The 108,016-nt window shown below is 56.5% G+C and carries 105 protein-coding genes (1 of these 105 running past the window's edge); 46 read left to right on the forward strand and 59 right to left on the reverse strand.

From position 1 onward, the window contains the following. The 3 genes from eda to ppc all read left to right on the forward strand — a co-directional run. Window position 1, forward strand: partial view of a bifunctional 4-hydroxy-2-oxoglutarate aldolase/2-dehydro-3-deoxy-phosphogluconate aldolase gene (gene eda, locus RMR24_RS01365; protein ID WP_310613294.1) — a 1-nt sliver only. Its footprint begins 662 nt before the window's first position; a 1-nt sliver of its 663-nt coding sequence is all that appears in the window; its start codon lies beyond the left edge, outside the window; the stop codon is cut by the window's left edge — 1 of its three bases falls inside, at window position 1. Window positions 2-70: 69 nt separating this feature from the next. After that, the gene (gene pgi / locus RMR24_RS01370; protein ID WP_310613295.1) at window positions 71-1,678 is read left to right on the forward strand and encodes a glucose-6-phosphate isomerase; all 1,608 of its coding nucleotides are present in this window, start codon (window positions 71-73) and stop codon (window positions 1,676-1,678) included. Window positions 1,679-1,827: 149 nt separating this feature from the next. Continuing rightward, complete coding sequence (gene ppc, locus RMR24_RS01375) at window positions 1,828-4,683, forward strand: phosphoenolpyruvate carboxylase (protein WP_310613296.1); 2,856 nt, start codon at window positions 1,828-1,830, stop codon at window positions 4,681-4,683. A gap of 64 nt (window positions 4,684-4,747) precedes the next feature. Here the strand turns inward: ppc and RMR24_RS01380 are convergent, their stop codons facing one another. The 4 genes from RMR24_RS01380 to RMR24_RS01395 are packed head-to-tail and all read right to left on the reverse strand — an operon-like array spanning window position 4,748 to window position 8,091. Beyond that, window positions 4,748-5,767 (reverse strand): TRAP transporter substrate-binding protein, encoded by a 1,020-nt coding sequence (locus tag RMR24_RS01380; RefSeq protein WP_310613297.1) that lies wholly within the window; start codon window positions 5,765-5,767, stop codon window positions 4,748-4,750. Window positions 5,768-5,791: 24 nt separating this feature from the next. Further along, window positions 5,792-7,084, reverse strand: a complete 1,293-nt coding sequence (locus tag RMR24_RS01385) for a TRAP transporter large permease subunit (protein ID WP_310613298.1) — start codon at window positions 7,082-7,084, stop codon at window positions 5,792-5,794. A 6-nt stretch (window positions 7,085-7,090) separates the two neighbouring features. Next, entirely contained in the window at window positions 7,091-7,591 is a 501-nt protein-coding gene (locus tag RMR24_RS01390; protein ID WP_310613299.1) for a TRAP transporter small permease subunit, read from the reverse strand. Then, window positions 7,588-8,091, reverse strand: coding sequence for a gluconokinase (locus tag RMR24_RS01395; RefSeq protein WP_310613300.1), 504 nt, complete (start codon window positions 8,089-8,091; stop codon window positions 7,588-7,590). The genes RMR24_RS01390 and RMR24_RS01395 overlap by 4 nt, the downstream gene beginning before the upstream one ends. A gap of 148 nt (window positions 8,092-8,239) precedes the next feature. On the opposite strand from RMR24_RS01395, the gene RMR24_RS01400 reads away from it, so the two are divergent. The 4 genes from RMR24_RS01400 to RMR24_RS01415 are packed head-to-tail and all read left to right on the forward strand — an operon-like array spanning window position 8,240 to window position 11,281. Next, complete coding sequence (locus RMR24_RS01400) at window positions 8,240-9,265, forward strand: LacI family DNA-binding transcriptional regulator (protein WP_310613301.1); 1,026 nt, start codon at window positions 8,240-8,242, stop codon at window positions 9,263-9,265. 59 nt (window positions 9,266-9,324) lie between these two features. Continuing rightward, window positions 9,325-10,092: a 3-oxoacyl-ACP reductase FabG gene (gene fabG, locus RMR24_RS01405; protein ID WP_310613302.1), complete on the forward strand. Its 768-nt coding sequence runs from the start codon at window positions 9,325-9,327 to the stop codon at window positions 10,090-10,092. Next, window positions 10,089-10,688, forward strand: coding sequence for a chromate transporter (locus RMR24_RS01410; protein ID WP_310613303.1), 600 nt, complete (start codon window positions 10,089-10,091; stop codon window positions 10,686-10,688). Before fabG ends, RMR24_RS01410 begins: the two co-directional genes overlap by 4 nt. Beyond that, window positions 10,685-11,281 carry a chromate transporter gene (locus RMR24_RS01415; protein WP_310613304.1) on the forward strand — a complete coding sequence of 199 codons (597 nt, stop codon included), beginning with the start codon at window positions 10,685-10,687 and terminating at the stop codon, window positions 11,279-11,281. The genes RMR24_RS01410 and RMR24_RS01415 overlap by 4 nt, the downstream gene beginning before the upstream one ends. 109 nt (window positions 11,282-11,390) lie before the next feature. Here the strand turns inward: RMR24_RS01415 and rlmB are convergent, their stop codons facing one another. Together rlmB and RMR24_RS01425 are read right to left on the reverse strand one after the other, a co-directional pair. Further along, window positions 11,391-12,140 carry a 23S rRNA (guanosine(2251)-2'-O)-methyltransferase RlmB gene (gene rlmB / locus RMR24_RS01420; protein WP_310613305.1) on the reverse strand — a complete coding sequence of 250 codons (750 nt, stop codon included), beginning with the start codon at window positions 12,138-12,140 and terminating at the stop codon, window positions 11,391-11,393. 9 nt (window positions 12,141-12,149) lie between these two features. Then, on the reverse strand, window positions 12,150-12,854 hold the full coding sequence (locus RMR24_RS01425; RefSeq protein ID WP_310613306.1) for an ABC transporter ATP-binding protein: 705 nt from the start codon (window positions 12,852-12,854) through the stop codon (window positions 12,150-12,152). 124 nt (window positions 12,855-12,978) lie between these two features. Here RMR24_RS01425 and RMR24_RS01430 point away from each other — a divergent pair, with 124 nt between their 5' ends. Together RMR24_RS01430 and mnmH are read left to right on the forward strand one after the other, a co-directional pair. Then, window positions 12,979-13,638: an arylesterase gene (locus RMR24_RS01430; RefSeq protein ID WP_405023295.1), complete on the forward strand. Its 660-nt coding sequence runs from the start codon at window positions 12,979-12,981 to the stop codon at window positions 13,636-13,638. A 3-nt stretch (window positions 13,639-13,641) separates the two neighbouring features. After that, a complete protein-coding gene (gene mnmH, locus RMR24_RS01435) occupies window positions 13,642-14,727 on the forward strand; it encodes a tRNA 2-selenouridine(34) synthase MnmH (RefSeq protein ID WP_310613307.1) in 1,086 nt (361 codons plus the stop codon). 4 nt (window positions 14,728-14,731) lie between these two features. Here mnmH and RMR24_RS01440 read toward each other — a convergent pair whose 3' ends face one another. The 22 genes from RMR24_RS01440 to RMR24_RS01545 form a co-directional block, all read right to left on the reverse strand. Then, window positions 14,732-15,538 carry a DUF2189 domain-containing protein gene (locus RMR24_RS01440; RefSeq protein WP_310613308.1) on the reverse strand — a complete coding sequence of 269 codons (807 nt, stop codon included), beginning with the start codon at window positions 15,536-15,538 and terminating at the stop codon, window positions 14,732-14,734. Between the two features lie 22 nt (window positions 15,539-15,560). Further along, window positions 15,561-16,778 carry a PLP-dependent transferase gene (locus tag RMR24_RS01445; protein ID WP_310613309.1) on the reverse strand — a complete coding sequence of 406 codons (1,218 nt, stop codon included), beginning with the start codon at window positions 16,776-16,778 and terminating at the stop codon, window positions 15,561-15,563. A gap of 71 nt (window positions 16,779-16,849) precedes the next feature. Beyond that, window positions 16,850-17,374 carry a phosphoribosyltransferase gene (locus RMR24_RS01450; RefSeq protein ID WP_310613310.1) on the reverse strand — a complete coding sequence of 175 codons (525 nt, stop codon included), beginning with the start codon at window positions 17,372-17,374 and terminating at the stop codon, window positions 16,850-16,852. A gap of 19 nt (window positions 17,375-17,393) precedes the next feature. Beyond that, a complete protein-coding gene (locus RMR24_RS01455) occupies window positions 17,394-18,746 on the reverse strand; it encodes an adenylosuccinate synthase (protein WP_310613311.1) in 1,353 nt (450 codons plus the stop codon). A 22-nt stretch (window positions 18,747-18,768) separates the two neighbouring features. Beyond that, entirely contained in the window at window positions 18,769-19,935 is a 1,167-nt protein-coding gene (locus tag RMR24_RS01460) for an ATP phosphoribosyltransferase regulatory subunit (RefSeq protein ID WP_310613312.1), read from the reverse strand. Between the two features lie 49 nt (window positions 19,936-19,984). Beyond that, window positions 19,985-20,179: a DUF2065 domain-containing protein gene (locus RMR24_RS01465; RefSeq protein ID WP_310613313.1), complete on the reverse strand. Its 195-nt coding sequence runs from the start codon at window positions 20,177-20,179 to the stop codon at window positions 19,985-19,987. Window positions 20,180-20,191: 12 nt separating this feature from the next. Then, window positions 20,192-21,100, reverse strand: coding sequence for a protease modulator HflC (gene hflC, locus RMR24_RS01470; RefSeq protein WP_310613314.1), 909 nt, complete (start codon window positions 21,098-21,100; stop codon window positions 20,192-20,194). Window positions 21,101-21,114: 14 nt separating this feature from the next. Continuing rightward, complete coding sequence (gene hflK / locus RMR24_RS01475; RefSeq protein ID WP_310613394.1) at window positions 21,115-22,491, reverse strand: FtsH protease activity modulator HflK; 1,377 nt, start codon at window positions 22,489-22,491, stop codon at window positions 21,115-21,117. Window positions 22,492-22,544: 53 nt separating this feature from the next. Beyond that, complete coding sequence (gene hflX, locus RMR24_RS01480; RefSeq protein ID WP_310613315.1) at window positions 22,545-23,708, reverse strand: GTPase HflX; 1,164 nt, start codon at window positions 23,706-23,708, stop codon at window positions 22,545-22,547. 80 nt (window positions 23,709-23,788) lie between these two features. Next, window positions 23,789-24,055 carry an RNA chaperone Hfq gene (gene hfq, locus RMR24_RS01485; RefSeq protein WP_310613316.1) on the reverse strand — a complete coding sequence of 89 codons (267 nt, stop codon included), beginning with the start codon at window positions 24,053-24,055 and terminating at the stop codon, window positions 23,789-23,791. 67 nt (window positions 24,056-24,122) lie between these two features. Further along, window positions 24,123-25,463 (reverse strand): ribosome biogenesis GTPase Der, encoded by a 1,341-nt coding sequence (der, locus tag RMR24_RS01490; RefSeq protein WP_310613317.1) that lies wholly within the window; start codon window positions 25,461-25,463, stop codon window positions 24,123-24,125. 24 nt (window positions 25,464-25,487) lie between these two features. Continuing rightward, a complete protein-coding gene (gene bamB / locus RMR24_RS01495; RefSeq protein ID WP_310613318.1) occupies window positions 25,488-26,624 on the reverse strand; it encodes an outer membrane protein assembly factor BamB in 1,137 nt (378 codons plus the stop codon). Further along, window positions 26,621-27,292, reverse strand: coding sequence for a tetratricopeptide repeat protein (locus tag RMR24_RS01500; RefSeq protein ID WP_310613319.1), 672 nt, complete (start codon window positions 27,290-27,292; stop codon window positions 26,621-26,623). Before RMR24_RS01500 ends, bamB begins: the two co-directional genes overlap by 4 nt. Before the next feature lie 50 nt (window positions 27,293-27,342). Then, window positions 27,343-28,626 (reverse strand): histidine--tRNA ligase, encoded by a 1,284-nt coding sequence (gene hisS / locus RMR24_RS01505; RefSeq protein WP_310613395.1) that lies wholly within the window; start codon window positions 28,624-28,626, stop codon window positions 27,343-27,345. Window positions 28,627-28,707: 81 nt separating this feature from the next. Further along, complete coding sequence (gene ispG, locus RMR24_RS01510; protein ID WP_310613320.1) at window positions 28,708-29,967, reverse strand: flavodoxin-dependent (E)-4-hydroxy-3-methylbut-2-enyl-diphosphate synthase; 1,260 nt, start codon at window positions 29,965-29,967, stop codon at window positions 28,708-28,710. Then, window positions 29,957-30,610, reverse strand: coding sequence for a helix-turn-helix domain-containing protein (locus tag RMR24_RS01515; RefSeq protein WP_310613321.1), 654 nt, complete (start codon window positions 30,608-30,610; stop codon window positions 29,957-29,959). The genes ispG and RMR24_RS01515 overlap by 11 nt, the downstream gene beginning before the upstream one ends. 58 nt (window positions 30,611-30,668) lie before the next feature. Then, on the reverse strand, window positions 30,669-31,211 hold the full coding sequence (locus tag RMR24_RS01520; protein ID WP_310613322.1) for a tetratricopeptide repeat protein: 543 nt from the start codon (window positions 31,209-31,211) through the stop codon (window positions 30,669-30,671). After that, window positions 31,208-32,338, reverse strand: a complete 1,131-nt coding sequence (rlmN, locus tag RMR24_RS01525; protein WP_310613323.1) for a 23S rRNA (adenine(2503)-C(2))-methyltransferase RlmN — start codon at window positions 32,336-32,338, stop codon at window positions 31,208-31,210. The genes RMR24_RS01520 and rlmN overlap by 4 nt, the downstream gene beginning before the upstream one ends. A gap of 44 nt (window positions 32,339-32,382) precedes the next feature. Next, on the reverse strand, window positions 32,383-32,805 hold the full coding sequence (gene ndk / locus RMR24_RS01530; protein ID WP_104797502.1) for a nucleoside-diphosphate kinase: 423 nt from the start codon (window positions 32,803-32,805) through the stop codon (window positions 32,383-32,385). Between the two features lie 125 nt (window positions 32,806-32,930). Beyond that, window positions 32,931-34,277 (reverse strand): pseudouridine synthase, encoded by a 1,347-nt coding sequence (locus RMR24_RS01535; protein ID WP_310613324.1) that lies wholly within the window; start codon window positions 34,275-34,277, stop codon window positions 32,931-32,933. Next, complete coding sequence (scpB, locus tag RMR24_RS01540) at window positions 34,267-34,947, reverse strand: SMC-Scp complex subunit ScpB (protein WP_310613325.1); 681 nt, start codon at window positions 34,945-34,947, stop codon at window positions 34,267-34,269. Before scpB ends, RMR24_RS01535 begins: the two co-directional genes overlap by 11 nt. Before the next feature lie 155 nt (window positions 34,948-35,102). Then, a complete protein-coding gene (locus RMR24_RS01545; protein ID WP_310613326.1) occupies window positions 35,103-36,080 on the reverse strand; it encodes an RluA family pseudouridine synthase in 978 nt (325 codons plus the stop codon). Between the two features lie 80 nt (window positions 36,081-36,160). Between RMR24_RS01545 and RMR24_RS01550 the strand changes: the two genes are divergently transcribed. Continuing rightward, complete coding sequence (locus tag RMR24_RS01550; RefSeq protein ID WP_405023296.1) at window positions 36,161-36,970, forward strand: outer membrane protein assembly factor BamD; 810 nt, start codon at window positions 36,161-36,163, stop codon at window positions 36,968-36,970. Here RMR24_RS01550 and RMR24_RS01555 read toward each other — a convergent pair. The 8 genes from RMR24_RS01555 to RMR24_RS01590 form a co-directional block, all read right to left on the reverse strand. Next, the gene (locus RMR24_RS01555; RefSeq protein WP_310613327.1) at window positions 36,939-39,086 is read right to left on the reverse strand and encodes an ATP-dependent DNA helicase; all 2,148 of its coding nucleotides are present in this window, start codon (window positions 39,084-39,086) and stop codon (window positions 36,939-36,941) included. The genes RMR24_RS01550 and RMR24_RS01555 overlap by 32 nt on opposite strands. Then, a complete protein-coding gene (locus RMR24_RS01560; RefSeq protein ID WP_310613328.1) occupies window positions 39,083-39,601 on the reverse strand; it encodes a hypothetical protein in 519 nt (172 codons plus the stop codon). Before RMR24_RS01560 ends, RMR24_RS01555 begins: the two co-directional genes overlap by 4 nt. An 80-nt stretch (window positions 39,602-39,681) precedes the next feature. Then, window positions 39,682-40,791 carry a cell division protein ZapE gene (gene zapE / locus RMR24_RS01565; RefSeq protein ID WP_310613329.1) on the reverse strand — a complete coding sequence of 370 codons (1,110 nt, stop codon included), beginning with the start codon at window positions 40,789-40,791 and terminating at the stop codon, window positions 39,682-39,684. Window positions 40,792-40,870: 79 nt separating this feature from the next. Next, entirely contained in the window at window positions 40,871-42,298 is a 1,428-nt protein-coding gene (lpdA, locus tag RMR24_RS01570; RefSeq protein ID WP_310613330.1) for a dihydrolipoyl dehydrogenase, read from the reverse strand. A gap of 13 nt (window positions 42,299-42,311) precedes the next feature. After that, on the reverse strand, window positions 42,312-43,559 hold the full coding sequence (odhB, locus tag RMR24_RS01575; RefSeq protein WP_310613331.1) for a 2-oxoglutarate dehydrogenase complex dihydrolipoyllysine-residue succinyltransferase: 1,248 nt from the start codon (window positions 43,557-43,559) through the stop codon (window positions 42,312-42,314). A 38-nt stretch (window positions 43,560-43,597) separates the two neighbouring features. Next, window positions 43,598-46,462, reverse strand: coding sequence for a 2-oxoglutarate dehydrogenase E1 component (locus tag RMR24_RS01580; protein ID WP_310613332.1), 2,865 nt, complete (start codon window positions 46,460-46,462; stop codon window positions 43,598-43,600). A 153-nt stretch (window positions 46,463-46,615) separates the two neighbouring features. Continuing rightward, window positions 46,616-48,511 carry a propionate--CoA ligase gene (locus RMR24_RS01585; RefSeq protein ID WP_310613333.1) on the reverse strand — a complete coding sequence of 632 codons (1,896 nt, stop codon included), beginning with the start codon at window positions 48,509-48,511 and terminating at the stop codon, window positions 46,616-46,618. 112 nt (window positions 48,512-48,623) lie between these two features. After that, window positions 48,624-49,226 carry an isochorismatase family protein gene (locus RMR24_RS01590; RefSeq protein ID WP_310613334.1) on the reverse strand — a complete coding sequence of 201 codons (603 nt, stop codon included), beginning with the start codon at window positions 49,224-49,226 and terminating at the stop codon, window positions 48,624-48,626. A gap of 160 nt (window positions 49,227-49,386) precedes the next feature. Here RMR24_RS01590 and RMR24_RS01595 point away from each other — a divergent pair, with 160 nt between their 5' ends. Then, window positions 49,387-49,935, forward strand: a complete 549-nt coding sequence (locus RMR24_RS01595) for a C40 family peptidase (protein ID WP_310613335.1) — start codon at window positions 49,387-49,389, stop codon at window positions 49,933-49,935. A 7-nt stretch (window positions 49,936-49,942) separates the two neighbouring features. Here the strand turns inward: RMR24_RS01595 and RMR24_RS01600 are convergent, their stop codons facing one another. Further along, a complete protein-coding gene (locus tag RMR24_RS01600; RefSeq protein ID WP_310613336.1) occupies window positions 49,943-50,131 on the reverse strand; it encodes a hypothetical protein in 189 nt (62 codons plus the stop codon). A gap of 5 nt (window positions 50,132-50,136) precedes the next feature. Next, a complete protein-coding gene (locus RMR24_RS01605; protein ID WP_310613337.1) occupies window positions 50,137-50,976 on the reverse strand; it encodes an RNA pseudouridine synthase in 840 nt (279 codons plus the stop codon). A 69-nt stretch (window positions 50,977-51,045) separates the two neighbouring features. Here RMR24_RS01605 and RMR24_RS01610 point away from each other — a divergent pair, with 69 nt between their 5' ends. Beyond that, window positions 51,046-52,596: an AMP-binding protein gene (locus RMR24_RS01610; protein ID WP_310613338.1), complete on the forward strand. Its 1,551-nt coding sequence runs from the start codon at window positions 51,046-51,048 to the stop codon at window positions 52,594-52,596. A gap of 17 nt (window positions 52,597-52,613) precedes the next feature. After that, window positions 52,614-53,321 carry a VOC family protein gene (locus RMR24_RS01615; protein WP_310613339.1) on the forward strand — a complete coding sequence of 236 codons (708 nt, stop codon included), beginning with the start codon at window positions 52,614-52,616 and terminating at the stop codon, window positions 53,319-53,321. On the opposite strand, the gene ycaO is transcribed toward RMR24_RS01615, so the two are convergent. From ycaO to RMR24_RS01635, 4 genes are all read right to left on the reverse strand, one after another. Further along, complete coding sequence (gene ycaO, locus RMR24_RS01620; RefSeq protein WP_310613340.1) at window positions 53,318-55,048, reverse strand: 30S ribosomal protein S12 methylthiotransferase accessory factor YcaO; 1,731 nt, start codon at window positions 55,046-55,048, stop codon at window positions 53,318-53,320. The genes RMR24_RS01615 and ycaO overlap by 4 nt on opposite strands. Window positions 55,049-55,121: 73 nt before the next feature. Further along, window positions 55,122-56,300, reverse strand: coding sequence for a YbfB/YjiJ family MFS transporter (locus RMR24_RS01625; RefSeq protein ID WP_310613341.1), 1,179 nt, complete (start codon window positions 56,298-56,300; stop codon window positions 55,122-55,124). A gap of 6 nt (window positions 56,301-56,306) precedes the next feature. Beyond that, window positions 56,307-56,816: a hypothetical protein gene (locus RMR24_RS01630; protein WP_310613342.1), complete on the reverse strand. Its 510-nt coding sequence runs from the start codon at window positions 56,814-56,816 to the stop codon at window positions 56,307-56,309. Next, a complete protein-coding gene (locus RMR24_RS01635; protein ID WP_310613343.1) occupies window positions 56,813-57,790 on the reverse strand; it encodes a tRNA-dihydrouridine synthase in 978 nt (325 codons plus the stop codon). Before RMR24_RS01635 ends, RMR24_RS01630 begins: the two co-directional genes overlap by 4 nt. A gap of 132 nt (window positions 57,791-57,922) precedes the next feature. Between RMR24_RS01635 and RMR24_RS01640 the strand changes: the two genes are divergently transcribed. The 16 genes from RMR24_RS01640 to RMR24_RS01715 all read left to right on the forward strand — a co-directional run bounded on the left by RMR24_RS01640 (window position 57,923) and on the right by RMR24_RS01715 (window position 72,099). After that, complete coding sequence (locus tag RMR24_RS01640; RefSeq protein WP_310613397.1) at window positions 57,923-58,438, forward strand: GNAT family N-acetyltransferase; 516 nt, start codon at window positions 57,923-57,925, stop codon at window positions 58,436-58,438. 4 nt (window positions 58,439-58,442) lie between these two features. Further along, window positions 58,443-58,730: a DnaJ domain-containing protein gene (locus RMR24_RS01645; protein WP_310613344.1), complete on the forward strand. Its 288-nt coding sequence runs from the start codon at window positions 58,443-58,445 to the stop codon at window positions 58,728-58,730. Then, window positions 58,727-59,284 carry a hypothetical protein gene (locus tag RMR24_RS01650; RefSeq protein WP_310613345.1) on the forward strand — a complete coding sequence of 186 codons (558 nt, stop codon included), beginning with the start codon at window positions 58,727-58,729 and terminating at the stop codon, window positions 59,282-59,284. Before RMR24_RS01645 ends, RMR24_RS01650 begins: the two co-directional genes overlap by 4 nt. Window positions 59,285-59,293: 9 nt before the next feature. After that, entirely contained in the window at window positions 59,294-60,061 is a 768-nt protein-coding gene (locus RMR24_RS01655; protein ID WP_310613346.1) for a hypothetical protein, read from the forward strand. Between the two features lie 14 nt (window positions 60,062-60,075). Continuing rightward, a complete protein-coding gene (locus RMR24_RS01660) occupies window positions 60,076-61,278 on the forward strand; it encodes a hypothetical protein (protein WP_310613347.1) in 1,203 nt (400 codons plus the stop codon). Between the two features lie 3 nt (window positions 61,279-61,281). Next, window positions 61,282-62,004, forward strand: a complete 723-nt coding sequence (locus RMR24_RS01665) for a tRNA-uridine aminocarboxypropyltransferase (RefSeq protein ID WP_310613348.1) — start codon at window positions 61,282-61,284, stop codon at window positions 62,002-62,004. A 45-nt stretch (window positions 62,005-62,049) separates the two neighbouring features. Next, window positions 62,050-62,988: a ribosome biogenesis GTPase YlqF gene (gene ylqF, locus RMR24_RS01670; RefSeq protein WP_310613349.1), complete on the forward strand. Its 939-nt coding sequence runs from the start codon at window positions 62,050-62,052 to the stop codon at window positions 62,986-62,988. A gap of 17 nt (window positions 62,989-63,005) precedes the next feature. Continuing rightward, on the forward strand, window positions 63,006-63,599 hold the full coding sequence (locus RMR24_RS01675; RefSeq protein ID WP_310613350.1) for a 3'-5' exonuclease: 594 nt from the start codon (window positions 63,006-63,008) through the stop codon (window positions 63,597-63,599). A 105-nt stretch (window positions 63,600-63,704) separates the two neighbouring features. After that, window positions 63,705-64,577: a fumarylacetoacetate hydrolase family protein gene (locus tag RMR24_RS01680; RefSeq protein WP_310613351.1), complete on the forward strand. Its 873-nt coding sequence runs from the start codon at window positions 63,705-63,707 to the stop codon at window positions 64,575-64,577. A gap of 61 nt (window positions 64,578-64,638) precedes the next feature. Further along, the gene (locus RMR24_RS01685) at window positions 64,639-65,625 is read left to right on the forward strand and encodes a tripartite tricarboxylate transporter substrate binding protein (protein WP_310613352.1); all 987 of its coding nucleotides are present in this window, start codon (window positions 64,639-64,641) and stop codon (window positions 65,623-65,625) included. A gap of 22 nt (window positions 65,626-65,647) precedes the next feature. Further along, window positions 65,648-66,616 (forward strand): tripartite tricarboxylate transporter substrate binding protein, encoded by a 969-nt coding sequence (locus tag RMR24_RS01690; RefSeq protein ID WP_310613353.1) that lies wholly within the window; start codon window positions 65,648-65,650, stop codon window positions 66,614-66,616. Window positions 66,617-66,619: 3 nt separating this feature from the next. Continuing rightward, on the forward strand, window positions 66,620-67,096 hold the full coding sequence (locus tag RMR24_RS01695) for a 2Fe-2S iron-sulfur cluster-binding protein (protein ID WP_310613354.1): 477 nt from the start codon (window positions 66,620-66,622) through the stop codon (window positions 67,094-67,096). Continuing rightward, window positions 67,096-69,279 carry a molybdopterin cofactor-binding domain-containing protein gene (locus RMR24_RS01700; RefSeq protein WP_310613355.1) on the forward strand — a complete coding sequence of 728 codons (2,184 nt, stop codon included), beginning with the start codon at window positions 67,096-67,098 and terminating at the stop codon, window positions 69,277-69,279. Before RMR24_RS01695 ends, RMR24_RS01700 begins: the two co-directional genes overlap by 1 nt. 22 nt (window positions 69,280-69,301) lie before the next feature. Then, window positions 69,302-69,991 carry a substrate-binding domain-containing protein gene (locus RMR24_RS01705; protein ID WP_310613356.1) on the forward strand — a complete coding sequence of 230 codons (690 nt, stop codon included), beginning with the start codon at window positions 69,302-69,304 and terminating at the stop codon, window positions 69,989-69,991. A gap of 174 nt (window positions 69,992-70,165) precedes the next feature. Further along, window positions 70,166-71,089 (forward strand): 3-keto-5-aminohexanoate cleavage protein, encoded by a 924-nt coding sequence (locus RMR24_RS01710; RefSeq protein ID WP_310613398.1) that lies wholly within the window; start codon window positions 70,166-70,168, stop codon window positions 71,087-71,089. A 23-nt stretch (window positions 71,090-71,112) separates the two neighbouring features. After that, window positions 71,113-72,099, forward strand: a complete 987-nt coding sequence (locus RMR24_RS01715; protein ID WP_310613357.1) for a tripartite tricarboxylate transporter substrate binding protein — start codon at window positions 71,113-71,115, stop codon at window positions 72,097-72,099. 9 nt (window positions 72,100-72,108) lie between these two features. Here RMR24_RS01715 and RMR24_RS01720 read toward each other — a convergent pair whose 3' ends face one another. After that, a complete protein-coding gene (locus tag RMR24_RS01720; protein WP_310613358.1) occupies window positions 72,109-72,804 on the reverse strand; it encodes a formylglycine-generating enzyme family protein in 696 nt (231 codons plus the stop codon). Between the two features lie 113 nt (window positions 72,805-72,917). Between RMR24_RS01720 and RMR24_RS01725 the strand changes: the two genes are divergently transcribed. Next, on the forward strand, window positions 72,918-73,805 hold the full coding sequence (locus RMR24_RS01725; RefSeq protein ID WP_310613359.1) for a hypothetical protein: 888 nt from the start codon (window positions 72,918-72,920) through the stop codon (window positions 73,803-73,805). Between the two features lie 115 nt (window positions 73,806-73,920). Here RMR24_RS01725 and lpdA (RMR24_RS01730) read toward each other — a convergent pair whose 3' ends face one another. The 3 genes from lpdA (RMR24_RS01730) to aceE all read right to left on the reverse strand — a co-directional run bounded on the left by lpdA (RMR24_RS01730) (window position 73,921) and on the right by aceE (window position 80,248). Next, the gene (lpdA, locus tag RMR24_RS01730) at window positions 73,921-75,756 is read right to left on the reverse strand and encodes a dihydrolipoyl dehydrogenase (RefSeq protein ID WP_310613360.1); all 1,836 of its coding nucleotides are present in this window, start codon (window positions 75,754-75,756) and stop codon (window positions 73,921-73,923) included. 94 nt (window positions 75,757-75,850) lie between these two features. After that, entirely contained in the window at window positions 75,851-77,533 is a 1,683-nt protein-coding gene (gene aceF / locus RMR24_RS01735; RefSeq protein WP_310613361.1) for a dihydrolipoyllysine-residue acetyltransferase, read from the reverse strand. A gap of 15 nt (window positions 77,534-77,548) precedes the next feature. Continuing rightward, window positions 77,549-80,248: a pyruvate dehydrogenase (acetyl-transferring), homodimeric type gene (gene aceE, locus RMR24_RS01740; protein WP_310613362.1), complete on the reverse strand. Its 2,700-nt coding sequence runs from the start codon at window positions 80,246-80,248 to the stop codon at window positions 77,549-77,551. Between the two features lie 151 nt (window positions 80,249-80,399). Here aceE and RMR24_RS01745 point away from each other — a divergent pair, with 151 nt between their 5' ends. From RMR24_RS01745 to RMR24_RS01760, 4 genes are all read left to right on the forward strand, one after another. Next, window positions 80,400-82,907, forward strand: coding sequence for a PAS domain S-box protein (locus tag RMR24_RS01745; protein ID WP_310613363.1), 2,508 nt, complete (start codon window positions 80,400-80,402; stop codon window positions 82,905-82,907). Window positions 82,908-82,921: 14 nt separating this feature from the next. Beyond that, entirely contained in the window at window positions 82,922-83,548 is a 627-nt protein-coding gene (locus tag RMR24_RS01750) for a response regulator transcription factor (protein ID WP_310613364.1), read from the forward strand. A gap of 105 nt (window positions 83,549-83,653) precedes the next feature. Beyond that, entirely contained in the window at window positions 83,654-84,514 is an 861-nt protein-coding gene (gene folD / locus RMR24_RS01755; protein ID WP_310613365.1) for a bifunctional methylenetetrahydrofolate dehydrogenase/methenyltetrahydrofolate cyclohydrolase FolD, read from the forward strand. Between the two features lie 9 nt (window positions 84,515-84,523). Next, window positions 84,524-86,578, forward strand: coding sequence for a M3 family metallopeptidase (locus tag RMR24_RS01760; protein WP_310613366.1), 2,055 nt, complete (start codon window positions 84,524-84,526; stop codon window positions 86,576-86,578). A 68-nt stretch (window positions 86,579-86,646) separates the two neighbouring features. Here the strand turns inward: RMR24_RS01760 and rpiA are convergent, their stop codons facing one another. Next, window positions 86,647-87,345 carry a ribose-5-phosphate isomerase RpiA gene (gene rpiA, locus RMR24_RS01765; protein ID WP_310613367.1) on the reverse strand — a complete coding sequence of 233 codons (699 nt, stop codon included), beginning with the start codon at window positions 87,343-87,345 and terminating at the stop codon, window positions 86,647-86,649. A 43-nt stretch (window positions 87,346-87,388) separates the two neighbouring features. Here rpiA and RMR24_RS01770 point away from each other — a divergent pair, with 43 nt between their 5' ends. Beyond that, entirely contained in the window at window positions 87,389-88,468 is a 1,080-nt protein-coding gene (locus RMR24_RS01770; protein WP_310613368.1) for a quinone-dependent dihydroorotate dehydrogenase, read from the forward strand. A 28-nt stretch (window positions 88,469-88,496) separates the two neighbouring features. On the opposite strand, the gene RMR24_RS01775 is transcribed toward RMR24_RS01770, so the two are convergent. The 3 genes from RMR24_RS01775 to RMR24_RS01785 form a co-directional block, all read right to left on the reverse strand. After that, the gene (locus RMR24_RS01775; RefSeq protein WP_310613369.1) at window positions 88,497-88,991 is read right to left on the reverse strand and encodes a C40 family peptidase; all 495 of its coding nucleotides are present in this window, start codon (window positions 88,989-88,991) and stop codon (window positions 88,497-88,499) included. 113 nt (window positions 88,992-89,104) lie between these two features. Next, the gene (locus RMR24_RS01780) at window positions 89,105-89,650 is read right to left on the reverse strand and encodes a phasin family protein (RefSeq protein ID WP_310613370.1); all 546 of its coding nucleotides are present in this window, start codon (window positions 89,648-89,650) and stop codon (window positions 89,105-89,107) included. Window positions 89,651-89,825: 175 nt separating this feature from the next. Next, on the reverse strand, window positions 89,826-90,353 hold the full coding sequence (locus RMR24_RS01785) for a phospholipase D family protein (RefSeq protein ID WP_310613371.1): 528 nt from the start codon (window positions 90,351-90,353) through the stop codon (window positions 89,826-89,828). 93 nt (window positions 90,354-90,446) lie between these two features. On the opposite strand from RMR24_RS01785, the gene RMR24_RS01790 reads away from it, so the two are divergent. Both RMR24_RS01790 and RMR24_RS01795 read left to right on the forward strand, forming a co-directional pair. After that, entirely contained in the window at window positions 90,447-91,676 is a 1,230-nt protein-coding gene (locus RMR24_RS01790; protein WP_310613372.1) for an MFS transporter, read from the forward strand. A gap of 10 nt (window positions 91,677-91,686) precedes the next feature. After that, window positions 91,687-92,598 (forward strand): 3'-5' exonuclease, encoded by a 912-nt coding sequence (locus RMR24_RS01795; protein WP_310613373.1) that lies wholly within the window; start codon window positions 91,687-91,689, stop codon window positions 92,596-92,598. A gap of 70 nt (window positions 92,599-92,668) precedes the next feature. On the opposite strand, the gene RMR24_RS01800 is transcribed toward RMR24_RS01795, so the two are convergent. The 4 genes from RMR24_RS01800 to RMR24_RS01815 all read right to left on the reverse strand — a co-directional run bounded on the left by RMR24_RS01800 (window position 92,669) and on the right by RMR24_RS01815 (window position 95,239). Further along, on the reverse strand, window positions 92,669-93,052 hold the full coding sequence (locus tag RMR24_RS01800) for a hypothetical protein (RefSeq protein ID WP_310613374.1): 384 nt from the start codon (window positions 93,050-93,052) through the stop codon (window positions 92,669-92,671). Window positions 93,053-93,116: 64 nt separating this feature from the next. Beyond that, window positions 93,117-93,497, reverse strand: a complete 381-nt coding sequence (locus RMR24_RS01805; RefSeq protein ID WP_310613375.1) for an MAPEG family protein — start codon at window positions 93,495-93,497, stop codon at window positions 93,117-93,119. Then, a complete protein-coding gene (locus tag RMR24_RS01810; protein WP_310613376.1) occupies window positions 93,494-93,877 on the reverse strand; it encodes a hypothetical protein in 384 nt (127 codons plus the stop codon). Before RMR24_RS01810 ends, RMR24_RS01805 begins: the two co-directional genes overlap by 4 nt. 36 nt (window positions 93,878-93,913) lie before the next feature. Beyond that, window positions 93,914-95,239, reverse strand: a complete 1,326-nt coding sequence (locus RMR24_RS01815; protein WP_310613377.1) for an amidase — start codon at window positions 95,237-95,239, stop codon at window positions 93,914-93,916. A 68-nt stretch (window positions 95,240-95,307) separates the two neighbouring features. On the opposite strand from RMR24_RS01815, the gene RMR24_RS01820 reads away from it, so the two are divergent. Both RMR24_RS01820 and RMR24_RS01825 read left to right on the forward strand, forming a co-directional pair. After that, complete coding sequence (locus RMR24_RS01820) at window positions 95,308-95,721, forward strand: DUF393 domain-containing protein (RefSeq protein WP_310613378.1); 414 nt, start codon at window positions 95,308-95,310, stop codon at window positions 95,719-95,721. Between the two features lie 82 nt (window positions 95,722-95,803). Then, window positions 95,804-96,076 (forward strand): hypothetical protein, encoded by a 273-nt coding sequence (locus RMR24_RS01825; protein ID WP_310613379.1) that lies wholly within the window; start codon window positions 95,804-95,806, stop codon window positions 96,074-96,076. 42 nt (window positions 96,077-96,118) lie between these two features. On the opposite strand, the gene parC is transcribed toward RMR24_RS01825, so the two are convergent. Together parC and RMR24_RS01835 are read right to left on the reverse strand one after the other, a co-directional pair. Then, a complete protein-coding gene (parC, locus tag RMR24_RS01830) occupies window positions 96,119-98,461 on the reverse strand; it encodes a DNA topoisomerase IV subunit A (protein WP_310613380.1) in 2,343 nt (780 codons plus the stop codon). Beyond that, complete coding sequence (locus RMR24_RS01835) at window positions 98,458-100,437, reverse strand: DNA topoisomerase IV subunit B (protein ID WP_310613381.1); 1,980 nt, start codon at window positions 100,435-100,437, stop codon at window positions 98,458-98,460. Before RMR24_RS01835 ends, parC begins: the two co-directional genes overlap by 4 nt. Window positions 100,438-100,502: 65 nt before the next feature. Between RMR24_RS01835 and RMR24_RS01840 the strand changes: the two genes are divergently transcribed. From RMR24_RS01840 to RMR24_RS01865, 6 genes are read left to right on the forward strand one after another with little or no spacing between them, the layout of a single operon-like run. Next, the gene (locus RMR24_RS01840; RefSeq protein WP_310613382.1) at window positions 100,503-101,726 is read left to right on the forward strand and encodes an MFS transporter; all 1,224 of its coding nucleotides are present in this window, start codon (window positions 100,503-100,505) and stop codon (window positions 101,724-101,726) included. Between the two features lie 7 nt (window positions 101,727-101,733). Beyond that, window positions 101,734-101,904, forward strand: a complete 171-nt coding sequence (locus RMR24_RS01845) for a hypothetical protein (protein ID WP_310613383.1) — start codon at window positions 101,734-101,736, stop codon at window positions 101,902-101,904. Between the two features lies 1 nt (window position 101,905). Further along, window positions 101,906-102,463: a class I SAM-dependent methyltransferase gene (locus tag RMR24_RS01850; RefSeq protein WP_310613384.1), complete on the forward strand. Its 558-nt coding sequence runs from the start codon at window positions 101,906-101,908 to the stop codon at window positions 102,461-102,463. 55 nt (window positions 102,464-102,518) lie between these two features. Continuing rightward, window positions 102,519-103,412 carry a 4-hydroxy-tetrahydrodipicolinate synthase gene (gene dapA, locus RMR24_RS01855; RefSeq protein WP_310613385.1) on the forward strand — a complete coding sequence of 298 codons (894 nt, stop codon included), beginning with the start codon at window positions 102,519-102,521 and terminating at the stop codon, window positions 103,410-103,412. A gap of 20 nt (window positions 103,413-103,432) precedes the next feature. Continuing rightward, entirely contained in the window at window positions 103,433-104,533 is a 1,101-nt protein-coding gene (gene bamC / locus RMR24_RS01860) for an outer membrane protein assembly factor BamC (RefSeq protein ID WP_405023294.1), read from the forward strand. A gap of 24 nt (window positions 104,534-104,557) precedes the next feature. Further along, a complete protein-coding gene (locus RMR24_RS01865) occupies window positions 104,558-105,343 on the forward strand; it encodes an MBL fold metallo-hydrolase (protein ID WP_310613386.1) in 786 nt (261 codons plus the stop codon). Between the two features lie 70 nt (window positions 105,344-105,413). Here the strand turns inward: RMR24_RS01865 and RMR24_RS01870 are convergent, their stop codons facing one another. Both RMR24_RS01870 and RMR24_RS01875 read right to left on the reverse strand, forming a co-directional pair. Beyond that, window positions 105,414-105,587 (reverse strand): hypothetical protein, encoded by a 174-nt coding sequence (locus RMR24_RS01870; protein WP_310613387.1) that lies wholly within the window; start codon window positions 105,585-105,587, stop codon window positions 105,414-105,416. A 162-nt stretch (window positions 105,588-105,749) separates the two neighbouring features. Continuing rightward, window positions 105,750-106,880 (reverse strand): cupin domain-containing protein, encoded by a 1,131-nt coding sequence (locus tag RMR24_RS01875; RefSeq protein WP_310613388.1) that lies wholly within the window; start codon window positions 106,878-106,880, stop codon window positions 105,750-105,752. A 19-nt stretch (window positions 106,881-106,899) separates the two neighbouring features. Between RMR24_RS01875 and RMR24_RS01880 the strand changes: the two genes are divergently transcribed. Then, window positions 106,900-107,424, forward strand: a complete 525-nt coding sequence (locus RMR24_RS01880; RefSeq protein WP_310613389.1) for an FKBP-type peptidyl-prolyl cis-trans isomerase — start codon at window positions 106,900-106,902, stop codon at window positions 107,422-107,424. A gap of 1 nt (window position 107,425) precedes the next feature. On the opposite strand, the gene dut is transcribed toward RMR24_RS01880, so the two are convergent. Further along, window positions 107,426-107,875, reverse strand: a complete 450-nt coding sequence (gene dut, locus RMR24_RS01885; protein ID WP_310613390.1) for a dUTP diphosphatase — start codon at window positions 107,873-107,875, stop codon at window positions 107,426-107,428. Window positions 107,876-108,016 lie beyond the last annotated feature (141 nt).

The following is a 108,016-nucleotide window of genomic DNA, read 5'->3' on the forward strand; positions in this document are numbered from 1 at the left end:
ATTCAAACCCGTTTCAAAAGTTTCACTCGCTTGAGTCGAGAAACCCAATAAATTTGACGAAAATCCAAACATGACTTCATTCGTCCCCCCACACAAACGCCAAGCGTGGCAAGCCCTGCAAGCCTTGGCTCAAGGTCCACAACCCCACCTGCGTGAGTTGCTGAAAAGCACCGAACGTAACGCGGCCTTGCACGCCAGTGGCGCGGGCATCAGCATCGACTACGAACGTCAACGCGTCACGCGCGAGGTCATGCAACAGCTTTTGGCATTGGCCGATGAATCTCACGTCATGCCGCAAGCGCAAGCCATGTTCAAAGGCGACCCCATCAACGCCACCGAGCAACGTGCTGTTTTGCACGTGGCCTTGCGTGGCAGCCACGTGCCTAACCCACCGTGGGGCCATGAGATTTCAAAGCAAGTGGCGCATGAGTTGCACCGCGTGTGTACCTTTGCCGAAAAAGTGCGCGAAGGCCACATGAAAGGCCATGGCGGCGAGTCCATCACCGATGTGGTCAACCTCGGCATCGGCGGCTCTGACCTTGGGCCACGCATGACCACCGAAGCGCTTAGCCACTTGACGCGCGACAGCTTCAAAAACAAAGTGCGTGTGCACTATGTGTCCAACGTAGACGCTTGGAGCCTCTACACCACACTGGCCCACCTCAACCCTGCACGCACCGCATTTGTGGTGCAAAGCAAAACCTTCACCACACAAGAAACCATGACCTTGGCTGCCTCAGCCAAGCGCTGGTTGACCGACGGTGGCTGCCCCGAAGATCAACTGGGCAAGCACCTGATTGCCGTGACGGCGAACCCACAAATCTCAGCGGCCCAAGGCTTCACCCCCGAACACACATTTGGTTTTTGGGATTGGGTTGGGGGTCGTTACTCGGTGTGGTCAGCCATTGGTTTGCCTTTGGCCATCTCCATCGGTGCGTTTGCTTTCCAAGACATGCTCTTGGGCGCACGCGCCATGGACGAGCATTTCATGACGGCACCATCTGACCAAAACCTGCCTTTGCTCATGGCCTTGTTTGGCGTGTGGAACCGCAACTTCTTGGGTGCGACCACGCACAACATTGCGCCCTACGCTTCGCCCTTGGGCAAGTTCGCTTCGTTCTTGCAACAGATGGACATGGAGTCCAACGGCAAAGGCACGCACGTCGATGGCAGCCCTGTTGAAGTGGCCACAGCACCTGTGTTGTGGGGCGGCTTAGGCATTGACGGCCAGCACGCTTACTTTCAGCTCATCCACCAAGGCAAGCACTTGGTGCCGATGGACTTCATTGGCTTGCGCACCGAGCGCAGCCCCTTGCCGTTTGCCGCTGAACACCACCGCGTGGTTTTGCTCAACATGCAAGCGCAAGCGCAAGCCTTGGCCATTGGCCGCAGCCTTGAAGAAACCATGCATGAACTGCGTAACAGCGGCCTAGACGAAGCCGAAGTGCAACGCCTAGCCCCGCACCGCAGCTACCCCGGCAACGTGCCCAGCACCACCATCTGGGTGGATGCGCTCACACCACGCAGCATGGGTGCGCTCATGGCGCTGTACGAACACAAGGTCTTCTGCCAAGCGGCCATCTGGGGCATTCACGCGTATGACCAATGGGGCGTGGAGCTGGGCAAAAAAATGGCCAAGGACATCGAAGCTGCTGAAGCGGCACGCCTGAAATCGTGATGCAGGGTTTGTTTTTTCTCCGGCTACGGTGACGAAGCTGACTATTTCTGGTACTTAAGCATGAGGAACCTGCGCATTCCCCTGTAGCCAAGCGAGCACAGCAATCCAACGCAAGTACCAAATTCAAACATCACAAAACAGAGCAACACATGACTGACAAAACTTCAGCGAAAGCCACCCAGCAAGCCAAAGAAAACGAACGTCCATTGGTCGAAGACATTCGGTTGCTCGGCCGCATCTTGGGCGACGTGATTCGCGAACAAGAAGGTCGTGATGCCTATGAGTTGGTCGAACAAGTGCGCAAACTCTCGGTTGCGTTTCGCCGCGACGCCGACGCCAATGCCGACAAAGCCCTGAAAAAACTCTTGACCTCGCTCAGTGCCGAGGCAACGGTCAGCGTGATTCGCGCTTTCACTTATTTCAGCCACTTGGCCAACCTCGCAGAAGACCGCCACCACATTCGTCGTCGCGCCATCCACGAGCGTGCGGGTGATACGCAAGAAGGTAGCCTCACGGTTGCGTTGAGTCGTCTCAAGGCCGCAGGCATTGCACCCAAGAGCATTGTGCAAACACTGGCGCACAGCCATGTATCGCCCGTGCTCACCGCGCACCCCACCGAAGTACAACGCAAAAGCATCTTAGACGCAGAGCGCGGCATAGCCCAGCTTTTGGGTTTGCGTGACGACATCAAATCTCGCTCTGCCTTGCATGTCTCAGCCAAAGTACCAGATGCCTTGGCTACACGTGAACTGGCAGCCAACGAGATGCAACTGCGTGCACGTGTGTTGCAGCTGTGGCAAACGCGCTTGCTGCGCTTCACCAAGCTCACGGTATCTGACGAGATTGAAAACGCACTGAGTTATTACGAATCCACGTTTTTGAGCGAAATCCCCAAGCTCTACGCCGACCTCGAAGCCGAGTTGGGACAAGCCCACGTGCACAGCTTTTTGCGCATGGGCCAATGGATTGGTGGCGACCGCGATGGCAACCCCAACGTCAACGCTGACACTTTGCGCTTTGCCCTACGCCGCCAATGCGATGTGGCTTTGCGCCACTACTTGACTGAGCTGCACTTCCTCGGCACCGAGTTGTCGATGTCGGCCATGTTGGTCGACGTGACGCCTGAAATGCACGCCTTGGCCGACCGCTCACCCGATAACAACGCACACCGCCAAGACGAGCCCTATCGACGCGCCCTCACCGGCATGTATGCGCGCCTAGCCGCCACGCTCAAAGATCTGACAGGCGGTGACGCAGCACGCCATGCTGTCGCGCCGCAAAATGCTTACCTGTCTGCGCAAGAGCTGTTGGCCGATTTACGTGTCATTGCAGACTCCTTGCAAGCACAACACGGCAGCGCCTTGATGGCACAACGTCTCACGCCGCTCATGCGCGCGGTGGACGTGTTTGGTTTTCACCTCGCCACCGTGGACTTACGCCAAAGCTCTGACCAACACGAATTGGTCGTGGCCGAGTTTCTGGCCACAGCGGGTGTAGAAAAAAATTACGCCAAGCTCAATGAAGCACAACGTGTTGAAGTACTGAATAAGTTGCTGCACGATGCACGCCCTCTGCGTGTCATAGGTGCCAGCTACTCAGAACTCGCACTCAAAGAACTGGCGATTTTCGAAACAGCATGTCAAATGCTAAAGACGTATGGCAAAGACGCGATTCGCCACTACATCATCAGCCACACTGAAACCGTGAGCGATTTGCTCGAAGTGTTGTTGCTGCAAAAAGAGACGGGCCTCATGCGCGGCACGCTGGGCAGCAAAACATCGACGTGTGATTTGATCGTCGTACCTTTGTTTGAAACCATCGAAGACTTGCGCTGCGCCGCCGACATCATGGGCGGCTTCTACGCAATTGAGGGCGTGGCCGACTTAGTCAAGCGCAGCGGCGGTGAGCAAGACATCATGCTGGGCTACTCAGACAGCAACAAAGACGGTGGCATCTTCACCAGTAACTGGGAGCTGTACCGTGCCGAGATTGCCTTGGTCACGTTGTTTGACGGCTTGTTCAAGCAACACGACATCACCCTGCGCATGTTTCATGGCCGTGGCGGCACCGTGGGTCGTGGCGGTGGCCCGAGCTACCAAGCGATTTTGGCGCAGCCCCCAGGGACCGTGCGCGGGCAAATTCGCCTCACTGAACAAGGCGAAGTGATTGGCTCTAAATACGCCAACCCCGAAATTGGCCGTCGCAATTTAGAAACCCTCGTGGCGGCCACCTTAGAAGCCACCCTGTTGCAAACCACCAAGCCAGCACCGCAAGCGTTCTTAGATGCCGCGCAATGGTTGTCTGCTGCCAGCATGACCGCATACCGTGGCCTCGTGTACGAGACACCGGGCTTTACCGAATACTTCTTTGCCTCTACGCCCTTGCGTGAAATTGCAGAGCTCAACATTGGCTCGCGCCCTGCGGCACGTCCTAAGAGTGGTAACGCATCGCCGCGCATTGAAGACTTGCGCGCGATTCCATGGGGTTTTAGCTGGGGCCAATGCCGCTTGACCTTGCCCGGTTGGTTGGGCTTTGGGTCAGCGGTAGATCAGTTCATCCACCAACACCCCACGCTCAAACCCAAAGACGCACTGGCCTTGCTGCAAAAAATGCAACGCCAATGGCCCTTCTTCCGCTCACTCTTGTCTAACCTCGACATGGTGTTGTCGAAAAGCGATTTAGGCTTGGCGTCTCGCTACGCAGAGCTGGTGACCGACACCCGCTTGCGCAAAAAGATTTTTGGCTTGATCGAGGCCGAATGGCACCGCACATCCGATGCGCTAAAACTCATCACGGGTGACAAGCAACGCTTGGTGAACAACGCCGCGCTTGAACGCTCCATGCGCCACCGCTTCCCTTACATCGACCCATTGCACCATTTGCAGGTTGAGTTAATTCGCCGCTACCGCGAAGGTAAACGCCCGCAAGACCGTGATGAAAAAGCGCAACGTGGCATTCATATTTCGATCAACGGGATTGCTGCTGGATTGCGTAATACGGGCTAAGAAAACACAAAGCTACAAAAAGAAAAAGCCACCCTCGGGTGGCTTTTCTCATGGCGTTGAACGATTACTTCTTAGCGCGCAAACGTGCCAATTCTTTTTGTGTGTCGTTCCACAAGTCCATACCCACGTTGGTGGCAATGCCAGCGTTCACATGGGTGAGTTTGTCACGCATGCGGTTGACTTCAGGCACTGACAGCTCGTTGATTTGCATACCCTTGGCTTTCAAGTCACCTAAAGCTTTGGATGCTTCATCACGCGTGTCTTTGCGTTCAAAGTCGCGGCTCACGCGTGCAGCATCGAGCAAGATTTTTTGCTCGGTCTTGCTCAAACCATCCCACCATTTTTTGCTCACGGTCACGATCCAGGGGCTGTAGACGTGGTTGGTCACGCTCAGGTACTTTTGCACTTCATAAAACTTGCTGGACAAAATGGTGTTGTACGGATTTTCTTGACCGTCGACTGTCTTGGTTTCCAAGGCGCTGAACAACTCAGAGAAAGGCATGGGTACGGCATTGGCACCCAAGAGCTTGAAGCTGTCGAGGTACACATTGTTTTGCATCACACGCAGCTTGACGTCGTTCAAGTCTTCGAGCTTGGTCACAGGGCGCTTGCTGTTGGTCAGGTTACGGAAACCGTTTTCCCAATAAGCCAAACCGACCAAGCCTTTGTCTTGCAGCTTGTCCATCACTTTTTGGCCGATGGGGCCGTCCAAGACAGCATCTGCTTCTTTGACGTTATTGAACAAGAACGGTGTGTCCCACAACGCCATCTCTTTTGTGATGCCCACCAAGGTGGCGGTGGAGCCGACCATCATCTCTTGTGCACCACCGATCAAGGCTTGTTGCATTTGTGTGTCTGGGCCCAATGCGGCAGCGCCGATGGCGCGCACTTTCATCTTGCCACCCGAGGCTTTTTCCACGTGCTCTGCAAACACTTTGGCTGCACGGCCTTGGTTGCTTTGCTCATTCAAGCCGTAGCCAAAACGAATCAAGCGCGGCTTGATGTCTTGCGCAAAAACAGAAAATGAGGCACTGGCCACGGCCACGGTGGCTGCAGCAATCAGGGTTCGACGAAGAAAAGTCATGGGAAGTCTCCTTGGGTTAAAAACTTATCGCATCCACGCCACAGGGGCGGTCACGATTTGTGGGAACAAAACAAACGCAGTCAGGATGATGAGGTAAGTCACCAAAAATGGGTTCACCCCTTTGATGACTTGGTGCATGGACAAACGCCCCACACCCGCCACCACGTTGAGCACGGTACCGACAGGCGGCGTGATCAAACCAATCGCGCCATTGAGCACAAACATCAAACCGAAATACACAGGGTCGATGCCTGCCTTCACCGCGATGGGCAACATCACGGGCGCAAAAATCAAAATCGTGGGCGTCAAATCAAGTGCGGTGCCAATCACCACCAGCGTGACCATCATCACTGCCATTAATACGCGTGGGCTTTCGACCAAGGGGCCTAACCAACCTGTGAGCACGGTAGGCAAGTCTGCCAAGGTGATCATGTAGCTGGCCACTTGTGCGCCCGCGCACAGGAACATCACCACAGCCGTGGTTTTGGCGGCACGCACCAATACTTCGTGAATTTCAATCAGTTTCATTTCACGATGAATCACCAACGCGACCATCAAAGCGTAAAACGCTGCAACGACTGCCGCTTCGGTGGGTGTGAAGATGCCCGTCTTCATACCGCCAATGATGATGAGTGGCATCAGCATGGCCCAAAAGGCTTTGCGTGTCGTATCCAAACGCTCAATCAAGGGCAATTTTTCGCCTTGAGGTAAATCCATGTCACGCAGTTGAAGCTTCCACGCCACGATCAAACCGATACCCATGATCAATCCGGGCACGATGCCAGACAAGAACAAAGAAGAGATGGAGGTGTTGGTGGTCACGCCATAAATCACAAAGGGCATAGACGGCGGAATGATGGGGGCGATGATGCCGCCCGAGGCGATTAGGCCTGCCGAGGTGTGCATGGGATAGCCCTGGCGTTTCATCATCGGCAACAAAATCGTGGCCAAGGCCGCAGTATCTGCCAATGCAGAACCACTCATGCTGGCCATGAGCACTGCAGCACCAATCGCCACAAAACCCAAACCACCACGGATGTGCCCCACCCAAGCTTGGGCCATGTCGATGATGCGACGGCTGATGCCGCCGGAGTTCATCAACTCACCGGCCAAGATAAAGAAAGGCACGGCTAACAAAGGAAAGCTGTCTACGCCCGCTACCAAGTTTTGCGCGAGCAACTGGGTGTCCCAAAAGTCGAGCACCCACGCCATGCCTGCACCTGTGAGAACCAAGGCAAATGCCATGTTCAGACCAATGCCCATGAGCAACAACATGCCCGCCGAGAAAACAATGAATGCTTGTGCTTCTGGTGTCATGTTGGGTTACTCCACGTCCACGCCATGGTCAAAGTCCATCGGTTTGTTTTGAATCAATTCTTTGAGAGCCATCAAGCCAATAGCCAAGGACGACAACAACACGGGCAATGGCAACAGCCAATTGGGATAACCCAACACGACCGAGTTGCTAGACAAACCCACTTCCACTTGTTGCCAAGCCCCACGACCCAACATGACACAGCTCAAGATCACCAAGGCACGAATCAAAATCGTCAAGGCTTGGAGGGCTTTTGGGTGATTGCGTAAACCTGCCACAAAGCTGGTGAAGGCCATATGCTCACCCGCTGGATATGCTGCGGTCGCACCAATGAATACCATCCACACAAACAACAAACGCGAGAGCTCTTCACTCGCCGCAATGCCGCTGCCAAATCCGTAGCGCAGCACCACGTTGAAAAACACGGCCACCGCCATGACACCCAAACACGCGGCCATCAGCACTTGCGCGAGTGCCTGACTGCGTGAAGTGGTTTGACTTGAACTCATACACATTCCTTCGCTTTTAGCCAAGCGCACACTAGCGCTTGGATGGTTTCTATGCTTTGTGTGGCATCTACTGTGATGACACCCGATTCATTGATCGGTTTTTCTAATGCCGCAAATTGGCTATCGACCAACGCGGGCTGAAAGTAGTGGCCGGGTCGTTGCGTGACACGTGCGATAGATTGCTCACGCGTGAGATCCAAATGCACAAAGCGCAGTTCAGGCACGCTGTGGCGCAAACGATCCCGATAGGCTTTTTTGAGCGCCGAGCACGTCATCACGGCATGTGGGCCGCGTTGCGCCAACTCGTTTGACAAGACGTCTAACCAACCTGCTCGGTCTTCGTCATCCAGCGCAATGCCCGCACGCATTTTGTTGACGTTTTCAGGTGGATGAAACTCATCACCTTCAATCAACTGCCAACCCAAAGCCTGCGACAAAGAAGCTGCAAAACTTGACTTACCGCAACCGGCCACACCCATGATCACCAAAGGTCCGTTCATTTTGATATTTTGGATGTTCTGGATAGCGCTATCCCATTTGGGTAAAAAGTAGAGAGCGTTGCGTGAAAACCATCACACCAATCACTCTCGGATAGCGCTATCATAAATAAATTCAGCAGCCTGACACCTAGCAAAAACCCTCGATTGCATGACAAGTAAAAATACCCGTTCTCGCGCCACAGGCCGTGTCACGCTGGCAGATGTGGCAGCTTTGGCCAAGGTCAGTCCCATCACGGTGTCGCGGGCGCTGCGAGGTGAACGTGCGGTGGCCAGCGATTTAACGGACCGTGTCAAAGCAGCAGCCTTAAAGCTGGGCTACACACCAGACCCTGCGGCACGCGCCCTCGCCTCACGCCACAGCGACCATGTGGCAGTGTTGATTCCCATGTTGTCTAACAACCTCTTTGTGGATGTATTGGAGTCCATCCAGAAAACACTGCGGCATGCGGGCTACCAAACCCTGATTGGCATCACCCACTACAACACGCAAGAAGAAGAGCAACTCTTGCGGGAGCAATTGCAACACCGCCCAGCGGGCATCTTGGTCACTGGCTTAGACCGCAGCGATGCAGCACGCACCTTGATTGAAAAAAGCGGCATACCCTGCGTGCACATGATGGAGCTGTCACAGTCACCCGAGGTCAACAGCGTGGGGTTCTCGCAAACGCAAGCAGCCAGCACACTCACCGAACATTTGCTAAGCCGTGGCCGACAACGCATCGCCTTTGCGGCGGCCCAACTTGATCCACGCACCATGCAGCGCTTGGAAGGTTGGCGCAAAACACTCAAAGCCGCCAAGCTCTATGACAAAGCGCTGAGCTACACCAACAAATCAGCCTCGTCGATGGCTTTGGGTGGTGAGATGCTTCAGCAAATCATGTCGGATGACCCCAGCATTGACGCCATCTTTTTTTGCAACGACGACTTGGCGCAAGGTGCTTTGTTGGCGGCGCAGCGCTTGAAAATCAAAGTTCCTCAACAGTTGGCAATCGCTGGCTTTAACGACCTCACAGGCAGCGACCTGGTTGGCCCTGGCCTGACCACCATACGCACGCCACGCGCAGCCATTGGCGAAGCCGCAGCAAAAATGCTGCTGGCTTTGATGCGCGATGAAGACGTGGCAGCGCCAAGTGTGGATGTGGGCTACGAGTTGATGGTGCGTGGCAGCACATGACTTGAGCTCAAGTCGCGCCCATGACTCACTAGATCTAAGAGCCTATTAAACTCAAAAATATGCAAATCAACACACCCACACCGTCTCAACGATTACTAGGAAAAGTCTGTCTTATCACAGGCGCAGCACAAGGCATTGGCTTAGCCACTGCACTCAAATTTTCGCAAGAAGGTGCCATCATCATCGCGTGTGATGTAAAGCAAGCAGCCGTCGACGAGGCTGTGAAAAAGTGCCATGACACAGGCGCACAAGCGCTTGGGTTTGTGGTGGATGTCACGCAACGCGAGATGGTGGATGCCACAGTCAAAGCTGTACTCGACAAATTCGGCTGCATCGATGTGCTGGTCAACAACGCAGGCATTACGCAAGACGCGCGCTTACAAAAAATGACGCTCGAACAGTTTGACCGTGTGATTGATGTCAACCTGCGCGGCGTCTTTCATTGCGCACAAGCTGTGACCGACACCATGGTGGCGCAAGGCCGTGGCGTGATTTTGAATGCCTCGTCAGTGGTTGGCATCTATGGCAACTTTGGCCAAACCAACTACGCGGCGACCAAGTTCGGCGTGATTGGTTTTACGAAAACATGGAGCCGTGAACTGGGCCCCAAAGGCATTCGCGTGAACGCGGTGGCGCCTGGGTTCATCGCCACGCCTATCCTCTCGACCATCCCCGAAAAAGTCATTCATGAAATGATGGACCGTGTGCCATTGAAACGCTTAGGTCAGCCCGAAGACATTGCCAACGTGTACGCCTTCTTGGCCAGCGATGAAGCGTCTTACATCAATGGCGCGGTCATTGAGGTGGCAGGTGGCTTAACCCTATGAGTCAACACAAGCCATTGCACCAAGGCGCTGCACGCAACGCACCCCAGAGCAAAACCGATTTATTTGTGTCATTCACACTGCTGGCCTTACAAGGCTTTGGCGGTGTGTTGGTTGTCGTGCAACGTGAATTGGTTGATAAAAAACAATGGCTCACCAACGATGGATTCATCGAAGACTGGGCCGTGGCGCAAATCTTGCCCGGGCCCAATGTGGTGAACCTGGCGCTCATGATTGGTGGACGTAGCTTTGGCATTGCTGGTGCATTGGCGGCACTCAGTGGTTTGCTATTAGCACCCACCGTGTTGGTGTTGTTGCTAGCGGCCGCCGTCGCCGGTGTGGCCGATACAGCTGTGGCGCAAGGCATGTTGCGCGGCATGGGTGCGGTGTCTGCCGGCCTGATTGCAGCAGTCGGCATCAAGCTGATGGGCGCTTTGAAAAACAACCCGATGGGCATGCTCACCTGCATTGGCATTGGTGCCCTCACCTTCGCAGCCATTGGCTTGCTGCGCTTGCCATTGGCTTGGGTGTTGCTGAGCCTTGGACCTCTGGCCAGTGTGTGGGCAGCACATTGCATCAAGCAGCGAGCTGTGGCATGAACATCACCTTGACCTTGGCCGATTGGGCCTCGCTTTTTTTGCATTTCATCTCGTTGTCGCTCTTGGCCGTAGGCGGCGCCATCACCACCGCGCCCGACATTCACCGTTACTTGGTGGATGAAACACATTGGCTCAGTGACACTCAGTTCACATCCTCCATTGCCCTGGCGCAAGGTGCACCTGGCCCCAACGTGATGTTCATTGCCTTGATGGGGTGGAACGTGGGTCTCAATGCAGGTGGCGGCTTGGCCGCTGGATGGCCAGCTGTGGCTTTGGCCTTGTGGGGCGTACTCATCACCATGGTGGGGATCATGATTCCGTCCTGCACCCTCACCTTCGTCGCCACGCAATGGGCGCATCGCAACCGCGAGATGTTGGCCGTCAAAGCCTTCAAGACAGGCATGGCTCCCATCGTGATTGCGCTGCTCATTGCGACGGGTTGGTTGCTGACTGGCAACCACGAAAACCCTACGCGTGACTGGCCCTTGTGGGTCTTGGCAGGTGCCACCACACTGATTGTGTGGAAGACCCAAACGCACCTGTTGTTGCTGTTAGGTTTCGGCGCCCTACTTGGCGCTCTAGGCTGGATATAAAAAACGCAGGCAGCAGTCTTCGGCGGTTAGGGATTGGCCGCCACGATTTCTGGTACCCCAGCATGAGGCAGCGGCCTATCCCTAACTGCCGAAGCGAGCTCAGAAAAAATTAAGAAACAGTCCGCTGGCGACGCGCTTCGTACAAGCACACACCACTGGCCACAGACACGTTCAAGCTCTCGACCGCACCAGACATGGGAATGCTGATGAGCTCGTCACACGTCTTGCGCGTGAGCTGACGCATGCCGTCACCCTCAGCGCCCAACACCAATGCGGTGGGCCCTTTGAGATCAACTTGGTACAAAGTTTTAGGGGCATCGTCGCTGGTGCCAATGATCCAAATGTTGCGCTCTTTCAGTTCGTTCAAGGTACGCGCTAAGTTGGTCACCATGAAATACGGCACCGTCTCAGCCGCGCCGCTGGCCACTTTGGCCACGGTGGCGTTGATGCCCACGGCATGGTCTTTGGGCGCAATCACCGCATGGGCACCGGCACCATCAGCCACACGCAAACATGCGCCGAGGTTGTGCGGGTCGGTCACACCGTCGAGTACCAAGATCAAAGGTGATTCAATTTTCTCGATGCCTTCCAGCAACTCGTCCAAAGAGTGAACCATCTTGATTTCGCTCACACGTGCTGCCACACCTTGGTGGCCATGGCCGCCTGAGAGTTTGGCCAAACGTGGCCCATCAGCCTCAATCAAACGGATACCGGCCTCGGTGGCACGGTCCACAAATTGACGCATGCGCGCATCGCGGCGTGTGGGGTCGAAGTAGATTTCGATGACAGATTGCGGCGCTGTTTTAACGCGCACGCCAACGGCGTGAAAGCCGAAGAGAACTTTAGGGGCTGAAGACATATGCAAGCATTATCCCTTGACCTGCCCCGCCTCAATCGTGATGGCTTGGTCGCATCGCGCAGCCAGCTTTAAATCATGTGTCACCAACACCAACGTGGTGCCCAGTTCTTTATTGAGTTCAAACATCAAATCCATGATGCGCTCGCCACTGGCATAGTCTAGGCTGCCTGTGGGCTCGTCGGCCAGCAACAGCGCAGGCTTGACCACAAAGGCGCGGGCCAAGGCCACGCGTTGTTGTTCGCCACCCGACAGCACTTTGGGGTAATGGCCCAAGCGCTCGCCCAAGCCCACGCGCACCAGCATGTCTTTGGCCGCCGCACGGGGGTTGGGCAAGCCTGCCAACTCCAATGGCAGCATGACATTTTCTAGTGCGGACATATTGCCTAAGAGCTGGAAGCTTTGAAACACAAAGCCCACTTGGCGGGCGCGCAGCGCAGCGCGTGCATCTTCGTCCATCGCAAACATGTCCACGCCGCCCAGCCACACCGTACCCTGCGTGGGCGTGTCGAGCCCCGCCATGATGGACAACAAGGTGCTTTTTCCCGAGCCCGAAGCGCCCACAATGGCCAAGGATTGCTGGGGCGCTAGCTGGAAGTCGATATCGCGGAGAATGTGCAGTGTGCCGCTGGCGTCTTGCACCGATTTGGACAAATGCGAGACGGCCATCAACGGCGAAGACGATGTGGATGATTTTTCAAATGAAGGCGTGTTCATGAAGCGCAATGGTTTGTTGAGACGTGACTTTAACTTGGGTGCCTTGGGCGCTGGCTTGCTGGGGACATTAGGCCTCGGCACAGTTTCGGCCCAACAAAGCATCATCACATCGACAGGTCAAGGCATGGAAGGTGAAATCACCTCCACGGGTCCGCACCGCCGCCGCGGACAGCCCCCGCAAAACAACGTGCCACCGCCCGGCTCTGCACCTGCGCCGGGCACGGTGCCTGCGGCAACCATTTTGGTGTTGGGCGACTCACTCAGCGCCGAGTACGGCATTCCACGTGGCAAAGGCTGGGTGGCTTTGTTGGCAGACAAACTGCAAGCCGAACGTCCCGATGTGCGCGTGGTCAACGCCAGCATCAGCGGCGACACCACCGCCGGTGGCCGCTCTCGCCTACCCGCCATGCTGGACCAAGTGCGGCCCGTGCAGGTGGTGATTGAGCTGGGAGGCAACGATGCGCTTCGTGGCCTTGACCTTGACAGCACACACAACAACCTGGAAGCCATGATTCAAGCCTGCCGCGCCGTCAACGCCCGCGTGGTGCTGGTGGGCATGCAAATACCACCCAATTACGGGCCAGATTACAGCGCCAAGTTTTCAGTGATGTTTGCCAACCTTGCCAAAAAGCACCGCACGGGCTTGGTTCCGTTTTTCCTCAAAGGCATTGCCGATGCGCCAGATGCCACGGCGCAGTTTCAGCCTGACCGCATTCACCCCAAAGCAGAAGCGCACCCGCGCATGTTGGCCAACGTGTGGCCTGAAATTAAAAAGAATTTATAAACCGTGAGCGTTACCTTTATCTCGGCGCAAGACGCTCTTGGCCGCATGGCCATCCCCCTCGGCACCCCCGGCGGTTTCAGCACCATCATCGACGCACGCAGCGAGGACGAGCACGCGCTTGACCACTTGCCCAACGCCGTTAACTGGCCCTCGCTCAACAACGAAGAGCGCATTTTCGTGGGCACCATGTACAAACAGGTGGGCGCGTTTGAAGCGCAAAAGCACGGTGCTGCCATGGTGGCAGCCAATATTGCACGTCACATTCAACGAGAGGTGTTAGAACTGCCGAAGAACTGGCAGCCCCTCATTTATTGCTGGCGTGGTGGCAAGCGCAGTGGCTCGCTGTCTTTGGTGCTGGGGCAAATTGGCTTCAAGGTGAATTTGATTGAAGGCGGCTACAAAGCCTTTCGCGCAGCCATGGTGGAAGACATTCCTAAACGTGTGGCTCCGCTGCAATTCAAGGTTATCTCTGGCCCTACGGGCTCTGGCAAAACACGTTTGCTCTATGCACTGGCAGCCGAAGGTGCGCAGGTGTTGGATCTTGAAGACTTGGCCTGCCACCGCAGCTCGGTGTTGGGTCACATCCCGGGCCAGCCCCAGCCGAGCCAAAAACGATTTGACACACTGGTGTGGCAAGCCCTGCGGAGCTTTGACCCTGCGCGGCCTGTGTTTGTGGAATCTGAAAGCCGCAAGGTGGGCAATCTGTCTGTCCCTGAATCACTCATGCGAGCCATGCGTGACAGCCCGTGCTTTGAGTTGCAGCTCAGCCTCGATGAACGCGTCGCCTTGCTGATGGAAGACTACAACTTCTTCGTCGACGACCAAGATCTGTTTTGCCACCGTCTTGATGCACTGGTCGCCATTCGTGGCAAGGCGGTGGTCGATGCGTGGAAAGAACAAATTCACACCGGCCACATCGACAACGTGGTGCGTGAGCTGCTGGTGTTGCACTACGACCCCACCTATGCCTCGTCCATGGTGCGCAACTTCACGCACACAGGCCAAGCCACAGCCTGCGTGGCAGATAACCGTCACCCAGACAGTTTGCGCAAAGTCGCACAAGCTTTGTGCCTGCAAGTGGGCGCTTAAGGTCTTAAAGCGCGTTGACTTGCGGCGCTTGTGTCGCTTGTGTCACGCACACCGAAGCGCGGTAAGCATGCCAGCTGGCAAAGCCCAACAAAGGCCCCACAACCAACAAGCCTGCCGCAGAAGGCAACATGGCCAGCACCACCAACACGGTGATCAATGCACCCCACAAGATGGACACTGCCGTGTGGTCCACAAACACACGCATGCTGGTAATACAGGCGGTGATCGCGTCGGTGTCGCGGTCCAAAATCATGGGGATAGATACCATCATGCTGGCAAATACAAGTCCAGCAAAGAAACCACCCACACAAATATAGGCGGCAATAAATTCCCAGTTTTGCGGGTTAAACACCGCCTCTAATACGGTGCTCGTGGTGGGCATGCCACCGGTGTTGAAAAATACGGCAAAGACCACCAAAGAAGCACGACCCCACAGCAGCTCCATCACTACCATGACCATGATGAGCATACCCATGCTCTTCAGGTGCGACTCCCAGCAGGTCAGCGAACTTCCCATGCTAGGGGGCTCACCCCGTTCCATGTGCATGCTCACGTCATACAGACCCATCGCTAAGAACGGACCAATCAACAAGCAGCCCGACACAGCAGACAAGGTGTACTCGGGATTGCTTTTGAACACGGCCAATAAGATGAGTGCCATGAGCCAAAAGCACATGCCGTAAAACAGTGAAATCAGGGGCTGAGAGGCCATGTCACGCAGACCCCGCCACAGCCAAAGCAACGGGTCTCTGAATCCGATCGGGTTGATCTCAATGCGGTCATGTGCCTCGTGGGGTACCAATTGCTGCATGCGCCTTCCCCTCTTGTGGATTTTAGGTTTGTAGGTCGGCGACTTTCAGAGCTCGCGCGATGTCATTTTTTAAATCGATCACATTTTCTAGTCCAATGCAAAAACGCACCACGCGCCCTGGTTGCCTATGCGACACAGAGCGCACGCGGCTAGACGCCATGTTGTACGGCATCACCAAGCTCATGGGACCACCCCAGCTATAACCAATTTTGAACAGCTGCAAAGCGTCGCAAAACATGTCCACTTGTGTGGAGGTAAAACGCGCATCCATCACCACACTGAAAATGCCTGCGGCCAAACCCTCAGGCTCTTGCGGCGTCACACACAGTTGCTGCCAATGCGCATGACCGGGCGCGCCGCTGAGTGCAGGATGCAGCACTTGGCTGAACGCGGGTTGCGAAGCACACCATGTGGCCAACACTCGCGATGCCATGTCTTGGGCTTTGTAACGCAATGGCAGAGAAGCCAAAGAGCGCAGCACCATCTCCGCGTAATTCGCGCCCACGCCTGTTCCCAAACGCATATGACTGAGTTTCAACACACGCGCCAGTTCATCGCTTCGCGTGACGATACTGCCCATCAACACATCGCCACCGCCACTGGGGTATTTGGTGAGCGCATGAATGGTCAGATCCACCCCAAGCTCGCCCTGCCCTGGCGTGAGGTCAAACGCGTTGAACGCGAGGCCTGCGCCCCAGGTGTTGTCGAGCGCGCACAGCACACCGCGTGCTTTGCACAGCTGGACCAAGCCCACAAGGTCTGGAAACTCCATCGTCACCGAGCCCGCCGCTTCTAGCCACACCAAACGCGTGCGGGGTGTGATACGTGCAGCCAAGTCGTTCACATCCAACGGGTCGTACACCTGATGGGTGATGCCAAATTGCGCCAACTCCCCCTCTGCCAACAACTTGTTGGGGGCATAGGCGTTGTCGGGAATCAACACCTCATCTCCGGTCTTGAGCAGCGCAAAATCCACATGCGCAATTGCCGCTAAACCGCTGGGTGTCAGGATGCAATGTGTACCACCCTCGAGCGTAGCTAAGCGTTCTTCGAGCGTGAACGTGGTGGGCGTACCGTGCAAACCGTAGGTGTAAGCCGACTTGTCCAGCCACTCACGCGTGCGCATGGCGGCCACATTAGGGAAGATCACCGTCGAGGCTTTGAACACCCCGACTTGCGGCGCTTCAAATTCAGCGGGGGGAAGGTAGGCGTGGTGGATAAGTTCGGTGCTGCGTGACATGCACCCATATTAACCAGCCAAGAAACGAAAAACTCCGCCGAGGCGGAGTTCTGAAAGCGATGTGCAGAAGATTAAACCTTCCACTTCTCCAACAAAGCCGCTGGACGCATGCTGTCATACGGCTCAAACGGTTGATGAATCCAGGGGTTGGTGGCCAAGTAGTCCATCGAGTAGTCTGGTTTGAATTCAGACACGCCTTTGGTCCAAATCACGGCGGTGCGCAATTCGGTAATGGGTGCGTAGTTGTTCTTGAGTTGGTCAACCACAGCCTTCAAGGTATGGCCGGTGTCAGCCAAGTCATCCACCAACAACACTTTGCCAGCGATTTCGCCTTTAGGTGTGGTGATGAAACGTGCGATGTCCAAATGACCTTGCACTGTGCCAGCGTCAGCGCGGTAGGAGCTGGTCGACATGATGGCCAAAGGCTTGTCAAAGATGCGCGACAAGATATCGCCGGGGCGCATGCCGCCACGGGCCAAGCAAAGGATGGTGTCGAATTCCCAGCCTGATTGGTGAATCTTGATAGCGAGTTTTTCGATGAGGTTGTGGTACTCGTCGTAAGACACGTACAGGTGATTGCCGTCTTCAGTCAACATGGTTTGATCCTTTAAAAAATTAAGCGATGTAGGGGTGTGTCAGCAAGATCGTGTGGTCACGGTCTGGACTGGTGGACACCATGTGAATCGGCACGCCTGTGGTTTCGGCAATGCGGTTCAGGTAGTGCTGTGCAGCCTTTGGCAGCAAGTTGTAGTCGGTCACGCCCACGGTGGTGTCACTCCAGCCGGGGATGGTTTCGTAGATGGGCGTGCAACGTGCAATCTCGTCTGCACCCATGGGCAAGATGTCGATGGTCTCGCCATCCAGCTCGTAGCCGATGCACAACAACAATTCGGTCAAGCCATCCAGCACGTCAAGTTTGGTGATGCACAGGCCAGTGAGACCGTTGACTTGAGCACTGCGCTTGAGCAATGCGGCATCAAACCAACCGCAGCGGCGTGAACGGCCTGTGGTCGTGCCCTTTTCTGCGCCGATGGTGGCCATGTGGTAACCGGGTGTGCCCTCTTTTTCCCAATCGAGTTCGGTGGGGAATGGGCCGCCGCCCACGCGTGTGCAATAGGCCTTGGTGATACCCAAGATGTAATGCAACATGCCAGGGCCAACACCTGCGCCTGCGGCGGCGTTGCCGGCCACACAGTTGCTAGAGGTGACGAAGGGGTAAGTGCCGTGGTCCACATCGAGCAAGGTACCTTGTGCACCTTCAAACAACAGGTTGGCACCGGCTTTGTGGGCTTCGTTCAACTCGCGTGACACGTCGGCCACCATGGGCAAGATGTCTTTGGCATAAGCCATGGCTTCGTTGTAGACGGTATCAAAGTCTACAGCGGGTGCATGCAAAATGTCGGTCAACACATGGTTGTGCAGCTCGAGGTTCTCGCGCAGTTTGGTGGCGAAGCGCTCGGGGTGCTTCAGGTCTTGCACGCGCAGTGCGCGGCGCGCAATTTTGTCTTCGTAGGCGGGGCCAATGCCGCGGCCTGTGGTGCCGATCTTGGCAGTGCCAGCCTTTTCTTTGGCGGCTTCGCGGGCCACGTCAATGGCAGCGTGGTAAGGCAAGATGAGTGGACATGCTTCGCTGATGCGCAAGCGCGAACGTACTTCAACGCCGGCCTTCTCCAAGCCCGCGATTTCTTCGAGCAGCTTAGGCGCAGACAACACCACACCATTGCCGATGTAGCACTTCACGCCGGGGCGCATGATGCCGCTAGGGATCAAATGCAAAGCAGTCTTCACACCATTGATCACCAAGGTGTGGCCTGCATTGTGGCCACCTTGAAAGCGAACCACGCCAGTGGCTGTTTCGGTCAGCCAATCGACCAACTTGCCTTTACCTTCGTCACCCCATTGGGTGCCGACGACCACGACGTTTCGGCCTTTGGTTGCAGCCACAGTTTGTCCTTGGGTAGTGCTCATATCCACTCGATTACTTAAAAAATTAAAGGGCTTGACCGGCAGGTACAGCTTGCACTGCCCACTGACCGGCGACTTCGATCAGTTCACGATCGCAATCAAATTCATCGACTTCACTCTCGTGGCCTGGCAACACGCAGACCACGGTTTCGCCATTGGCACGCAAGGTGGCAATGGCTTCGCGCAAACCTTGGGCGGTTCCCCAAGGTGCACGAATAGCTGCTTTGAGGGCACGCTCGGGTACCACGCTGACCAACTCCTTCAGGTCCAAACTGAACCCGACGGCTGGACGTTTACGGCCAAACACGGCGCCCACTTCGTCGTAACGGCCACCACGCACCAAGGCGTCACTAGCACCCTTGACATAGATGGCAAAACGCACACCACTGTAGTAGGCGTAGCCGCGCAGGTCGGCCAAGTCAAAAGTAATTGCAACGCCGCTCAAGTCAGCGGCAATTTGACGCAACTCAGCCAGCGCTTGCATGACCACAGGCCATGCAGCAAACGCTTTTTCGGCTTGGGCCAACACAGACGCATCGCCATACATGCCAACCAAAGCCACCAAAGCGGCACCCACGTTGACAGGTAAATCTTTCGTCAATGCTGCTACGCCCGAGGTGTCTTTCGCGGCCAAGGCGCTGTGCAAGGCATCGCGATCTTGGGCGCTCAAAGTCACACCAGACAGCAAAGCAGGCACGATGCGCGCATCGCTCAGGTCAACGGTGAATTCGCTGATAGACACAGCCTTGAGGCTGTCTAAAGCCAAGTGCAGCACTTCGAGGTCAGCCTCAATACCTGCATGACCATAAATTTCGGCGCCAAACTGCAAAGGCTCGCGGGTGGCAAACGGACGGTCTGGGCGTGTGTGCAGCACGGGACCGCAGTAGCACAGGCGCGTCACGCCAGCACGGTTGAGCAAATGGGCATCAATGCGGGCCACTTGCGGCGTGGTGTCAGCGCGCAGACCCAAGGTGCGACCTGAGAGTTGGTCGACCAGTTTGAAGGTTTGTAAATCGAGTGCGCGGCCGGTACCGGACAGCAATGATTCGAGGTATTCGAGCAGAGGCGGCATGACCAGCTCGTAACCATAGCCTCTGGCTGTGTCGAGGTACAAACGACGAAGCTCTTCGATGTGCCGGGCCTCAGAAGGCAGAACATCGGCGATGTGATCCGGCAGAACCCAAGCAGACATGTAATTAAGGGAGGCTGTTAAAACCGAGATTTTACAGGGCTTATCGACCTTAACCCAGCCACCAGAGCATCAAAAGACCTACCAAGATGCAGACCAAGCCGAAAAAGCGAATTTGACCATCGTGCAGCACCATGAGTTGTGCCATTTTGTCGCGCCAACCTTGAGGTGAGATGAACGGGAAGATGCCTTCAAAAATAAGCATCAGCCCGAACGCAACCCACAGCGTATCGCTGTCAAAGCTCATACAAGAGGCCTTTTACTTCTTAGCCGCTGGGGCGCTGGCGCCACCGCTGCCACGCAAGGCCTTAAAGAAGTCGCTCGATGGATCAACCACCATCACATCGCTCTTTTTGCTGAACGTGGTTTTGTACGCTTCTAGGCTGCGGTAGAACTGGGCAAAGTTGGCGTCACGGCCGAACGAGTCGGCATACAAACGTGCGGCTTCTGCATCGCCCTCGCCTTTGATTTTTTGCGCTTCACGGTAGGCATTGGCCACGGTCACTTCGCGTTGTCGATCCGCATCGGCGCGGATTTTTTCACCTTCGGCAGCGCCCGTGGAACGCAGCTCGTTGGCAACGCGCTTGCGCTCGGCTTCCATGCGGCGGTACACCGATTCGGTGATGGCATCCACATAGTCAGCGCGCGTGATGCGCACATCGATCACGTCCACGCCCCAAGGCTTGGCACCTTTGACAGCGGCAAGTACTTCACGCTTGACGTCGCTGAGCAACTCTTCGCGTTTCAGTGAGAGCAGCTCTTTCACTGTGCGCTTGTTGATTTCTTCTTGGAAGGCATTGCGCACAACACGGGCGAGTTGCACCGCGCCGGCATTCTCATCCAAACCGACGTTACGGATGTACTGCGATGGGTCGGTGATGCGCCAACGGGCATACCAGTCAATCACCACGCGTTGCTTTTCAGCGGTAAGCATGGGCTCGGTGTCCGCGTTATCAAGCGTGAGTAAGCGTTTGTCGATGTAGCTCACGTTTTGGAACGGAGGCGGCAGCTTGATGTTGAGGCCAGGCTCTGTGATGACGTTCTTAATTTGCCCAAACGAATACACCACGCCAAACTGGCGTTGGTCGACCACAAACAGCGTCGAACTGAGCAGCGCCAAGGCGACGAAGCCAGAGGAAATATAAAAACCAATTTTGTTTTGTTGCATGCTCTTATCCCCTATCAACGGCCATCACGGTCGCGCGCGCGGCCATCGCGATTGCGAACATCTGCCGCAGGCGCGCTTGAGTTGTTGGCGGCGTTGTTTTGCGCAGCGTCAGCGGCGACAGGCGCGGTGACATTGGCTTGACCTGCTTGTTGGATGATTTTGTCCAGCGGCAAATACAGCAGGTTAGATCCTTGTTTGGTGTCAACCAACACCTTGGTGGTGTTGCTGTAAATCTGCTGCATGGCGTCGATATACAAGCGGTCACGCATGACTTGCGGAGCCTTTTGGTACTCGCCCACCAAAGACTTGAAGCGTTGGGCATCACCCTCGGCTTGCGCCACGATGCGGGCCTTGTAGCCATCGGCTTCTTGCTTCAACCGTGATGCTGCACCCACGGCGCGTGGCACCACATCGTTGGCATAGGCTTCGGCTTCGTTCTTGGCGCGTTCACGCTCTTGACCGGCTTTGAGCACATCGTCAAACGCAGCTTGCACTTGCTCTGGGGGCCGCACGCCGCCTTGTTGCAAGTTGATGCCCACCACTTCGACGCCCACTTTGTATTGGTCAAGAATGGCTTGCATGATGGTGCGAATACGTGGGCCAATTTGGTCACGCTCGTCGGACATAGCGGCGTCCATCTTCATCTTGCCCACCACTTCGCGCACCGCAGTCTCGGCAGCCTGCACCACGGTGTCGGTGGGGTTCTTGGTTTCAAACAAATAGGCGCGTGCATCGGTCAAACGGTATTGCACAGCAAACTTGATTTCAAGAATGTTTTCGTCTTCGGTCAACATGGCCGACTCGCGCAAGCCTGTGGACTTGACGATGGTGTCACGGCCCACATCGACCGAACGAATTTGCGTCACAAACACCAACTCTTGGCGCTGGAACGGGTAAGGCAAACGCCAGTTGAAACCTGCACCCACCGTGGAGTGGTAACGACCAAACTGGGTAATGACAGCCTGCTGGCCTTCTTGCACGATGAAAAAGCCCGTGCTCAGCCAAATGGCCAACACCACAGCGCCAATCACACCGATGCCAAAACGCGCCACTTTGAAGTCGGGACCTGAAGGACCATTAGGACCACCGTTGTTTGGTGGCTCAGAGCCACCCTTTTTGTTGCCAAACAAGCCTGAGAGCTTGGCATTGAAATCGCGCCACAACTCATCTAAGTCAGGCGGGCCACCCGCACCTGAACCAGGGGTGGGACGCTTGGTTTCTTCTTGCGGCTTTTTGTCTTCGCTGGAAGGCGGAACGGGGTGAGCGCCATTGGGATCAAAAGTGGGGTTGCCATCTTTGTCACGGCCCCAGCGGCCATCGTTGAGGTTGAACATGCCGAGCAGTCGCGCACGCCAAGATTTGGGGCTGACCGTGTGGGTGTTGGAGTTCATGCGCATGGTTGTTGTATATCTGAAGTCTTTGATTGTGCCTAAGGATTCAGGCCTCATTCCAATTCCTGCGAATTTGCATGGTCTTCGGGCATGCCAGACAGCGCTTCGTGTGCCAAAAACTCACGCAAAGCGGCCACGCCCTCGCCTGTTTGAGCGCTGACAAAAAAGCGCGGCACGTTCAGGCCGTCCAAAGTGTAGTGGTCATGCAGCTGCAAAGGACGAGTTTCAGGACTCATGGCATCGAGCTTGTTAAACACCAACACCTGCGGCACATCTGCCGCACCAATCTCGGCCAACACCTTTTGCACTTCGACCATTTGCTCAGGGTAGTTGGTGTTCGAGGCATCCACCACATGCATCAACAGCGTGGCATCGGCCGCCTCTTGCAAGGTGGCCTGAAACGCGTCAATCAAGCCGTGCGGCAAATCGCGAATGAACCCCACCGTGTCTGACAGCGACACCGAACGGCCCGTGCCATCGGCGTTACCCAAATACAGCTGACGCGTGGTGGTATCCAGCGTGGCGAACAACTGGTCGGCCGCATACGCGCGAGCTTTGACCAAGGCATTGAACAAGGTTGATTTGCCTGCGTTGGTGTAACCCACCAGCGAGATGGTGAAGGCATCGCGGCGGTTACGCTGTCGGCGCTGGGTGCTGCGTTGCTTTTTGACCTTGTCCAAGCGTTCTTTGGTGCGCTTGATGGAATCGTTGATCATCCGGCGATCCAGCTCAATCTGAGTCTCGCCTGGGCCGCCGCGCATACCGATACCGCCGCTTTGACGTTCCAAGTGTGACCAACGACGCACCAAGCGTGTGCTGAGGTATTGCAGCTTGGCCAACTCCACCTGCAACTTACCTTCGTGGCTGCGTGCGCGTTGTGCAAAGATTTCAAGAATCAACAAGGTGCGGTCGTTCACAGCCATGCCCATGTGGCGCTCCAAATTGCGCTGCTGCGCGGGGCTGAGTGACTGGTCAAACAAAATCTCAGTCGCCCCGTACATCAGAGCCAACTCTTTGATTTCGTCGGCCTTGCCACTACCCACAAACAGCGCAGCGTCTGGCGCTTTGCGTTTGCAGGTGATGCGCGCCACGGGCTTCAAGCCTGCGGTCTCAGCCAATAGGCCGAGTTCTTCTAGCTCGCCATCGAAATGCGGCAAGCCGAAATCAACGCCCACCAAAATGGTGACGCCGGCGGTTTTTTGAGTTGTGTCGTTCAAGCGATCAGTCTAGAAAATGAAACGTCAAAGTTAGGCGTAAAAAAAGGGCTGAAACAGCCCTTTTTGCAGAGCATTCAAGCTCAGACTTCTGGCGAATTGCCAGTGCCGTCCGTTGGGTTGAAGTTGACAGCGCGGCCCGGCACGATGGTCGAGATGGCGTGTTTGTAGACCATTTGCGTGACAGTGTTGCGCAGCAACACGACGTATTGGTCAAACGATTCGATTTGGCCTTGGAGCTTGATGCCGTTGACCAAGTAAATGGACACGGGCACATGCTCGCGGCGCAGGATGTTCAAAAATGGGTCTTGCAACAGTTGGCCTTTGTTCTTTGAGTTGTCGGTGTTCACGATATGCTCCGTGTCTGTGTAGTTGAAAGAAATGCCACGTTACCACAGAGCTAGAGTGCTTGCGATATCAGTCGTCTTTGCCTGCGTAAGGGTTACTTGCGGTCTTCATCTCAATTCGCAAGGGGGTGCCTTCTAAATTAAAGGCCTTGCGGAAGCGCCCTTCCAAAAACCGTTTGTAGGTCTCGGTCACGTGCTCAAGCGAGTTGCCATGAATCACAATGATGGGCGGGTTCATGCCACCTTGATGGGCGTAACGCAGCTTGGGGCGGTACATGCCGCCGCGCTGTGGCGACTGAAACTGTACGGCTTCTAGCAACAAACGGGTGAGCAAAGGCGTTGGCATTTTGCACATCGCCGCGCGGTGGGCTTGCGCAATTGCGCCCCACAACGGGCCCAAACCTTGTCGCTTTTTGGCCGAGATAAAGTGCATCGCGGCAAACTTCAAGAACGGCAAACGCGTTTCGATCGAGCGCATCAGCAATTCACGCTGGTACGAGTCCACGGCATCCCATTTGTTCACAGCCAACACAACGGCACGGCCGCTTTCCAAAATGTAGCCAGCGATGTGCGCGTCTTGATCGGTCACGCCTTGGGTGGCGTCGAGTAACAGCAAGACCACGTTGGCTGACTCAATGGCTTGCAAGGTTTTGACCACCGAGAACTTCTCGATGGCTTCAAACACTTTGCCTTTGCGGCGCAAGCCTGCCGTGTCGATGAGTTCAAACATCTGGCCGTTGCGCTCAAACGGCACGCTGATGGCGTCACGTGTGGTGCCAGGCATGTCGAACGCCACCAGACGCTCTTCACCCAACCACGTGTTGATGAGGGTCGATTTACCCACGTTGGGGCGACCCGCCACGGCGAGCTTGATGGTGCCGTTGTCGGCGTCGGCATCTTCTTCGTCTGGGTCGGCCAAATTCAGCGGTGCCAAGGCTTGCGCCATCATGTCGCGAATACCTTGACCATGCGAGGCCGACACGGGCAACACTTCGCCAAGGCCCAGCTCGTAGAACTCGACCAACTGAGCGCCCTCTTTCATGCCTTCGGCTTTGTTGGCCACCAAAATGGTGGGCTTTCCCAAGCGGCGCAAGTAATTGGCAATGTCGTGATCTTGGGCCGAAATGCCACCGCGGGCATCCACCACAAACACCACCACATCGGCCTCGGCAACGGCTTGCTGGGTTTGTCGGGCCATTTCTTTGTAGATGCCGTTGTCGGCGGTGGGTTCAAAGCCACCGGTGTCGATGACGATGAATTCGTGTTTGTCAAAACGGGCATTGCCGTAGTGACGGTCACGTGTCAAGCCCGCGAAGTCGGCCACGATGGCATCACGTGTTTTGGTCAAACGGTTGAACAACGTGGACTTGCCAACGTTGGGGCGGCCCACTAAGGCCAATACGGGTTTCAAAACTTAATCCTTTAACTTTCCCAATTACGGGATTTGGAGGCCAGTCACGCGACCTTCGCGTGTGACCACCACATAGCGCCCACCTGCCAAAACAGGGGCGGATGCCAATTCTTCGCTGTCGAGCTTGATGCGGTTGAGCAAGGCGCCGTCGGCCAGCGACAGCAAGTACAACCAGCCACCGTTGTCAGCCACCAGCACGCCGCGCGGCGTAACCAGCGGTGCACTCAAGATGCGGTATTTCAAACGCTCTGTGTCCCACAGACGTTCGCCGTTGCTGCGATTGAACGCTTGAACCACGCCATTCGACATGGCGGCAATCAGTAAATTGTCGTTACCGCTCACGCCCATTTCGCCTGCGGAAGGACGGGTCCACAAGCCTTGGCCGCGCTCCGCATTGACACAGCCCACAGCGGCTTGGAACGCGCGTACGCAGACCACATCGCCCACACGGTCAAACGGGGCGACCAAGTCGACCAAGCGCTCAATGTCATTGGTGCCACGGGGTGTTGCAATGGCAGACTCCCAGCGGATCACACCCGTATTGGGATCCAAACCCACCAAGCGGCCAGATAAGCCAACGAGCAAGGTATTTTTAAACGCCAACAACACGCCGGCTTGCTTCAACACCAAAGGTTCACCTGGACGTTGTTGCGTCCAAAGCTGGCGGCCTGTGGCGCCGTCAAACGCGATGACCGAACGGTCAGCCGTCAGCACAAACACTCGAGCCCCCGCCACCAAAGGTGCGGTGAACGATTGCGCGGGCATGCTCTTGCGCCACTGCACTTTGCCGTCTCGCAAAGCAACCAATTCATTGGTGCGGGTGACCACAGCCAACTGCTGACCATCGCTGCCCACGCCTGCTGAAATGGCTTGGTCCAATTTCAAACGCCAAATGTCTTTGCCAGTGGTGGCATCCAACACGGCCACCACGCCCTGGCTATTGGCCAAGGCAATGCGGTCTTCGCGGGCTGACACGACCAAGGGGAAATCCACCTTGCCCACATTGGCGGTCCAACTGGTGCGCATATCTTGCAAGACTTGCACACCTTGAATTTCGGTGGGCTTGGGGCGAGATGGACCAGAGCATGCCGCCAAGGCCAAGCAAACGCCAACCAGCGCAAGGCGCGTCAGAGATAACCAGCGAGACGTTGTTGTGTTCACTTTTTGCTCTCCACAGCAGGCGCGTCTTCGGGGTCAGCACCCAAAGCCGACAATTTAACGGCCACCAAACGGCGGTACTCGGCGTTAGGCTCAAAGCCCTTCCACGCATTTTTGTAGTGTTGAACGGCTTCAACAGGTTGTGCTTGCAGCATGGCCAAGTCGCCCAAACGGTCGGCCATCAGAGGCGCGAAGGCTTCGGGTGTTTTGGCCGTGAGCTGTTTGCGAGCTTCGTCAAAGGCTTTGTCTTCCACCAACAAGGCGGCCAAGCGCAAACGCGCCAAGGCTTGGTAGCCCTCGTCGCTGGCTTTGTCGATGACCCAAGTCAGCTGCGATTTGGCATCGGCTTTGCGGTCTTTGTCGTTGTAAACACGCGCGGCCAGCAAGGCGGCCTGTTGCGCGTAAGTGGTGCTGGCAAATTTGTCTTTGATGTCGCTGACCGAGCGGTCAAGCAAAGCCATGTCGCCACCGATGGCGGAACGCTCTACCGTGTCATACAAAGCAGCAGCTTGGACCGCTTGTTTGACTGAATACGACTGCCAACCCATCCAAGCGGCGTAACCACCCAAAACAGCGATCAGCACCCAAGTGATGAGGTCGCCCCAGCGCTTCCAAAAGTGCTTGAGTTCGTCCAGTTGTTCTTGTTCTTCGAGGTCGAGAGGTGATGCCATGGTGATTAAGGATTGACTAAAAATTTAGCGAATTGTAGGGCGCGGCTTGGTTAAGCCACGGTTTGAGGCTGGGCCACGGCCTGCGCAAGTTTGGCCGCCACGCGGGCGGTCACATCGCCCAAGGGCACAGCCTCTTGGGCACCTGCGCCATCACGCAAAGCTTTGAGCGTGACTTCGCCACGCGCCAACTCGTCGCCGCCAAAAATGAGGGCAAACTGAGCGCCGCTACCATCGGCTTTTTTGAACTGCGATTTCATGCTGCCCATGCCCTCGCCTGACCCAGCATGCATTTGCACCGACATGCCTTGCGCACGCAAGATTTGAATGGTTTTAAAGACCACAGGCAAAGCTGCCGCGTCAGGCACGATGGCGTACACATCAGGCCCCACAGCCTCTGGCAAGGTGTCCTGCTCTTTGAGCAATTCGAGCACGCGCTCGACGCCCAAAGCCCAGCCCACGGCCGGTGCAGGCTTACCGCCCACTTGCTCGATCAGATAGTCGTAACGGCCACCGCCGCAAATGGTGCCTTGCGAGCCCAAGCGGTCGGTCACAAACTCAAACACGGTGAGGTTGTAGTAGTCCATGCCACGCACCAAGCGTGGGTTGATGCGGTAACTCACGCCACTGGCATCCAAAATGGCTTTGACCGCATTGAAGTGAGACAACGAAGCTTCGCCCAAGAAATCAATCAACTTTGGCGCAGCTTCGACCACGGCTTGCATGGCTGGGTTTTTGGTGTCCAAGATGCGCAAGGGGTTGGTGTGCAAGCGGCGCTTGGCTTCTTCGTCCAACACATCGACGTGGGCTTCGAGGTGGGCAATCAAGGCTGTGCGATGCGCCGCACGTTCGTTGGGTTGGCCCAAGCTGTTGAGCTCCAAGCGCACGTCTTGCAAACCCAACTCTTGCCAGAGCGTGGCGGCCAACAAAATGAGTTCGGCATCCACTTCAGCGCCCGGAAAGCCCAAAGCCTCCGCGCCGATTTGGTGGAACTGGCGGTAGCGGCCACGCTGTGGGCGCTCGTGGCGAAACATCGGGCCCATGTAATACAGGCGCTGACCACCGTTGTAGAGCATGTTGTGTTCAACCACCGCGCGCACCACACCGGCTGTGGCCTCAGGGCGTAAGGTGAGTTGCTCGCCATTCAAACGGTCTTCAAAGGAGTACATCTCCTTTTCCACAATGTCGGTCACCTCGCCCAAGCCACGCACAAACAAGGCGGTGGGTTCAACGATTGGCGTGCGTAGGTTGCGGTAAGCGTGGCGAGCCATCAGACCGCGCACCTTGTCTTCCAGCCATTCCCATTGGGCTGAGGCTGGAGGCAACAAATCGTTCATGCCTTTGACCGCGGTCAAGGCTTGGGCTTTGGCAGGTTTTGTTGTTTTGTTTTCTGTCGTCACGATAGGCAGGCGCTCGGATTAACCGAAGCGTTTTTCAATATAGGTTTCAACAATTTGGTGGAACTCTTGCGCGATGTTCTCGCCACGCAAAGTCATGGTTTTTTCACCATCAATGAAAACGGGCGCTGCAGGCGCTTCGCCGCTGCCGGGCAGGCTGATACCTATGTCGGCGTGCTTGCTCTCGCCAGGGCCATTCACGATACAGCCCATCACCGCCACTTTGAGGTTTTCAACCCCCGGGTATTGGGTGCGCCACACCGGCATTTGGGCGCGTAAAAAGTCGTCAATCGACTTGGCCATTTCTTGAAAGGTTGTGCTGGTGGTGCGACCACAGCCGGGACATGCCGTGACGCTAGGCACAAAGGTGCGCAGACCCAAGGCTTGCAAAATTTCAGAGGCAATCACCACCTCTTGCGTACGGGCTTCGCCAGGCTGAGGTGTGAGCGAGACGCGGATGGTGTCGCCAATACCCTCTTGCAAAAGAATAGACAAAGCCGTGGCCGAAGCCACGGTGCCCTTGGTGCCCATGCCCGCTTCGGTAAGACCCAGATGCAGGGGATAGTTGCAACGCTGAGCCAGCTCGCGATACACGGCAATGAGGTCTTGCACGCCGCTGACTTTACAGCTGAGCAAAATTTGGTTGGCCGACATGCCCATGCTCTGCGCCAACTTGGCCGAGTCGATGGCCGAGGTGATGAGCGCTTCGTACATCACTTGCTTGGCTTCAAACGGGTTGGTACGCAAAGCGTTTTCGTCCATCAACTTAGCCAGCAACTCTTGGTCTAGGCTGCCCCAGTTCACGCCAATTCGCACGGCTTTGTTGTAGCGCATCGCGGCTTCAATCATCTGGCCGAACTGCTTGTCGTGTTTGTCACCCTTGCCCACGTTGCCGGGGTTGATGCGGTACTTAGACAGCGCTTGCGCACAGTCGGGAAAATCGGTCAGCAAACGGTGGCCGTTGTAATGGAAGTCGCCAATCAACGGCACGTTGATGCCCATCTTGTCGAGCTGCTCACGCACGTACGGCACAGCAGCAGCGGCTTCGGGTGTGTTGACGGTGATGCGTACCAACTCAGAGCCGGCCAAGGCCAACTCTTTGATTTGAATGGCCGTGCCAATCGCATCCACCGTGTCGGTGTTGGTCATGGACTGCACGCGCACGGGGGCATCGCCGCCGACGGTCACCACATGATCACCCCACGTCACGCGCGCTTGCAAACTGCGGCGTGCTTTGGGTTGTGACAAGGCAATGCCTTGGGGCTGATCGTTATTTGACATTGAGCACTCCCGTTGGGCTGGCAGGTAGGGCCGCGCTGGCAGCTTGGGCTGCAACGGCCGTGGAATGAACCGTGGTCACCACCATGTTGCTGGACTTGATTTCAACCACGGGCGGCGTCTCTTCTGTTGAAGGCAACGCGATGGCAGGGGAAGTCACAGGCGCCACGACCGTGGCACCAGCGGGGTCGTCTTTGAACACCAGCAGGCCATGAATTTCTGGCCACAAGCCAATCACCAAAGCCAGCGCCAAGACAGCCAAAGCCGCCCAACGCAGAGGTGTGAATAATTTAACCACCGCCACAAAGCTGGACTGGGGCAAGAACGATGGGCGATCTAAAGGAAAGTCCAAACCACGTTCGTTTTTAGCGGCTAAACGTGACACATCTTGACCAGGCAACAGCGCCAACACAGGTGCGGCATCCACCTTGAGTTGACGGCACACCGCCAAGGTCAACGCGCGGGCAAACATGGCGTCGGGCAACTCGTCCAAGCGGTCAGCCTCTAAGGCCTCTAGCTTGGCTGGCGAGACACGCAGCGCCTGGGCCAACACATCCAGCTTGAAGCCTTGGGCTTCGCGGTATTGACGCAGCAATGCGCCCGCTGATGCACGAGGGGTCGTTGATGGGATTGTTTCTTCGGTCATCTGTCTTCAGTTTTCTTGGCTCAAGCTTGACGCTTGAACCGCATTGGAATGAGGTAGGTCAATTATTGCGCTGACGTTGATCGGTGGCCAGCGATGCACGCGCTTTGCAAAGCGTCATGGCTTGGCGTGTTTTGTCTGCTTGACGATAGCTGGGCTGGGCCAAGGCAAGGTCGAACTGCATTTGCGCTTCAACAAATTGATTCTGTTCACACAAAAACCAACCGTAGTTGTGTTGAATGGCCGCCAGCTCTGCGCTGCGCATGGGTGGCTTTGAGGCCAGCGCAATCGCTTGCTCAAAACTTGACTGCGCCAACACAGGCGCCTCGTCGCGCTGATGAATCAGCCCAAGCAAGCTGTAGGCCTCGGCATAGTTCGGATCAATTTGCAAGGCTGCGCGCACTTCTTGCTGGGCCACTGCATTTTGGTTTTGTTCGTAATACGCACTGGCTAAGCTCAAACGACGCATGGCGCGTTGGCGTGTGCTGTCGGGTTCGGCTTGGATGAGTGTGTCGAGCTTTGAGGCGGTTGAGCTGCAAGCGCCCAAGCCACATCCCGCTGCAAGCATCACACCCATGAAGACCACGACACGCCACACACTCATGAAGGCACCTGTGTGAGCGGAATCACGCGTTGCTTGGCCATGCGTGCATCAACCTTGGTGCGGTCTTTCACGTCGCCGGCCAGCTGCCCACAGGCTGCGTCAATATCGTCGCCGCGCGTCTTGCGCACGGTGGTGATGATGCCCGCCTCGCTGAGCTGCGCAGCAAAGGCTTTGACCGTCGCTGCGCTCGAGCGGGTCAGGCCTGAGGCGGGAAACGGGTTGAATGGAATCAAATTGAACTTGCATGGCACAGGCTCGCCCGAGCCACGCTTGGGCTTGACCAAATCGATCAAGGCTTGTGCATGTTCGGGCTGGTCGTTGACACCATCCAACATGCAATATTCAAAGGTGATGAAATCGCGTGGTGCGTGCGCCAAATAACGACGGCACGCATCCATCAACTCGTGCAAGGGGTATTTGCGGTTGAGTGGCACCAAGTTGTCACGCAAGGCATCGGTGGGCGCATGCAGCGACACGGCCAAGGCCACAGGTGCATCTAACCCTAAGCGGTCCATCATGGGCACCACGCCCGAGGTGGATACCGTCACGCGGCGGCGCGACAGGCCATAGCCGTGGTCATCCAACATCGAACGCAGCGCGGGTACCAAGGCGCTGTAGTTTTGCAGCGGCTCGCCCATGCCCATCATCACCACGTTGGAGATGACCCGCTCGGTCGTATTGAACTGCTTGCGCAGCGTGTGCTCAGCAAACCAAAGCTGCGACAAAATTTCGCCGGTGGTGAGGTTGCGGCTAAAGCCTTGGTGGCCCGTTGAGCAAAAGCGACAGCCAACAGCGCAACCAGCTTGCGACGAAATGCACAAAGTGCCTCGGTCGTCTTCTGGAATGAACACAGTTTCAACGGCGTTGCCGTCGCCCACGTCGAACAACCACTTGATGGTGCCATCGGCGGAATCGTGCCTGGAAATAGGAGTGAGTGGCTGAACCTGTGCGCAGGTTTTCAGCTTTTCGCGCAGTGACTTGGCGAGATCAGACATCTGATCAAAGTCTTGTGCGCCTTTTTGGTGGATCCACCGGAACAGCTGTGTGGCGCGGAAGCGTTTTTCGCCCAAGCGCTCACAAAAAACGGCCAAACCGTCGAGATCAAAATCAAGCAGGTTGGCCGTCATTTTTATTCGCCAACGCAGTGGTTGCCCACCGCGTCGATTGGCTTTTAGTGACCGTAAACGTTCATGCCGGCGAAGAAGAAGCCGATTTCAACTGCGGCAGTCTCAGCAGCGTCAGAACCGTGCACAGCGTTGGCATCGATGCTGTCAGCGAAGTCAGCGCGGATAGTGCCAGGAGCAGCGTCTTTAGGGTTGGTAGCACCCATCAAGTCACGGTTTTTCAAGATAGCGCCTTCGCCTTCGAGCACTTGGATCATGACAGGGCCGGAGACCATGAAATCGACCAAATCTTTGAAGAAAGGACGTGCTTTGTGCACAGCGTAGAACTGTTCGGCTTCGCCGCGTGACAGGTGAGCCATGCGAGCAGCGACAACTTTCAAACCAGCAGCTTCGAAGCGTGCATAGATTTGGCCGATGACGTTCTTAGCAACTGCGTCTGGCTTGATGATGGAGAGAGTACGTTCGGTCATTTGGATTTTCCCTGTATTGACTGTGATTGAAACTTTTATACGCGATGTGCGGAGCCGGCTATTTTAACCGTTTCAAGGGATTTCCCTCGAACCTGCAAGCGTTTTTGGTGCATCTGACGTGTGATTTAGCGGCCGCCTCGGCCGCCTTGACCACGATTACCACCAGAACCGCCGGCGTTGCCACCACCGGAGCGGCCGCCACCAAAACTGCCACCGGCCGAGCCACCCCGGCGCGGGGCTGCGCTAGAGGGACGTGGGCCACCGACCAAGCCGGCTTTGAAGGCTTTTTGACCATCTTTTTTACGCTGACGTTCATCGGCGTAGCTGTCTGCACCGATGTAGCCCACCGAGGTTTGCATTGGGTCAGGTTGCGGCGCACGTTCTGGCAACTTGCCGCCACGGCGACGCTCGGTGCGCACCAAGCGCTCTGGGCCACTGCTGCGCTCTTCGGGGGCGCGCGGTGTGGATGGACGCGGACCAATGCTGTTGCCGCGGCGACGGCTGCTGGCGCGTTCGGTGCGGTTGTTGTGTGAGGGGCCGCTTTGCACGGGTGCTTCAGCGCCCGCAGCTTCCATCAGAGCGCGAATGTCACGCTCGCCAAGTTCCACAAATGCGCCACGCTTCAAACCGCGTGGCAACACCATGGCGCCGTAGCGAATGCGAATCAAGCGGCTAACGGCGTGACCAACGGCCTCGAACATGCGGCGCACTTCGCGGTTGCGACCTTCAGAAATGGTGACGCGATACCAGCAGTTAGAACCTTCACCACCGCCCTCTTCGATGGAGCCAAATTGGGCCGGGCCATCGTCGAGTTGAATGCCGGTGATGAGCTGTTCTTTTTGGTCTTTGCTGAGCTTACCCAATGAGCGCACCGCGTATTCGCGTTGCAAACCAAAGCGTGGGTGCATCAGTTGGTTGGCCAATTCGCCAGAGCTGGTGAACAGCAACAAGCCTTCGGTGTTCAAGTCCAAGCGGCCTACGGATTGCCACTTGCCTTGGTACAGGCGTGGCAAGCGGCGGAACACGGTGGGACGGTTTTGAGGGTCGTCAGTGGTCACCACTTCGCCCGCAGGCTTGTGGTACGCAATCACGCGCGGAGGCGGTGGCGCAATGCGCACCTTAATTTGACGGCCATTGACCTTGATTTGGTCACCAAACTGCACACGTTGGCCAGTGTGGGCCACTTCGTTGTTGACAGCCACATGGCCTTCGGCAATCAGGCGCTCCATCTCGATGCGTGAACCCATGCCCGACTGGGCCAAGACTTTGTGCAATTTGGGCGATTCGGGTTGTGGCAAGAGCACGCGCTTTTCGGGCGCAGCTTCGGCACGGATGAGTTCGGCATCGAACTCGCCAGACACCACGTCATCAAAGTCAAAAGCGGTGTCGTCGTCCAAGAATTCGTCGTGGGGCTCTTGTTGTTCTAGTGGTTCGTTTGGCTGGCCACCCAGGTCGTGGTTGTTAGTGTTCATTCGGTGCATCGCCGTTTGGGGCGGGGTCTCTGGGTGAGGAAAGTTCAAAAATAGGGGAAGGCGTTGTGGCTTCGGCTACCTCAGCCGATTCAAGGGCCATGTCCATTTGCAAGGATGGGTCGTCTTCTCCCAAGCGGGCAAAGGCATTGGCTTGCGCTTGGGCGCTGTCATACACAGGCAATTGGTCGAGCGAGGCCAGTCCTAAATCGTCCAAAAACTGACGGGTCGTGGCGTACAAAGAAGGACGGCCCACGGTTTCGCGATGACCAATGACTTCCACCCAACCACGGTCTTCGAGCTGCTTGAGCACCAGCGAGTTGATGGTCACACCGCGCACATCTTCCATGTCGCCACGCGTCACAGGCTGGCGATAGGCAATGATGGCCAAGGTCTCCATCACGGCGCGTGAATATTTAGGGGGTTTTTCGGGGTTCAAACGGTCCAAAAACTCGCGCATGTCTGGGCGGCTTTGAAAGCGCCAACCGGTGGCCACTTGGACCAACTCTACGCCACGCTGCGCCCAGTCGAGCTGCAGCTCTTCGAGCAAGGTGCGAATGGTGTCAGCGCCCAAGGCGTCAGAGAACAGCACGCGCAAATCGCGAATCTGGATCGGTTGGTGCGAACAAATCAGGGCGGTCTCAACTACGCGCTTGGCATCCACGGTGTTCATCGTGAGAGTTCCGGGTCAAGGGTCTAGAAAATGGCCTACGAAATTTGATCTCGAGGCTGGTAAAGGCCATGCGGGGCATGGCACGAATCAGAGCCAAAGGGCTCACCGCTTTCACAAGCGTGAGCCCATATTGTAACGGAGACGGCTAAAAAGACCTATTCGGGGCGCTTGAGGCCCAAACCGGCCAGCAAGTTGACCATGTCGTCCGGCAACGGCGCTTCAAACTTGAGCGGCTCACCGGTGATGGGATGGTCAAAGCTCAGACGAAACGCATGCAAGGCTTGACGATCAATGCCCAAGGTCATGGGGCCGGCATACAGCGAATCGCCCACCAACGGATGACCAAAGTGGGCCATGTGCACGCGAATTTGATGCGTACGGCCCGTGTGCAAAGTGCACTGCACAAGACAAGCTTCTTCTTGGCTACTCAGACACTCAAACGTGGTGTGGGCTTCTTTGCCTGGTAAACGCTCGAGGTCAACCACGGCCATGCGCAGGCGGTTGCGGTAATCGCGACCAATGGCGGCCACGATGTCACGCACGGGCGTGCCGCTCCATTTGCGGTAGGCCACAGCCAAATATTCGCGGTGCACTTCGCGCTCTGCAATCATGGCCACCAGCGCGTCCATGGCACGGCGCGTGCGCGCCACGATCATCAAGCCGCTGGTATCTTTATCTAAGCGGTGCACGATGCCCGCGCGAGGCAGCATGACCGCTTGGGGATCTAAAGCCAGCAAGCCGTTGAGCAGCGTGCCGCTCCAGTTACCAGGTGCGGGATGCACCACCAAGCCTGCAGGTTTGAACAGAACGCGCAAGTCTTCGTCCTCGTAAATCACATCAAGCTTTATATCTTCTGGTTTGAAGGCTTGGCTTTGTGGCGTGGGCCGCAATATCAGCTGGTAGCGCTCGCCCATGCGTACCTTGGCCGATGCTTTGCCCATCACACGTTGCGTGGGCAGCACACAGCTCACACAGCCTTCGCTGAGCAGCTGCTGAGAGAAGCTGCGCGAGAACTCGGGCAGCAAGACGGCCAAAGCGCGGTCCAGACGCTCGCCGTGCAAGTCATTGGGAATGGAGAGTTCGCGGGTTTCCACTTCTGGCCCGTCGATGAGGTCGACATGCTCATCAAGCAAAACATCCTCCGCAATGGGTGCTGGGGATGGTGGCTGAGCCGATAGAATGGATTTACTTTGCTTCAAGAGGTTAACCTGTGGTGTTACGACTCAAATTATCGACTGTGTGGATGGCCATTGGCCTAACGACTGCTATTCTTTTCACAGGATGTGCTGACAGCAACTACGACGCCACCAAAGACTGGAGCAACGACAAGCTCTACAACGAAGCCAAAGACGAAATGGCTGCCGGTGGCTACGACAAAGCCATTGGCATGTACGAAAAACTCGAAGGCCGCGCAGCTGGCACAGCATTGGCACAACAAGCGCAGCTCGACAAAGCTTGGGCCCAATACAAAACCAACGAACCTGTGCAAGCAGTCGCCACACTCGACCGGTTCATCAAACTGCACCCCGCCAGCCCTGCACTCGACTATGCGTTGTACCTCAAAGGCTTGGTGAACTTCAACGACAACTTAGGTCTCTTCTCCAATTTTGCCGAGCAAGATTTGGCAGAGCGAGATCCCAAGCAAGCCAAAGAATCGTTTGAAGCCTTCCGCGAATTGGTTGTGCGTTTTCCCAGCTCCAAGTATTCCGAAGATGCCCGCTTACGCATGGCCTTCATCAAGAACTCGTTGGCTCGCTCAGACGTACATGTGGCACGTTTTTACTACCAACGTGGCGCTTATGTGGCAGCCATCAACCGTGCGCAAACCACGGTGCAGGAATATCGCGATGTGCCCGCTGTAGAAGAAGCTTTGCTCATCATGGTTCAGTCTTACGACAAACTAGGCCTTGTACAACTGCGTGATGACACCCAACGCGTGCTGGAGAAAAGCTACCCCAACAGCACGCTGTTGTATCCAGAGCGCGCCGCGACTAAAAAGTCGTGGTGGAAGCTCTGGAAATAAAGTCTTGGCTCAGCGCGTCCAGCGACTGAGCCAATGCCTCTGACGTTTGCAACTGACGCATAGGCGGCAAGGCAGCAATCAGGCGGCGTCCATAGCCGGTGGTGACCAATCGGTTGTCACACAGCACCAACACACCTTGGTCAGATTCCGTACGAATCAGTCGCCCTGCCCCTTGCTTCAAAGCCACCACGGCCTCTGGCACAAAGTAGTCGTTGAAGGGGCTTCGACCCTGCGCCTCTAAGCGTTTGCTGCGAGCTTCAACCAAGGGGTCGTTCGGCGGCGGGAACGGCAGTTTGTCGATGATGACCAACTGCAGCGCATCTCCTGGCACATCGAAGCCTTCCCAAAATGTGGCAGAGGCCACCAACACACAGCCCCCCTCACCCGCTTTGCTACCCTCGCGGAAACGCTCCATCAAATGGCGCTTGGGCCACTCACCTTGCACCAACACCTCAATGCCTGAGCCTTCGAGTTGTTGCTTCATCGCATCGCCAATCGCACGCAAAGCACGCAGCGTGGTGGTGAGCACCAAAGTGCGACCGCCTAGGCGACGCACCGCATCGCTAGCAAGCACGGCCACTTGTGCACTGTGCGCTGGATCGTTGGGGCGCACGATGTCACGTGGCACAAACAGAGAGGCTTGTGCGGGGTAATCAAAGGGGCTGCTCACGCGCAAAACAGTGGCGGACTCTAGGCCGCAGGGCTCGGTGAACCAACGCAAACGCGGATCGTCGCCCAAGGTGGCCGAGGTAAAAATCCAACTACGCGGCCGTGTGTCTTCGACGGGCCGCAGTGGGAAGGCGGCATCAAAGGATGATGCATCGTGCGAGGCAGGCGCCTCTTCAAAAGAAGGCTCATCTTGCCAAGGTGGTGGCTCTTGATCTTCCTCTTCGCTGGCAACCATAGCCGGCTGCTTCATCAAACGTTCGCGCACGGTTTCAGCAATGTCTAAAGGCGCTTCCATCAAGCGCATTTGCGAGGCACTGATGTCCACCCATCGCACCGCATCGGGCGCACAAGGGTTCAAGAAGGCATCTACACGTTTGGCCACTTCGGCCACGCGGTCGTGCAAGCGCATGAAGTCAGGCGCAATTTCACTCACCGTGTCTAGCGCTTGCAGCGCCTGCACACATGCAGCACCGACATCTTGAAGGGATTGCTCCCATGCCCCTTGATGAATGCCCTCTGGGACTTCTTCGGTCCAGCGGAGCTTCACCGCACTGTGCCGTTTGCCGCCCATCAGTCGCAACTCACGGGCTGCGCGTTCTAAGCCCGAACACACCCCCTGCCAGTCGGCCAAACCGCGAGCCAGTTGCAAGCCAGTGGCCAACATGTCGCGGGTGACGTCTAACAGCTGTGCAGTACCAAGTTGATGGCCTAAGAAATTCACACCCACTTCGTTGAGCTGATGGGCCTCGTCAAAAATCACCACGCGCACACTGGGCAGCAACTCGGCCATACCTGTTTCGCGCACCGCCATGTCGGCAAAAAACAGATGGTGGTTGATGACTACCACGTCTGCGCCCAGCGCTTCACGACGTGCAGCGTTGACGTGGCAGGTTTTGAACTTCGGACACTGCGAGCCCAAACAATTTTCACGGTTAGACGTGATGAGCGGAATTAAAGGCGAGCGTTCATCTAAACCGGGCAACTCAGCCAAGTCACCCGTGCGAGTACTGAGGGACCACGTCTCCACACGCGACAACAAATGCACAGTGTGTCGATCGGGAATTTGAGTGTCACGACGAGCCATTTCCATGCGGTGCGTACACAAGTAACTGGAGCGGCCTTTGAGCAAGGCCAAACGAACAGGCAAATTGAGTGCTTGCACCAAACGCGGCAAATCGCGCGCATACAACTGGTCTTGCAAAGCCTTGGTGGCAGTGGACAACAGCACACGCTCACCGCTGAGCAACGCAGGGACCAAATAGGCAAAGGTCTTGCCCACGCCTGTGCCCGCTTCGACCACCAAACTGCCGCCGTGCGCCACCACGTCGGCTACGGCAAGCGCCATGTCGGTTTGACCTTGACGCGGACTGAAGTGATCGGTGGCGCGGGCCAACACACCTAAAGGTGCAAAGGCCTCTTGCACCAAGTCACGCAAGGGATGGTTCATTTACCGGGTGCTGGCAATGGCGCTGCCGCATCTTTGCTGCGCTCACGCAATTTCTTTTCGATGTCGGCGCGGTGCTGCGCGGCTTCGCGTTGCTTTTGGTCATATTCGCCACGCTTGGTACCTTGCAAGGCGTGGTCGATTTGCTTTTGCGCATTGGCGTCAGCGCGATCTTTCGCTGCCGCAATGGTTGCCGCACGCTCAGCTTCAGCTTTCTTTTGCTCGGCTTCGCTGTTGCGCTCAGCCAAATTGCGGCGCGCATCCAGCGCATGAATTTGACGCTCCTGTGCATTGAATCGCAACTCGTCTTTGCGCAGCAAGGCATTGGCTTCAATGCGTCGTTCACGCGCTTTCAAACGGCAACTGGTGACATCGAATTTCTGATAACACTGGGTCATGTCTGATTTGTATTGATCTTCCAGCGCCTGACGCTCGCTGCTCAAACGCAATCGCTCTTCGCTGCGCTCAGCCTCAGATGGAAAGCTTGGCGTTGCTTGACTCGCTGTCACAACCGTCATTTGCGCCTGAGCATTTGACACAGGTTCAACAGCACATGCAGCAGAGCATACGAACGTCAAGAGACAAATCACTACCTTGTTCATGTCAACCCCGTATCCACAGTGCGACGCTCCAATGCCAAAAACTCCGCCGATTGCATCTCATTCAAGCGCGACACCGTGCGCGGAAATTCGTGCGCCATGGGACCTTCGGTATAGAGCTCTTCAGGCGACACTGCCGCAGACAGCATCAGCTTGACGCGGCGGTCGTACAACACATCAATGAGCCATGTGAAGCGACGCGCTTCAGCAGCTTTGTTGACAGGCATCAGCGGCACATCGCTGAGCAAAACGGTGTGAAATTGGCTGGCGATTTCAAGGTAATCGTTTTGCGAACGTGGACCGCCGCACAGGTCTTTGAAGTCAAACCACACTACGCCCCCCGCACGTCGACGTGCTTTGATTTCTCGAGCTTCGATGTGCAACACCGGGTCTTCGTCTTGACATTCGGCCAACCGGTTGAAAGCATCGGTCATTGCGGCATCTGCCTTCTCGCCACAGGGACGCAGGTAGAGCTCAACTTGCTCCAACATGCGTCGGCGGTAGTCGGTGCCATTGTCCACATTGACAATTTCCAACTCTTTGTTGAGCAACGCAATCGCGGGCAAGATGCGATCGCGATGCATGCCGCCCGGGTACAAATCGTCAGGCTTGAAGTTGGAGGTGGTAACAAAACCCACACCATTGTCGAACAAAGCGTCAAGCAAGCGGTGCAGAATCATCGCATCGGTGATATCGGCGACATGGAATTCATCAAAGCAAATCAACTTATAGCGTTTGGACATTTGCTTGCCCAACACATCTAAGGGATTCACTGTGCCTTGCAGCTCGCGCAACTCACGGTGCACCTCACGCATGAACTCATGAAAATGCAAACGGGTTTTGCGTTTGATGGGCACGGCCTCAAAAAAGCAATCCATCAAAAAGCTTTTACCTCGTCCCACCCCGCCAAACATGTACACGCCGCGCGGAATGGCTGGACGGTTAACCAACTTTTTGAGTGAGTTCGAACGCTTCTCTTTGTAAGCAGCCCACTCGCTGGCGCAACGCTCTAGCGCATCAATGGCTCGCAGCTGGGCGGGGTCGCTTTTGAAGCCTCGAATTTCGAGTTCTTTGAGGTAGTTTTGGTGAACGGGTTGTTTGGCTGACATAAGGGCTCTATTGTGCCTTGCCCATGAAAAAAGCCCGCTGCTGCCAGCGGGCTTTGACACGCAAAGCGGTGCAACTCGATTAGAAGTTCAACGTGCGTTTGTCCACCGCCAAAGCAGCTTCTTTTGTGGCTTCTGATAGCGAAGGGTGTGCATGGCAAATGCGAGCGATGTCTTCCGCAGAGGCCTTGAACTCCATAGCCACCACAGCTTCGGCGATCAACTCAGACACCTGTGGGCCCACCATGTGCACGCCCAAGATTTCGTCGGTCGTGGCATCGGCCAAGAACTTCACCATACCTGTGGTGTCGCCCAACGCGCGCGCACGACCGTTCGCGAGGAACGGGAAGGTCCCGGCTTTGTAAGCCACGCCATCGGCCTTGAGCTGCTGCTCAGTACGGCCCACCCAAGCGATTTCGGGGCTGGTGTAGATGACCCAAGGAATGGTGTTGAAGTTGACGTGACCGTGTTGGCCAGCGATACGCTCGGCCACGGCCACGCCTTCTTCTTCGGCTTTGTGCGCGAGCATGGGGCCACGCACCACGTCACCCACAGCCCACACGCCAGGCACGTTGGTTTTGCAATCGCCGTCCACCACGATGGCGCCACGCTCGTCGAGCTGCAGGCCAATGGCTTCGGGGTTCAAACCAATCGTGTTGGCCACGCGACCAATCGAGATGATGAGCTTGTCAGCATCCAACACAACAGCTTCGCCTTTGGCGTTGGTGTAATTGACGGTGACGCCCTTCTTGCCGTTGACGATCTCGCCGACTTTCACGCCGAGTTCGATCTTCAAGCCTTGCTTGTCAAACGCCTTCTTGGCTTCTTTGGCGATTTGCTCGTCCACAGCGCCGAGGAAAGTGGGCAGACCTTCGAGGATGGTCACGTCAGCGCCCAGACGACGCCACACAGAACCCATCTCCAAACCGATCACGCCCGAGCCGATCAAAGCCAGCTTCTTAGGCACTGCACCAACACGCAAAGCACCATCGTTCGACAACACATTGACTTCGTCAAACGGTGTACCTGGCAACGCGCGGGCGTTGGAGCCAGTGGCGATGATGATGTGCTTGCCGGTGATGACTTCTTCGGCCTTGCCTGCCACATTGATTTCGTGACCTGCTTCGGTGCTTTTGACAAACGAGCCGCGACCGTGGAAGAAGGTGACCTTGTTTTTCTTCAACAAGTACAAGATGCCATCGTTGTTTTGCTTCACAACGTTGTCCTTGCGGGCCAGCATCTTGGCCACGTCCATCTTCACATCTTTGGCGGTGATGCCGTGTTCTGCAAAGTGGTGGTTGGCATGATCAAAATGTTCGCTGGACTGCAGCAAAGCCTTGGATGGGATGCAACCCACGTTGGTACAAGTGCCGCCAGGCGCTGGGCCACCGGCTGCGTTTTTCCATTCGTCGATACAGGCGACTTGAAAACCGAGTTGTGCAGCGCGGATGGCTGCGATGTAGCCACCGGGGCCACCACCAATGACGACGACGTCGAATTGTTTAGACATGTGAATCTTTCAATTAGATATCGAACAAGAGGCGAGCTGGATCTTCCAGCGCTTCTTTCATCGCCACCAAGCCCAAGACAGCTTCACGGCCGTCAATGATGCGGTGGTCATACGACATCGCGAAGTAGTTCATCGGACGAACCACGACTTGGCCGTTTTCCACCATGGCACGGTCTTTGGTCGCGTGCACGCCAAGAATCGCAGACTGTGGTGGGTTGATGATGGGGGTGGACATCATGGAGCCGAAGGTGCCGCCGTTGGAGATCGAGAACGTGCCGCCGGTCATTTCTTCGAGGCCCAACTTACCGTCACGGGCTTTCACGCCGAACTCTGCAATTTTCTTCTCGATGTCTGCAAAGCTCATTTGGTCCGCGTTGCGCAAAATGGGCACCACCAAACCGCGTGGTGAGCCCACTGCGATACCGATGTCGAAGTAGCCGTGGTAGACGATGTCGTTGCCATCGACCGAAGCGTTCAACACAGGGAATTTCTTCAGAGCGTGCACCGCTGCTTTGACGAAGAAGCTCATGAAGCCCAACTTGCAACCGTGTTCTTTTTCGAAACGCTCTTGCATGCGCTTGCGCATGTCCATGACGGGTGCCATGTTGATTTCGTTGAAGGTGGTCAGGATGGCGTTGGTCGATTGCGATTGCAACAAACGCTCAGCCACCCGAGCACGCAGACGTGTCATGGGCACGCGTTGCTCAGGACGATCGCCCAAGTTCACCGAAGGCGCTGCCACTTGTGGCAGTGACTTGGTAGGAGCACCTGTCGGAATCACGGCGGCAGTGGACTGCACGCCACCGGCCACGGCACCGAGCACATCACCTTTGGTGACGCGGCCGTCTTTGCCTGTACCAGCCACAGAGCCAGCGGCCAAGTGGTTGTCAGCCATCAACTTGGCAGCAGCGGGCATCGCCACGCCAGCTTTGCTGGCAGACACGGCAGCGGCAGCAGGAGCCGCAGCGGCTGGTGCTGCCGCTGGAGCCATAGCGGCGGGAGCAGCGGCCCCCACTTTGCCGTCGGTGTCGATACGTGCGATGAGCTGTTCAGCAGCTACGGTGCCGCCGTCGGCGACCAAGATTTCGCACAACACGCCAGCAGCGGGTGCGGGCACTTCGAGCACGACTTTGTCGGTCTCGATGTCGATCAAGATTTCGTCAGCGGCAACAGACTCGCCGACTTTCTTTTTCCATTGCAGCATGGTGGCTTCGGCCACAGATTCGGACAACTGCGGAACTTTGACTTCAATGATTGCCATGTGTATTCTTTCGGTATTGGTGTGTTCGATTCAACGATTTATTTGGTCAGCACGAAGCCCTTGAGCTTGCCGAATGCACCTTCGACCAGCGACTTTTGCTGCTCTTGATGCAAGTGTGAGTAACCCACGGCAGGCGAAGCAGACGCTGCGCGGCCAGAGTAGCCAAGCTTTTGGCCGGGCAACATGTTTTCGTGGATGTAGTGCTGCACGAAGAACCATGCGCCTTGGTTTTGTGGCTCGTCTTGGGTCCACACCAATTCAGTGGCGTTGGGGTACTTCTTGAGTTCAGCCGCAAAAGCTTTGTGTGGGAATGGGTAGAGCTGTTCGGCGCGCAAAATTGCCACGTCGTCGGCACCCAACTCTTCACGCTTCTTGACCAAGTCGTAGTACACCTTGCCTGAGCACACCAACACGCGTTTGACTTTGTCGGCCTTGAGCGCTTTGTTCTCAGGAATGATGGTTTGGAACGAACCCTTGGTGAATTCAGACACAGGCGAAGTCGCGTCTTTGTTACGCAACAAGGACTTCGGTGTGAAGATGATCAATGGCTTGCGCAAGTCACGCACCATTTGACGACGCAACACGTGGAAGATCTGGCTGGCTGTGGTGGGCTGCACGATCTGCATGTTGGTGTCTGCGGCCAATTGCATGAAACGCTCTAGGCGTGCAGAGCTGTGCTCTGGGCCTTGGCCTTCGTAGCCGTGTGGCAGCATCAAAGTCAAACCGTTCACACGGCCCCACTTCACTTCGCCAGAGGCGATAAACTGGTCGATCACCACTTGGGCACCGTTGGCAAAGTCGCCGAACTGGGCTTCCCAAATCACCAAGGTGTTGGGGTCGTTCGAAGCGTAACCGTATTCAAAACCGAGCACAGCTTCTTCTGACAAGATCGAGTCGATCACGGTGAAGGACGCTTGGTTTTCGGTCACGTTTTGCAATGCAACGTAAGTGCCGATATCCCACTTTTCACGCTTTTGGTCGTGAATCACAGCATGGCGGTGTGTGAACGTGCCACGGCCGCAATCTTCACCCGACAAACGCACGGGGTAGCCGCTGGCCACCAACGAGGCGAACGCCATGTGCTCGCCCATGCCCCAATCCACTGGCGTGTCGCCACGGCCCATGGCTGCGCGGTCGTCGTACACCTTTTTCACCAACTGGTGAGGCGTAACGGATGCGGGAATGGTGGTGATCTTTTCAGCCAAGCGTTTCCACTCGGACATTGGGATGGCGGTGTCACCCGCGTCGGTCCACTTCTTGCCCATGAAGGGTGACCAGTCCACGGTGAACTTGGTTTTGAAGTTGGTCAACACAGGATCATCGGTGTGCTTGCCTGCATCCAAAGCGGAGCGGTAAGCCTTGACCATGTCGTCGCCTAATGTCTCGCCCAAGCCTTGCGTCGCCAACTTGTCGGCAAACAATTTGCGAGTGCCTGGATGCGCAGCGATTTTTTTGTACATCAGCGGCTGGGTCAGGGCTGGTGTGTCTTGCTCGTTGTGGCCGAGTTTACGGAAACACACGATGTCCAGCACCACGTCTTTGCGGAACGTCAAGCGGTACTCGAGCGCCAACTGGGTGGCCAACACGACGGCTTCTGGGTCATCACCATTGACGTGCAACACGGGCGCCTCGACCATCTTGACGATATCGGTACAGAACACGCTAGAGCGCATGTCGCGTGGGTCAGAGGTGGTGAAACCGATTTGGTTGTTCACGATGATGTGCACTGTGCCGCCGGTGGTGTAACCACGGGTTTGGGCCAAAGCCAAAGTTTCTTGGTTCACGCCTTGGCCGCCGAAAGCGGCGTCACCGTGCACCAACACGGGCAACACTTGGCTGCCTGTTGGGTCAGCGCGGCGGTCCATGCGGGCGCGTACAGAGCCTTCGACCACGGGGTTCACGATTTCTAAGTGTGAGGGGTTGAAAGCCAAAGACAAGTGAACGGGGCCACCTGCAGTCGACACATCAGAGCTGAAACCTTGGTGATACTTGACGTCGCCCGATGGTAAATCTTCAGGGGCTGTGTGGTCGAACTCAGCGAACAAGTCAGCTGGCAACTTGCGCATGGTGTTGACCAACACGTTCAAACGGCCACGGTGAGCCATACCGATCACAACTTCTTGCACGCCCTTCAGACCTGCTTGTTGAATCAGTTCGTCCATCGCGGCGATGAAGCTTTCGCCACCTTCAAGCGAGAAGCGCTTTTGGCCCACATATTTGGTGTGGAGGTAACGCTCCAAACCTTCAGCTGCGGTCAAGCGCTCAAGGATGGCTTTCTTTTTGTCGGAGTTGAAGTTGGGCTTGCTGCGGATGCCTTCCAACTTTTCTTGCCACCAACGCTTTTCGCCCATTTCGGACGTGTACATGAACTCGGCACCCAAGGTACCGCAGTAGGTTTCACGCAAAGCGTTGAGCAATTCGCGCAAGGACATGTTGTTCTTGCCGAAAAATGTGTTGCTGGTGTCGAACACGGTTTCTTGATCGGCATCGGTGAAGCCGTAGAAAGCGGGATCGAGGTCAGGAATATTGGGGCGCTCAGTGCGCTTGAGTGGATCGAGGTCTGCCCAGCGTTGACCCACATTGCGGTAAGCGGCGATGAGCTGCTGCACTGCTGTGCGCTTGCGACCCATCTCAACGTTTTCGCTGGCCATGACGACTTTGGTGCCGCCGGCTTTGGCGCGTTCAGCAAAGGCGTTGATGACGGGCAAGTGGGGCACGTCTTTGGCGTTTGAGCCATCGACTGCGGGGACGTGCTGAAGTGCATCGAAGTACTCGCGCCACGAATCGGGCACGCTACCTGGGTTGGCTAGATAGTTTTCATACATCTCTTCGACGTAAGGGGTGTTGCCCCCGAAGAGATGGGTATTGCCTGAATAGGCTTGATAGACTGTTGTCTCACTCATTTGCGCTGACCTCCGTTTCCCTTCGGGAAACATTAGTTGGTTGGAAAAAAACCTCCGCGACACGGCTGGACCGGTTAGCGGATGCGACTTTGGTCAGGATTGACCTAAGCAACACCCAAGATTGTGCCACCGAAACAGCCGTACGCACCTTAGTTAGCCGATTTGGTCCTTGATCTGCTGCAATGCAGCTGGGTCGTCCATGGTCGTCAAGTCGCCAGGGTCACGGCCTTCTGCGACCGCCTGAATGGCACGACGCAGCAATTTGCCACTGCGTGTTTTAGGCAAAGCAGACACAAAAATCACACGCGACGGGCGAGCCACAGCGCCCAATTGACTGTCCACCACTTTCATAACTTCCGCTTCCAAAGCCTTGCGCGTGGCATCGTCAGTCAAGCCTGACGTGTCTTTGGCGATGGCAAACGCCATGGCCACTTGACCTTTGAGCTGATCGGCCACGCCCACCACAGCCACTTCGGCAATGTTGGGGTGGCTAGAGATGCTCTCTTCGATTTCACGGGTGCCCAAGCGGTGACCGGCCACGTTGATCACGTCGTCGGTACGGCCCAAGATGAAGTAGTAACCATCCTCATCCCGCACAGCCCAATCAAAGGTGCTGTAGACGAGTTTGTTTGGCACCGTATTCCAATAGGTGCTGACAAAACGCTTGTCGTCACCCCAGATGGTTTGGAGGTTGCCGGGCGGCAAAGGGCCTTCGATGGTGAGCACGCCCTTTTGGTTGGCACCGGTCAGCTCTTCGCCCGTTTGGTCGTCGACCAGCTTGACGTTGTAGCCGTAAATGGCTTTACCGGGCGAGCCGAACTTGCTAGACGCTTTTTCTACGCCGTTGCAAATGCTCAGAATCGGCCAACCGGTTTCGGTCTGCCAGTAGTTGTCGATGATGGGCTTGCCGTTCAGACCTTCGGAAATCCACTTGGCGGTCGGCTCGTCCAGCGGCTCACCGGCCAGGAACAGGGCTTGCAGGCTGGACAGGTCGTACTTGGTGAGCAGTGCGGGGTCCTGCTTTTTCAACACACGAATGGCCGTGGGCGCGCTGAACATGACGTTGACCTTGTATTTCTCAACCAAGCTCCACCAAATACCACCGTCGGGGCGAATCGGTAGACCTTCGTACAGGATGGTGGCCATGCCACCGATCAGCGGGCCATAGATGATGTAACTGTGGCCGACGACCCAGCCGATGTCGCTGGTGCAAAAGAAGGTGCCGCCAGGTTTGCCTTCAAAAATATTGGGGAGGCTGGCGGCCAGCGCCACGGTGTAGCCACCGGTGTCACGTTGCACACCTTTTGGCTTGCCCGTTGTGCCCGATGTGTACAAGGTGTAGCTGGGGTGAGTGGACTCAACCCACTCGCAAGGCACCACCGTGTCCATGTGCCTGGCGCGCTCGGTGGCGTAGTCTACGTCGCGGCCGCCCACGGGTGTGAATGCGGCCAGCTTGCGGTCGACCATGATCACGTTGGTGGGCTTATGCGCCGACAACTTGATGGCTTCGTCCAGCAATGGCTTGTAAGGCACGCCCTTGCCGCCGCGTGAACCCGCGTCAGCGCTGATGATGACCTTGGGCGACGCATCTTCAATGCGGCTGGCCAACGAGTGAGAGGCAAAGCCGCCGAACACCACCGAGTGAATCGCCCCCAAACGTGCGCAAGCCAACATGGCAAATGCCGCTTCGGCAATCATGGGCATGTAGATCAAGACACGATCGCCTTTGACCACGCCGAGGTCTTTCAAGATTGCTGCCATGCGCTGCACTTCGGCGTGCAGGTCACGAAAGCTATAGATATGTTCTAGGTTAGTTTCGGTTGATACAAAGATCAACGCCGCTTGGTCAGCGCGGTCTTTGAGGTGACGGTCCACCGCGTTGTGGCACAGGTTGGTCTTGCCGCCCACGAACCACTTGGCAAAAGGCGGGTTGCTGTAATCGCAGATCTGTTGTGGCGGGGTCTCCCAGTCCACCAGTTTGGCCTGCTCCGACCAAAAAGCGTCACGGTCCTCAATGGAACGGCGGTGAAAATCTGCGAAAGCAACCATCAACTTCTCCTAAAAACAAATCTGTACTGAATTCATAATTATGAGAAGGACGGACTTGCAAGAAGCTGACTTTTCGGCTGAGTAAATACCCTCATCCCAAAAAAGTGACCGTTTACTTGATAAGCGCCTGAATTTCTTTGAACGGATCGGCTTCAGCCGTGCGCAGCCACTCAAACAACACCATCTCGGTCGTCACCAACTCGGCACCCGCGCCAGCCAAGCGGTCAAACGCGGCATCGCGGTTGCGCTCGGTGCGCGAACCGCAAGCATCGGTGACCACCCAAACGGCGTATTCTTCTTCCAACAAGTCCAAAGCCGTTTGCAGCAAACACACATGGGCTTCACAACCGGCGATGACGATGCTTTGGCGCGTGGGCTCTTGCGGCACGGCCTTTTGCAAATGCTTGGGCAAGCTGCGTGCGTTGCCAGATGGGGCGCGGGCGGCTGGACGCAGCACTTCGCTCAGTCCATCAGGGCACGCACTGAAACTCATTTTGGGGATGGTGCGGCGGCACAAGGCGCGCAACTCTGCTGGGTTTTGCCCCAACTTGTCTGGGTTTTGCTCGGTGCCGTAGGTTGGCACCTCCATCCAGTGCGCGGCTTGAGCCAAACGCATGGCATTGGCCAGCACCAAATCGGCCTCAAAAATAGCGGGCATCAGTCGGGCTTGGTAATCCACCAGCACGAGTTGTGATTCTTGGTCGTCGAGCAACATAGGCAATACAAATAGGTTTTTAGAAAAGGCCAAGTATCGACGATCACGAATCTGAGCCCAATTAAGACGACTTGATTCAGGATTAACCCTAGTCAAATCAACCACTTAGCCCTTGCATTTGATAAGTTTTCGCAGATAAAACAGTTACAATCCTCCGGCTATGTTGAAACGCTCCCTCCTCCTACTCATCTTCTGCGGCGTCGCCAGTGCACATGCTGCGCCGTCGAACAATGCAGCAGACGACATTGAGCGCTATTTGGCTGAACGCGGCATCGTCGCGCAAATGGACCAAATGCGAGAAACGGTGGGCGACACAGCATCCGACTTGGTGGTCAACGCCATGACATTCTTAGGCGTGCCTTACCGTCGCGGCGGAACCAACGCCAGCACGGGTTTTGATTGCAGCGGGTTTGTGCGCTCGATGTTCGAGCAAACCGTGGGCAAAGTGTTGCCGCGCCGCGCCAGCGAGCAAGCCGCAGCCACAGAAAAAATCGACAAGCAAGATTTGAAACCGGGCGACTTGGTATTTTTCAACACCATGCGCCAAACCTTCAGCCATGTGGGCATTTATGTGGGAGACAACAAGTTCATCCACTCACCCAAGCCGGGCCAACAGGTGCGGGTCGACGATATGCGCCAAGCCTATTGGGATCGACGGTTCACTGGTGCTCGTCGCGTAGAACCTAAGTCGGAATCTACAAAAAACTAAATCACCCCTATTTATCTTTAGGGGTTTCTTTTTTCTTATTGACGATATCGGGCGTCACAGCATCGATCACATTGACGGTCGTTTTCACGCCATAAACGACGGTGGAAGCTGCGACATCAGCAACTGCAAGCACGGTACAAGCCTGCAACATTGCACAAGCCAAAACGACACATAGAATTTTCATTGCGGCATTCACTTTTATTAAAACCTTTCACCTTCGGCCAAGTAGCGCCAAGCGCCCTCTTCCAAATCCCCCAAGCTCACGCGTCCTAATCGGATGCGACGCATCGCCAAAATTTCCAAGCCAGCCAGCTCGCACAAATAAGGCGTTAAGCCCAAGTGCGCGCCTTTCACTGCCAAGCGCAACTTGCTGCGCTCTGGGTTGGCACTGCCCACGCTGATTTTAAAATCAGGCAAGCGCAGACGTTCGTCACGCATGGCACGTTCTATGGGACGCAGGCCATCGGGCAACACCTCACCACGCACATCCACGATCAGCTCTTGCTCGATAAAGGCCATGTCTTCCATCAGCTTGCGCTGCACGCGGAAGTCTTGCGTGAAAGCCACCAAGCCGCTGGCTTCGTATTCCAATGGCACGCTGGCGTCGAGTTTGGCCAAGTGGCTCTTCATCAAACGCACGCCACTGTGGTCGTGCTTGCTGTGGTGCTCAGCTGTGAGCAAGCTGCGCACGTTTTGCGGACCTCGCGGCGCGCGAGGTGGTGCACCTCGGCCGGCAGCGACTGGTCGCGTCACTGGCTTTTGCGTTGGCAAAGGTTCCAAACCATCGGTCCAGCCAACGGGCTTGTTCAATATCAAAGTGACCGACAACAAATGAAGCAAACTGGCATGCGCATCTACCGCCACGTTTTGCGTGGTCACACGAAACTGAGGCTCTTGGACCACCACGCCGTCGACGCGCACAAACCCCGCCTCGATGTATTGCTCGGCCTCACGGCGGGAACAATCGCGCAATTGCATGATGCGTTTGGAAAGGCGTTCGCCTTCTGAGGGGCGTTCACCCACGGAGTTGCTGAAATTCATAAGGCCTGAATCCTCCCACAGTTAATCGTTGTATCGTTCACCCATTGGCTTCTTTGTGGAGAGATTTCGTTGAACCTTGCCCATTTGCTATTGCGCATGGCGCGTCAGTACCCGACGCGCCCCGCACTCTTTCATGGCACGCAAGCCGTGGCCAGCTACGCACGATGGGCACAACGCAGCGCTCACCTCGCGCAACAATTTGCAGCAGCGGGCCTGAAACCGGGCGACCGCATCGCCCTGTTCATGCACAACCACCCACGCTACCTTGAAGTCATGTTTGGCGCTTGGTGGGCCGGGCTCGCCGTGGTGCCCATCAACGCCAAACTACATGTGCGCGAGGCGCAATGGATTGTCGACAACGCCCAAGCCAGCTGGGCCTTTGTCACAACGGACGTCACCGTCGACATTGGCGAACAGTTACAAGACCTAGAGCGCGTGATCGATGTGGACAGCAAAGAAGCCAATGCCTTGTGGGCCATGCCAGACAGCGAAGACCTTGCCCCAACCAAACCAATCACTGAGAGGCATGCAAATGACCTCGCTTGGCTCTTTTATACCAGCGGCACCACTGGCCGTCCAAAAGGCGTGATGATCACCCACCGCAATTTGATGACCATGGGTCTCGCCTACTTCACCGATGTGGATGCCATCTCTGACCAAGACGCCATCGCCTACGCTGCACCCATGTCGCATGGCGCAGGCTTGTATGCCATTCCTCATTTGATGGCCGGTGCAAGGCATGTGGTTCCAGCTTCAGGCGGCTTTGACGCCGCAGAGCTGTTTGAGCTTGGCACATCGCTTGGACCACTGTCGCTGTTTGCAGCCCCCACCATCGTCAAGCGTTTGGTTGACCATGCAGAACAACAAGAACTCAACCCAGCAGACTGCGCACGCTCCTTCAAAACCATCGTCTATGGCGGCGCACCCATGTATGCAGCAGACATCCAACGTGCCCTGCGCATCATGGGGCCGCGCTTTGTGCAAATTTATGGACAAGGCGAAAGCCCCATGGTGGGCACTGCGCTGTCGCGCTTTCATTTGAGCGACACCACCCACCCGGAACACACACAACGTTTGGCCTCCATCGGTGTGGCCCAAACGCCCGTGCAAATTCGCATCACCGATGAACAGGGCCACGACTTGGCCTTAGGCGAAGTGGGTGAAGTGCTCATCAAAAGTGACAGCGTCATGGCGGGCTACTGGCGTAACCAAGAAGCGACGAAAGCCGCGATTCGCGATGGCTGGTTGTTCACGGGCGACATGGGTTGCTTAGACGCCCATGGTTTTTTGACCCTCAAAGACCGAAGCAAAGACCTCATCATCAGCGGCGGCTCAAACGTGTACCCACGCGAAGTAGAAGAAGTTCTGTTGCAAGCACCCGGCGTGAGCGAAGTGGCCGTGGTGGGTGCGCCTGACCCCGAGTGGGGCGAAATCATTGTGGCTTTTGTAGTGCCGCAAACAGGCGTCACACTCACCACGCAAGCACTGGACGCGTTTTGCTTAGCCGAGATCGCACGCTTTAAACGCCCCAAACGCTACGAGCTGGTCAGTCACTTGCCCAAAAACAACTACGGCAAAGTGCTGAAAACTGAACTGCGTCAAAGACTCAACGAAGCCTAGTGGTATGGTGCTGCTCCATGCACACACAAATAGACCACCTCGTCATCGTTGCCAAAAGCCTAGAACAAGGCGTGCAATGGTGTGAAGACACACTGGGCATCACGCCAGGCCCCGGCGGCGAACACACGCTGTACGGCACGCACAACCGCCTTTTTAAAATTGCGTCCCCCGCCAATCCCATGGCATATCTGGAAATCATCGCGATTGACCCCAGCGCCGTGCGCCCCAAACGCGCCTGCCCCACGCGCTGGTTCGACATGGACCAGCCTGAACTGCAAAAAGCTGTGGCCAAAGAACCTCGCTTGGTGCACTTTGTGGTGAACACCCCTGACCTCAAGGCTGCACGCATGGCCGTTCGCATGCAAGGCATTGACCGCGGCCCCGCCATCTCAGCCAGCCGCCGGACAAATCGCGGCACACTCAATTGGCAAATCTCGGTGCGCGCCGATGGCCAACGTCTGTTTGACGGATGCATGCCCACCCTCATCCAATGGGGCAAGCCAGAAGCAACCGACCCGCTCAAACTCCACCCTCGCAACACCCTCACACGATCGGGTGTGACGCTCCAAAGCCTAGAAGTCACGCACCCCAGTGCTGCCAAACTGCAAGCTGCCTATGACGCGATTGAGCTAAGTCGCGTCAGCGTGACCGAGGGCGCAGCCAACCTCAAAGCCACACTGCAAACGCCCAAAGGCGTGGTGGTGCTGGAGAGTTTGGGGATCTAAAACTTCAGGGTCTGCACCTTCTCGTAGGCAGCCCACAGCTTGTGTTGCATCTCGCAGCCCTCCATCATCAAACCTGGCGCTGAGATGCCCATGAAACGGTCGGTTTGCATGATGAGGGCGTGGGCTTGTTCAAACACACCCGCCCCAAACAGCTGGCGAATCGCGCCCACATAGGGCGCTGTGTCGCCACGGTCCGTGAGCAACACCAAGGTTTCGATACACGCATACACCGCGCGGCGTTGCTGTGAAATTTGGTCAAAGTGGCGAATCCATTCACAGCCCTCGACCGTGGCCGCTTCATCACCGCAGGCCAAGGCCAGCATGGTTTTGAGTTCGCCCACACGCAAGTCAGCCCAAAAACTGCCTGCGTCTGCGGCCATGCCAATCAAGCCCGCCACTGGGCGCTCATCAGCCAAGTTGGACTCGTTCAACGACGCCAACAAGTCTGAGCACTCTTCGTTGTCAAGGTCAGTCAAATTCAGGATAGCTTCGCGCATTTCGTTGGCGATGCTGTTGTTCTCGAAGTCGAGGTCGTCGACGGGGTAAATCTCGGACATGCCAGGCACCAAAATGCGACAGGCGTACACGCCCAAGTGCTCGAAGTCGGCAACGTAAATATCAAAGCCATCGTCGTGGATGCGCTTCACACAATACGCATAGTCTTCGGCCGTGGTGTTGGCAAAGTTCCAGTCCACAAACACGTGGTCTGGAATTTCGCCCAAGAACTCCCAGTGAATCACACCGCTCGAATCCACGAAATGAATTTCAATGTTGGGTGCGCTGGCTGCCTCGTCTAAATCAAACGTAGGCGCAGGGAAGCCCACCAAAGTGTCCAGCGCTCGGCCTTGCAGCAACTCGGTCAAGGCACGCTCTAGCGCCACCTCAAAACGTGGATGTGCACCAAAGCTGGCAAAGCAGCCTTGGTCTTCGGGGTGCAACAAGGTCACGTTCATCACGGGGTACTTGCCGCCGAGTGATGCGTCTTTCACCAAAATGCCAAAGCCTGCCGCACGCAAGGCCACAATGCCTGCTGCGATGCGAGGGTAGCGGTTAATCACGGCTTCAGGCACATCGGGCAAGCAAATGCCTTGGCTGATGATTTTGGCTTTCACATGGCGCTCGAAAATCTCCGACAAAGCTTGTGTGCGGGCCTCTAGCGCGGTGTTACCTGCAGACATGCCGTTGCTCACATACAAGTTGCCAATGATGTTGACAGGAATGTAGGCCGTCGAAGCGTCGCGTTGGCGCACATAGGGGATGGCGCAAATGCCGCGCTCCATATTGCCCGAGTTGAAGTCCACCAAGTTGGCGCAATCAATGTTGCCTTCTGGGTTGTAAAACTTGTGCAGTTCAGGATTGAGCAAGCCCTTGGGCCAAGAGCCGTCGTCGGTCAAATCAAACCAACGTTCTTGCGGGTAATGCACAAACGAGGCATCGGCTGTGAGGGGCCCGAGATAGAAATGCGTCCAAAAATAATTGGTGGCTAAGCGCTCAAAAAACTCCCCCAGTGCACTGGCCAAACAAGCCATGCGAGTCGCGCCTTTGCCATTGGCAAACAACGCAGGGCAATCGCGGTCGCGGATGTGGACCGACCAAATGCCTTCCACGGGATTGAGCCAACTTTTCTCTTGAATATGAAACCCCATCGCTTGCAACTTGGCTTGTAGGGTGTTGATGGTGGATTCGAGCGGCGCGTCTTTGCCGGGAATAAAACTGTGTGTAGGCACTGTCGGTATCGCTTATAAAAATTGCGGAATGTGCCAAGAAGCAGGCCCCTATTGTCGTGCCTGCGCTGCAATGTCAGCGATCGGGGTTTTCGCTGTCTTTGGGCAAGGTCGCTAGCAAAGCCATGCCAACAGCCATCACCCCAGCGGTCAGCCACAACGCACCTTTGAACGTGCCCGTGGTCTGCGCCATGTAGCCCGCTACCACGGGGGCCAACATTTGCGCCGCGCCGTAGCTGAGCGTGAGTTTGGCCATCGCCTTGCCCGGATTGCTAGGCGCTCTGCGTCCCACCAACGCCAAGGTCATGCTCACAATGCCGATGAACGTGGCGCCATAACCCACCGCGCCCGCCAACGCGGCCCAAAGCTCGCCCGACATCGCAGGCAACATGACAGAGAGCGTTTGCAAACCAAACGCCAACAGCAACGCCTGTTTATCGCCCACGCGCCGCGCCACCAAATCCCAAACAAACACAGCAGGCATCGCTGCCATGCCGACCATCGCCCAAGCCAGTGGACCTTGGCCCGCCAGCGCAGGTTCGCGTTCCACAATCGCCACGGTGAAGGTGGCGCTGATCACAAAGCCCCAGCCAGCCGCGAAGTAGCTGCTCAACATGGTCCAAGTCCAACGGCGCGATCCCAAAACAGCGACCACGGCGTCATGCGACACCACAACTTTCGGCGGCACGGGAGGGCGCCACTTCCAAGCGGGCACAAAAAACACCAAGCCCAAGACAGCAAACGCCAACCATTGATCAGACCATGTAGGCCAAAGCTGCGCCAAAGCCCAGGCTCCCAGAGCAGACACCACGATGCCCAGCCCCAAGCCAATGAAATACAAACCCAGCTCAGGCCTGCGCCCCTGACGTATCAACCAACCCAACACCAAACCCGAACCCAGCAACATGCCAGTGGCGCCGCACAAACCACCGATGTAGCGAATCAAAGCCCAAGCGGGCATCCATGTCGTGAGGGCCATCGCAGCCACCGTCAACAACGCCATCCACAAGCCAGCGCTGTAAAGCCAATGCCGCCAACGCACATCGTCAATCCATGTGGCTGCCAATGCGCCGCTCATGTAGCCCGCGTAATTGACAGCGGCCAAGCCACCTGCGGCGGCATCGGTCAATCCGGTTTGAATTTGCAAACTGGGCAGCAGTGGCGTGTAGGCAAAGCGCGCCAAGCCAATGGTCAACACCAAACCGCAAATGCCGCCTGTGATGACTTGCCAAGGATGAAGGTGTTTGTGCGACACCTTGCCTTAATCCCGTGCACCATTGGGCTTCTCAAAGCCCGCATCCACCCATGCCTGCGCGGTAGTGCGGTTGAGCTTGAAGCCCGCCTCCACATGCACCTCAGCCAGCGTGTCGCCACCCTCGTCTTGGGCGCACAGTGTGGCGTAGGGGTTGTCGTCGTCTGGCACGATGTCTAGCAGCACGGTGACGCGACCAGTTTTGCCATTGACCGTGACCGACTGGTGCAGCGTAGCGTGTAACTGCTGCTCGCTACGACGCACAAACTCTGAGGCGGTTTTCACCAAGGTGATAAACGCCGTGCCATCCAGCGGCTTGGGGTTCTTTTTGTCGCGGCCCATGGTCCACGGGCCAATCAAGGCAGCTTCAGATTCGCCGTCTTTGAACATGGCGACCGCCCAGCCGTCGTCATCGTCGTTTTTGATGACCTTGGCCGTCCAGGTTTCGTTTTGCCACAGGCGGGGCTCTTGCGCAAAGCCGTTTGCTTGGGAATTGTCTGGGCTGTTGTTGTCGGTCATACGTGTTCAGAGTTGGCTCGGGTGGCGTCAAACCAAGCGTTGATATCTTTGGGGCTGGTCAAGGTGCGCACATGTTGATAGGCAGCCTCGGCCTCGGGGTAGTACTTGCGCAAAAAATTGAGCCATTGTTTCAGACGCCCTGCTTGGTGACGCTCACTCACATGGCCCGACACAATTTGCCAAAACGTTTGGAGGTGCGGCGGCAAGTCTTGCCAGCGCAGCTCGGGTGCGGGGGCAGGCAAACCCTTTGCAGCGGCGTCGTGCGCTTGGATAGACCAGCCAAGTCCGGGGTTGGTGACGATGCCTCGGCCCAGCATCAAGTCAAAACAGCCCGACTCGGCACGGGCGTTGACTGCATCTTGCACATTCCAAATTTCGCCGTTCGCCACCAACGGCGTTTTGACCTTGGCTTTGATGTCGGCAATGCGGTGCCAATACGCGGGGGGCCGATAGGCATCAGCCTTGGTGCGGGCGTGCACCACAATTTCGCTGGCTCCGCCCGCCTCGAGTGCCAAGGCGCATTCTTCGGCGGTGCTGTCGTCGTTAAACCCCAAGCGCATCTTGGCAGACACCACTTGATGAGCGGGCACAGCGGCACGGACGGCTCGCACAATTTGGTACAGCACCTCAGGGTCTTGCAGCAACACCGAGCCGCCGCCGTGACGGTTGACTTGCTTGGCGGGGCAGCCAAAGTTCAGGTCCACCCCATCGCAGCCCATGCCCGCCACTCGCGCGGCGTTGTCGGCCAAACATTGCGGGTCAGACCCCAATAACTGTGGCCGCACCGGCACGCCCGCAAAGGTGCGCCCACCGTTCGTCAGCTCGGGCACGATGCGCAAAAACGTGCGCTCGGGCAGCAAGGTGTTGGTGACGCGGATGAACTCGGACACGCAGCGGTCCACCCCGCCAATGCGGGTCAGCACGTCGCGCAGCACAAAATCGAGCAAGCCCTCCATCGGGGCAAGAATGAGCATGGGGTGGGGAGTTTGAAAAAGAAGGCTGCAAGCAGCGAAGGCACTACTCTACCCAAGTCTCAGCAGGGGTCGGTTTTGCTGGGACAATAGTGGTCTTTACCGATTACGAAATTCTCTCCCTCCATGTCCGACCTGACACACGTTGAAGTCCGTCCCGCCACGATGCGCGACGCCGCCAAAATTGCCGAGCTCTACACAGCAACAGCCAAAGAAGCTTTCAAAACTATGCAAACCGGCGCCAAAGTGCTGCCGGTGCCCGAAGAGAAAAACACCGTTTACTGGCGCGAAGCCATTGAATACGCCGAACCTCAAGTGCAAGTGGCCGTCGACGGCAGCACCCTCATTGGCTTTGTGGGCTATGACCGCTCACGCGACGCAGGCACACCCAACACCTTAGGCGAAATTTGGGACATCTACGTGGATGCGGCTTACTGGGGCAAAGGCGTCGGCCTGGCTTTGTGGGACGCTGCCCGTGAAGGCCTGCAGGAAGAAGGCTGCACCCATGTGTCCATCTGGGTGCCGATTGCCAACGACCGCGCCATGCGTTTTCATGAGTTGGCTGGCTTCAAGCGCGAAATGTCCAGCGCCAAGACCGTGCCCATGGGCCCCGTCAAGGTGGAAGAGATTCGCCTCAAGCAAGCGCTTTAATTCCGTGTCTGAACACTACGCCTCCCTTGGACTCAAAAGCGATGCCACGCTGGCGGACATCAAACGCGCGTTCCGCCAAAAAGCCTCGCAGTTTCACCCTGACCGCAACGCTGCCGAAGACGCGCCCGCACGTTTTCGTGAAGTGCAAGAAGCCTATGACGTGCTGTCAGACGACGACAAACGCAAAGCCTACGACGACAACCGCCGCCGCAACCTGCTGGACGACCCCGCACAAACGGCACGCGACATTTGGCAAGGTTACTTTCAACAAGTTTTGAAAAAAGCACCATGAGCATTTCCCCATTCTTCCAAGAGCTGCGCTCGGCCTACCAAGCCGAGTTGGACGACCTCAACTCGGACTCCGAAGGCCACTACATCCTCGACAAGCGCTTGACCGAAAAGCGCAAAGAGCTGGGCTTTTTGTTGCAGATGATGGACCTCAACCCAGAGATGGTGGCCGTGGTGCTGCACCAAGCGTTTGAGTTTCACGAGCCCGAGTTGATGGCCCACTTCATCACGCGCGATGCAGATGATTTGCTGAGCTGGGATGCGTTGTCTGAAGGCGTGCGCATTGCGCCTTGGGCACAACCCATGGTCGAGCAAATCTTGGCAGAGCCCGTGGGCGCATGGTTCATGACGGTGGCCGCTGCGCTGGAGTACATGCACGGCACGCCAATGCGCGGCGGCGCACAGTCAAACGCGGCAGATGCCGACGAAGATTTGCAAAACGTCGAACGCGGCGACCAGGCCGGGCAGGACGATGACAGCGAAGAGCGCGAAGCCCGTGAACGCGAAGAAGCCGGCAACGCGTGGATGGTTGAGCAAGGCTTCGACAGCAAAGAATAAGGAACCGTCATGACCGACCAGCGCAACACAAATGCCAATGCCCTCACCCTCATTGCCAAAACGCAAAGCCTCATTGCCGCAGGCGACATCACGGGTGCAGAAGCTGCATTGGTTGAACTGGCCGATGCCGAGGGCGACCAAGCTCTGATGGTGGTGCTGGAGCAGCTGCCGCCCAAAGACATCTTGGCCGTGATTCGCGAGTACGACACCTCCAAAGAATCGGTCATCAACCTGTTGGTCACGCCCGAGCAATTTGCGCGCGCCGTGGTGATTGAAAAACAATACAAAGACCTGACTCGCACCCACCTGCGCGGCATGATGAACTCCATCATTTTTCGCGAAGACGCAGACACGGTTGAGTTCCTCACCGCCATTGGCGATTTAGAGGGCGGTGCAGAAGCGCTGGCCGATTACTTCAGCGAAAAGTGGAGCCGCATCGAAGCCTTCGCCCGCACCGGTACGTTTGACACCATGGAAGACGACGGCGACATGCTGTCTGAAAGCGCCCTGCTCGGCTCCGCCTATGTGAAGCCCCGCGTCGAAGAAGACGAAGTGGCCGACCAAGACTGGATGCAACTCGCTTGGATTTTGCGCCACAAAATTCCAGACCTCTTCATTGAGATGCTGCTGGTGCTGCGCGCCAAAGCGCGCGCCTACGATGCAGGGCTGTCTGAAGAAGACGAGGAAGAAGACGATGACCGCGTAGAAACCAGCGCCACCGACCGCGGCCAAGCCACGCCAGCCGCACGTGACTCTGACGAAGAATCTGCCATCTAAGCCAACCAACAAACATGACGCAATCTGTTGCCCTTTTTGATGACCGCCCTTTCTTTGAAAAGGTGTTGGCCTACGGCGTGCAACACGGCGTGTTGGACCCAGCGAAGCTAGAGGCTATTCAAACTGACGCACCTAAGGGCATGGTGCAAATTGCACGTTACTTTGGCAGTGAGTTTTTGCGTCCTGAGCTAGAAAAAGCCAAGGACCGCATCGTCAACATGGTCAGCCTCACGCTGCAAATTCAAAGCGGGGGCGATTTGCGCAAAGCCGCTGAGCATCTGCGCGAGCACTCATTCATGTCACGCTCTAAAGCGGCATCTGACATGCTCAAAGCCCTCATCGTCATGCCGCAAAACACGCACTTTGGCATGAACGAGCATGGCGGCTTCAGCGACAAACATATTCCGCAATTGGCCAAGTGGTCGCTGTGCAACTTAGCCGACTACCAAGCCGAGCTGGCCAAGCGCCAACAAGTGGCCCACGTCATCGACGCTGCCATTTGGTTCGCCGACCAACTCGGGCTGCACGCTGACGATTTAGAAGAAGCAGGCTGCGACGCCGAGGCTGTCATCCGCACCGCACTTTTAGCTGCAGCCACCAAACACAAAGACATGCCAGATTGGGTGGCGTTTCAAAAAATCATCGCAACCCTGCGCAAACCCAGCCCGACCAAAACCATCCATTTGGCCGTACCCAAAAACTTACCCGCTGAATTTAAGGCGGCGGTAGAGCAAGTGCGACTCAGCGTTGAAGCTGATCTGCCCAAAATTTTGGGCAGTGCCATCACATGCCAAAAACTGTTCAACCAAACACCTGCTTTTGTCGGCCGCTACTTTTGGGTGGAAGACGGTTTGTCCGAGGTCGACCACTTTGACCGCCAAACCTCTGCCGCGTGGACCAAAGCCACGGGCGGCCACAGCGACGACAGCTCGTTGCTCACGCTCTTCCTTTGCATTGCCGCAGGTAGCAACGGCAAAACACTTTTGTCTGAGAAAACAGCAACCAGCTTGATTCGCAAAATCCGCAAGTCTGGCATGCAGCCAGAGCTGGCTACCGCGTTCATCCAAGCCAACGCTCCCGTCGAGCACCAGGAAGGCTATATCGAGATGTGGACTTCATTCCTTGACGAAGCCTTAGACACACTAGAGAGCGACCACGACTACAAACTGCACGACGCGCTGTCACTCTTGCGCCGCGAATGCAACGTCGCTGAGTAAGCCGTGCCTCACGCCGTTGCTCGCCTACGCGCAGCCCGCCTCGCCCGCAGCGTCAAACCCTTTCTTGCGCGTGGCGGCCCCAAAGGTGAACGCTGCAGCGGCTGCCGCTTGGTTCCCACACATTGCATTTGTGCCCTGCGCCCCAAGGTGGCCACGCGCACAGGCATGTGTTTGCTCATGGCCGACATCGAGCCACTCAAACCCAGCAACACCGGTTGGCTGATTGCCGATGTGGTGGCCGACACATTTGCCTTTGGCTGGGCACGCACCGAAGTCGTGCCCGAGTTACTCACGCTCTTAAGCGACCCACAATGGCAACCTTATGTGGTGTTCCCTGCAGAGTTCGCTGACCCCGAACGTGTGGTGCATGAAGTGCAAAGCACGATGGACAAGCGCCCACTGTTCATCCTGTTAGACGGCACATGGGACGAAGCCCGCAAAATGTTTCGCAAAAGCCCTTACCTGCAAAACTTCCCCGTGCTCAGCCTGCACCCCGAACAACTGTCCCGCTACACGCTGCGCCGCGCCCAAAGCGAAGCACACTTTTGCACCGCAGAAGTGGGTTCCATGTGCCTAGAGCTAGCGAATGACACGCTGGCCGCACAAGCCCTGAATGCCTACTTTGATGTGTTCACGGCGCACTACCTCAAAGCCAAGCATCAGCAAGCTGTCGATTTGACGGATGACGTGCATGTGCGGTTGCATGTACTGACCCACCATTCGTGACCGACAATCACACCCTTTCATCCTCAGGTCAGTAGCGGCTCTTTTATGGCGATTCAATGGTTCCCCGGACACATGCACCTCACGCGCAAGGCGATTGGGGAGCGCATCAAAGAGATTGACGTCGTCATCGAAATGCTCGATGCCCGCTTGCCCGGCTCCAGCGCCAACCCCATGTTGGCCGAGCTCATCAAAACCAAGCCCGCACTCAAGGTGCTTAGCAAACAAGACTTGGCTGATCCCGCCCGCACAGCCATGTGGTTGGCCCACTACAACGCCATGCCCGGCGTACGCGCCATTGGCCTAGATACCAGCATGACTTCGCCCGCCAAAGCGCTGATTGACGCCTGCCAACAACTCGCGCCCAACCGTGGCGGCATGGTCAAGCCCATGCGCGTGCTCATTTGCGGCATTCCCAACGTGGGCAAATCCACCCTCATCAACACCCTCAAAGGCAAACGCGCCGCCAAAACGGGTGACGAAGCTGGCGTGACCAAGATAGAGCAACGCATTGCCTTGGCCGATGACTTTTATTTGTACGACACCCCCGGTGTGCTGTGGCCGCGCATCATCGTCGAGCAAAGCGGCTTCAACTTAGCTGCCAGCGGTGCGATTGGCGTGAACGCGTTTGACGAAGAAACTGTGGCGCTGGAGCTGCTCAACTACCTCATTCCCCATTACCCCGAGGTGCTGCACCAGCGCTACAACATCGACGACGTGGCCAGCCACACCGATGAAGAGATGTTGGACGCCATTGGCCACAAGCGCGGCGCGGTGCAAAGCGGTGGACGCATCAACACCACCAAAACCGCGCACATCGTCATCCACGATTTCCGCACTTCTGCGCTGGGGCGCGTGACGCTAGAAACACCCGAGCAATTTGCCGCTTGGCTGGCCGAAGGAAAAATTGCCGACGCCGAACGTGCCGTGCGCAAAGAGGCGATTGAGAAAAACAAGAAAACGGCGCACAAATCTAAGAAGCGTTGACCTCCCTTCAGCCACACATGACACAGCGCCTAGATACCCCCGACAAAGAAGCCATCGCACTGCTCCCTGCATTTGAGCGCGTAGGGCTAGACCGCATCACCTTGGTCAATACGGCCAAGCAAGCTCAGCTCGCACACGATGCCTTGATCGCCTCACGCGCGTGGGGCTTTGACACCGAATCTAAACCCACGTTCCGTGTGGGCGAAGCGTCTGATGGACCCCATGTTTTGCAGCTCTCCACTGGCGAGCGCGCGTGGGTGTTCCAGCTGCAAGACCCGGATTGCAAAGCCGTGGCCGCCGACTTGTTGGCCCGCCCTGGCATCGTCAAAGCGGGCTTTGGATTGGGCGACGACCGCAAACGCATCATCCAAAAATTTGGCGTGGAACCTGCGGGGATCTTGGAGCTGAACAGCATTTTTAGGGCTCAGGGCTATCGCAAAGAAATGGGCGTCAAAGGCGCAGTGGCGGTGCTGTTTAAGCAGCGTTTTCAAAAGTCTAAAAAAGCAGCCACTAGCAACTGGGCTAATCTACATTTGAGCGAATCGCAGCTCATTTATGCCGCCAACGATGCGTATGCGGCGTATCGGGTTTGGGAAGCTTTAGAGCTTTAAGCTACGACAGCCGTTGTCTCTTGCGTGTCTTGCTTGAAGAAAGACACTCCCTATGATGATTTAATTGGTCCAAGACAAACCAATGATTCATTTCAGGAGAATATTTTGCGCATCGCTACTTTCAAGCTCAACGGCCAACGTCATGTGGGTCAAGTTTCTGCAGACGGCCACCACATCACGGCCTTCGCACTCACCGAAGAACAAGCCCATCATGGTGCTCAGCCCATCATTGATGCGCTCGTCGCAGGCCATGCACTACCAGCGTTAGTGGGTACACCTCACGACATCACACATGTTCACCTCGAAGCACCCTTGCCTGTGCCACGCCGCAACGTCTGGTGCGTCGGCCGCAACTACCACGCGCACGCCAAAGAGCTGCAAGCCTCGGTCTTCAAAGACAGCAACACCGACACCAAAGCTTGGCCCATCGTGTTCACCAAAGTGCCCGAGTGCGTGGTCGGCCCAACTGCCGATGTGCACCTGCCAGGCGCTGCCATCTCTGACCAAATCGACTACGAAGCCGAACTGGCGGTGATCATTGGCAAGGGCGGCAAAAACATCAGCCAAGCCGATGCCATGAGCCATGTCTTTGGCTACACCGTGGTCAACGACGTGACCGCACGCGACGTGCAAATGCGCCACCAACAATGGGACATGGGCAAGTCGTTTGACACCTTCTGCCCCATGGGTCCATGGATCGTCACAGCGGACGAAATGGATGGCCGCAACACCCGCGTGCGTTGCTGGGTCAACGGCGAGTTGCGCCAAGACGGCCCGACAGAGAACATGATTTTCGACATCCCCACACTGATCGAAACCATCTCACGCGGCATCACGCTGTACCCCGGCGACATCATCGCCACGGGCACACCGGCTGGCGTAGGCATGGGCTTGACCCCACCGCGCTACATCGCCAAAGGCGATGTGATCAAGGTCGAAATCGACGGCCTGGGCAGCATCGAAAACCGCTTCGTTTGAAACTACAAAAGCAGGCAGGCATTTCCCTGACCTGCTGGTCAAATCCTTGAAGGAGACAAACATGAAACGACGTCAATGGATACGTGGTGCGCTGAGTATGGTCATCGCCATCCCTGCTGCCTTCAGCGGCCTCACGGCAATGGCACAGACCTACCCCATGAAGCCCGTCACCATGGTGGTGCCCTTCCCACCCGGCGGCGTCGCTGATACGGTTGGTCGTCCAGTGGCAGAGGCCATGTCGCGCTATTTGAAGCAACCCATCGTGGTGGAAAACAAAGGCGGCGCAGGCGGTGGCATTGGCATGGCGCAAGTCGCCAAGTCAAAAGGCGATGGCTACACCGTGCTCATGTCTCTGTCTTCTTTGGTGGTGCTGCCTGAAGCCGACAAAATTTTGCAACGCGCACCCATGTTTCAGGTGAACCAGCTCAAGCCCATCGCACGGTTTACCGCCGACCCTACCGTGCTAGTGGTGCGCAGCGACAGCCCATGGAAAACCTATGCTGAGTTCATCGCTTACGCCAAGGCTAACCCCGGCAAAATTTCGTTTGGCTCTTCCGGCAACTACGGCACCATGCATGTGCCGATGGAGCAACTCAAAGTTGCGACCTCCACCTTCATGCTGCATGTTCCCTACACAGGCGCAGCACCTGCGGTGATGTCGTTGCTCAGCGGCCAAATTGATGCGGTCTCCACCGGACCTGCCAGTGTCAAACAACAAATTTCATCAGGACGCTTGCGTGCCTTGGCGCATTGGGGTGATGGCCGCTTGGCCAGCATGCCCGATGTGCCTAGCTTCAAAGAGTTGGGCGTGCCGATTCATTACTCTCAATGGTCTGGCATGTTTGTGCCCGCCGACACACCTGCCGCCGTGGTGGACAGCTTGCGCCAAGCTGCCAAGTTTGCTGCACAAGATGCACGTGCTATGGGCGCGTTAACGGCCTCAGGTACCGCCTTCATGTACCAAGATGCCCCTGACTTTGAGCGCTTCGTGCAAGCGGATGCCAAAGACATGAGTGCCCTCGTGGCACGCATTGGCAAAGTTGACTGACCCTTCCACAACGGAGACGAAAATGATTCACTTTCCCCGCACTCTCAAACTCATCGCTGTCGCTTTGGCCCTCGGTTCTGGCCTTGCGCATGCACAAAGCTACCCCAACCGCCCCGTGAAAATCGTGGTGCCATTTGCTGCCGGCGGCCCTGCCGATAACTATGCGCGCTTCATGGCGCAGCGCTTGACCGATGAACTCAAGCAACCTTTTGTGATTGACAACAAGCCAGGCGCAGGCTCCATCATCGGTACTGATTTCGCGGCCAAATCCCCCGCAGACGGCTATACCTTGTTGATGATGTCCAACACCCAAACGGTGAATGAATCACTCATTCCCAAAAAGCCGTTTGCTTTGATGAAAGATTTCGTGGGCATCGCGCCTGTGAACTATTCCAACCTGCTGTTGGTGGTGCACCCGTCTGTCCCAGTGAAGAACGTGGCTGAGTTGGTGGCCTTGGCCAAATCCAAACCAGGCAAGATTAACTTCGCCTCGTCAGGCAACGGCACGCCTTACCACATGGCCGGTGAGTTGTTTAAATACATGGCGGGCGTGGACATGACACATGTGCCCTACAAAGGCAGCTCGGGCGCGCGCACCGACATCGTAGGTGGCCAAGTGGATGTGATGTTTGATGCCGAAACCACCATGGCTGAATTTGCTCGCAATGGCCAAGTCCGCATGCTTGGTGCCACAGGCTTGACTCGCTCAACCAACTTACCCGACGTGCCCACCGTGGCCGAAACCGTGCCCAAATACGAAGCCACCATTTGGCTGGGCTTCATGGCGCCCAAAGGCACACCGGCTGATATTGTGACCAAACTCAACGCCGCAATGCGCAAGATTGTGAACAACCCTGAAGTCAAAAGCACATGGGCCAAACAAGGTGCGGTTCCCTTGTCGATGAGCGTGGCAGAGTTTGAACAATATTTAAACGCCGACATTGCCAAGTGGGCCAATATCGTGAAGGTGTCTGGCGCGAAAGCAGACTAAACCATGAGCAACTCGGAGGTGGCGTTTCACGTCAACGGGCGCGAGGTGTCGGTGCAAGACCAGACAGGACAAACCTTGCTCGATGTGTTGCGTAACACCCTGAATCTCAAAGCCACGCGCATGGGTTGCGGTCAAGGGGAGTGTGGCGCCTGTCGCGTCATGCTTGATGGCCATGCCGTGGCGGCGTGTGAAACCCCGTTGTGGTCGGTGCAAGGCAAACAAATCACCACGGTGGAAGGCCTAGGAACACGTGAAGCTCCGCATGCCTTGCAATCCGCGTTCATTGAAGAACAAGCCATGCAATGCGGTTTTTGCACCAGCGGCATTTTGATGTCCGCGGCCGCCCTGCTCAAACGTCAGGCACACCCCACACGGCAAGAGATTGTGCAAGCGCTCGATGGCCACTTGTGCCGCTGCGGTGCGCACAACCGCGTGATTCGTGCCATCGAAAAAGTAGCCACTCAGTCTGCGGCGTTGTGATGTCGGAATCGCTCAAAGCACACCCTTTTTTGCATCAATGGCTGGGCTTGAGCGCATCGGGCCAGGTGCAAGCGTTCTCAGGCAAAGTCGATTTGGGGCAAGGCATTTCACACGCACTGCGGCTCATCGTGGCGCAAGAGTTGCGTCTCTCGCCAGCACATATCGACATGGTGCCAGCCAGCACCCACACGAGCCCAGATGAAGCGGTGACGTCTGGCAGCTTGTCGGTCCAGCACTCAGGCGCCGCCTTGCGATGCGCCGCTGCGCATTGGCGAGAAATGTGCCGTTTGACAATGTCACAACGTTGCGGTGTGGACGTGGCTGCTGTTGCATGCACAAATGGCGAGTTCTCTGTGCATGTGACAAATCAAACCGCCAGCTATGCCGAACTCACGTCTGCTGAGATGTGGCAGAGCACCATCGACACCACACAGGTGCAGTCACCTCATGCGAGGCAAGACTTCGAGGCATCGCAGACACAAGCTTCAATGTTTCGGCCCGATGTCGCAAGCAAAGTGTTTGGTGAGTTTGAATACATCCACGACCGTGTGTTGCCAGGAATGTGCCACGGCATGGTGTTCAGGCCTGGCACGCTCGCCGCTGAAGTCATTGCGCACGACATGCAAGCCTTGGTCAGTTATTTGCAATCACAACCTAGTGTGCTGGCGGCGCATCACGAAGGATTGCTGCTCGGTGTTCTGACCGACACGGAATATGCTCTGTCCAGAATCGTGCGACACATCGAAGACGGTGTGGCACAAGGCAAATATTGGCGCTGCAATGCGCAAGTGCCCGACGCCAATGATTTGCCAACTTGGCTCAAAGCACAAACGCTAGACACCACGGTGGTGTTCGACAACACAACCAGCGCGCAGACAACAAGCGCACAGCATGTGCGTGTCGAATTTCATCGTCCCTATTTGCAGCATGCCTCCATTGGCCTGTGCTGTGCTTTGGCGCAATGGACAGATGACGAAAAAAAATTAGAAGTGTGGAGCCACAGCCAAGGCATTTACAACTTGCGTCGCGATGTGGCTTTGGCGTTTGACATGCCAACTGAGCAGGTGCAGGTCTCCCACGTGGAGGGCGCGGGCTGCTATGGCCACAACGGTGCAGACGATGTGGCTTTCGATGCCGCGTGGCTGGCCAAACTATTGCCAGGTCGCCCCGTGCGTGTGCAGTGGACACGACAAGCAGAGTTGGGCCATGCGCCCTTGGCGCCCGCCATGGCGGTGGAAATTCAAGCTGGATTGAGTGCTGAAGGTCATATTGAAGAATGGACCCAAACCGTTTGGAGCCAAGGCCACGGCACGCGTCCTGGTCGTGGCAAAACTCCAGCCTTACTTGGCACATGGCAATGCGCTGATCCACAACCCGTGACGATGGCAGTCAATGCAGCCATGGCCGTTGGCGGAGGCTCTGAGCGCAATGCGCAACCACCTTATGACATCGGCTCGGTCAAGGTGCTGAACCACCGCGTGCTCAACATGCCCTTTCGCGTCTCAGCCATGCGCGCCTTGGGTGCACCTGCGAATGTATTTGCAGCTGAATCATTCATGGACGAATTGGCTTTGCGATGCTCGCAAGACCCACTTGCCTTTCGTTTGGCACACCTGCGCAGTGCAGGACAAGCGCGTGCAGTGGCTGTGCTGCAAACAGCGGCCAAGATGTCGGGCTGGACAACTCATTCGGCTGATAGACCAGAAGGCTGGGGACGCGGCTTGGCCTATGCGCGCTACAAAAACACGGGGGCGTATTGCGCAGTCGTCGTTGAATTGGTGGTGGCAGAAAAAGTAAAACTGCACAAGCTTTGGATTGCCACAGATCTGGGGTGTGTGGTGGATGCCAATGGGGCAGTCAACCAAATCGAAGGCGGTGCACTTCAGGCAGCCAGTTGGGCCTTGAACGAGGCCACACAACTCAGCGCCCAAGGCATCACCTCTAACAGCTGGGCAAGCTACCCCATTTTGAAATTCAGCGACATGCCGGCTGTTGAAGTCTCACTGATGTCGCATCCCCACGAGCCCTCACTAGGAGCTGGCGAGTGCAGTTCAGGCCCCACCTGCGCGGCCATTGCCAACGCCATTTTTGATGCCATCGGTGTGCGCATGCGCGCCATGCCATTCACGCCCGACAACTTATTAAAAGCTATCGAGGCCGACCAGGAACCGGCCCATTCTTAAACCTCACCAGAAAGAGAACAACATGCAAGTATTGAGTGGCGGCGCAGCCGCAGCCGTGGTCAAAGCGGTGCAAGCAGAATTTGAAAAATCCACAGGCGCATCCATTCACGGTACGTTCAGCGCCGTGGGCATGATGCGCGACAAACTGATCGCCGGTGAACCCTGTGATGTGATCATCCTCACGAAACCGCTGATTGAGCAACTGATTGCATCAGGTCATGTCGTAGCGGGTTCAGCACGCTCATTGGGACGCGTCAAAACGGGTGTAGCAGTTCGATCAGGCGATGCACACCCTCCCGTCAAAACACGGGCCGAACTCCACGCAGCCATGAGCGCAGCACAAGGCATTTATTTCCCAGATCCCGAAAAGGCCACAGCTGGCATTCATGTGATGAACGTCCTCAAAGCACTGGGGCTAGACCAATCCCTGAGTCATAAATTTCGGGTCTATCCCAACGGTGCAACGGCCATGAGTGAAATGGCCAAAAGCACAGATGCCAACCTGATTGGGTCGACACAAGTGACCGAAATCAACTACACCGAGGGAGTGGACTTGGTCGATGTCCTTCCCCTAGAGTTTGAACTCAACACCGATTACACCCTAGGCATTTGCACCCAATCGAAACACCCGGAGCAAGCGCAATTGCTGGCGAATCTGCTGACTGGCTCGGCCTCAGAGGGTGTGCGCAAACAAGGCGGATTTGAGTTTTAACTCCAGAGCGATTGCATATAGCGATTGGCATGGCAGCTCGCGCTGTGAGTCAGTGATGTGCCCCTGTTGCTGAGGTGACAGTTTTAGGGCGTTTCAAGGAGTTCACAAGGGTTTACGCGCGTGTGATGCGTAGTTTGAATTCGTAGCATGCAAGCTGTTCATTTTGGAACCCTCATGCAAAAAGTCATCATCACTTGCGCCGTCACAGGCGCAATTCACACCCCCTCCATGTCACCCAACCTGCCAGTGACACCCGAAGAAATCATCGAGGCGTCATTGGGAGCTGCCGAAGCTGGGGCTGCCATCATTCACCTGCACGCGCGTGACCCGATCACAGGTAAGCCAGACCAAAGCCCAGAAGCATTTGCCAAGTTTTTACCGCAAATCAAAGCGGGCACCAACGCCGTCATCAACCTCACGAGCGGCGGCTCACCATTCATGAAGATCGACGAGCGCATTCAGCCTTCGATGCGTTTTTCACCTGAAGTGGCATCGCTCAACATGGGCTCGTTCAACTTCGCACTTTTCCCGATGCTGGAGCGTTTCACCGATTTGAAGCACGACTGGGAGCGTGAACACTTAGAAAACAGCCGTGACCTGATTTTCCGCAACACCTTCAAAGACATCGAGTTCGCATTGAAGGCCTGCAACGCCAACCAAACCCGCTTTGAGTTTGAGTGCTATGACATCGGCCACCTCTACAACTTGGCGCACTTCGTCGACAAGGGTTTGATCAAAGCGCCCTTCTTTGTGCAATCGGTGTTCGGTATTTTGGGTGGCATTGGTACGCACCCCGAAGACGTGATGCACATGAAACGCACAGCTGACCGATTATTTGGCAAAGATTACCAATGGTCGGTTCTGGGCGCTGGACGCCACCAAATGCGTATTGCTGCCATGGGCGCTAGCTTAGGTGGCAACGTGCGCGTCGGCCTAGAAGACAGCTTGTGGATTGGCAAAGGCAAACTCGCTGAGAGCAATGCGCAACAAGTGCGCCAAGCACGCGCCATCATCGAAGGGCTGGGGCTTGAAGTGGCCACACCCGATGAAGCACGCGCCATGCTGCAGCTCAAGGGCGCAGAAAACACAAAAATTTAACAACACTAACGGAGACAAATTTCATGCAACGCAGACACCTATTAACAGCCGCATCCGCAGCTCTCGCATCCATCGCCATGCCGTCTGCTGGGGCACAAAACGCTGGCTATCCAAGCAGACCGATCAAAATGGTCGTGCCATTTGCTGCTGGCATTTCTCCCGACGTGATTGCACGCCTGGTGGGCGACAAACTCAGCCAAGCACTGGGACAACCGGTGGTCATCGACAACCGCCCAGGTGCGGGCGGCATGATCGGTGCAGAAGCAGCAAGCACCAGCGCGGCAGACGGTTACACCTTGTTTTTCAGCGTCAAGGCCGTGCACGCCATTGCGCCCAATGTGTATCAAAAACCTCAGTTCAACCCTGTGCGCGATTTCAAAGCGGTGAGCCAGTTGCTGTTGGTGCCGCATGTGTTGACCGCATCGCCCAATGCGCCCTACAACAGCATGAAAGAGCTTGTCGAGTACGCCAAGCGCAACCCCGGCAAGATCGATTACGCCTCCTTGGGCGTTGGGTCTCAACCGCACGTGGCCATGGAAGCATGGGCACAACGCCTAGGTATCAAGCTCAACCACGTCCCCTACAAAACCAACCCATCGCCTGATGTGATGAGTGGCGTGGTGAGCCTGTCGATTGAAGCCTCCACCACGGCCATCCCGTTAATCAAGGGCGGTAAGGTCAAAGGCTTGGCCATTTCGGGCGCGGAGCGCATTGCCAGCTTGCCAGATGTGCCCACCATGACCGAATTCGGCTCAACGCTGGATGTGAACGGTCAAATTGGCAGCTCTTGGCATGGCATTTTTGCCCCCAAAGGCACACCCGATGACATCGTCGCGAAGCTCAACACCGAGATTGTCAAGATTGTGAAAATGCCCGAAATCCAATCACGCATGCGCGATTTAGGCCTCACGCCCACCGGCACGTCTGCCGAAGCGCTGACCACGGTAGCGGCTTCGGACTACGCGTTCTGGGGCAAGATCGTGAAAGACTTTGACATCAAGGTTGAGTGACGACCCAATCTAACGGTCATACACACACCGAAAGCCGATGTACACCGCATAAAAATCTGCAGGCTTGAATGCCTGCACATCGGCTTTCATGTTGAATGCACCGTACCACCACGAGCCGCCGACGGTGCGTCGCTCACGGACCTTGCTGTCTTGGCTGTCGGTGGTCCACTCCCACACATTCGCGCCCATGTCGTACAAGCCATTCACACCTTGTTTGGTTGCGCCCGCGGGTGCTGCGCGCGGCCATGGATCGGCGTCACTCGTATTGGCACCTTGAGGGCTGTCGCCTGTTGACCACGCGTAGGTTATTCCTTTGACCCACGGCGCAGGCGGTGCATCGCGCAGCTCGGTAAAGCCTGCCAGCTGCCACTCGGCCCCTGTAGGCAAACGCCCACCCGCCCAACGGCAATAGGCTTGGGCTTCTGAGAAATCTAAATGAACGGCAGGCATGTCGGCATGGGTGGCCTGCCCGTCAGGCTTGCGCCAGACCCAACCGGGGCGACGCTCCCACCCTGCGCCGTATTCAAAACCACCGCCCTCTTTCTCAGCCCGTGTGACTGTGCCTGTGGCTCGCACATAGCGATCAAACTGCCCGATGGTGACTTCGGTTCGGTCAATCGCAAAGTTGGGCAACACCACTTTGTCACCCACTTGGGCGTGTGCGATGCTGATGAAAAGCCAAAGGCCTAGCCATGTGTATTTCATGATGGGGCATCTTATCGAGCCACGCGCACGCACACGGGCCAACACGGCAAAGCCCTAAAATTGGTGCAGTCTTCAGCTCGGTATTCGAGCCTACCCTCTACCCAATACGCTCCATGTTCGAAGCCACGGCACACACACATTCTGAAACCACCTCGGTGTTGAACTTTGCCAACGCCTTGTGGCGCGTGCGCAAGCCACGTCCGTTCGTGTTGGTCATTGAAGGCGAAGTCGGTCACGAAGGTACAGAGCCCACCGATTACTTGCACGACAAACTTCTGTTGCCCGAATGGCGCGAGGCCTTTTACAAGCTGGTCGACGCCACGGGTTTGGTGGTGTGTCTGAACGTACACACCCAACACCCCACTTACCGCGATGTGCGCGGGCGCTCTAGCAAAGGGCGGCTGAGCCAAGGCGAGTACTACCACCACGACGGCTGCACGGGCCCCGTCAAACCGCGCTTTGTGGAAATTCGCTGCCCCATTCAACCGCAAACACGAGGCGTGGCCACCGCTGTGGCACCGCACCGAGACGTGGTGAAAGCCATGGTGCAAGTGCTGCCTGCCGAGCTCGCCGCCACGTCAGCATTGGCCACGCAAGACATGAGCCCAGAAACTCTGAGCCAAATGGACGACGAAGCGCTTGACCACTTGCAAGGCCTCATCACGCGCACCGTGCGCAAGAAGCTCAACGCCGAAGGCGCACGCAGCTACTTTCGCCAAGTCGATGCCGCCGCCAACGCCTACTTTGAACCTTGGGCCTTGGGCGAAAGCCGCTTCATTGCCAACGCCAACAGCCGGCTAACCATGCAACACCGCCGCGCCTACCAAGCCCCACACACGGGCGGCGTGGCCAATGGCCACTTGGTCAAGCGCTGGACCAATGAAGAGCTGCTGCTACCCGGCCAAGTGGCCGACCTTGCCTTGATTGCCGCGCTGTGTAGCGAGGAAGGTGATGAAGTGGATGGGGAGCGGGCTGAGGGGTGTTACCTCGGGGCGCATTGAGAAGCGGTGAATACATCGCTTAATCACCGCATGACATACGGCGATTAGCAGACCTTCGCAGAATAAAAAAACCCAGACAGGCAACTGTCTGGGTTTTTTTAGCAGCGCGAAGCGTTTACTTCTTGCTAGGCGGCAAGTCCGTGCAGCTACCGTGCGCCACTTCTGCCGCCATGCCGATGCTTTCGCCCAGCGTGGGGTGTGGGTGGATGGTTTTGCCGATGTCCACAGCGTCTGCGCCCATCTCGATGGCCAGCGCAATCTCGCCAATCATGTCCCCCGCGTGCGTGCCCACCATGCCGCCGCCCAGGATCTTGCCGTGGCCGTGGGCCTCGGGTGAATCGTCAAACAGCAGTTTGGTCACGCCTTCGTCGCGGCCGTTGGCAATGGCGCGGCCCGAAGCGGTCCAAGGGAACAAGCCCTTTTTCACCTTGATGCCTTGCGCTTTGGCTTGGTCTTCGGTCAAGCCGACCCATGCCACTTCGGGGTCGGTGTAGGCCACGCTTGGGATGACGCGTGCGTTGAACGCAGCGGCTGCCAACTCTTTATTGCCTTGCAGCTCGCCCGCGATCACTTCGGCCGCCACGTGTGCTTCGTGCACCGCTTTGTGCGCCAACATGGGCTGGCCCACGATGTCGCCAATGGCAAAGATGTGCGGCACGTTGGTGCGCATTTGAATGTCGACGTTGATGAAGCCACGGTCGGTCACAGCCACGCCTGCTTTTTCAGCGGCGAGTTTTTTGCCGTTGGGCGTGCGGCCCACAGCTTGCAACACGAGGTCGTACACCTGCGGCGCGGGGGCTGTGCCGCCCTCTTCTGCCGGTGCAAACGTGACTTCAATGCCTTCGGGCAAGGCGCGTGCGGACACGGTCTTGGTCTTGAGCATGATGTTGTCAAAGCGCTTGGCGTTCATCTTTTGCCAGACTTTGACCAAGTCGCGGTCAGCCCCTTGCATGAGGCCGTCCATCATTTCCACCACGTCCAGGCGTGCGCCCAGCGTGCTGTAAACGGTGCCCATTTCCAGGCCGATGATGCCGCCGCCCAAGATGAGCATGCGCTTGGGCACTTCTTTGAGTTCCAAAGCGCCCGTGCTGTCCACAACCCGAGGATCGTTGGGCATGAACGGCAAACGCACCGCTTGCGAGCCTGCAGCGATGATGGCCTTCTTGAAGGCGATCACTTTTTTGCTGCCGTTTTGTTCTTGCGCGGTGCCGGTAGTCTCGGACACTTCGAGGTGGTTGGCGCCGATGAACTGGCCCAAGCCGCGCACGGTGGTGACCTTGCGCATCTTGGCCATGGCAGCCAAACCGCCTGTGAGTTTGCCAATGACTTTTTCTTTGTGGCCGCGCAGCTTATCGATGTTGACCACCGGCTTGCCGAAGTCCACACCGAGGTCAGCCATGTGAGCCACTTCATCCATCACCGCTGCGACGTGCAGCAAGGCTTTGGATGGAATGCAACCCACGTTCAAACACACGCCACCCAAGGTGGCGTAGCGCTCAACGATGACCACATTCAAGCCGAGGTCAGCCGCACGGAATGCAGCTGAGTAACCGCCAGGGCCACCGCCCAACACGAGCACATCGCACTCGATGTCGGCTGAGCCGCCAAAGGATGAGGCTGTGGGTGCTGGGGCTGCTGCAACTGAGGCAGCGGGTGCTGCTGGAGCCGCAGCGGGTGAAGGTGTAGCTGGAGCAGCAGGCGGGGAAGCCGCACCCTCTGCATCCAACACCAACACAACAGAGCCTTCTTTGACCTTGTCGCCCAGCTTGACTTTCAACTCTTTCACCACGCCCGCGTGTGAGGATGGAATTTCCATCGACGCTTTGTCGGACTCCACGGTGATGAGTGACTGTTCAGCTTTGACGGTGTCGCCCACTTTGACCAGCAACTCGATCACGGCCACTTCGTCGAAGTCGCCGATGTCTGGAACTTGGATATCAATCATTGACATGAATATGCCTCCTGCCGAGCCGCCTCAAAGGAGGCATGCACCCCCTCGGGGGGCAACGAACGAATGTGAGTGTGGGGGCTCATAAGTTCCATCCTTAGAGCAACACGCGACGGAAGTCGCCGAGGATTTGACCGAGGTACGCATTGAAGCGTGCCGCTGCTGCGCCGTCGATGACGCGGTGGTCCCACGTCAAGCTCAGAGGCAACATCAAGCGTGGCACAAATTCTTTGCCGTTCCACACGGGTTCCATGGTGCTCTTGCACACACCAAGGATGGCCACTTCGGGCGCGTTGATGATGGGCGTGAAGTACTTGCCACCAATGCCGCCGAGGCTAGAGATGGTGAAGGTTGCACCCGTCATTTCGGCGGGGCCGAGTTTGCCGTCGCGGGCTTTCTTGGCCAGCTCTGACATTTCAGCGCTGATTTGCAGCACGCCTTTTTTGTCGCAATCGCGGATGACGGGAACCATCAAACCATTGGGCGTGTCAGCGGCAAAGCCGATGTGCCAGTAGTTTTTGTAGACGATGGCATCGCCGTCCAGCGAGCTGTTGAACTCTGGGTATTTCTTGAGCGCAGCCACGCAAGCCTTGATCAAGAAAGCAAGCATGGTCACTTTGATACCAGACTTCTCGTTCTCTTTGTTGGTCGAGACGCGGAAGGCTTCGAGGTCGGTGATATCGCAATCGTCATGGTTGGTGACGGCTGGAATCATGATGGCATTGCGGAGCAAGTTGGCACCACTGATCTTCTTGATGCGGCCCATTTCTTTGCGCTCGATCGGGCCGAACTTCGCAAAGTCGACCTTCGGCCATGGGATGAGACCCAAAGCTGCACCATCGCCACCCGCAGATGCGCCACCCTTGGCTGCTTGCGCCTTAGTTTGTGTCGCGCCTGACATGACAGACTTGGTAAACGTTTGCACGTCGTCTTGTGTGATGCGCCCCTTGTGGCCAGAGCCTTTGAGCTCTTCCAACGGCACACCGAGTTCGCGTGCGAACTTGCGCACGGAGGGTGATGCGTGCGGCAAGCCCAATGTGGGTGCGCCTGGTGCATGTGCAGGAGCTGCCACGGCGGCAAAAGCTGAAGCGACCGCAGTAGTTCCAGTAACTGCAGCTGGCACAGCAACGGCAACTGCAGATGCGGCAGCAGCCACGGGTGCAGCTGCAGCAGATACCGTGCCTTCCAAAATAGCCAGCAAGTCACCGATGTTGACGGTGTCACCCACTTTGACCTTCAGCTCTTTGAGCACGCCTGCGTGTGAGGATGGAATTTCCATCGACGCTTTGTCAGACTCAACGGTGATGAGCGATTGCTCCACCTTGATGGTGTCGCCAGGCTTCACAAACACTTCGATGACGGCCACATTTTTGAAGTCACCAATGTCAGGCACGTGAATTTCGATGGAGCCTGTCGCTGCAGCAGCTACGGGGGCTGCAGCGACAGGGGCAGGCGCAGCGGCGGCTACAGGAGCAGCTGCTGCAGGTGCGGCGGCCGCAGGGGCTGCTGATGCATTTGAGGCCGCAGTGCCTGCGGGTGCACCAGCGGCTTCCACCACCAACACCACTGAGCCTTCTTTGACCTTGTCGCCCAAGTTCACGCGCAGCTCTTTCACCACGCCTGCTGTGCTCGATGGAATTTCCATCGAGGCTTTGTCTGATTCGACGGTGATCAGGGACTGGTCCGCTTTCACGGTGTCACCCACTTTGACCATCAACTCAATGACGGTGACTTCATCGAAATCCCCGATGTCCGGGACTTTTACTTCTAGCAATGCCATGTTGTGTCTCCCAGATTAAGCGTACAGCGGGTTGATCTTGTCGACTTTGATGCCGTACTTTTTGATGGCTTCAGCCACTTGTGCAACTGGCACAGTGCCCTCTTCGCTGAGGGCCTTAAGTGCAGCCACCACGATGTAGTGGCGGTTGACTTCAAAGTGCTCACGCAGCTTGCTGCGGAAGTCTGAACGACCGAAGCCGTCAGTGCCCAACACTTTGTAGGTGCGGCCTTTGGGAATGAACGAACGAATCTGTTCGGCGTACGCCTTCATGTAGTCGGTCGATGCAACGACTGGGCCGACATAAGGGTCCAACTGTGCAGTGACAAACGGAACTTTTGCCTCATTGGTGGGGTGCAACAAGTTGTAACGCTCAGCGTCTTGGCCGTCGCGTGTGAGTTCGTTAAAGCTTGGGCAACTCCACACGTTGGCAGCCACACCCCAATCAGCAGCGAGCAAGTCGCGTGCAGCCATGGATTCGCGCAAGATGGTGCCCGAGCCCAACAAGTTCACACGTGGTGCGGTCTTCTTGCCTTCGCCTTGTTGCAGCAAATACATGCCCTTGATGATCTGTTCTTCGGTGCCAGCTTTGAGGCCGGGCATCGCGTAGTTTTCATTCAGCAAAGTGATGTAGTAGAAAACGTTGTCTTGCTTCTCGACCATGCGCTTCAAACCGTGGTGCAGGATGACGCCCACTTCATGTGCGAAGGTGGGGTCATAAGACACGCAGTTCGGGATGGTGTTGGCCATGATGTGGCTGTGACCGTCTTCGTGCTGCAAGCCTTCGCCGTTCAAGGTGGTACGGCCCGAGGTGCCGCCCAACAAGAAGCCGCGTGCCTGCATGTCGCCAGCTGCCCAAGCCAAGTCGCCAATGCGTTGGAAACCAAACATCGAGTAGTACACGTAGAACGGCACCATGATGCGGTTGCTGGTGGAGTAGCTAGTCGCTGCTGCAATCCAGCTCGACATACCGCCGGCTTCGTTGATGCCTTCTTGCAAGATTTGACCAGCGACGTCTTCTTTGTAGTACATCACTTGGTCTTTGTCGACCGGTGTGTATTGCTGACCTGCTGGGTTGTAAATACCGATTTGACGGAACAAACCTTCCATACCAAAGGTACGGGCTTCGTCCACCAAAATTGGCACGACGCGTGGGCCCAAAGCTTGGTCACGCAAGAGCTGCGTGAGGAAGCGCACGTAGGCTTGCGTGGTCGAAATTTCACGGCCTTCGGCGGTGGGCTCCATCACCGATTTGAAGATGTCCAACGACGGCACGGTAAAGCTTTCTTCAGCTTTGGTGCGGCGGTGTGGCAAGTAGCCGCCCAAGGCCTTGCGGCGCTCGTGCAGGTATTGCATTTCTGGGGTGTCATCCGCAGGCTTGTAGAAAGGCACATTGGCCAATTCACTGTCTGGCACAGGAATGTTGAAGCGGTCGCGCATGTAGCGGATGTCGTCGTCCGTGAGCTTCTTGGTTTGATGAACGTTGTTCTTGCCCTCGCCCGCTTTACCCATGCCAAAACCTTTGACGGTTTTGATCAACAACACTGTGGGTTGGTCTTTGTGGTTGACGGCTTCGTGGTAAGCCGCGTAAACCTTTTGTGGGTCGTGGCCACCGCGCTTCAAGTTCCAAATTTCGTCGTCGCTCATGTGCGACACCATCTCAAGGGTGCGCGGGTCGCGGCCAAAGAAGTGTTTGCGCACATAGGCACCGTCGTTGGCTTTGAAGGCTTGGTAGTCGCCGTCTAAAGTGTCCATCATGATCTTGCGCAAGGCGCCGTCTTTGTCGCGGGCCAAGAGCTTGTCCCACTCGTTGCCCCACAAGAGCTTGATGACGTTCCAGCCGGAACCACGGAATTCGCCTTCGAGCTCTTGCACGATCTTGCCGTTGCCGCGCACTGGGCCGTCCAAGCGTTGCAAGTTGCAGTTGACGACAAAGATCAAGTTGTCGAGTTTTTCGCGAGCGGCCAGACCGATGGCGCCCAATGATTCGACTTCGTCCATCTCGCCGTCGCCGCAGAACACCCAGACTTTGCGGTTTTCAGTGTTGGCAATGCCGCGTGCATGCAAGTACTTCAAGAAACGCGCTTGGTAAATGGCCATCAAGGGGCCAAGGCCCATCGACACCGTAGGGAACTGCCAGAACTCAGGCATGAGTTTGGGGTGTGGGTAACTGGATAAACCTTTGCCATCGACTTCTTGACGGAAGTTGAGCAACTGCTCTTCGGTCAAGCGGCCTTCCAAGTAAGCACGGGCATAAACGCCAGGTGACACGTGACCTTGGATATAGAGACAGTCGCCACCGTGGTTTTCGTTTTCAGCGTGCCAGAAGTGGTTAAAGCCCGCACCAAACATGTGTGCCAGTGAAGCGAAGGAGCCGATATGGCCGCCGAGGTCGCCGCCATCGACGGGGTGGTGACGGTTGGCTTTGACCACCATCGCCATCGCGTTCCAACGCATGTAAGCGCGTAGGCGCTCTTCAATTTCGATGTTGCCAGGACAGTGCGCTTCCTTGTCGGGCTCAATCGTGTTGACGTAGCCGGTGGTGGCAGAGAAAGGCATGTCGATGCTGCTCTCGCGCGCATGTTCAAGCAATTGCTCTAACAAGAAGTGCGCACGTTCGGGGCCTTCTGCATTGATGACGGCGGACAACGCGTCCATCCATTCACGCGTTTCTTGGCTGTCCACGTCGGTGCGCAGATCGTTCGGTTGTGCTGACATGTTTGTCTCCTCTTGTTGCACTGTTATGACTCGAATGTACGAAGTTTCGCACAAATTCCCGATATTTCAAATAGCGGTCATTGATTTCTTATTATGAAATCTAGTAATTATTCAAAGACCGTATTTACCCTCCCGCATAAACTCGCAGCACATGTACAAAACATCCATCGTCCCGTTTCTTCAACCACTGATCAGCCTATGGCGTACTTGGTGGCGCAAGCAAACACCCAACCGCCAAGACCGCTTCGCCTTCATGGCACCGCTGGCAGCTGTGGTGCTGTTCATGGCCGCGATCACCACCGCATTTTGGTATTTGCGCTACGAAGAACTGGACCGCGAACAAGAGGTCGTGCATCGCGATGTGGAGTACGCGCAGCAGCGCATGCGTCTGCGTCTGCTGGACAAACAAGAACAAGTCATGAGATTGGCACGTGACATCACCGATGGCGGTACCAATCAAAAAACTTTCAATACAGAGGCTAAAGCAGTCCTGATTCAAAGTTTGGAAATGGCCAGGCTGACATGGGTAGACCCCGCGCTGCGAATCCAAGCCACTTACACAACACCCAGCAGCAACAGCACGCAGACACTGCTGACAGGCCAAGTCATTGCAAACTCAGAAACCATGCACGCGTTTCAGTTGGCACGTGAATTACACCAGCCGGTTTACTCGCATCCCGTCTTGGAAAAAAATCCGACGAAAACCGCCTATGCGTATTTGCAACTGCATGTGCCCATGTACAACAGAGGCAAATTTGAGGGGGTGATCATTGCTGAATACAGCATGGAAGGCATGTTGCGTTTTGCCGTGCCCAGCGAAGTTGCCGAACGGTATGCCGTATCTTTGCGCGATGCCAGCAACAAGGTGCTAGCGGGTCAAGCCAATTCGTCCAAGCCTAAAGTGACGGAGGTACTGCCTTGGTTATTCAGAACCAATGAATACGAAGTGCCCATCACGCCAGTGGGTTACGAGTTGACCTTGCACGCGCAGGCCTATCGCACGTCCAATGGCTTAGTGGGCAACGGCGTCTTTTGGCTGGTCGCGGTGCTCAGCGCCATGACCGCATGGATGCTCATTGGCACTTGGCGTCACACGCGACGCCGTGTGCAGGTGCAGCAAGCTTTGGTGGCAGAAACCAATTTTCGCCGCGCCATGGAAAACTCCATACTCACCGGCATGCGCGCGATGGACCTCAAAGGCCGCATCACTTATGTCAACGCCGCCTTCTGTCAGATGACCGGCTGGACCGAAGAAGAACTGGTGGGGCGTGTACCCCCCTTTCCCTATTGGCCGGACGAGGACCGAGAAACTCTAGAAGAAAAACTTGCCCAAGAGCTGCAAGGCGAAACCACCAGCAGCGGCTTTCAAGTGCGTGTCAAACGGCGAAGTGGCGAAGTGTTTGATGCCCGCTTGTATGTGTCACCCCTCATCGACGCCCGTGGGCAACAAACGGGTTGGATGACGTCCATGACCGACATCACCGAACCCAACCGCGTGCGTGAACAGCTGTCTGCAGCGCATGACCGCTTCACCACCGTGCTAGAAGGCTTGGACGCCTCTGTCTCCGTGGCACCGCTGGGCAGCAAAGAACTGCTGTTTGCCAACAAGCTGTATCGCCAATGGTTTGCCAGCACCACCCAAGGCCACCTGAACTTGGTCTCGCAAGCTGGCCAACCCCGCACTATGAGCGCTTCAGAGGCGGCTGACGATGACGGCCAAGACCAAGACGATGGCTTGATGGGCCTACCCACTGAGGGCATGACAGAAACCAAATCAGAGAACGCCGAAATTTACTTACCCGAGTTGGGCAAATGGCTCGAAGTGCGTTCGCGCTACCTCAATTGGGTGGATGGCCGTTTGGCACAAATGGTGATTGCATCAGACATCACGGCACGCCGCCAAGCGGAAGAGCAAGCACAGGTGCAAGCCGAACGTGCGCAGTCAGCCAGCCGCCTGATCACCATGGGTGAAATGGCATCCAGCGTGGCCCACGAGCTGAACCAACCGCTGACCGCCATCAACAACTACTGCAGCGGCATGGTTTCGCGCATCAAGGCCAACAACTTGAGTGAAGAAGACTTACTCAAAGCCCTAGAGAAAACTGCGCACCAAGCGCAGCGCGCAGGTCAAATCATTCAACGCATCCGTAGTTTTGTGAAACGCAGCGAACCCAACCGCACACCTTCCGATGTGGCCGCCATGGTGATCGAAGCCGTTGAACTGGCGGGGATTGAGATGCGTCGGCGACAGGTGCGCCTGAGCCAAGTGGTGGCAGCACGCCTACCCGCCGTCAACGTAGACCCGATTCTGATTGAGCAAGTGTTGGTAAATTTGATGCGCAATGCAGCCGAGTCGATTGACCTTGCACAGCGCCCACTCACCCAACGCGATGTGGAACTCAAGGTGTTGCCACGCCAAGAAGAAGGTCATCCGGTGATTGAGTTTTCGGTCACCGACACGGGGCGTGGCTTAGCGCCTGAAGTGATGGAGCGTTTATTTGAAGCCTTCTTCTCCACCAAGTCAGAAGGCATGGGAATTGGCCTGAATTTGTGCCGCTCCATCGTGGAATCCCACCAAGGCCGGATGAAGGCTGAGAACCTCTACAATGCTGATGAAATAACGGGCTGCCGCTTTTCCTTCTGGATACCGGTCCGCTAGGTTGGAGTAATTAGATGAGTTTGATTCCCAAAAAAGGTACGGTCTACGTTGTTGACGACGACGAGGCCGTTCGCGATTCATTGCAATGGTTGTTAGAGGGCAAAGACTACCGTGTTCGCTGCTTCGACTCCGCCGAAACTTTCCTGAGTCGCTACGACCCACGCGAAGTGGCGTGTTTGATTGTGGACATCCGCATGGGTGGCATGACCGGCCTAGAGTTGCAAGACCGTTTGGTTGAACGCAAGTCGCCCCTACCAATCGTGTTCATCACCGGCCACGGCGATGTCCCCATGGCGGTGGACACCATGAAAAAAGGCGCAATGGACTTCATCCAAAAGCCTTTTGACGAAACTGCTTTGGTGACCTTGGTTGAGCGCATGTTGGCCCAAGCCACCACCGCGTTTGCTGAATCCCTGCAAGCCGCCAGCCGCGATGCGCTGATGGCCAAGCTGACCACCCGCGAAGCCCAAGTGCTCGAACGCATCGTGGCCGGTCGCTTGAACAAGCAAATTGCAGACGATTTGGGCATCAGCATTAAAACCGTGGAAGCGCACCGTGCCAACATCATGGAAAAGCTCAACGCCAACACGGTGGCTGATCTGTTGAAAACAGCCCTCGGACAAAACGCCCCCAAGGCTTAAAGGCCCACACGTTTCGCGCTCAGTCTTTTTGCGCGCAACCGCCTCCATAACGCCCGTTTAAAGCGGGCGTTTTCAATTCCACATTTCATCTGTATACACAAGACCATGACTGCACAACTCATTGACGGCAATGCCCTCTCCAAACAACTGCGCGCCCAAGTCGCCGTCGACACGGCGGCCCTCAAGGCCAAGGGATTAACACCGGGCTTGGCCGTTGTGCTGGTCGGCGACAACCAAGCCAGCCAGGTGTATGTGCGCAACAAGGTCAAGGCCTGCGAAGACGCTGGCTTGCATTCGGTCCTCGAAAAATACGAAGCCACCATGACTGAAGCCGATTTATTGGCTCGCGTGGAGGCACTCAACCACGATGACAGCATTCACGGCATCTTGGTGCAACTGCCCTTGCCTGCGCATATTGACGCGCAAAAAGTGATCGAAGCCATCAGCCCCGCCAAAGACGTGGATGGTTTTCACATCGCCAGCGCCGGTGCGTTGATGACAGGTATGCCCGGTTTCTGGCCTTGCACGCCTTATGGCTGCATGAAGATGCTCGAGAGCATTGGCTTCGACCTGAAAGGCAAACACGCCGTGGTGATTGGCCGCAGCAACATTGTGGGCAAGCCCATGGCACTCATGCTGCTGCAAAAAGATGCCACCGTGACGGTGGCCCATTCGCGCACCCAAAACCTCAAAGCACTCACCTTGCAAGCCGACGTCATCGTGGCTGCGGTAGGCAAACGCAATGTGTTGACCGCCGATATGGTCAAGCCTGGCGCTGTGGTGTTAGACGTAGGCATGAACCGCAACGATGAAGGCAAGCTTTGCGGCGATGTGGACTTTGAAGGCGTGAAAGAAGTGGCCAGCTACATCACCCCTGTGCCTGGCGGCGTGGGCCCCATGACCATCACCATGCTATTGGTCAACACCTTGGAATCAGCGCAACGAGCCTTATCTGAGCAGCATTGAAAGTTTCTTATGACACACGCCACCAACCCGCTTCTCAATTTTTCAAACCACCCGCTGTTTGACGCCATCAAGCCAGAGCACATCGCGCCTGCACTGGACCAGCTGTTGCCTGCGGCCGATGCAGCCTTAGAGCAAGTCACTGCTGCTGACTTCCCTGCCGAATGGAAAGCGATTGCATCGGTGCTGGATGTCGCCACCGAGAAGCTCAGCCGCGCTTGGGGGGCTGTGAGCCATTTGCACTCTGTGGCCGACACGCCTGAGTTGCGTGCTGCGTACACCGAAGCACTGCCACGCGTGACCGAGTTCTACACACGCTTGGGCGCAGACGAGCGTTTGTATGCCAAGTACAAAGCCATCGACGTAGCCAGCCTGAATACTGAGCAAAAACACGCCCACACCTTGGCCATGCGTAACTTTGTGTTGTCGGGTGCTGAGTTGGTGGGTGCTGCCAAAGAACGCTTTGCTGCCATCCAAGAGCGGCAAGCCGAGGTGAGCCAAAAGTTCAGCGAGAACGTGCTCGACGCGACTGACCAATGGTCGGCCATCGTGACCGCCGAAGAGTTGGCGGGTGTGCCAGACGATGTGTTGCAAGCCACACGCGCCGCTGCAGAAAAGGACGGCGTGGCTGGCCACAAATTGAATTTGAAAATGCCGTGCTACCTGCCCATCATGCAGTTTGCCCACAGCTCGGCCCTGCGTGAAAAGATGTACCGCGCATACGCCACACGCGCATCAGACCAATCTGAAGCAGTTCAGAACAGCAAAACTGAACAAGACAACACACCGTGGGTGAAAGAAATTTTGGCCCTGCGCCAAGAAGAAGCGCAGCTATTGGGCTACGCCAACTACGCCCAAGTGTCGTTGGCGGCCAAGATGGCGCAGTCGCCCGCCGAGGTGATGGCGTTCTTGCGCGACCTCGCCAAGCGCGCCCGCCCCTACGCCGAAAAGGACGTTGCCGAAATGCGCGCCTTCGCCGCCGAACACTTGAACTTGCAAGACCCACAACCATGGGACTGGCCTTACATCGGCGAGAAGCTCAAAGAAGCCCGCTACGCCTTCAGCGAGCAAGAGGTCAAACCGTACTTCACTGCACCAAAGGTCTTGGCTGGTTTGTTCAAGATTGTGGAAACTTTATTTGAGGTCAGCATTCGTCGCGACGAAGCACCTGTGTGGCATCCAGCCGTTGAATTCTATCGCATTGAGCGCTCGGGACAACTGGTGGGCCAGTTTTACCTCGACCCAGGTGCGCGCTCAGGTAAGCGCGGCGGGGCGTGGATGGACGATGTGCGCGCGCGCTGGGTGCGCCCCGACACAGGCGCTTTACAAACACCCGTGGCTCACCTGGTGTGTAACTTCTCCGAAGCCGTAGGCGGCAAGCCACCCCTATTGACGCACGACGACGTGATCACCCTCTTCCACGAATGCGGCCACGGCTTGCACCACATGCTCACGCAAGTGAACGAGCGCGACGTGTCAGGCATCAGCGGCGTGGAGTGGGACGCGGTTGAACTGCCTAGCCAGTTCATGGAAAACTTCTGCTGGGAGTGGAGCGTGTTGCGCCACATGACCGCGCACGTCGACACTGGCGAGCCTTTGCCACGCGCCTTGTTTGACAAAATGCTGGCTGCCAAAAACTTCCAAAGCGGTTTGCAAACCCTGCGTCAAATTGAGTTTTCACTCGTGGACATGCTGCTGCACACAGACGGGGAAAAAGCGCAAGACTTCATGCAAGTGCTGCGCGATGTGCGCGCCGAAGTGGCCGTGCTGCAAAGCCCTGCATGGGGTCGCACGCTACACACCTTCAGCCACATCTTTGCAGGCGGCTATGCAGCCGGCTACTACAGCTACAAGTGGGCCGAAGTGCTGAGCGCCGATGCGTATGCCGCGTTTGAAGAAACCGCTGGCGCGGATGGAGAGCCCAGCATCGACACCGGCCGCCGCTACCGCGAAACGATTTTGGAAGTTGGCGGTAGTCGCCCTGCGATGGAATCGTTCAAAGCCTTCCGTGGACGTGAGCCACAGCTCGATGCGCTGCTGCGCCACCAAGGCATGTCACAGGTTTAACGCACACTGCGCCATGAAAAAAGCCCTGACAACAACGTCAGGGCTTTTTGCTTTTTGGGCGAGTCGAATCAGAACGTCAAAGTCTTCACGCCGGTCGATGTACCCAGCAAACACACCTGTGCTTTTTGATGCGCAAACACACCCACGGTCACCACGCCAGGCCATTGGCTGACGTCGGTTTCAAACTGCAGGGGGTCGCTGATTTTCAAGCCAGTCACATCGACAATATGTTGGCCGTTGTCTGTCACCAGCGGCTGGCCATCTTTCAAACGCACTTTGGCGCTGCCGCCCATCGCGGCGAACTGGCGCATGACACGTGCAGTGGCCATGGGAATCACCTCGACTGGCAAGGGGAAAGCGCCCAGTGCATCGACCAGTTTGCTTTCATCGGCAATGCACACAAACATCTTGGACTGTGCGGCCACAATTTTTTCGCGGGTCAACGCAGCGCCGCCGCCTTTGACCATGTGGCCTTGGTGATCGATTTCGTCGGCACCGTCGATGTAGACCGACAGGCTTTCCACGTCGGCCGCTTCAAACACGGGGATGCCCAAGGCTTGCAAGCGTTCGGTGGAAGCCACCGAGCTCGACACCGCGCCTTTGATTTGGTCTTTCATCGTCGCCAGCGCGTCGATGAATTTGTTCACCGTGGAGCCCGTGCCCACGCCCACCACCTCGCCGGGCACCACGTATTGCAAGGCGGCTTGGCCCACCAAAGTTTTCAATTCATCTTGTGTCAGGGGGGCTGCGTTTTGTGGGGTACTCATGGGCGAAAATCCGAGGTTGATTGACCAAAGCTTGAGATTATCCATGTCGCTGTTGCCTTATTCCCTCGCCCGCCCATTTCTGTTCGCCATGGATGCGGAGACCGCCCATGAGCACACGCTGGCCATGCTGGCCCGCACACAAAACACACTGCTGGCTTGGGCTTACTGCCAAACCCGCGTGCAAGACCCGGTGCAGTTGGCAGGCTTGACCTTCCCCAACCGTGTGGGCTTGGCCGCAGGCTTGGACAAAAACGCGCAATGCATCGATGGCTTGGCCGCGATGGGTTTTGGCTTTGTTGAAGTGGGCACGGTGACGCCAAAGGGCCAGCCAGGCAATCCCAAGCCGCGCATGTTCCGTTTGCCCGAAGCCAATGCGCTGATCAACCGCTTGGGCTTTAACAACGACGGCTTGGATGCCTTCTTGGCCAACGTGAAGCTGGCGAAGTTCCGCACGAATTCAGCCAAGCAAGGCGGCACCCCCATGCTCTTGGGCCTGAACATCGGAAAGAACGCCGCCACGCCCATTGAGAACGCAGCCGACGACTACCTCATTTGCTTAGACGGCGTGTACCCACACGCCGACTACGTGACGGTGAACATCTCCAGCCCCAACACCAAGAACCTGCGCGAGTTGCAAAGCGACGAAGCGCTGGATGCGCTCATTGGGACACTCGCCAAACGCCGCGCTGAGTTAGCCAAACAGCACAACAAGCAAGTGCCTGTGTTCATCAAAATTGCGCCCGATTTGGACAGCGACCAAATCGCGGTGATTGCGGCCACCTTGAAGCGCCACTGTGTGCATGAAGGCACGCCATCATGGGGCGTGATCGCCACCAACACCACCATCGCCCGCGACGCGGTCAAAGGCATGGCGCACGCTGACGAAACCGGTGGTCTGTCTGGCGCGCCAGTGTTCGAAAAAAGCAATCAAGTCATTCGCCAGCTACGCACGGCGATGGGCCCCAACTTCCCCATCATCGGCGTGGGCGGCATTTTGAGCGGCGACGATGCCGTAGCCAAGATCAAAGCCGGTGCGGACGTGGTGCAAATTTACACCGGTCTCATTTACAAAGGCCCAGCGCTGGTGAAAGAAGCCGCATTGGCCATTCGCGACCACGCCTAGAACACAGAAACAAACGAAGCGCCAGACCTTAGGCAAAGAAGGTGCGATAACCTTCAAAGCGCTTAGACCAATAGCCATTGCTCAAGCGCTCGGTTTTCACACCCGTTCGCTCATTGGCGGCATGCACAAATTTGCCGTCTCCTATGAAGATGCCCACGTGCGAAAACGATGGACCTAGTGTGTTGAAAAACACCAGGTCACCAGGATGGGCTTGAGGCGCATCAATCGACCGCGTGGCCTCCGCCATTTGCGCAGCACTGCCCTTGAGCGCAAGACCCGCCGACTGTTTGTAAACAAACGTGACAAGTCCGGAGCAATCAAACCCCGTGTGCAGTTTTTTACCACCGTAGGTATAGCTGCGGTCAAGCATAGCGATGGCTTGCATGACGATGTCTTGGCGTTGGGTGGCGTGGTTGGGATAGCTTTGCGAGGGGGATGCGTTGGATAAAGGTTTGCGCGACAGCGACGAACACGCGACCAATAAGGGCGTGATGCAAACACTTAAAAACAATCGCTTATCCATGGGCTGAATCTTATTGCAGAAGAGTCTCTTGCCATTAGGCAGCGCTTTGCCGATGAGCCCAAAAAAAACGGCTCCCGAAGGAGCCGTCTCAAAGGTTTGGAGAACCTTAAAAATTAACGCTTCTTAGCAGCTGGCTTGGCTGACTTCAAAGCTGTTTCGGTCAGATTTTTGTAGTTAGCTTCGGCCACATCTGTGGCTTGCTTGACAGCTTTTTGCACAGATTCCAATGCGTTGTTACCAGCGGCAACCGCAGTTTTGAAAGCGGCAACAGCTGACTCAGAACCAGCGGGTGCGTTTTTAGCAGCGTTGTCCACCATGTCGTGGAAAGCTTTTTGGGCTTCAGCCACTTTGGATTCGACGTGGCCTTGGAAGTGTGAACCTGTACCTGTGGTGATTTCCACCAAGTGACGGTTGTAGGCAGCGGCCTTTTCAGCCAAAGGCTGGAACAGGCTGGCTTGCAAAGCCAACAATTCTTGTGCGTCTTTCACGCTCAAGGCCGCGTGGGTTTGTTTTTGTGAATCAGCTAAGGTGCTTTTGGCAGCGGCCAAGTTCAACTCGATGAGTTGCTCCACGCCAGAGAAGGCCTTGGTGGTCAAGCCAACCAAAGTCTCGAGGTTAGCTTTGTTAGCGGCGATTACTTGTTCAGGTGTCAAAGTCATTTCAAATCTCCAAAATTAAAAAGGATGGTCAAACTGCTCTGAATCCTGCCTAAGCTGAATTTATGTTGCAGTGCAGCATGGTTTGTATTTTAGAGAAGAGTTGCATGCTGACAAGGTTTTTGCGCCTAAATGGTGCGTTTTAGAGCTGGCAGACTAAATCTGCGCATTCAAACCCTTATTCCACGCCATGCGCCCAGTGGTTTTGCCACTGCAGTCGGTAGGTTTCGGCCAAGTCGGTTGACTTTAAGATCAATACATTCTCGGCATTGCGCGTCTCGGCAGAGTTGGTGAAGTTAAAACTACCCGTGATCACGATGGCACCATCGATCACCATCAGCTTGTTGTGCGCAATGGCATGATTGCCGTCTTGGCGCACCGCCATATCGGCATCGGTCAGCACACCAATGACGTAACGATTGGTCGTTTGGCTCTTTTGGTCTAACAGCACACGCACCTTCACACCACGCTGGTGCGCCCGCACCAAAGCTTGCGCCATGGCGTTGTGGGTAAAGCCATAGGCCTGCACCAGCACCTCACGTTCGCTGGCATCGATGGCTTTCACAATCGCCGCGGCAGCGTTCGCAGACGGAGTGAAGTACACACCCAAGACGTCGACAGTGATGCCCTCGGTTTTTGATTGCGCTTGAATGGGTACGACCACTAAACCCAACCCGAAAATTAACAAAGACGCAAAAAACTTCATAGCGCCGATGCTAAACCGCAAAACACAAATTTCTCGACTTTGACTTACATGGGACAGTGTTCGCCATCGGCCAGCAGTTAAAGTGGTCCCGCTTTGAAAACCAATACCAACCACTCCCAAACGGCCACGCACGCGCTATCGCCCACCACCCGTCGGGCGATTTTTTTGTTGTCACTCGCCACGTTTTGCAGCATGGCTGTGCAGCGCATTTGCGACCCCATGCTGCCCGAGCTGTCGCGCATTTTTGGCACACCCATCAGTGAGGCCTCGCGGGCCATTTCATTTTTCGCCATTGCTTACGGCTTGATGCAACTGTTCTACGGCCCCGTAGGCGACCGCTTCGGTAAGTACCGCGTGGTCATGCTGGCCACCATTGGGTGCAGCGTGGGCAGCTTGCTGTCGGCACTCAGTGCCGACCTCACGTTTCTCATTGCTGCACGCATTGGCACTGCGCTGGCGGCGGCCGCCATCATTCCGCTATCGCTGGCATGGGTGGGTGATGCCGTGCATTACGAACAACGCCAAGAAACACTGGCACGTGTGGGCTTGGGCACCATGCTGGGCATCACAGCCGGTCAGCTGTTTGGTGGCTTGCTGACCGACACCTTGGGCTGGCGTTGGGCGTTTGTGCTGATGAGCGCTGCGTTTGCCACCGTGAGTTTTTTGCTGTGGCAACAACTCAAACATTTGAAGCAAGCGACCCCGCACGCACATGCGCCGATAGGTTTTTTTCAACAACTCAAAGAGGTGGCACACAACCCTTGGGCGCGCACTTTTTTAAGCTTGGCCTTGATTGAGGGTGCGACCGTGTTTGGGGTGTTGGCGGTGACCGCCGCGCACTTGCATCAGGTGCACCACATTTCCCTCACCTTGGCAGGCGGCACAACTGCTTTATTTGGACTAGGTGGTATGGCTTATATGGCCACTGCAAAAATCACCATCCGACGGTTTGGCGAGGTCGGCTTGGCCCGCAATGGCGGCATCAGCTTTGGTGCGGCATTTGTTGTGATCGCGTTTTCGCCTTGGTGGCAACTGGCATTGCCATCTTGCTTTGTGGCGGGTTTTGGATTTGCGATGTTTCACAACACCATGCAAGCCAAAGCCACCCAACTATTACCCAAAGCGAGGGGCACAGGCGTCACGCTGTTTGCTGGTTTTATGTTTTTAGGTCAATCGCTGGGCGTCTTGGTCTTGGCAGAACTCTTCAACCATTACAACTCGCAATCTATTTTGGGTGCGGACGCCATGGTGGTTTGTGCCTTGGGTTTATTTTTATCGCGTGCCATCGCCAAACGCAACGCCACACAGGCCGACCAGGCTTAACATTGCCTCTATGACTCAAGACATCGAACAACTCGCACAACAACTCGAACAACACCCAGACTACCGGGTGCTTCGCCGCCTCATTCCTGGCCGTGTGTTCAACACGCCTGCCCCCGGTCAAAAACTCAGCAAAGGTGTCGTGCTTGACACTGAAACCACCGGCTTTGACGTCGCCCAAGACCGTGTGATTGAGCTAGGCATGCTGGCCTTTGAATTCGACCCCGTCACAGGCACGGTCTACCGCGTGAGCGATGTGTTTGACGAGCTGGAAGATCCTGGCTTTGCAATTCCCCCTGCCACCACAGCCGTGCACCACATCACCGACGAGATGGTGCAAGGCCACCGCATTGACGACGCACGCGTGGCTGAGTTTTTGAAAAACGTGGACGTGGTCATTGCCCACAACGCCGCATTTGACCGCCCGTTTGTCGAAGCCCGCTGGCCCCTGTTTGAACAACTCAACTGGGCGTGCAGCATCAAAGACATTGATTGGCGCGAAGAAGGTTTTGGCTCGGCCAAGCTGGAGTATCTGCTCAGCACCCAAGGCTACTTTTACGAAGCCCACCGTGCCGAAGCCGATTGCTGGGCGCTGCTAGAACTCTTGAACCAAGTGTTGCCGCAAAGCCAACAAACCGCCCTGCTGGCTGTGCTGCTGACTTTGAACAAGCCACAGCAAAAGGTGTATGCCATCAACTCACCGTTTGAAACCAAAGACAAGCTCAAGGCACGCAACTACCGCTGGTCAGCCGAACTGCGCTGTTGGAGCCGCGTGGTGGCAGGTGAGCCTGAGATGAAGCAAGAACTGGAATGGCTCAAACACCACGTGTACGCAGGCCGCAGCGCTCGCCTGGAGCTAGAAACCACGGGCGGCAAAGTGCGCTACTCCAACCGTCTGGGTCACAAAGAAGTGGTCACACTTTGAAGACGTGACCCAGCTACTTCATGCACATGCAGTGCACAACAAAAAGCCGGGCTAGCCCGGCTTTGTTGTTTTAGTAGTTGGTCAGCTGCCAAGGCACTTGGCAAGTCGGCACATTGGGGTAAAACTGCTGCGAAGTAGGGCAAAAATACGCCACACGACTAGGCGGTGCGTATTGCTGTTGCACCACCACTTGCTGAGGCATGGCATAGCTGGGTGTGCTGGCTGCATAAATCACACTCCCAACCAAAGCAGCACCCAACACGGGTGCCAACCAATGGTTGCTAGAGCCGCGGTAGTGATGGCCGTATCCGTAACCACCGTAACCACCGTAGTTTTGGCTAAAACCGTGATCACCTTGTCGACCACCGCCGCCGTGTCCACGTCCGTCCGCGTGCGCAGGCACGATCACGGCAAAGGCCAACAAACAGGCTAAAAGGGCGGAAACGCGTTTCATAGCAGACTCGCTTTGTAAAAAAGGTAGCTCTACAACGCCGTAGCTCGGCAATCGGATGACAGCTTTACAAACCCAAAGCTGCCGCATACAAACCGACCACGCTCAACAAGCCAACCAACCAGCACAATGAACGCAGGCTGGCCTTGTCAGCCACATAGCAGATGATGAAGCCCACGCGCGCCGCGACAAACGTAAAGGCATACAAATCAATACGCGCTGCATCTACCTGCGCCAAGGTGGCGATGATCACACCCGCTGCAAAGAATGGAAACGCTTCAAAACTGTTGGCTTGTGCGGCATTGCCACGCGCACGAAAACCGGTTTGCTGCGCCAACCATTGGCGAGGGTTGTGGTTGTCAAATTTTTGGAAACCCCACTTCGCAACCATCGCGCACACATAGGGCAGCAAGCCCGCAATCAACACACATAGAAAAGCTTTGTTCATCGCAACACCACCATCCAAGGACTGACACAGGTTTGCACCATCGGGAAATACTGCCCAGTTTCGCGGCAGTAATACGCTTCAACAGGCGCTTGCACCTGTTGACCATTGACCCATGTACCGGGTTGCATGGGTGTAGAGACCACCACTGCTGGTGGGCTGGTGATGATGACGGTCGAGGGCTGCACGGGGCGCGACAAATAAATGGATGTGCCCACAATCGCGCCGCCCACCAATGCAGGCCCCCAAAAATAGTCACCCCCGCCACGGTAATAACCACCGCCATGCCCGCGATAACCACCGTACGGGCCATGCGCCATGGCCGCGCCGGCCATGGCAGCCAATACAACACCCATGGCCAGTGTGCGAAATTTAATCGTCATAACTCGCTCCCTTTCTCTCAATGCTGCCATTGTGATCTAAGCATGTAAAGACTCGATTAAGTTTTCCAAAGCCAGGGCTACCCTCGCCAAATGCGCGTCTTGCCCCGCTAGGCCTGAGACCATCAAACCCACAGGCAATTCGCCCGCTGCGTGGATCGGCAAGCTCCAAGCGCAGCCATCCATGTAGTTGATGGCTGAAGGGTTGCGCAGCAACAAACGGTTGACTTTGAAAAACGCATCATCGTCTTTGAGCAGTGGCTCAATCAACGGGGCGACCCTCGGAACAGTCGGACACAACATGGCATCAAAGCCGTGCAGCGTTTGTTGGGCTGCCGCTATCCAAGCGTTACGGCGGTTGTGCAGCTCTAGGTAGTCTTGGGCGCTGATGCCCTTGCCCAACGTCATGCGGGCCACCACGCGATGGTCAATTTGGTGTGCACCGCGTTCTAGGCGGGCATGGTGTGCGGCATAACTCTCGATGGGCGAAAACCCACCGGGCATGCTGAGTGCAGCAATGTCACCCAAGGCTTGAAAAGGTATCTCCACCACTTGTGCGCCCGCCTCACTGATACGTCGCAAGGTGCGCGCAAAAGCTTGGGCCACTGTGGCATCCACATCGTCCATCATCAAGGTTTGCGGCACGGCAAAACGTAAGCCGCGCAACTCTATGCCGTCAGTGGGCAAGGACTGCTGCGAAAGCACTGCATCCACAGCCAAACATGCCCGCACCGAGCGGGTGATGCTGCCCACGGTGTCCAGCGTGCGTGACAGCTCCATCACGCCCGTGCACGGAATGCGCGACTGTGTGCTCTTGTAGCCCACCAAGCCACACAGCGCAGCGGGTATGCGAATAGAGCCACCCGTGTCTGTGCCAATGCCCACCTCGGCCAGCCCCAAAGCCACCGACACAGCCGCGCCGGATGACGAGCCACCAGGCACGCGGGCATGCGTTGGGTCAGCGGGGTTGGCAGGCGTGCCGTGGTGAGGATTGATGCCCACGCCAGAGAAAGCAAACTCACTCATATTGGTTTTACCCAACACCACTGCACCTGCATCGCGCAAACGTTGCACCACCGTTGCGTTGTGCTGTGCAGGCGCTTCGCCTGCGCACACGACGCCGCCGGCCATGGTGGTCTCGCCAGCCACATCAATGTTGTCTTTGAGCGTGATGCAAACACCGTGCAACGCACCTAGTTTGCTGCCCGCTTGCACCTGCGCATCACAATGCTGGGCCGCAGCCCTTGCGGCATTGGCGTACAGCTGCGTGAACACGTGTTGCGCGGCAGGACTGGCGGCACCTTCAAGCGCATGAATCACGCGTTGTGTGGCTGTGGTGGCAGTATCAAAGCAGGTTTGTGTCATACGGTGAATTCTGCCCGATTACCCCTTGTACAGCCCTGCGCTTTGTGGGCGTGCTAGCCTACATAACCATGCAAAACACCACGATCACCGCCACGCCCGAACTCACGCTGTACTACGACGGCCAGTGCCCACTGTGTGTGGTTGAGATAGATTTCTTGCAGAGCCGCAACGCGCAGGGCCAGTTGGCCTTTGTCGATGTCACCCAAACTGGGTTTGAAGCCGCAGGTCACAACATCTCGTGCGAGGCCGCCATGGCGCAGATTCATGGCCGTACAGCCGATGGACAAGTGCTGGTGGGCGTCCCTGTGTTTGCCAACGCCTACCGGCTGGCCAAACTGCCAGTTTTGGCATGGCTGCTGTCGCGCAGCTGGCTCATGCCTGTGCTGCAACCCGCCTATGTGCTGTTTGCCAAACACCGCCAAGCCATCTCTAAACGCATTGGACCCAGCGTTTTAAAGCTTTCCAAGCGCTTTTTGAGGTGAATTTTGAGGTTTTTAAAGGCCGGTTGTCAGAACGGTTGATAAATTTGCGAAAATACCGTCTTTGCCTCGAGAACTAAAACGAATGTCACGCCCAGAAAAAACAGAAATCTCCAACGACGGTTTGCGCTACAAATCGAAAAAAGGCGGTTCACCCTTCGAAGGCCTAGGCCGCACCGGCGACACCATGAGCTGCATCAAGTGCGGCGTTCACAAGCCCCGCAACAACGGTTCATTCAAACGCATCTTGGGTTCATCCATGTTTGTGTGCTTCGATTGCAGTCCTCCCAAGAAAGAGGCTGATCCAGCAGCCGCAGCTTCCCCAGTGGCAGAAACCAAAGAAAAAGCCAAAGCTTAAATCTTGGCACACACAAAAAAAGCGGCTCAATGAGCCGCTTTTTTATTCCACCCGCACCACAGCATTCGGCTTAAAGCCCAAATCAGCCACTTTGCCCTTCTTGGCGCGTGCCGCTTTGGCGTTGTTCAAGCTGCGAATTTCTAAGGTTTCTTCGCGCACTTTGCCGCCACGGCCAATGCCTTCGATGCGCACGCTGCGTGTGTACGCAGCCGCACCGGCCAGAGTGTCTTTGGCTTCTAGATCAATCAGCATCAAACCACGACCGCCCTTTTCCATCGCTTTGAGTTCAGACAACTCAAAGGTCAAGAAGCGGCCTCCCGTGGATGCACAAGCTACATGCGTGGCGGGTGCCACAGGCTGTGCGCCCGAGCCACCGCTGGCAGGTGATGGGCGGCACACGGTTTCGCCCTCGCCCACGGTGATGAAGGCTTTTCCGCCTTTGTTGCGCGAAATCATGTGCTCGATGTTGGCCATGAAGCCATAGCCGCCGGAGCTGCTAAGCAAGTAAGTGGCGCCTGCAGGGCCTGCCACGTAGTGCAACAGTTGGGTGCCAGCTTCTAAATCAACCAGTGTGGTCACAGGTTGGCCGTCGCCACGCGCGCCGGGCAAGACCGACACAGGTACCGAGTAGATGCGGCCGTTCGAGCCAAACGCGATAAAGGTGTCCACCGTGCGGCACTCAAACGTGCCGTACAAGCCGTCGCCCGACTTGAAGGCAAAGGCGCTGGCTTCGTGGCCGTGGCCGGTACGTGCACGGACCCATCCTTTTTCAGATACGACCACGGTCACTGGCTCGTCAATGACCTTGACTTCGGCGACAGCTTTTTTCTCTTCTTGAATGAGCGTGCGGCGTGGGTCGGCAAAGGTTTTGGCGTCGGCTTCAATTTCTTTGACCATCAAGCGGCGCAGCGCTGACGGGTTACCCACGATGTCTTCGAGCTTGGCTTGTTCGTCGCGCAGTTCTTTGAGCTCTTGCTCAATTTTGATGGCTTCCAAACGCGCCAGCTGACGCAGACGAATTTCTAAGATGTCTTCAGCTTGTCGCTCGCTGAGTTTGAAGCGCTCCATCAGCGCCTGCTTAGGCTCGTCGCTCTGACGGATGATGGCAATCACCTCGTCGATGTTGAGCAACACCAACTGGCGACCTTCCAAGATATGGATGCGGTCCAGCACTTTGTTCAAGCGGTGCTGCGAGCGACGCAGGATGGTGGCCGAGCGGAATTCAATCCACTCAGTCAGCATGTCGCGCAGCGACTTGGGCACAGGGCGTCCATCGATACCCACCATGGTGAGGTTGATGGACGACGAAGTTTCTAAGCTCGTGTGCGCCAGCAAGGTGGTGATGAGTTCTTGTTGCTCAATGGTGCGGGTTTTGGGCTCGAACACCAAACGCACAGCCGCATCTTTGCTGGACTCATCGCGCACCACATCCAACACGGCCAGCACGGTGGCTTTGAGTTGGGTTTGGTCGGCACTCAGGGCCTTCTTGCCTGTTTTGACCTTGGGGTTGGTGAGCTCTTCAATCTCTTCCAACACGCGTTGGCTGCTCACGCCGGGTGGTAACTCTTTGACCACCAGTTGCCATTGGCCACGGGCCAACTCTTCAATGGTCCAGCGGGCGCGCACTTTGAGTGAACCACGGCCTGTGCGGTAGGCTTCGGCAATGTCAGACGCGCTGCTGATGATTTGGCCGCCACCTGGGTAATCGGGCGCGGGCAAGATTTGCAGCAACTCGGCGTCGCTCATCTTGGGAGTCTTGATGAGTGCCACGCACGCATCGGCCACTTCACGCAAGTTGTGGCTTGGAATTTCAGTGGCCATGCCCACCGCGATGCCGCTTGCGCCGTTGAGCAAGGCAAATGGCAAACGGGCGGGCAACTGCTTGGGCTCTTCGGTGGAGCCGTCGTAGTTGGGCTGGAAGTCAACCGTGCCTTCGTCAATCTCATCTAACAGCAGCGTGGTGATTTTGGCCAAGCGCGCTTCGGTGTATCGCATGGCCGCAGCGCCGTCGCCGTCGCGTGAGCCAAAGTTGCCTTGGCCGTCGATCAGTGGGTAGCGTTGGGCAAAGTCTTGCGCCATGCGCACGAGTGCCTCATAGGCGGCGCTGTCACCGTGGGGGTGATAGCGGCCCAGCACGTCACCGACCACGCGGGCGCACTTAACAGGCTTGGCGCCTGAGTTTCCGCTGAAGCCCAGGCCCATACGGGACATCGAATACAGAATGCGGCGCTGCACCGGCTTTTGGCCGTCGCACACGTCGGGCAAGGCGCGGCCTTTGACCACGCTGAGCGCGTATTCAAGGTAGGCGCGTTGGGCGTAGTGGCCCAGCGCGATGTCGCCGTCGTTGTCGGCAGTGGGCAAGTCAGGGGTGAGCAAATCGGTCATACGTCAATCTCAATCGAATCGCCATGCAGTTCCATCAGCTCACGGCGTGCGGCGGCTTCGCCTTTGCCCATGAGTTGTGTGATCAAACCTTCGGTGGTTGCAAAGTCCAGCAAGCCCAGTTGCACGGGCATGAGGCGGCGGGTGTCGGGGTTGAGGGTGGTGTCCCACAGTTGTTCGGCGCTCATTTCACCCAAGCCTTTGAAGCGGCTGATGCTCCACTTGCCCTCGGCCACGCCGTCTTTGCGCAGTTTGTCGAGGATGGACGTGAGTTCACCCTCGTCCAAGGCATACACCTTGGTGGCTGGCTTTTTGCCACGCGCCGGTGCGTCCACACGGAACAGCGGTGGACGCGCCACAAACACATGTCCCGCTTCGATGAGCTTGGGGAAGTGACGGAAAAACAAGGTGAGCAACAACACTTGGATGTGCGAGCCGTCCACGTCCGCATCACTCAGGATGCACACCTTGCCGTAACGCAGGCCGCTCATGTCGGGGCTGTCGTTTGGACCGTGAGGGTCAACACCCACGGCCACCGAAATATCGTGAATTTCGTTGTTGGCAAACAAGCGGTCGCGCTCGACTTCCCAGGTGTTGAGCACCTTACCGCGCAGCGGCAGAATGGCTTGGTTTTCTTTGTTGCGGCCCATCTTGGCGCTGCCGCCGGCTGAGTCGCCCTCGACCAAAAACACTTCGTTGTGCGCCGTGTCTTTGCTTTCGCAATCGGTCAGCTTGCCTGGCAACACCGCCACGCCTGAGCCTTTGCGCTTCTCAACTTTTTGACCAGCTTTTTGGCGTGTTTGTGCAGCTTTGATGGCCAGCTCAGCCAGCTTTTTGCCGTACTCCACATGCTGATTGAGCCACAGCTCCATCGTGGGGCGCACATAGCTCGACACCAAACGCACAGCATCGCGCGAGTTGAGGCGCTCTTTGATCTGGCCTTGGAACTGCGGGTCCAGCACCTTGGCGCTCAGCACGTAGCTGGCACGAGCAAACACGTCTTCTGGCATGAGCTTGACGCCCTTGGGCAGCAAAGCATGCAGCTCGATGAAGCTTTTCACCGCTGTGAACAAACCATCACGCAAGCCGCTGTCGTGCGTGCCACCCGCGCTGGTGGGAATCAGGTTGACATAGCTCTCGCGCACCGGTGCACCGTCTTCGGTGAAGGCCACAGCCCATGCTGCGCCCTCGCCTTCGGCAAAGCTGTCGTGGTTGCTGTCAGCGTAGCCGTCGCCTTCAAACAAAGGAATGACGGGCTCGCCGTGCAGCGTCTGCATCAAGTAGTCACGCAGGCCGCCTTTGTAGAGCCAGTTTTGCGTGTCTTTGGTTTTTTCATTTGTGAGCGTCACGCTCACGCCAGGCATGAGCACGGCTTTGCTGCGCAGCAAGTGCACCAGCTCGTTCATCGGCAAGGCAGAGGATTCAAAGTATTTGGCGTCGGGCCACACGCGCACGGTGGTGCCTTGTTTGCGGTCACCTGATTCTTGTTTGCGGGTGGTGAGTTTTTCCACCACATCGCCACCTGAAAACACCAAGCGGGCCACTTGGCCTTCACGATACGAGGTGGCCTCCATGCGTTTGGCCAGCGCGTTGGTCACGCTCACGCCCACGCCGTGCAGGCCGCCAGAGAAGCTGTATGCGCCGCCCGAGCCTTTGTCGAACTTGCCACCTGCATGCAAGCGGGTGAACACCAGTTCAATGACGGGGGCTTTTTCTTCGGGGTGCATGCCAAACGGAATACCACGGCCGTCGTCGTCGATGCTGACAGAGCCGTCGCTGTGCAACGTGACGCCAATTTTTTTGCCGTGTCCAGCGAGCGCCTCGTCAGCCGCGTTGTCCAATACCTCTTGGATGATGTGCAGCGGGTTGTCAGTGCGGGTGTACATGCCAGGACGCTGCTTGACGGGTTCGAGCCCCTTCAAGACGCGAATCGAGCCTTCCGAGTACTGGGGCGGTGTGGTGGGTTGCTTTGTAGCCATGGGGCGGAATTGTAGTTAAACCCCCGCGACACCCGCTGTGCGGCACATTGGGTAAAGTTGGCGCTATGACCAACCAACACAAAACACTGCCCATGTGGCAAGTGCTGGCCTGCGGGGCAGCTATCGTCACCCTATCTATGGGTGTGCGCCACGGCTTTGGCCTGTGGCTGCAACCCATCACCCAAGCGCAAGACTGGACCCGAGAAAACTTCGCCATGGCGATTGCCATTCAAAACCTCACCTGGGGTTTTGCCGGTATCTTCTCGGGCATGTTGGCTGACCGCTTTGGCGCGTTTCGCGTCATCGTAACTTGCGCGGTGCTTTACTCACTGGGCTTGGTCGGCATGGCATATTCAGACACGCCTGCCCTGTTCACCGCCACGGCGGGTGTGCTGATTGGCATTGCCCAAGCGGGCACGACCTACGCCGTGATTTACGGCGTGATTGGTCGCAATGTGAGCGCGGCCAAGCGATCTTGGGCCATGGGCGTGGCCGCAGCGGCGGGCTCGTTTGGCCAGTTTTTGATGGTACCCACAGAGGGATACCTGATCAGTACCTTTGGTTGGCAAGAAGCTTTGGTGTGGTTGGCGCTGTCGGCCATGCTCATCATTCCCCTCGCCTTCGGTTTGCGTGAACCTGGCTTTGCAGGTGGGGCTACGCCGCACCGCGACCAATCCATCTTGCATGCGCTGCGTGAGGCCATGGGCTACCGCAGCTTTCAGCTGTTGATGGCGGGCTACTTTGTGTGCGGCTTTCAAGTGGTGTTCATCGGCGTTCACATGCCCAGCTATTTGAAAGACCATGGACTATCGCCCGAAGTGGCCAGCATTGCTTTGGCGCTGATTGGCTTGTTCAACGTGTTTGGCACCTACATTGCAGGCAGCTTGGGCCAACGCATGGCCAAGCGCAAAATTTTGTCGTTCATCTATTTCTCACGCTCCATCGCCATCGTGCTGTTCTTGCTCGCGCCACTGACACCCATGAGCGTGTACCTCTTCTCTAGCGTGATGGGTTTGCTGTGGCTCTCCACCGTGCCCCCCACCAATGCGGTGGTGGCACAGATATTCGGCGTGGCACATTTGTCCATGCTCGGGGGTTTTGTGTTTTTCAGCCACCAAATTGGCAGCTTTATGGGCGTATGGCTGGGCGGCTATTTGTATGACAAGTCCGGCAGCTATGACATTGTTTGGTACATCTCGATTGCGCTGGGCTTATTTGCCGCGCTGGTGAACTTGCCGGTGAAAGAAAACGCCATTGAGCGCTCCCCTGCTGCAGCAGTGGCAGTTTGAGGAACAAATGCAAACCGCAACGCCAGACAGCACGATGAACCACCTACTCAGCCAACCCTTCATTCGACAAGCTTTGGTTGGCTTGGTGTGCGTGGCTGTTCTGCTGGCTGTCTTGTGGATGTATTTGCAGCCAGATTTTTTGCTGACGCTGGCCAACCAAGTGTGGGGATGCTTCTAATATGAGCACCGTTCTTCACGGGCAAGAGCCCACATCAAACTGGGTCGCACGTTGGTCACACCTTTTGCCTGTGGGCTGCAACGTGCTGGATTTGGCCTGCGGGCACGGTCGCCACATGCGCCACTTTGCAAGCTTAGGTTACAAGGTCACGGGCGTGGACCGCAATGCTGATGCAATTGCAGCCGCCAGCCCCTCGGGAGAAACCATCTGTGCCGACATCGAAAACGGCCCTTGGCCCCTGCAAAACCGCACCTTTGGCGGTGTGGTCGTGACCAATTACCTATGGCGCCCCTTGTGGCCGAGCATCTTGGGCAGCCTTGCGCTTAATGGTGTGCTGATTTACGAAACCTTCTCAGCTGGCAACGAAAGCGTAGGAAAACCCTCGCGCCCGGACTTTTTGCTGAACCCAGCAGAATTGCTGAATATTTGCCAAGGTCTGCGCGTGGTGGCGTTTGAAGAAGGCTTTTTGGGCCAGCCCGAACGCTTCGTTCAGCGCATCGTGGCCGTGCGCGAGACGAGCGGCACACAAACGCCTGCGCGTTACCCACTGAATCGCTAAAAATTGCATTCGCACTCGCTAGAATGATTGTTTTTCCTTGACCGAACTCGCGGACATGACACCCATCACCGGCAGTATCGTGGCTTTGACCACCCCCATGCACACAGACGGCAGCGTCGACTACCCCACCCTGCGCAAACTGATTGATTGGCACATTGCCGAAGGCACCGATTGCATCGGCGTCGTGGGCACGACCGGCGAGTCACCAACCGTCAACGTGGAAGAACACTGCGAAATCATCCGCGTGTCGGTCGAACAAGCTGCCAAACACACCGAACGTCATGTGCCCATCATGGCCGGCTGCGGCGCTAACTCCACCGCTGAAGCCATTGAGCTGGCCAAGTTCGCCAAAAAAGTCGGCGCACATTGCCAACTGCAAGTGGTGCCCTACTACAACAAGCCCACGCAAGAAGGCCAATACCTGCACTTCAAAGCCATCGCCGAAGCGGTGGACTTGCCCGTGATTTTGTACAACGTGCCCGGCCGCTCAGTGGCCGATATGGCGCACGACACCGTGCTGCGATTGGCCCAAGTGCCAGGCATCGTGGGTATGAAAGAAGCCACAGGCAACATCGAACGCGCCCAATGGCTGATTCGCGACGTGCCCAAAGGCTTTGCTGTGTATTCAGGTGACGATCCCACTGCAGTGGCTTTGATGCTGTGTGGCGGCCAAGGCAACATCAGCGTGACCGCCAACGTGGCCCCCCGCTTGATGCACGAGCTGTGTGTGGCTGCGATGGCCGGCGACGTGAAACGCGCCATGGACATCCAATTCAAATTGATGCCTGTTCACAAACACCTGTTTGTGGAAGCCAACCCCATTCCCGTGAAGTGGGCCATGCACCGCATGGGCCTTGCAGGCCCAACCCTGCGCTTGCCCATGACAGAACTCACCCAGGCGAATGAGCCTGTGGTGGAGGGTGCCTTGCGCGCCGCTGGTTTGATCTGATTGTTAAAAAGGCCTTGGCTGTGAAAATTTCTATTGCACTGAACCGCACAGCAGTTACGCTGACTTCACTTGTGTTGCTCAGCGGCTGCTCCTCCATCATGGATGGTGACAAGGTCAACTACAAAACCGAAGGCGGCACCAAGGTTATAGCCTTGGACATCCCACCAGACCTGACCCAACTTAACCGCGACACACGCTATGCGGTGCCTGGAGGCCCAGTCACAGCCAGTGGCATGGCGGTGCGTCCCGTGCCAACTGTTGCTGCAACCGCTGCCAAACAAGTCAACGATGTACGCATCGAACGCGATGGCAAGCAACGTTGGCTAGTGATCAATCGTTCCGCCGATGCCGTTTGGCCCATCGTGCAAGAATTTTGGAAAGAAAACGGGTTCACCTTCGTGATCGAACAGCAACAGCTGGGCTTGCTTGAAACCGAATGGGCCGAAAACCGAGCCAAGATCCCACAAGATTTCATTCGCCGCTCGTTGGGCAAAGTGCTTGATGGTTTGTACTCGTCTGGCGAGCGTGACAAATTTCGCACGCGCATTGAGCGCAACAATACGGGCGGCGTTGATGTCTTCGTGACCCACCGCGGCATGAGCGAAGAATACAAAGACCAGTCCAAAACCAGCACAATTTGGGCCCCACGCCCCAACGACCCTGAGTTGGAAGCCGAGTTTTTGAGCCGCTTGATGGTCAAACTCGGCGTCTCTGTTGAGCAAGCCAAAGTTGGCATCACGCCACAAGAAATAGCGGCCAATAAAACTACCTTGGTGACCAAGGGTGACACTACGCTGTTGAATATCCCTGACTCATTCGACGTGGCCTGGCGCCGCGTGGGCTTGGCCTTGGACCGCACGGGCTTCACTGTGGAAGACCGAGACCGTGCACAAGGCGTGTACTTTGTGCGCTACGTGGACACGGCCAGCAAAGAGGAAAAAGGGTTCTTCAGCAAGATGTTCAGCAGTTCCAAGTCTGACGCAGGTCCTGTCAAATATCGCATCGCTGTGCGTAAAACAGACAAAGCCACAGAAGTCACTGTGCAAAACGCAGCGGGCGCTACTGAAAACAGCCCCGTTTCTCAACGCATCTTGAAGTTACTGGCCGAAGACCTGCGCTGATTGGCGTAATTTTGAGCTTGCGCAATGCTCCGCTTTAAGAGCCTGGGCAGCGGCAGCTCAGGCAACGCCACTTTGGTTGAAGCCCAAAGTGGCTTTCACACCACCCGTTTGCTGATTGACTGCGGCCTTCGCCTGCGCGATCTTGAAGCACGCCTGATAGAAGCCGGCACCTCAGCCGAAGATTTGGACGCTATTTTCATCACCCACGAACATGGCGACCACATTGGCTGTGCACGCAGCTTTGTCAAACGCTACGCAACGCCGCTGTGGATGAGTCAAGGCACTTGGCTAGCCCTGAGTGACGCTTCTTGGGCACCCCACCAACATTTGCTGAATGTGGCACGTGATGGCTGCAAAATTGAGATCGGCCCTTTACAAGCCTTGCCCTTCACGGTGCCGCACGACGCCCGCGAGCCCTTGCAGCTGCGTTGCACGGATGGGCAGCGACATTTGGGTATCGCCACAGATCTAGGCCACCCCTCCTCACATGTGGTGCAAGCTTTGCAAGGCTGTCATGCCTTGCTGCTGGAGGCCAACCACGACCCCGACTTGTTGCAAGCCTCGGCTTATCCCAGCTTTTTAAAACAACGGGTCGCAGGACCTTGGGGGCATTTGGCTAACCATGCAGCAGCCGACTTGCTGACTCGGGTCAAACATAAGCAACTGAGTTACGTGCTGGCAGCGCACTTGAGTGAGCGCAACAACACACCAGAGCTGGCCCGTGCTAGCCTCAGCGAAGCCTTAGGCTGCGCCCCATCAGACATTGACGTGGCAGACCCGATGACTGGTTCGATCTGGATGCAAGTCTGACAACAACGATTTCAAACGCCCATGAAAAAAGCCACCCGAGGGTGGCTTTTGCATTCAGTTCGAAAACTGATTACTTGCTGGCAGCGTCAGAAGCTGGTGCAGCGGCTTCAGAAGCCACAGAAGCGGCTTCAACAGCAGCAGAAGCGGCAACAGGAGCGGCTTCAACAGCAGGAGCTTCTTTTTTGCCGCAAGCGACGAGAGCGGCAGCAGCCAACAAAGATGCCAACAGGATTGACTTGTTCATGTGAATATTCCTTAAGGGGGATGAAAACAATTTCCGGAAATTGCTGTGGCTTTCACCACAACCAAATCAAGGAGCTCGAGCTTCTCAATTCAGAGGCTAATTATAGGGTAATTCCTATAAATATTCAGAATCAGTTGTCAGCCTGGCGTCAAAATTGACAATTTATGCACCTGCATGGAGCCAACCATCGTCACACCACTCCATCAGTAAGCTGATAGCTTCTGGACTGGCTTTAAGAAGATCATCTTCAGACAACTCACGCGCGTCTGCCAGCTGACGCATCAAAGCTGCGTCTTTGCCTGCGGCCCGCCAACTTTCACCGTTCAAGAAGACATGGTGCGCGTCGTACATCATCTTGCTTCGTCGGTCTAAACGCACGGATTTGAGCCGATTGGGCGTGTCGCCAATCTCAAACCACACATTGGCTTTGGGCTCGGTGAGGTATTCACCCAAAGCACGTTGCAGCGCTTTAGGGTCTTTTAATGCTTTTTGCAAGGCGGATCTTGCAAAGTCTGCCAAGCCCTCTGGCATAGCAGCTGGCTTAGAGACAGCGGGCTGCGTGGCGTCTTTGTACAAATCACAACCAGCAGCTTCTTCAGCGCCTTCACTCAAACGCACCAACAACTCACGGGCCAAGTCACCTGTTTGGGGCACACGAAAGCCTACCGAGTACGTCATGCACTCGCCTTGTGCAATGCCATCGTGAGCGTAGCGCGGGGGCAAATACAGCATGTCACCAGGGTTGAGCACCCAGTCATATTCGGGCTTGAAGTTGGCCAAAATTTTCAGTGGCATGTCGGGTACCAGCGACAAGTCTTTTTGACGGCCAATGCGCCAGCGACGTTGACCGTGGGCTTGCAGCAAAAACACGTCGTAACTGTCAAAGTGCGGACCCACGCCGCCGCCCTCGGTGGCGTAGCTGATCATCACATCGTCTATGCGGGCGTCTGGGATGAACCGAAATTGCTGCATCAACGCGGCGACACGCTCATCGTGCAAATCCACGCCTTGCACCAGCAAGGTCCAATCGCGCTCGGTCAGCTTGGGGATGGCGCGGCGTTTGAACGGGCCGCGCTGCATTTGCCAGTTGCGTTGGCCGCCATTTGAGCCCATCACCAAGCGGGACTCAACCTCATTTTGTTCGGCCAAGTCAAACAGCTCAGGGCGGCTGAGCAAAGCTTTGAATTCAGGAATGGCTTGACGCACCAACAAGGGCTTGCGCTGCCAATAGGTGGTCATAAATTCGGCGGGACTGATGCCGCCGAGCAGAGTCAGGGGTTTGTTCACATGCATCGTGCGACAATTTTGCCTTATGGAAATTACACAACACTGCGTGGTCGGCTTAACTTGGACCTTGAAAGACACTTTGGGCGAGGTGCTGGACGAATTGGACAGCCCCGTCGAATTTTTGGTGGGCGGTGATGACTTGCTGGCCAAGATCGAAGAATCTCTGCAAGGCCACAGCGTGGGCGACCACCTCGACTTGCAACTTGAACCCGAAGAAGCCTTTGGCGACTATGACGAAAACTTGGTGTTTTTAGAGGCTCGCTCGCTTTTTCCCAAGGAGTTGGAAGAGGGCCACACCGTTGAAGGACACGCCCTGCCCGCTGGCTGCAACCCCGACGCGCCGCAAGACCTGCTCTACACCGTGACAGAGCTCTACCCTGAGCATGTGGTGCTTGATGGCAACCACCCATTGGCTGGCATTGCGATTCGCATTCACCTCGATGTGCAATCGGTGCGCGAAGCCACGCAAGACGAACAAGAGCGTGGCACGCTAGGCACTGGCTTTTTCAAAATTGAAGCGCAAGCGCCGGGCAACGACTTGTTGCACTGATTTATTTCTTCCCCGTCGAACCGTAACCGCCCTCGCCTCGCGCGGTGGGCGCAGCAAATTCGTTCACCACATTGAACTGCGCTTGCACCACGGGCACGATGACCAGTTGAGCCAAGCGCTCCATGGGCTCGAGCGTGAAGGCCACATCGCTGCGGTTCCAAGCGCTGACCATCAACTGGCCTTGGTAGTCGCTGTCGATCAAACCCACAAGATTGCCCAACACGATGCCGTGTTTGTGACCCAAACCAGAACGCGGCAAGATGAGCGCCGCGTAAGCGGGATCAGCCAAATGAATGGCAATGCCGGTCGGTATCAGTTGCCAAGCGTTGGGCTCCAACGTGACAGGCGCATCCAAGCAAGCGCGCAAGTCAAGGCCAGCGCTGCCGGGCGTGGCGTATTGCGGCAATTGGTCTGCCATGCGGGGATCGAGAATTTTGACGTCGAGTTTCATTTTTTAATCAGGCGGATTCAAGGACGAAGTGCAACAAAGATGAACTGGTTATAGGTGGCTGAGGATGCGAGAGCATCATGGCCGCTTTAACCGCCAAGTCGAAGTTGCCCAATGTACAAGCACCTCAGCCGAGAAGAACGA

Source organism: Limnohabitans sp., assembly GCF_031539105.1.
Taxonomy (GTDB): Bacteria; Pseudomonadota; Gammaproteobacteria; order Burkholderiales; family Burkholderiaceae_C; genus Limnohabitans.

What these genes read in the sequence shown, in the direction of transcription:
- odhB (WP_310613331.1), bottom strand. Translation starts at nt 43,559, where the DNA reads ATGGCAATCATTGAAGTCAAAGTTCCGCAGTTGTCCGAATCTGTGGCC.
- RMR24_RS01450 (WP_310613310.1), bottom strand. Translation starts at nt 17,374, where the DNA reads ATGTTGACTGAAGACGGCAATCACCTGTACGTGTCTTACGACGAGTAC.
- RMR24_RS01675 (WP_310613350.1), top strand. Translation starts at nt 63,006, where the DNA reads ATGACACAGCGCCTAGATACCCCCGACAAAGAAGCCATCGCACTGCTC.
- RMR24_RS01595 (WP_310613335.1), top strand. Translation starts at nt 49,387, where the DNA reads ATGTTGAAACGCTCCCTCCTCCTACTCATCTTCTGCGGCGTCGCCAGT.
- dut (WP_310613390.1), bottom strand. Translation starts at nt 107,875, where the DNA reads ATGAAACTCGACGTCAAAATTCTCGATCCCCGCATGGCAGACCAATTG.
- RMR24_RS01465 (WP_310613313.1), bottom strand. Translation starts at nt 20,179, where the DNA reads ATGAGCTTTGACAGCGATACGCTGTGGGTTGCGTTCGGGCTGATGCTT.
- RMR24_RS01770 (WP_310613368.1), top strand. Translation starts at nt 87,389, where the DNA reads ATGTCGCTGTTGCCTTATTCCCTCGCCCGCCCATTTCTGTTCGCCATG.
- ispG (WP_310613320.1), bottom strand. Translation starts at nt 29,967, where the DNA reads ATGTCAAATAACGATCAGCCCCAAGGCATTGCCTTGTCACAACCCAAA.
- RMR24_RS01555 (WP_310613327.1), bottom strand. Translation starts at nt 39,086, where the DNA reads ATGAACCATCCCTTGCGTGACTTGGTGCAAGAGGCCTTTGCACCTTTA.
- RMR24_RS01425 (WP_310613306.1), bottom strand. Translation starts at nt 12,854, where the DNA reads ATGAACACGCCTTCATTTGAAAAATCATCCACATCGTCTTCGCCGTTG.
- RMR24_RS01880 (WP_310613389.1), top strand. Translation starts at nt 106,900, where the DNA reads ATGGAAATTACACAACACTGCGTGGTCGGCTTAACTTGGACCTTGAAA.
- RMR24_RS01415 (WP_310613304.1), top strand. Translation starts at nt 10,685, where the DNA reads ATGAACATCACCTTGACCTTGGCCGATTGGGCCTCGCTTTTTTTGCAT.
- RMR24_RS01715 (WP_310613357.1), top strand. Translation starts at nt 71,113, where the DNA reads ATGCAACGCAGACACCTATTAACAGCCGCATCCGCAGCTCTCGCATCC.
- RMR24_RS01835 (WP_310613381.1), bottom strand. Translation starts at nt 100,437, where the DNA reads ATGGCTACAAAGCAACCCACCACACCGCCCCAGTACTCGGAAGGCTCG.
- RMR24_RS01820 (WP_310613378.1), top strand. Translation starts at nt 95,308, where the DNA reads ATGCAAAACACCACGATCACCGCCACGCCCGAACTCACGCTGTACTAC.
- RMR24_RS01710 (WP_310613398.1), top strand. Translation starts at nt 70,166, where the DNA reads ATGCAAAAAGTCATCATCACTTGCGCCGTCACAGGCGCAATTCACACC.
- hisS (WP_310613395.1), bottom strand. Translation starts at nt 28,626, where the DNA reads ATGAACGATTTGTTGCCTCCAGCCTCAGCCCAATGGGAATGGCTGGAA.
- RMR24_RS01430 (WP_405023295.1), top strand. Translation starts at nt 12,979, where the DNA reads ATGGAAGGTGAAATCACCTCCACGGGTCCGCACCGCCGCCGCGGACAG.
- RMR24_RS01515 (WP_310613321.1), bottom strand. Translation starts at nt 30,610, where the DNA reads ATGACCGAAGAAACAATCCCATCAACGACCCCTCGTGCATCAGCGGGC.
- RMR24_RS01385 (WP_310613298.1), bottom strand. Translation starts at nt 7,084, where the DNA reads ATGACACCAGAAGCACAAGCATTCATTGTTTTCTCGGCGGGCATGTTG.
- RMR24_RS01760 (WP_310613366.1), top strand. Translation starts at nt 84,524, where the DNA reads ATGACACACGCCACCAACCCGCTTCTCAATTTTTCAAACCACCCGCTG.
- ppc (WP_310613296.1), top strand. Translation starts at nt 1,828, where the DNA reads ATGACTGACAAAACTTCAGCGAAAGCCACCCAGCAAGCCAAAGAAAAC.
- RMR24_RS01845 (WP_310613383.1), top strand. Translation starts at nt 101,734, where the DNA reads ATGCAAACCGCAACGCCAGACAGCACGATGAACCACCTACTCAGCCAA.
- RMR24_RS01870 (WP_310613387.1), bottom strand. Translation starts at nt 105,587, where the DNA reads ATGAACAAGTCAATCCTGTTGGCATCTTTGTTGGCTGCTGCCGCTCTC.
- RMR24_RS01400 (WP_310613301.1), top strand. Translation starts at nt 8,240, where the DNA reads ATGACAAGTAAAAATACCCGTTCTCGCGCCACAGGCCGTGTCACGCTG.
- RMR24_RS01585 (WP_310613333.1), bottom strand. Translation starts at nt 48,511, where the DNA reads ATGGTTGCTTTCGCAGATTTTCACCGCCGTTCCATTGAGGACCGTGAC.
- RMR24_RS01805 (WP_310613375.1), bottom strand. Translation starts at nt 93,497, where the DNA reads ATGAACAAAGCTTTTCTATGTGTGTTGATTGCGGGCTTGCTGCCCTAT.
- RMR24_RS01590 (WP_310613334.1), bottom strand. Translation starts at nt 49,226, where the DNA reads ATGTTGCTCGACGACCAAGAATCACAACTCGTGCTGGTGGATTACCAA.
- RMR24_RS01580 (WP_310613332.1), bottom strand. Translation starts at nt 46,462, where the DNA reads ATGAGTGAGACAACAGTCTATCAAGCCTATTCAGGCAATACCCATCTC.
- RMR24_RS01720 (WP_310613358.1), bottom strand. Translation starts at nt 72,804, where the DNA reads ATGAAATACACATGGCTAGGCCTTTGGCTTTTCATCAGCATCGCACAC.
- RMR24_RS01780 (WP_310613370.1), bottom strand. Translation starts at nt 89,650, where the DNA reads ATGACTTTGACACCTGAACAAGTAATCGCCGCTAACAAAGCTAACCTC.
- lpdA (WP_310613330.1), bottom strand. Translation starts at nt 42,298, where the DNA reads ATGTCTAAACAATTCGACGTCGTCGTCATTGGTGGTGGCCCCGGTGGC.
- RMR24_RS01630 (WP_310613342.1), bottom strand. Translation starts at nt 56,816, where the DNA reads ATGACCGACAACAACAGCCCAGACAATTCCCAAGCAAACGGCTTTGCG.
- RMR24_RS01825 (WP_310613379.1), top strand. Translation starts at nt 95,804, where the DNA reads ATGTCACGCCCAGAAAAAACAGAAATCTCCAACGACGGTTTGCGCTAC.
- RMR24_RS01520 (WP_310613322.1), bottom strand. Translation starts at nt 31,211, where the DNA reads ATGAGTGTGTGGCGTGTCGTGGTCTTCATGGGTGTGATGCTTGCAGCG.
- pgi (WP_310613295.1), top strand. Translation starts at nt 71, where the DNA reads ATGACTTCATTCGTCCCCCCACACAAACGCCAAGCGTGGCAAGCCCTG.
- lpdA (WP_310613360.1), bottom strand. Translation starts at nt 75,756, where the DNA reads ATGTCAATGATTGATATCCAAGTTCCAGACATCGGCGACTTCGACGAA.
- RMR24_RS01390 (WP_310613299.1), bottom strand. Translation starts at nt 7,591, where the DNA reads ATGAGTTCAAGTCAAACCACTTCACGCAGTCAGGCACTCGCGCAAGTG.
- RMR24_RS01455 (WP_310613311.1), bottom strand. Translation starts at nt 18,746, where the DNA reads ATGAGCACTACCCAAGGACAAACTGTGGCTGCAACCAAAGGCCGAAAC.
- RMR24_RS01705 (WP_310613356.1), top strand. Translation starts at nt 69,302, where the DNA reads ATGCAAGTATTGAGTGGCGGCGCAGCCGCAGCCGTGGTCAAAGCGGTG.
- RMR24_RS01655 (WP_310613346.1), top strand. Translation starts at nt 59,294, where the DNA reads ATGACCGACCAGCGCAACACAAATGCCAATGCCCTCACCCTCATTGCC.
- RMR24_RS01875 (WP_310613388.1), bottom strand. Translation starts at nt 106,880, where the DNA reads ATGCATGTGAACAAACCCCTGACTCTGCTCGGCGGCATCAGTCCCGCC.
- aceF (WP_310613361.1), bottom strand. Translation starts at nt 77,533, where the DNA reads ATGGCATTGCTAGAAGTAAAAGTCCCGGACATCGGGGATTTCGATGAA.
- rlmB (WP_310613305.1), bottom strand. Translation starts at nt 12,140, where the DNA reads ATGTCTTCAGCCCCTAAAGTTCTCTTCGGCTTTCACGCCGTTGGCGTG.
- RMR24_RS01685 (WP_310613352.1), top strand. Translation starts at nt 64,639, where the DNA reads ATGAAACGACGTCAATGGATACGTGGTGCGCTGAGTATGGTCATCGCC.
- scpB (WP_310613325.1), bottom strand. Translation starts at nt 34,947, where the DNA reads ATGAACACCGTGGATGCCAAGCGCGTAGTTGAGACCGCCCTGATTTGT.
- RMR24_RS01725 (WP_310613359.1), top strand. Translation starts at nt 72,918, where the DNA reads ATGTTCGAAGCCACGGCACACACACATTCTGAAACCACCTCGGTGTTG.
- RMR24_RS01380 (WP_310613297.1), bottom strand. Translation starts at nt 5,767, where the DNA reads ATGACTTTTCTTCGTCGAACCCTGATTGCTGCAGCCACCGTGGCCGTG.
- rlmN (WP_310613323.1), bottom strand. Translation starts at nt 32,338, where the DNA reads ATGACGGCCAACCTGCTTGATTTTGATCTCGACGGTTTGGCCGTTTTT.
- RMR24_RS01560 (WP_310613328.1), bottom strand. Translation starts at nt 39,601, where the DNA reads ATGACGGTTGTGACAGCGAGTCAAGCAACGCCAAGCTTTCCATCTGAG.
- RMR24_RS01690 (WP_310613353.1), top strand. Translation starts at nt 65,648, where the DNA reads ATGATTCACTTTCCCCGCACTCTCAAACTCATCGCTGTCGCTTTGGCC.
- RMR24_RS01865 (WP_310613386.1), top strand. Translation starts at nt 104,558, where the DNA reads ATGCTCCGCTTTAAGAGCCTGGGCAGCGGCAGCTCAGGCAACGCCACT.
- RMR24_RS01445 (WP_310613309.1), bottom strand. Translation starts at nt 16,778, where the DNA reads ATGTCACGCAGCACCGAACTTATCCACCACGCCTACCTTCCCCCCGCT.
- hflC (WP_310613314.1), bottom strand. Translation starts at nt 21,100, where the DNA reads ATGCAACAAAACAAAATTGGTTTTTATATTTCCTCTGGCTTCGTCGCC.
- parC (WP_310613380.1), bottom strand. Translation starts at nt 98,461, where the DNA reads ATGACCGATTTGCTCACCCCTGACTTGCCCACTGCCGACAACGACGGC.
- RMR24_RS01850 (WP_310613384.1), top strand. Translation starts at nt 101,906, where the DNA reads ATGAGCACCGTTCTTCACGGGCAAGAGCCCACATCAAACTGGGTCGCA.
- RMR24_RS01810 (WP_310613376.1), bottom strand. Translation starts at nt 93,877, where the DNA reads ATGACGATTAAATTTCGCACACTGGCCATGGGTGTTGTATTGGCTGCC.
- RMR24_RS01440 (WP_310613308.1), bottom strand. Translation starts at nt 15,538, where the DNA reads ATGCAGCAATTGGTACCCCACGAGGCACATGACCGCATTGAGATCAAC.
- RMR24_RS01815 (WP_310613377.1), bottom strand. Translation starts at nt 95,239, where the DNA reads ATGACACAAACCTGCTTTGATACTGCCACCACAGCCACACAACGCGTG.
- RMR24_RS01750 (WP_310613364.1), top strand. Translation starts at nt 82,922, where the DNA reads ATGAGTTTGATTCCCAAAAAAGGTACGGTCTACGTTGTTGACGACGAC.
- fabG (WP_310613302.1), top strand. Translation starts at nt 9,325, where the DNA reads ATGCAAATCAACACACCCACACCGTCTCAACGATTACTAGGAAAAGTC.
- RMR24_RS01745 (WP_310613363.1), top strand. Translation starts at nt 80,400, where the DNA reads ATGTACAAAACATCCATCGTCCCGTTTCTTCAACCACTGATCAGCCTA.
- aceE (WP_310613362.1), bottom strand. Translation starts at nt 80,248, where the DNA reads ATGTCAGCACAACCGAACGATCTGCGCACCGACGTGGACAGCCAAGAA.
- hflK (WP_310613394.1), bottom strand. Translation starts at nt 22,491, where the DNA reads ATGAACTCCAACACCCACACGGTCAGCCCCAAATCTTGGCGTGCGCGA.
- dapA (WP_310613385.1), top strand. Translation starts at nt 102,519, where the DNA reads ATGACACCCATCACCGGCAGTATCGTGGCTTTGACCACCCCCATGCAC.
- RMR24_RS01785 (WP_310613371.1), bottom strand. Translation starts at nt 90,353, where the DNA reads ATGAAGTTTTTTGCGTCTTTGTTAATTTTCGGGTTGGGTTTAGTGGTC.
- RMR24_RS01460 (WP_310613312.1), bottom strand. Translation starts at nt 19,935, where the DNA reads ATGTCTGCTTGGGTTCTGCCGGATCACATCGCCGATGTTCTGCCTTCT.
- RMR24_RS01535 (WP_310613324.1), bottom strand. Translation starts at nt 34,277, where the DNA reads ATGAACACTAACAACCACGACCTGGGTGGCCAGCCAAACGAACCACTA.
- RMR24_RS01700 (WP_310613355.1), top strand. Translation starts at nt 67,096, where the DNA reads ATGTCGGAATCGCTCAAAGCACACCCTTTTTTGCATCAATGGCTGGGC.
- RMR24_RS01695 (WP_310613354.1), top strand. Translation starts at nt 66,620, where the DNA reads ATGAGCAACTCGGAGGTGGCGTTTCACGTCAACGGGCGCGAGGTGTCG.
- RMR24_RS01605 (WP_310613337.1), bottom strand. Translation starts at nt 50,976, where the DNA reads ATGAATTTCAGCAACTCCGTGGGTGAACGCCCCTCAGAAGGCGAACGC.
- RMR24_RS01650 (WP_310613345.1), top strand. Translation starts at nt 58,727, where the DNA reads ATGAGCATTTCCCCATTCTTCCAAGAGCTGCGCTCGGCCTACCAAGCC.
- zapE (WP_310613329.1), bottom strand. Translation starts at nt 40,791, where the DNA reads ATGTCAGCCAAACAACCCGTTCACCAAAACTACCTCAAAGAACTCGAA.
- rpiA (WP_310613367.1), bottom strand. Translation starts at nt 87,345, where the DNA reads ATGAGTACCCCACAAAACGCAGCCCCCCTGACACAAGATGAATTGAAA.
- RMR24_RS01635 (WP_310613343.1), bottom strand. Translation starts at nt 57,790, where the DNA reads ATGCTCATTCTTGCCCCGATGGAGGGCTTGCTCGATTTTGTGCTGCGC.
- ylqF (WP_310613349.1), top strand. Translation starts at nt 62,050, where the DNA reads ATGGCGATTCAATGGTTCCCCGGACACATGCACCTCACGCGCAAGGCG.
- RMR24_RS01775 (WP_310613369.1), bottom strand. Translation starts at nt 88,991, where the DNA reads ATGGATAAGCGATTGTTTTTAAGTGTTTGCATCACGCCCTTATTGGTC.
- RMR24_RS01660 (WP_310613347.1), top strand. Translation starts at nt 60,076, where the DNA reads ATGACGCAATCTGTTGCCCTTTTTGATGACCGCCCTTTCTTTGAAAAG.
- RMR24_RS01795 (WP_310613373.1), top strand. Translation starts at nt 91,687, where the DNA reads ATGACTCAAGACATCGAACAACTCGCACAACAACTCGAACAACACCCA.
- RMR24_RS01500 (WP_310613319.1), bottom strand. Translation starts at nt 27,292, where the DNA reads ATGGCATCACCTCTCGACCTCGAAGAACAAGAACAACTGGACGAACTC.
- RMR24_RS01800 (WP_310613374.1), bottom strand. Translation starts at nt 93,052, where the DNA reads ATGAAACGCGTTTCCGCCCTTTTAGCCTGTTTGTTGGCCTTTGCCGTG.
- RMR24_RS01615 (WP_310613339.1), top strand. Translation starts at nt 52,614, where the DNA reads ATGCACACACAAATAGACCACCTCGTCATCGTTGCCAAAAGCCTAGAA.
- RMR24_RS01410 (WP_310613303.1), top strand. Translation starts at nt 10,089, where the DNA reads ATGAGTCAACACAAGCCATTGCACCAAGGCGCTGCACGCAACGCACCC.
- ndk (WP_104797502.1), bottom strand. Translation starts at nt 32,805, where the DNA reads ATGACCGAACGTACTCTCTCCATCATCAAGCCAGACGCAGTTGCTAAG.
- RMR24_RS01840 (WP_310613382.1), top strand. Translation starts at nt 100,503, where the DNA reads ATGACCAACCAACACAAAACACTGCCCATGTGGCAAGTGCTGGCCTGC.
- RMR24_RS01395 (WP_310613300.1), bottom strand. Translation starts at nt 8,091, where the DNA reads ATGAACGGACCTTTGGTGATCATGGGTGTGGCCGGTTGCGGTAAGTCA.
- folD (WP_310613365.1), top strand. Translation starts at nt 83,654, where the DNA reads ATGACTGCACAACTCATTGACGGCAATGCCCTCTCCAAACAACTGCGC.